Origin of the sequence: Catenulispora sp. MAP12-49 (genome assembly GCF_041262705.1) — a bacterium.
GTDB lineage: Bacteria > Actinomycetota > Actinomycetes > Streptomycetales > Catenulisporaceae > Catenulispora.
Genome location: NZ_JBGCCP010000011.1, coordinates 1 through 110,780, shown reverse-complemented (window position 1 = coordinate 110,780; position 110,780 = coordinate 1). Strand labels below are relative to the sequence as shown.

The window sequence follows — 110,780 nt, the reverse complement described above, 5'->3', positions numbered from 1 at the left end:
GCGGCTCCGCAGCCGCAGCCGCAGCCGCAGGATGCGATGCCGTGCGTCGAGGATGCTCCACGGCCGGTGGCGGCGGCGACGGCGGTCGAGCCGGTGGCGGCGATGGAGCCGGTGGTGCCGGTGCCGGTGCCGGTGCCGGTGGCGGTGGCGGGAGCGGGAGCGGGTCGGCCGCAGGCAGCTGGTCCGGCCGCTGATGTCCTTCCGGATTCCGTCAGGAAGTCCGTGAAGCTGATGTACGTGGCGATGGCCGCCTACATCCCGTCAGGACTCGTACTTTCCACCACCATCCACAACGGCGAGCAGTCGCCGAGTTCCCCGACCGGGATCGTCTTCTTCATGCTGGTGGTGCCGCTGCTGGTGTGGGCCGGCGTCGCGTACCGCTGCCTGCGCGGAGGAACCAAGGCGCGGAGTGCCGCCACGGTCTTGTTCGGCCTCGGCTGTCTGACCGTCCTGCTGACGGTGGGCCGGGTGCAGGGCGGCGGATCGCGCGTCCTGACCGCCGGGTTCCTCGCTCCCGCCCTGGCCTCGGTGATCCTGTTGTGGCGCAAAGGATCGCCCGCGTTCTTCGACGGCTTCGGGCCGGCGGGCGCGCCGCCGAGCCTGGGTCCTGATACGCAGAGCCTGGGCCCTGATACGCACCGGATCCCGTGGGACGCGATACCGGCGACAGTGCGCGCGGCCATCGCGCTGATGTGCGCGGGAGCGGCGATGTTCGTGGTCGAGGTGTACGTCGTGCTCTACCGCGTGTTCCACGAGGCGCAGAACGATCCCCAGTCGACACAGGTCATGGGAGTCCCCTTCATCGTGCTCCTGGCGGCCATCGTGCTGGGCGCATGGATCTGGACCATCCGCGAATGCCGATACGGTCGGCGGCGGCGCCCCCGAAGGCAGCGCGGCAGGGTGGTGGCGACCGTGTCGTTCGGCCTGGCCGCCATGGCTGTCGCGGCGTCGCTGGGCTCCGGTGGCTCCGGCGCGTTCTGGCGTGTCCTGTTCCTGCTCGACGGTCTCGCCGCGGTCGTCCTGCTGTGGCTGCCGCAATCGGCGTCGCAGTTCGTGCAGCCCTCGGCGCCGGATTAGGGCGCCGGACTAATGCGCCTCGCCGGACGCACCGGCCCGCACGGCGCCGTCGGGCCAGACGACCACGACCGGCACCCCGCGCCGACGCGCCTCGGCGACGGCTCCGCCGGTCCCGCCGCCGTCGGGCGCCGGCTTGCCGTCCCACACCGCGACGAGCTCGTCGACCATGTCGAGCATCTCGTGATTCGCCGCCTCGTAAGCCTGCGGCCCGGCGGTCTCGAACGGCAGGACCGTCACCGACTCCGCGGCCGCGACCGCCGCGTCGAACCGCCCGGCGTCCGCCGCCGAGACCTGCGTCCGACGGTAGTCCGCCGACGGGATCAGGACCCGGAGCCGGCCGCCCAGCTCGACCACCGCCTCGGCGAACAGCGTGTCCGCTCCCGGCGCGAGACAACTGACCCCGACCAGCGCGGCCGGATCGACGCCGGCCAGGTGCGCACGTAACGCCGCGACCACGACCTCCGCCGTCTTCCCCGCGATATCCATGTGCCCGGTTATGCCTATCCGCATCGCTGCCCCCTCTGGCTACAACGGACCAGGTATCAGTATGCAGAGGGCCGACCTGGGTTTCTCAGGCCGGCCCTGCGCCACCCGATGAGGAGCACTATGACCGGGACAAGGAACAGCGGCGGCTCGGCATAGGCCGCGGTCACCAGAGCGCCGTAATCGTTGCGCAGCCGCAGGACCACGACCACCGCGAACAACGCCCCGGCCAGCATGTGCACGGGCAACGCGCGCCTGAGCGAGATGCGGTAGTACATCAGCAGGTCCCAAGCGGAGGTCCCGAGACCCAGGATGAAGGCCGGCAGCACCAGAATCCCGATCGCGTCGTTCCCGACACCCCACTGCGGACTGCTCAGCGTCGCGATCGGCGCGATGCCGGGGCTTCGCAGCCGTGCCATGTGGCGCCTCCCCGCGGCGAGCCTACTCAAGCCGCCGCGGCCGTTGCCGGGCGACTCAGCCCGTGATCCCCAGGATCCGCTCGGCGTTGCCGTACGCGATCTTCGCCCGGTCCTCGTCGCTGAGCGGGGTGTCGGCGAGCCCCGCGACGGCGTCGGCGGTGGTCTCGTAGGGGTAGTCGATGGAGAACATGACCGAGTCGGCGCCGATCTCCAGGACGGCGCCGGTCAGTGCGGCGGGGGAGAAGACGCCGCTGGTCGTGATGACGATGTTGGTGCCGATGTAGTGCGAGGGGCGGTGGCGCAGTGGGTTCTCCGGGGCGAAGGTGCCGTATCGGGAGTCCAGGCGGCTGCGCATGAAGGGCAGGAACTCGCCCATGTGGCCCAGGATGAGGGTCGCGGCGGGATGCCGGTCGAAGACGCCGCCGAACAGGACGCGCAGGGCGTGACCGCCGGTCTCCGCGGCCCAACTCCAGGCGGCGCCGTACATCTCGGGGTGCCCCTCCAGTACCTTCCAGCGGTCGGCGGGCGGGGCGCCGGGGTGCAGGTAGAGCGGGACCGACAGTTCCTCCAGCGCGGACCAGAACTCGTCGTAGCGGGGCTCGTCGAGGTAGTGGCCGCCGAGGTGGTCATTGATCAGCGCGCCGCGGAAGCCGAGCTCGCGGACGGCGCGGTCGAGCTCCTCGACGGCGGCCTTCGGGTCCTGCATGGGCAGCGCGGCGAATCCGCGGAAGCGGGTCGGGTGCTCGGCGACGACGCCGGCGAGGTAGTCGTTGGCGGCGCGGGCGTTGTCGCGGGCGGCCGGGGCCTCCTGGTCGAGCTGGATGCCGGGAACGGTGAGGGAGAGCACCTGGATGTCGATGCCGTGCTCGTCCATGTCGGGCAGGCGGTGTTCGGTGATGTCGCGGAGCTTGCGGGTCCAGGACTCGACCAGGTCCCGCTTGATCGGCAGGTTGTCCCAGTCCAGTTCCGCGTTCCACTGCGGGACCGAGAAGGCCTCTTCGAGCGCGATGTGTCGCATTACTGATTCGCCTTTCCACGGAGGGAGACCAGCGTCTGATCAAGTCTGTGCTTTGATCAAAGTCTGTGCCGGGTGCGCGCGCACCGTCCAAGACCCATCTGTCATTTCGATGCGTCCCAGGCATCGTTGCTGGTGGCGGCGGGCTAGACTCGCCCTGTGCCCGCCTCGTCGCCGCCCCCGACGGATCTCGATCTGCGCCTGGTCCGGTACTTCACCGTCGTCGCGGAGTTCGGACACTTCGGCCGGGCGGCCCAGGAGCTGCGCGTCGCGCAGCCCTCGCTGAGCCGCCAGATCCAACGCCTTGAACAGCAAGTCGGCGCGCGCCTGCTGGACCGCACCCCGCACGGAACCCGCCTGAGCGCCGCCGGCGAACAGTTCATCCCGCGTGCCAGAGCCCTGCTTCGCCTGGCCGCACAGGCCTCGGCCGCCGCTCGCGAGGCCGCCGAACCCCGGGGGATCAGCATCGGCCTGCTGCCGAACATCGACGTGGCGGCGGCCGTGCGCGAGTTCCGGTCGCGGCATCCCGAGGCCGCCGTGCGCATCGTGGACCTGGCGTGGAACGAGCCGCGCGAGGCGCTTCTCCAGCGCCGCGTGGACGTCGCGGTGACCAGGCTGCCGATCACCGCGCGCGGCCTGCGGGTCACCCCGCTGCACCGGGAGCCGCGAGCCCTGGTCGTCCCGCGGGGCCACCGGCTGGCCGGCCGGCAGGCGGTCACCCTCGACGCCTTCGCCGACGAGCCGCTGATCTCGCTGTCCGATCCCGCGTGGAACGCTTTCGCGCACGTCGATCCGCGCCCCGACGGAAGCCGCCCGCTGGACGGCCCGCGCGTCGAAGTGCTCGAAGACACCCTGGAGCTGATAGCCGCCGGGCAGGCTGTCGCCATCCTCCCGGCCGGCCTGGCCGCGGGCCGGCCCGACCTGGTCGCGGTCCCGGTGCTGGACGCCGAGCCGGTGCAGGTCGTCCTGGTCACCCGCGCGGGTGAGGACAACCGCCTGGTCGCGGACTTCCGGGAGCAGGCTGGGACTGTGGCGTCCGACACTATCGACACTGAGTCCAATAACTCCTAGGATCGCCGACGTGTCCCGACTGACCTCTTCGCACGCCGGGCTCGCCGGCCTCCTGGCCGCGGCGGCCGCCACCCACTTCCTGGCGCCGCGCCCCTACGACGACATGGTGCCCCGCTCGCTGCCCGGAAGCCCGCGCAGTTGGACCTACGCCAGCGGCGTGGCCGAGCTCGCCGTCGCCGCCGCCGTCGCGAACCCCGCCTCGCGCCGCAAGGGCGGTCTGGCAGCCGCCGCGCTGTTCGTCGCGGTGTTCCCCGCCAACGTCAAGATGGCGCGGGACTGGAGCGACCGGCCGGCTCCGTTCAAGGCGGCGGCGATCGGACGGCTTCCGCTCCAGGTGCCGCTGGTGTGGTGGGCGCTCAAGGTGGCCAGCAAGGCAGGCAAGACCAGCAAGGCCGCCAAGAAGTAGCGCCTCAGCCCGGCAGGGAGCAGCGCCTCAGTCCAGATCGAGCACCGTCATGTCCTGGCCGCCGAACACCTCGGCGGCGGCCTTGTGGGCATAGGGATTCGCACGGTACTGCTTCAACGTCGGTACCTGCTTCCACAGGATCCTGAGTTTCGCCGGCGCGGCCCGGTCGACCATGACCGGCAGATCCATGCCGTCCACGACCCACCGGCTCGCGGGCTCGCCCGTCCAGTGCGACACCGGCGTCGGGGGCAGTCCCGGGGCGATGACGACGCCCACGTACTTCACGCGCGAGCCCCGCCGGTCCTTGGCGGTGAGCCGGAGCGTGCCCACCACGGGGTCCCGGTACCTGCGCACGAACCGCCAGACGGTGAATCCGAGGTCGCCCATGCGCGACAGTATGGCCGCCTACTCGGCCATGGCGGAACCCTCCTCAACGGCGTGGCCGGAATGCGTCACTGGAGGCGGGCACGGACCATGGAACCGTGAAGCCTTCAGCGTTGGTGACAGGCGCCACCGGCTACATCGGCGGGCGCCTGGTTCCCGAACTGCTCACCGCCGGATTCGACGTGCGATGCCTGGCCCGCGACCCCGACCGCCTGCGCGATCACGCGTGGGTCGAAAGCGTGACGCGCGTGCGGGGCGACGTGCTGGTGGCCGAGACGCTGAAACCGGCGTTGGAAGGCATCGACGTCGCCTTCTACCTCATCCACTCCCTGACCACGGGCCTGGGCTTCGAACAGACCGAGGAGGCGGCGGCGCGCAACTTCGCTTCCGTCGCCAGGGACGCGGGTGTGTCCCGCATCGTCTACCTCGGCGGCATGGTGCCGGAGGGCACTCCTGTCGCGGAACTGTCGCCGCACCTGCGCTCCCGCCTTCGGGTCGGCCGAGCCCTTCGCGCGTCGGGGATCCCGACCGTCGAGCTGCGCGCCGCGGTCGTCATCGGGTCCGGATCGGCCTCCTTCGAGATGCTGCGCTACCTCACCGAGCGGCTGCCGGTCATGGTGACGCCGAAGTGGGTCGGCACCCGCATCCAGCCCATCGCGGTCCGCGACGTCCTGCGCTACCTCGTCGGCAGCGCCGCCGCGGCGGACGAGGCGGTGGGCGCCGGCGGCGTCTTCGACATCGGCGGTCCCGACGTCCTGACCTACCGCGAGATGATGCTGCGGTACGCGCGGGTCGCCGGCCTGCCGCGCCGCTGGATCCTGCCGGTCCCGGTGCTGACGCCGGGCCTGTCCAGCCACTGGGTGGGCGCGGTCACCCCGGTCCCGGCCTCGATCGCCCGACCCCTGGTGGAGTCGCTGCGCCACGAGGTGGTCTGCGCCGACCACCGCATCGCCGAGGTGGTGCCGGACCCGCCGCAGGGCTTGATCGGCTTCGACGATGCGGTCCGGCTGGCGCGCGCCCGCGTCCAGGAGGCCAATGTGGCGACCCGCTGGGCCTCGGCCTCAGTGCCCGGCGCGCCGAGCGATCCGCTGCCCACCGACCCGGATTGGGCCGGCGGCAGCCTGTACCGCGACGTGCGCGAGGCGGAGGTCGACATCGCACCGGAACAGGTGTGGCGCGCCGTGGAGTCGATCGGCGGGCAGACCGGCTGGTACTCCTTCCCGCTGGCCTGGGCGGTCCGCGGCTGGCTGGACCGCATGGTCGGCGGCATCGGCCTGCGGCGCGGCCGGCGCGACCCGCACACCCTGCGCCTGGGCGACACGCTGGACTTCTGGCGCGTCGAAGCACTCGAACGCGGACACCTGCTGCGCCTGCGCGCGGAGATGAAGCTGCCCGGCCTGGCCTGGCTGGAAATGCGCGTCGAGCCCACGGCTGAAGGGCGCACCCGCTACAGCCAGCGCGCCCTTTTCTTTCCCCACGGACTGTTCGGTCACCTTTATTGGTGGTCCGTGGCTCCGTTTCACGCGGTCGTCTTCGGCGGCATGGTCCGCAACTTGTTGAGGGCCGCGCGCGGGGACTGAGGGCCGGACTGAGGGTCCGAGCCGACCGCAGCGGTCGAACCCTGAGCGAGCGCCACCTGGGCGCCCTGCTGCTGTGCGAGCTCTGCGACGTCGGGATGCCGTGCCTGGTAGTACGGGTTGTCGTACGGCAGGTACAGGTTGACGCGTCCGTACATGCCGAACGTCATCATGATCAGCCCGACGACGAAGCTGAAGAACACGTTGGACAGGCCGAAGGCCAGGACGTTCGCCTTGGTGTCCATCACCGCCAGGCCCATCAGACCGGCGAGGATGAAGACGATGCCCATCACCATGTTCACCGTCGAGGCGAAGTTCCCGCCGATCCGGGCCGCCACCAGCAGCAGCACGGCGGTCACGATCGAGGCCACGGACAGCAGCCCATTGCTGGACATGCCCATCACGTGCTCCCCCTTCGTGCCGAAGAACGGGATGGAGTCGAGCAGGCCCATGATCCCGAACACCAGCAGCACCACGGCGGACAGGATCGAGCCCCAGCGGTAGACCTGGCCGAGGCGGTGGTCGGGGGGAAGGTGTTCTTGCAGCGCCACCATGGCAGAGCCCCTTTCGGGAACCGGACATTGCCGGTGTCCGTCGGCCGCCCGCGGTTTTGAGCGAGTGATTTAACCGACTGCTCAATCGTGGCACGCCAGGGCCCGGCGGGCAGTTCGGCGGCGCGCCCGAGGTCACCCGTTTGGCTCAATCGGGAGCCGGAGGAGTTGTCAGCCGGCGTCCGGGCTGCCCGGTTCGGCGCCCTCACCAGCGGATTTTCCGGCGGCGCGGCCTTTCCTGGCGGTCCGGCGCACCGCGCCCCGCAGTGCACGCTGCGTCACCGGGCTCATCCGGTCCAGCCGCTCGGCGAGCAGCCCGAGGTCGTCCAGCGCCGCGGCGGCCAGGTCGTCGCCGTCGGGATCGACCACCGCCATCAGCTCCATCCCGATGAAGGAGGCTGACAACGCGTGCGCCAGCCCCGGCACGTCCGCGATCTCGCCCAGCACCGAGCCGGCCAGCACCCGGTTCAGCACGTCCTCGATCTCGACGATCCACAGCCGCAGCGCGTCCCGCGTCGCCGCCGCGAACACCGCGTTGGTCTGCGCCCCGGCCAGCAGCTGGCCCAGGATCGCGACGTTGCCCGCCTCCCGCTCCCGCACGCGCACCTCGCGCCCGACGTGCTGCAGCTCCCGCAGCGAGCGCACCTTCGCGAACCGCTCCCGGTACAGCGCGACCTGCTCCTCGGTCGACCGCAGGGTCGCCGCCGCCAGCAGCTCGTCCACGCTGCCGAAGTGGTAGAAGATCAACGCCTGGTTCACCCCGGCCGCCGCGGCGATGGTGCGGGCGGACACGCCGGCGATGCCCTGCGTGCGCAGCGCCTCGATCGTGCCTTCCAGCAGGCGGTTGCGGGTGTCGGTGCTCATGGCCCCGACGGTAGTCGATCAGGGTGCGAAAACCCGGCGGCGGCCCGGGAATGAAGCCCGGGCGCCGGTATGTTGATTGGCCTTGATCGACTCACCTCGATCGACTCACCTGATCGACCCCGGCTGATCAACCGGCTTCCAGCCCGAGACGAAGGCAGGCCCATGACCTCCTCGCCGATCACGATGCGCGCCGTCCGGCTCTCCGGCCCCGGTCCCGTGGACAACCTGGAGCTGACCGCCATCCCGCTCCCGCCCGAGAAGGACGGCTGGGTGCGGATCCGCGTCGAGGCGTTCGGGCTCAACCGCTCGGAGCTGAAGCTGCGGCTCGGCGTGAGCGTGGGGGTCAGCTTCCCGCGGGTGCCGGGCATCGAGGCCGCCGGGACCGTCGACGCCGCCCCGGCCGGCAGCGGCCTGGTCCCCGGGCAGAAGGTCGTCGCGATGATGGGGGACATGGGCCGGACCTACGACGGCGGCTACGCCGAGTACACCTCGGTTCCGCTGGCGCAGGTCATCCCCGTCGACACCGACCTGCCGTGGGAGGTGCTCGGCGCGCTGCCGGAGATGGTGCAGACCGCCTACGGGTCGCTCACCGTCGGGCTGGACATCCAGCCCGGCCAGACCGTGCTGATCCGCGGCGGGACCTCGTCGGTCGGCCTGGCCGCCGCCGCGCTGGCCAAGTGGCGCGGCTGCACCGTGCTGTCCACCACCCGTCAGGCGGATCGCCTGGCTCTGCTGAAGGAGCGCGGGGTCGACCACCCGGTGCTCGACACCGGCGAGGTCGCACCCGCCGTGCGCGAGCTGTACCCGGACGGCGTCGACGCGGCCCTGGACCTGGTCGGCACCCCGACCCTGCCCGACACGCTGCGCACCGTCCGCGTCCACGGCACAGCCTGCTTCGGCGGCAGCCTGTCCAACCAGTACAGCGTGCGCGACTTCTCCCCGAACGAGTACCTGCCGCGCGGTGTGCGGCTCGCAGGCTACTTCGGCGACGCCAGCGACCTGCCTCGGGACGTGTTCCAGGAGATCCTCGACGCCGTCGCCGCCGGCCGGCTGGCCTTCCCGGTGGACCGCGTCTACGACGGTCTGGAGCAGGTGCGGCAGGCGCATGACGACATGGAGCAGAACCGCGCTACCGGCAAGCTGGTGGTGCGCGTCCGGCACTAGGGCGAGGGACTAGAGCAGAGCACGGACTACAGCTGAGCGCGGGACTACACCAGAGCACGCGGCTACAGCGGCCGCTTGGCCGCCTCTCGCATCGCGCGCCGCGATGTCGGGGGCGTTTGCAGCACGTCGGTGAACATGGCGAGCCAGAAGTGCACGAACTTCTGCAGCGGACGCAACGGGCCCCACTCGCGCTGAACGCCGGCGACCCGCTGGAAGAGGACCGACCGGGGGAACATCGCGGCGGTCAGCGTCTCGCCGTCGTGGCCGAAGCGGGCCGGCAGCACGTACGCGGTGAACTCGATGCCGGCGCGCTGGGCCAGGAGGACCGGCGCCAGGACGAACAGCGCGGTCGCGGCTGCGGAATCCTGGTGCGGGACGAGGGCGATCGCCGTGGCGAGCGAGGCGGCGGATGCGAGACGCAGGATCCACCGGAGGGCGCCGGATACCCGGCGGATGGAGGGCTGTTTTCCGGCCCCGTTGTCGACCATGGACAAGGTCACGCACTAAGAGTACGGATACTCGGGCGCCTGGGCTCCTGGGCTCCTGTCACCAACACCCGTCCGTGCCGCGCGATCCCGCTACCGCTACAGCCACCCCCGCCGTGCGGCCTTGATCCCGGCCTCGAACCGCGATCCGGCCTCCAGGCGCCGCATGAGGTCCGCCATGATGCGGCGCACCGTGCGCAGGGAGACGCCGAGCTTCTTGGCCGCGCTCTCGTCGGTGGCGCCGTCGGCGAGCATGGTCAGCAGGATGCGCTCGGTGTCGGACAGGCCGGTGGCCCCGTCGACCGGGTTGCCGACGTCGAGCGGGGCGGCGTTGCGCCACACCGATTCGAACAGCTCCAGCAGGGAGGCGACGACGCCGGGGGCCCGCACCAGCAGCACGCCGCTGCCCCGGGCCGCGCGGTCCACCGGGACGACGGCGACGCGGCGGTCGCTGATGAACAGCCGCTGCGGCAGGGTGGGGCTGGTGCGCACCTCCGCGCCGCCGGCCTGCATCTCGCGGGCGTAGGTCAGCAGCGGGGGGTCGTTGCGGACGGCTTCGAGGTAGAGGAAGCGCATGGCCACGCCGCGCTGGAGCAGGTCGGCGTCCAGGGGCCTGGCGTCGGCGAGCATTTGGGCGGGCAGGCCGGTCACCGGCATGAGCGAGTCGATGCTGGCCGTGGTGTGGTAGGCGAGCTGCTCGAAGCACTCGTGGATGGCGTCGGCGCCGATGATGTGCTCGACGCGTTCGTCGTCGGCGTCCCGCACGGAGGCCGCGACGGTCCTGGTGATCTGGTCCCGGTGCTCCTCGATCCGCCGCTGCTGCTCGGCCAGTTCCGCTTCCCGGTGGCGCAGCAGCTGGCGCATCGCGACCTCGGCACTGACCGGGATCATCAGATCAGGGTTCTGCTGGGAGACCCGGATCAGGGCGCGGTCGGCGAGGGCGTCAAGGCCCTCGCGCGTGGCCGTCTCGGGGATGCCCAGGGTGTCCGCCAGCTCCGCGACGCCGGCGCCGGGCGCGGCGGCCATCGCGATCCACAGCTGGGCCAGCCGCTCCTCCAGGCCGAGGCCGAGCAGCGTGGCCACGTCGAGATGGGCCGAGGCAGGCATGGCGTACCCCCAGGTGCGTCAGGCGTGAACTCGGCGCTGCGGTAAGCGTTCCCCCACCGAACGCAGCGCACGAATACAGATCGTCGCACGCCTGTTCGGTGGGTGCAAACAGCCTGGACCACCGGTTTTGCGGTATCACAGAACTCTGTGTCAGGTGATACCGAGGGTTCTTCATCTGCGGCGCGACTGGCACCAAGGTGCCAGGCCGCTTGGTGCCCGCGGTTTCTCCTTCCCGTGCAGGTCAGAGCTTGGCAGAGTTCTTCTTGCCGGCCCGTACGACACGACGGGGCCCGGCCCGGGGCGCGGATCGGCGCCTCGGAGAAGACCAGATGATCGCTAGAACGCACCGATGGGGATACCGCCATGCCGAAAACCGTTCGCCGCACCGCCGGCACGCTGCTGGCCGCCGCGCTGCTCGCCCTGGCCGGGCAGGCCGCGACCGTGGCCGCCACCGTGGCCAACACCCCGGCCGGCACCGCCGCCCACGGCGGTTGGCAGGCCGTGAGCCAGGGACAGATCCCGGCGACGCCGTGCGCTTCGTGCGGAGGCTGACATGGACCTGGTCCCCGTCCGCATGAGCGCGGGCACGGAAGCCCGCACCGTGAGCCTGCCGCCGGAGGTCCTGGCCGACGTGCTGTGGGCGGTCGCGCTGGCCGCCGACCGGCTGGAACACATCCGGGCCCGGCACGGTCCGTCGCCCAGAAGCGTCGACGTCGTCCTGTTCCTGCTGCCCGCCGAACCCGAATCCACCGCCGACGTCGCCCTGCGGCTGTGCCGCCGGGCCGTGGACACCGCCCCTTCCCTGATCGGTTGGACCGTCGAGATGCTCGGCTCCATCCAGACGCCATGAGCTGGGAGAACCTTGTGAACACCTTTTCCGTACGGCGAGTCGCCACCGCTGTCGCCGCCGCCGCTTTCGCCTCGAGTCTCGCCGTCGCGGCGACCGGATGCGCCGGCCACACGGCCGCCTCCGGTGCGCCCGCCTCATCCAACGCGGCGGTCGCCGGCGCGGCCACCTCCTCCTCTGTGGACGCCCCGCAAACGGCGGGTACGTCGGCTGCCGCATCACCGAGTTCGGCCCCCGGGGGCGCCGCGTCTTCGAACCCTGTGAAGCCCGATGCCGTCCAGAGGCCCCCAACGGCCTCCTCCGCCGCGCACCCCCCGCCGGCCGGGCCGACGCCGTCCGCATCTGGGCAGACGTCGACCGCCCCGAAGCCGTCCGTCCCCCAACCCCCGCCGCCGATTCCGCCCTCCTCGCTGCCCGACGCCGCGATCGCGGCCTGGCAGCCGATGGGCTCGCTGGTGGCGATGAACGTGCCGGCGCACCGCGGCATCGGGGTCGGCGAGTGCCTGATGGTCGATGGAGCGGCCGCATGGCACGAGCAGGGCTATATCAGTGCCCAGCAGACGCCCGCCCAGGAGGACATCTTCAGTTTCGCCGACGCGGCGACGGCGGCGAAGGCCTACCAGAGCATGGTCGGCGCCATGGGCGCCTGCCAGCAGCTGAGCCGCTCGCTGCAGTCGGCGGACCACCTGCCGGCCGACGCGGCCGTCACCCCCACCGGCCGGGGGACGCAGGCGCAGGCCTGGTCCCGGTCCTGGACCGGGGTGCCCGGGCAGTCCATGGCCGGGCCGCAGATCAACCACTACTACCTGGTCCAGCGCGGCGCCACCGTGATCGTCGCGGCGTTCACCGAGACCGGATCAGGGCTCGCACACCCCTACGACACGTCGGGCGATCCGGCTGTCCTGACGATGCTGACCGCCCATGCGGGCAGCTGACGACCACCCGTCCACCACCGACTCACAACTCTGACAAGGGGATCTGTCATGCGCATCCGGAACACCTTCCGCCGCGGTCTGGCCACCGCCGCCGTCCTGAGCACCGCCGTCGTGACGGTCGGGATCGCGAGCACCGCGGCCCACGCCACGAGCACCATCGGCGGTCCGATCACCGCCGCCGAGATGATGTCGCGAGCCCAGTTCTGGGTGGACAACCATGTCCCGTACACGGAGTCGGGGGCCACGGCGCCCGACCCGCAGGGGACCCAGTACCGCGAGGACTGCTCCGGCTTCGTCTCGATGGCCTGGCACCTGAACACCAGCCTGATCGTGACCGACCCGGCGCCCTATGACTTCACCAACGTCGACGGGACGCCGAACACGGCCTACGACACCGGCATCGGCGCCTTCACCAACCTTCAGCAGGGCGACGCCATGGCGTACCCGCACCAGCACATCTTCCTGTTCGACAACTGGACCGACAAGGACACCGGCGACTTCACCTACTACGCGGAGTCCAACCCCTCCGACCCGACTCACGGCCCGACCTCGGCGAACATCAACAGCACCTCGCTGGAGGGCTGGCCCACCTCCGGGTACGTCGGCCTGCGCTACAACAACCTGTCGGTGCCCACGCCCCCGCCGACCGTGCAGAGCAGCTCCGGCGGCCTGGCAGCCACCCCCGGCGGCGGCTTCAACATCGCCTGGCAGGGCCGGGACAGCAACAACAGCCTGTGGGTCGGCAGCGGCAGCGGCGTCGGCCTGAACCCGGCCGCCGATCCCTTCGCGCTCGGCGTCGCCCCCGGCACGACCCCGTCGATCACCACCCTGGCCGACGGCAGCTGGGTCGCGGCCTGGCACGGCCGGGACGCCAACAACACCCTGTGGCTCGCCACCGGCACCGGCAACTCGATCACCTGGAAGGGCAACCCGTACGCCTACGGCGTCGCGGACAACACCAGCCCGTCGATCGTCGCCCTGGCCGGCGGCGGGTACGAGGTGGCCTGGCAGGGCCGCGACAGCAACAACAGCCTGTGGGTGGCCAGCGGCAACGGCTCCAGCCTGAACCCGGCGGGCAACCCGTACGCCCTGGGCGTGGCGGCCGGCACCAGCCCGGCGCTGGCCGCGCTGTCGGGCTCGACCTTCGAGGTGGCGTGGCAGGGCCGGGACACCAACAACAGCCTGTGGGTGGCCAGCGGCAGCGGCAACACGATCAACCCCGCCGCCGACCCGTACGCCTACGGCGTGGCGGCCGGCACCAGCCCGGCGCTGGCCGCGCTGTCGGGCTCGACCTTCGAGGTGGCGTGGCAGGGCCGGGACAGCAACAACAGCCTCTGGGTGACCAGCGGCACCGGCAACACGATCAACCCGGCCAACGACCCCTGGGCCTACGGCGTCGCCGCGGGCACCAGCCCCTCGGTCGCCCCGCTGTCCGGCGGCAACTTCGAGGTGGCGTGGCAGGGCCGCGACGCCAACAACAGCCTGTGGGTCACCAGCGGCATCAACAACACGCTCAACCCCGCCAACGACCCGTACGCCTACGGCGTCGCCGCCGGGCACAGCCCGTCGGTCGTGACCTACCCGAACGGGACGTTCGAGGTCACGTGGAAGGGCCGCGACACCAACGGGAGCCTGTGGATCGCGACCGGGACCGGGAACACGCTGAAGCCGGCGGCCGACCCGTATGCGTACGGGGTGGCGTGACCGCTGAGTAGTGAATGAGGGTCCTGACGGGCTCCGGGGGTTCCCCCGGGGCCCGTCGGCGTTTTCGCCGGATAGTCGGCGCACTGACTTATGTGTGGGTCGGGGCGCACCCGCACCCGCACCCCGACCCACACATACATCAGGGGCGCCGAACAATCAGGGCCCCGGCTCCCGGCCCCCAGCTCCCACGGTGCTGCTCAGCCGACGATCGGCGAGGCGATGACCACCGTGACGTCAGCCGCCTGCGCGCCGGTGCGGTAGACGTGCGGGGCGTCGCCGGCGAAGGCGAAGAGGTCGCCGCGGCGCAGCTGGGTCGGGGCGTCGGCGGGGCCGGCGGTCAGCCGTCCGCCGGAGATCAGCAGGTGCTCGATGGTGCCGGTCGCGTGCGGGACGCCGTCCAGTTCGGTGTGCGGCGGGACGCGCAGCCGCCAGATCTCCAGGCTGTGTCCGCTGCTGATGCGCCGCAGCAGTTCCCGGCCGACCTCGCCCTCGGCCAGGTCTGTGCCGGGCACCAGGACGGGTCCGGGGTCGGTGTCGCGGGTCAGCAGGTCGGTCAGCGGGATGAGCAGGGCGACGGCCAAGGCGTCCAGGGTCTCGATGGTCGGGTTGCCCTTGCCCGTCTCGAGCTGCGACAGCGTCGCCTTGCTCAGTCCGGCCCGGCGTGCCAGTTCGGCGCTGCTCATGCCGCGCTGCTCGCGCCGCCGGCGGATCTGCGCGCCGATCGCGGCCGCGGTGCTGCTGGCCGGCCGTTCGCGCGAGGGGGATGGGGAGGGGGAGGGGACGGCCATCACCGCTCCCGGTGCGCGGCGTCGTAGGAGACCCGGATCCGGCTCTTCTTCACCTTGAGCGTCGGCACGGTGATCCCGGGCAGGTCGCCGAGGCTGTGCACGTGCGTACCGCCGCAGGGGGCCGCGTGCATGCCGTCCAGGTGCACGATGCGGCGGCCCGCGTCGTCGAGTTCCCACGTCACGGCCAGATCGCGCGCGACGGCGTCGGCCACGGTGGCGCGCACCGCCTCGGTGGCCTCCTCGCGCCCCTCAGGGCTCTGCAACCGCACGTCCGATTCCGGCGCCGTGAACTCGATCCGTGCCTGCCCCGGGAAGTGGTTGCTCCCGGCCAGGGCCCAGCCCTGAGCCCGGCAGGCAGCCTCGACCAGATGCCCGGCGGTGTGCAGCGCGGCGTGCCTCATCCGGGCCTCGAGGTCTATCCGGGCTTTGACTCGCTGTCCTTCCTCGAACGGAGGCAGCACCGGCGACGGTTCCTCGTCCGAGGCCTGTGCGGACACCGCCACGATCAGACCGCTGTCCCGATCCCGCACTGGAACGATCGCGTGGTCGTCCACCCAGCCACGGTCGGCGGGCTGGCCGCCGCCCTGCGGATGGAACAGGCAGTGCTCGATGGCCACCCACGGGACGCCGTCCAGCGCGCCGACCGCGACCACGCGCGTGGCCGCCTGCTCCTCGTAGGTGTCGTGGTAGTACGCGCTGATCTGGCTGCCGGTTCCCGACGTACCGTTATAGTGAACCATGCGTTCACTATAACGCACCGAATAGATTGTCCGGGTGACCTTCGAGGGCCGGCGGCCGCAGACAGAGCTGGCCGCACTCCGTTTCCTGTCCGAGGATCTGGGGCTGTCGCTCACCCCGCGAGTGATCACCGCCGATCTGTCCGCCGGGTTGCTCGTCCTGGAGGACCTCGCGCCTCGTGTCCCGCTCGACCAGCTCATCTGCCGCGACGGTGTCGAGGCGCATCGCGAGCGGCTGGCTGCCTTCGCGCGAGTGCTGGGGGAGTTGGGCGCGGCCACCGCCGGTCACGAGGCGAAATACCGCGAGCGCTATGGCCTGCTCGACGACTCCGACCGGTTCGCCGCCCTCTGGGCCCGTGCGCATCAGGACGCTGCCGCTGTCGGGGTGCCCATTGCCGGCCGAGCCGCTTCCGAACTGTCCGCCGCGCTCGACGAACTGCGAACCCCGGGCCTGTTTCTCACGCTGGGCAACGGTGACGCGGAATCCAACAACTGCCTGGTTCACGAATCAGGACCCGCCGATGCCCGCCTGATCGACTTCGAGGCCGCCGGCTACGGCCACGCGCTGCTCGACGCGGTCTGTCTGTACGTTCCCGGGCCGCGCTGGCTCTCGGTCGGCGATCCCGTGGCAGCCGGTCTGGCCGACGAGTACCGGCGGGCGCTGGCCGGCGGCGTGCCCGAGGCCCAGGACGACCGGCGCTACGGATTCGCTCTCGCCGCGGCCTGCGCTTCGTGGGCGTTGCTGCGTCTGCAGCGGTTCGGCCTCCTCGACGAGCGCGTGCCCGGCGATCACAGCCGACTCCAACTCGTGGAGACGGTGGAGTCGGCTGCCCGCACCGCCACGGCCCATGACGCCGTGCCCGCGCTGGCTGGCTGGCTGCGGCAGGTGGCGGACACGCTGCGGCGCCGGCGGCCCGATGCGGATGTGGATCTGTCCGATCGGGCCTACGCGCCGCGCCGCTGACCCGCCCTACCGGCCGCGCCGCTGACGCCGCCGGCGCGCGGTATCGCTCAGGCCAGCGGCTCGTGGTTCGCCCAGGCGACCTTGTACGGATGCCGCGCCTGCCAGTGGTGGATGACCTCCTCGATGCCCGGCGCCGCGAAGGACTTCGCCAGCGCGTCGCGGTCGGCGACGGTGATCTGCACGATCGCGGTCGCGATCAGCGCCGGGATCTGCTCCTCGCCGGGGACCGGGATGTGCCGGGCCGCCGCGAAGGACTGGACCGTGCCGCTGTCGTGCATTACTCGTTCGATGTCCGCGAGGTATTGATCCAACTCCGCGTCCGGCAGCGGGTCGGTGAAGGAGACAATCATCGTGTGCTTGATCATGCGTCGATTCTCGGCGGGCCGGGGTGCGGCTGTCCAAGACCTGTTCGGCCTCCGGCGATAACCTGGAGGCATGAGTGACCTGGAGACGCGCGAGCTGGAGTACTTCCTCGCGGTCGCGGACGAGCTGCATTTCGGGCGGGCCGCCGTCCGGCTCTCGATCGCGCAGCCGGCGCTGTCGAAGGCGATCCGGCGGATCGAGAACCGGCTCGGCGTCGTGCTGTTCGTGCGCTCCAGCCGGCACGTCGAGCTGACCGCGGCCGGGACGGCGTTGCAGGAGCACGGCCGGCATGCGCTGAACGCGGTCGGCGCCGCCGTCCGGCGTGCGCAAAGTGCCGGGGGTATGCAGAACCAGCTGCGGTTCGTGCTCAAGCCCGGCGGCGACGGCGGCCTGCTGTCCGGGATGCTGGCCGCGTACGCCGAGCAGCCCGATGCCCGGCACGTGGACATCCTGTTCAGCGGCCCCATGGACCGGGCCGATTTCCTGCTCGACGGCCGGGCCGACGTCGGACTGCTCTACGCGCCCTTCGACCCGCTGGACGGCCTGGCCCACGAGCGGCTCCTCACCGAGGACCGGGTCGCCGTCCTGGCGGCCGGGCACCGGTTGGCCGGGCGGGACTCGGTGCTCATGGCCGATCTGGAGGGCGAGCAGCGGCCGTTGTGGAAAGGCGTTGCCGGGAAAGGAGATGAGAGCACGCCCGGTGCGGTCACCGACGTTTTGCAGCTGCTGCACATGATCGCCGTGAGCCGCGTGGTCGAGGTGCTGCCGCGCTCGCTCGTCCCCCAGCTGCCCAGCGGCGTGGTGCTAGTCCCGGTCGCCGACGCGCCGCCGAGCCACCTGGTGCTGGCCTGGAACGAACACGACCGCAGGCCGCTGGTCGCCTCGTTCGTCCGGGCGGTGCTCGCCCGATATGCGGAATGAGCATGGCAGGCCTGCGAAATCTGCGCTTGTCGCAGGACAAGCGGGTACTGCACGCTCGGCATATGAACAAACCGCAGACGATCGCCGTCCTGGGCCTGGGACATCTGGGCTCCGCGATCGCGAAACGACTCGCCGGGCAGGGGCTGGACGTCGTCGGCTGGACGCGCTCGATCGAGGGCGACCCGAACGAGGCGGTGGCGAAGGCCGACGCCGTGCTGCTGTGCCTGTTCGACGGGGCCGCGTGCCGCGAGGTGCTCGATCGCGTTCAGGGCTCTGTGAAAGCCGGCGCGGTCGTGCTCAACACCAGCACCGTCGCACCGGCCGAGGCGGCCGAGCTCGCCCGGCGGTTCGGGCCGAACTATGTGCACGTACCGGTGCTGGGGTCGGTGCGTGCCATGGAGGCCGGCGCGGTGCACCTTCTCGCCGCGGGTGACGCAGAGCCCTTCGACACGGTGCGGCCGGTCCTGGACGCGCTCGGCACCGTGCGGCGGGTCGGGGACGCGGCCACCGCCGCGGCGTTGAAGCTGGTCGCGAACTCCAGCCTGGCCGGCGCGGTTCTCGCGCTGCGCGATGCGGTGCAGCAGGCCGAGGAGCTGGGGCTGGCGCGCGACGAGGCTTTGGACGTGCTCGAGATCGGCCAGCTCGGCGGCCTGGCAGCACGCAAGCGGAGCTTCCTCACGCAGCCTCCGACGGCTTCGGCGGCCGCCGACGCGGAGTTCACAGTCGGGGCGTTGGCCAAGGACATGGCGCTGCTGGCCGGCGCGTCGGCCAAGCCGGTGCCCAGCGCCGCCGAACTGGCCGACGCCGCCGGGGATCCCGGGGCCGACATCGCGGTCGCGATCACGACGCCGGCCGTGGACGAGGCCGTGCTCGAACCGCTGCGTGCCTACATACGCGGACACGCCACCGGGGACCCCGCGCACTTCCGCGAGGCGTTCCTCCCGACGGCGCACGTCGAGGGGATCCGGGACGGAGCCTTCGTTTCCTGGCCGCTGGACCAGTACTGCTCGCTGTTCTCCGGGCAGCCGGCCGTCGACGAGGCGACCCGGACGCGCCGGATCGACAGCGTCCGAGTCCACGGGACGGTCGCCTCGGCGAGCATGACGCTGCACCACGGGCCCGACACGTTCACGGATATCTTCCTGCTGGTACAGACCGAGGGCCGGTGGCGGATCGCGAACAAGGCGTACCACCGGCGACCGGCCGGCTGACAGCTCTTTCTCAGCGCCCGACCATGTCCTGCACGATCTCCCGGGCGAAACCGAACGCCGTCGTCATCCCGACCCCGGCGGTCACCGCCGCGACGCGCACGCCCTTGGCCGGCGTGGCGTCCAGGAACGGCTGCGGGGCCGAGGCGTAGACGCCGCGCCAGCGTTCGCGCACCGTCAGCCGTTCGACGCCGAGCAGCTTCGCCGTCTCGCGCAGGACGGCCGCGTCGAGCTCCTCGTCCTGGAACGGCGCCAGGGTGGTCGCGTAGCTGTGGGTGTCGCCTATGGTCAGCGTGCCGTCGGGGCGCTGCGTGAACATCAGGTTCAGGCCGATGCCGACCAGGTCGGGCGTCTCGGCGGTGAGGCGGTCGCGCAGCGCGGGCAGCGAGGGGCATTCGGCGAAACCGCCGTAGCGGAGCATCGAGTATCCGGTCTGCACAGCCGGTTCTATGGTGCGGCCGGAGGGGTTGTCGACGCGGAGCATGCGCAGGGCGCAGCGCTGGACCCCGTGCTCGGCGGCCAGGCCGGGGAAGTGGCGGTCCACGTCGTGGCCGGTCGCCAGGATGACGTGGTCGGCGTGGACGAGGCCGCGGCTGGTCGCGGCCTGTCCGGTCTCGACGGTGTGCGCGCTGGTGTTCCAGCGGAAGCGGACGCCGCGCGCTTCGAGGTGCGCGGCGATCTTCGCGGCGGCCTCGCGCGGGTCGACCCGCAGGTCCTGCGGCAGCCAGGCCCCGCCGATCACGCCGGGGCCGAAGGAAGCGTGTCCGGCGACCTCGGCGGCCGTCACCATCCGGGCCTCGTCGCCGCGCAGCCCGGCGAACTCCTCCAGGACGGCGAGCTCGTCGGCGCTGCGCGCGACCATCAGCGTCCCGGTGCGCCGGGCCCAGAACCCGGCCGCCTCGGACAGCCGGAGCCAGGTCTCGCGGGCGACGCGGCCGTAGTCCAGCGCCTTGCCGGACTGCGCGGTCGCGCAGGCGTGGCCGAAGTTGCGCACCGAGGCGCCGACGGCCCGCTCGTCGCGCTCCACGACCAGGACCGACAGCCCACGCTCCACCGCCTCGTGGGCGCAGGCCAGGCCGACGATGCCGGCTCCGATGACGAGTACGTCCGCTGATTCCGTGTCCGGATTCGCCATGTGGTCCCGTCCCTTGCCGCGTCGCCGATCGTCTTGATCGGCAAGCTAGGACGCCCGGCGCCGACACGCTGGAACACGGTCCGAACGGTGCGTTAACGGCACCTGTCCAAACGGGGCGGCGAGGTACGGCGAGGCGATCGCCCCGCCGCCCGAGCCCGGCTCGGTCCGTCAGTCCGCGAGGTGCGCCGGGAACCCGCCGGTGGCGACCGGACCCCACCGGCGCGGCGTCACCCGGATCAGGGACTTGCCCTGCTTCACCATCGCCTCCCGGTACTCGTCCCAGTCCGGGTGCTCGCCGGAGATGTTGCGGAAGTACTCGACCAGCGGCTCGACCGAGTCCGGGACGTCCAGCACCTCGGCGTCGCCGTCGATCTGGACCCACGGGCCGTTCCACTCGTCCGACAGGATCACGACGCTGACCGCGGCGTCCCGCCGCGCGTTGGCGGTCTTGGCCCGCTCCGGGTAGGTGGACATGACCAGGCGGCCGGAGTCGTCGACGCCGCAGGTCAGGGGAGAGGCCTGCGGGCCGCCGTCGGCGCGGCGGGTGATCAGCAGGGCGCGGTGCCGGGGCCGGACGAAGTCCAGCAGCGCGGCGAGGTCGACAGAGGTGTTCGTGGCGATGGTTCGGGGCATGTCGTCGACTTTACCCACGCCGGTCAGTGGAAACGGCAACCCGGATTCGGCGCGTCTTCCGCGAGCGGACTGTTGGCGGGGTCCACGTAGAGCACGTCCAACACCAGCGGCGTCGTGCCCAGGTTCCGGTCGATCTGGACGTTGTCCGCCCCGCTCGGCTCCAGGAACGAGGAGTTGCTGCTGTAGACCTCGGTCGACAGGCAGTCCGACTCGTTGTGCGTCAGCGTGCCCTGTTCGACGTACACGGACAGCGTCCCGTCGTGCCACTGCCACCCCGTGCTACCGCCGGGCTGGATGGTGATCCGGCGCAGGACGTGCTCCTCGCCCCCGAGTGTGGTCCGGCCGCTCTCGGTGGCCGACACCCCCGACGCGGCGGTGGCGCCCGCGACCCCCGGCGTGAGCGCGGCGGCGACGGTGACAGCGAGGGCGACCGCGCCGGCGAGGGCGAGACGATGACGGACCGGCGGCATGGACGGCTCCCTGGACGAGTTCTGATATGACACGGTTCGCCCCACGTTACCCAGGACGGCGACGCGGGCGTGTGACCCTGGAAGTCCGACACGGCGGCAGCGGCAGCGCTCCGAGATTCAGGACCTTGACCTGCCCTCTCACGCATCGCTCCGGTAGCGACTACCCTTAAGGGCAGGCACAGCGGGGTTCAGATTTCAGATCAAGTACAGACTTCACATCAGGTACAGATTTCAGATCAGGTACAGATTTCAGATCAGGTACAGATCAGCACTGGGAGCACGGATGAGCTCGGTACCGGCTGAGCGCTCGGCCGATCCGCTGGTGGGATCCGAGGACAGCGGCCCCACTGTCCTGCGCATGCTGCTGGGATCGCAGCTGCGCAAGCTGCGCGTCGCCGCCGGTGTCACGCGCGGTGCCGCCGGCTATGAGATCCGTTGTTCGCACACCAAGATCAGCCGCATGGAGCTGGGACAGGTCAGCTTCAAGCGGCGGGACGTGGCCGACCTGCTGACCCTGTACGGGATCACCGACGAGACCGAGCGCGAGGCCATCCTCACCCTGGCCGGCCAGGCCAACGCGCGGGGCTGGTGGCACGGTTTCGCCGATCTGATGCCGGGCTGGTTCGAGGTCTACGTCGGCCTGGAGGAGGCCGCCTCGGTCATCCGTGTCTACGAGGCGCAGTTCCTGCCCGGGCTGCTGCAGAGCGAGGACTACGCGCGCGCCGTCATCCGCGACGGGTATCCGCTGGCCTCCGCCGACGAGATCGAGCGCCGGGTGCGGCTGCGGATGAACCGGGCCCGGCTGGTGCACAGCGCCGAGCCGCCGCGGATCTGGTCGATCGTCGACGAGGCCGCGGTGCGGCGCCAGCCCGGCGGCGCGGCCGTCATGCGAGCCCAGCTGGAGCACCTGGTGGAGCTGTGCAAGCTGCCGCACGTCACGGTGCAGGTCGCGCCGTTCGCGCGCGGCGGACCGGCGGCGGCCGGGCCGTTCACCATCCTGCGCTTCGCCGAGCCGGCGCTGCCCGACATCGTCTACCTGGAGCAGCTCACCGGGGCGGCGTACCTGGACAAGCGCGAGGACCTGGACGCGTACACGACGGTGGCCGACCAGTTGGCCGTGCAGGCGCTCTCGCCCTCCGAGACCGTCGCCTTCCTGACCCGGATGATCGAAGGCTACTGAGGCGGTACCGGGGCCGGCCTGGTTCGAAAAACCTGGCAGGGCTCTTATTCCGTTGGGGTCGGTCTCAGGGAAAGATGGGGCCCCATGACCAACGAAGCGCAGGACCGGCCCGCGGCGCAGATCGACAGCGGCGTTCCGCACTCGGCCCGGATCTTCAACTACTGGCTGGGCGGCAAGGACAACTACCCCGCCGACCGTGTGGCGGGCGACCATTTCCGCGAGGTCTTCCCCGAGATCGTCGACCTGGCGCGCAGCGGCCGGCAGTTCCTCGTCCGGACCGTGCGCCACCTCGTGGTCGAGACCGGCGTGCGCCAGTTCCTGGACGTCGGCACCGGCCTGCCCACGGCCAACAACACCCACGAGATCGCGCAGGGCATCGCGCCGGAGTCGCGCATCGTCTACGTGGACAACGATCCGCTGGTCCTTGCGCACGCGCAGGCGCTACTGGTCGGAACGCCCGAAGGCGCGACCGACTACATCGAGGCCGACCTCGCCGACCCCGAGACGATCCTGACCCAGGCCGCCAAGACCCTGGATCTGAACGAACCGGTCGCGATCGTGCTGATGGGCATCCTGGCGCACATCAAGGAGTACGACCGCGCGCTGGCGATCGTGCGCCGGCTGATGGACGCCGTCCCCTCCGGCAGCTACCTGGTGGTCCGTGACGGCACCGACACCGACGCGGCCTACAAGGAGGCCATCAGCCGCTACAACCAGAGCGGCGCGGTCCCCTACAACCTGCGCAGCCCCGAGCAGATCGCCGGCTACCTCGAAGGACTCGACCTGGTCGAGCCCGGTCTGGTGCCCTGCCCGCTGTGGCGGCCGGACCCCACGGACATCGGGACGCCGGTGGAGCTGGCCGTGCTCGGGGCCATCGGCCGCAAGCCCTGATCCTGATGCCCGCTGCTGTGCTGCCTTTTTCTGTGCTGCCTGCTTCTGTGCTGCCTACTTCTGTGCTGCCTGTGCTGCCTACTTCTCACTTCGCCTTCGCGTAGTCGGCGAACCCCTGCCAGTCGAGCATGACGCAGGGCTCCGCGCCGACCACCCAGGCGTCGTGCCCCGGGGGGATCTCCAGGAACTCGCCGGGGCCGATGTCGGCCTTCTCGCCGTCGTCCATCACCACGTGCATGTGCCCGGAGATGCAGTAGCCCAGGTGCGCGGCCTGGCAGCTCTCGGTGTGGGCGATGGGCTTGATGTGCTTGGACCACTGCCATCCCGGTTCGAAGACGGCGCGGCCGAAACCGCCCTCGTCCATGGCGACCAGGTCCAGGTGGCCCATGCCCTGCTCGAAGGGGCGGGTCTCCTGGGGCTTGTCGAGCGATTGGTGTAAGAGACCTGTCATGGTTGCTCCCAGGTTCGGGCCCGGCTCCGCGGACCGGGGCCGGGCGGGTCGGTGTGTGTGCGGGTGTGCGGGGTGCGGTTAGTGGCTGACCGGTACCTTCTCCTCGACGAGGAAGGTTTTGAGCTGCTCGCGGAACTCCGGCGTGTCGGTCTCGCCGTGCACCGCGACCGCGTGCATCGCCGCGGCGTCCAGGACTTCCTTCTCCTCGCCGGCGATCGTCAGCGTGCAGTTGATCTCGCTGGGGAACTGCCGGCAGTCGGCGACTTTGCGGGTCATCGGATTGCCCCCTTTCCAGGAGCCGTCACCGCCCCGGCGGCGCGCCGAGGCGGCCTTCCCCTCATTCAATCCGCCTCGGCGTCGCGCGGCGATCGTGCTACTGCATTTAGGTGACCCTCGGGCCGGTTGCCCGGAGGCGAGACGCGCGGCCGTCCGGCATCGCGGTTACCCTGCGCGTTCGGATCCGGATCCGGGTCGACGGCGGCTCGGGGATCTACAGTGATCCCATGACCGATCCCGGCGGCACCCCGCGCGATCTCGTCCCCGTCTTCGAGGGTTTCCGCGCGATCGACGCCGTCCAGACGTCGCCGCTGTACGACCACCTCAACACCGCGTTCATCGCAGAGCCCGAACTCGCCGCGCCTTTGCTGGCGGCGCCGCCGGCCGAACGCCTGCCGCTGCTGATGTTCCAAGCCCGCGAGGCGCACCTGGACCTGCGGCGCGGGGACCTGTTCGACCTGCTGCCCGCCGCCGTCGCCGAGGCGCCGCACGACGCGGTCGTGGTCGTCCTGTCCTCCCACGTCATGCCCTACTTGGCGCGGGAAGACCGGCAGGCCTTCGCCGAGCGCGTCATCGAGCTTTCGCGAACGCGTGCCCTGATGCTCGTCCTCAACGAGGACCACCGCCTCGGCCGGGCCTTCGGGATCGAGGCACCCGGCGAGCGCGGCTACGTCGCGGCGTCCTTCGTGGACTTCACCGGCGCCCAGGGGCCGACCGCCGCCGCGTTCGCGAAGGTCGACCCCCATGGGAGCTGGCTGGAGTGGATCCCGGCGCGGGATCCGGCCACGACGACGACTGCGACTACGGCGCCAGCGTGAGCTTGTCCTTGGCGGCCGCCAGGACCGCGGGCCTGGAGTACGGCCACGGCAGCGTCTGGAAGGTGCGCCACAGCGGCAGCTGGTCCAGGTAGTGCGGATCGTCGACGTGGCCGGAGGCGCCGGTGAGGTTCACCCAGGTCGAGGCGTCCAGATTCGACAGGTCCACGACCATCCGCATCGAGGGCAGCTCGTCGACCGAGAAGTCCTTGGCGATGTCGAAGCCGGTCGCGTCCACGACCGACGAGCCGCCGGACACCGGCACCGGGTCGCCGTTCACCAGCCACTTGACGAACCACGGCCCGCCGGTGCCCAGCGTCTGGTTGGTCGGGGTCAGCTTGTGCAGCGCGCCCCACTGCCAGCCCTTCACATCAGAACCCTGTTGCGAGGTCAGCTCGGCCGAGGCCTGATCCATCGCCTTGGCCAGCAACGCGTCGCGGTTCCCGTTCCACCAGAAGCTGGACGCTTCCGGCAGCAGGTCGGTGGCCACCGCGAACCAGCGGTCGCCGCCGTCCACGTCCACCGAGGAGGACAGCTTGGCCTCGAAGGCGTCCTTGCAGACGAACTTCCAGACCTCGTAGAAGTACGCCGCGGCGGCCGACGTGTCAGGAGTCGTATAGTCCCAGCCGTTGAACAGCGCGACCGCTGCCTGGGTCTGCTTCTTCGACGAGGCCGGAAGCTTCTGCAGGTACGGCACCAGCACGGACGCGAACTCGTTGCGGGTGTCGGACTGGATGGCGCGCATCCCGGCGGCGTCGATCTTCTTGCCGTCGGCGGTGGCGGCCTGCAGGCGCTTGGTGATCTCGTTCGCGCGGTACCCGTAGTCGAAGTCCTCCGAGAGCAGATACGGATACTCCGGCCCGATGATCGGGTTGTTGGCGGTGGCCACGAAGCCGTCGGCCGGGTTCAGCTCGTGCGGCAGCTGGTCGAAGGGGATGTAGCCGGTCCACTCGTACTGGTCGGTCCAGCCGGGCACCGGCCAGCGGCCGTCGCCGTTCTTCCGGATCGGGATCCGGCCCGGGGTCTGGTAGCCGATGTTGCCGGAGGTGTCGGCGTAGATCATGTTCTGCGACGGCACGGCGAAGTCCGCTGCCGCGGCCCGGAACGAGGCCCAGTCGGTCGCGCGGTCCAGGGCGAACAGCGCGTCGGCGGTGTGCCCGGGGGTCAGCGCCGTCCAGCGCAGCGCCACGGCGTATCCGTTGCCGGCGCTGGCGATGTCCTTGTCGGCGTCGGAGACCAGCGGGCCCTGGTTCGTGGTGCGGACGGTGATCGGGACGGACTTGCCGCCGGCGACCTTGATGGTCTCCTGCTCGACCGTCAGCGGGACCTGGTGGCCGTCGTACTCGTAGGTGCTGCCGCTGACCTTCTCCAGGACCAGGTCGCTGACGTCCTCGGTGCCGTTGGTGAAGCCCCAGGCCACGGTCGGGGTGTGGCCGATCACCACGCCGGGGGTGCCGGGCATGGTGAACCCGGTGACGTCGTAGGGGCAGGCCGCGTCCACGGTCGTGCAGTGCAGACCCATCTGGTACCAGATCGAGGGCAGCTGCGGGGCCAGGTGCGGGTCGTTGGCCAGCAGCGGTTTGCCGGTGGTGGTCAGATCGCCGGAGACCACCCAGGAGTTGGAACCGACGCCCTCGACGGTCGGCTGTAGATAGGCCGGGAGGGCGGAGACGGTGTGCGAGAGGTTCGCCAGCGCACTGGCCGCCGATGCCGGGAGCGCCGCCCCGGACAGCGGGGCGTCGGAGGTGGGCGAGGCGTTCTGGTCGAAGGCGCCGTTCACGACAGCACCCTGATGCACGATCACCGGATGCGAGGCCGGATAGGGCGGGAACAGCTGGTCCACCTGGTTCTTGGCCGCGGTTTGCGAGGACAGGGCCCGGTCGATCTCGGACTGCATGTTGTCGCGCAGGTCCCAGGCCAGGGCCTTGAGCCAGGACAGCGAGTCCACCGGCGTCCAGGTGTAGGGGGTGTAGTCGGTTTGCAGGCCGAGGACCGCGTACTCCACCGACGCTTGGGAACCCTTGTGATCCTTCAAATACGCGTTCACGCCATCGCAGTAGGCGTTCAGGTACGCCTTCGTCTGCGCGCTCAGGCCGTCGTACTCCTGCTGGGCGACGTCGCGCCAGCCCATCGTGCGGATGAACTTGTCGGTGTCGACCTGGCCGGAGCCGAACATCTCGGACAGGCGGCCGGCGGTGACGTGGCGGTAGACGTCCATCTGCCAGAAGCGGTCCTGGGCCTGGACGTAGCCCTGGGCGAAGAACAGGTCGTGCGTGGTCGAGGCGTAGAGCTGCGGGACGCCTTGGGCGTCGCGGTCCACTTCGACGCTCGCCGACAGGCCGGCGACGTGCAGGGTGCCCTTGGTCTGCGGATAGGAGGCGTGCAGCGAGGTGTTCACCCACCAGGTGCCGGCGCCGACCAGGACCACGAGCAGACCGGCGAGGACCGCGGAGGTGATCTTGAGCTTTCTGAAGCGGCTTCGCGGGCGCGGGGCCGGAGTGGGCGTCGGGGCCGGGGTCGGGGGCGCCTCGGGCTCCGCCTCTGCCTCGGCTTCGAGCTCTGGTTCAAGCTCGGCCTCGGCCTCGGGGCCGGTCGGTTCCTGGGGATCGTCGTCGGTCCGCATCGCGGCAGATTACGTGGCCCCGTCGGGGGTTGGGAATAGCCTGGTGGCATGCTGAAGTGGGCTTGGTTGTTCATTGACCGTCCGGAGCACGCGTTCGAGGACAGCGCGCGGTTCTGGACCACGGTCACGGGCAGCACGCTGTCCGCCTCCGCGTCACCGACTGGCACGGGGCGCGGCGCGCGGCGGATCCGTTCGTGTCCGGCGCGGGCCGGCGCAGTCGTCTGGACCAGGTGTGCGTCGACATCGCGCCGTCCGCGCACGACACCGAGGTCGCGTTCTGGAGCGGCCTGAGCGGACTGCCGGTCGTGCCGAGCAGCCGGTTCGCGGAGTACAGCTGGCTGGAGCGGCCGGCCGGGTTCCCGCTGGACGTGCTGTTCCAGCGGGTCGGCGAGGAGCGGCCGACGTCGGCGCACCTGGACGTGAGCAGCTCCGACGCCGACGCCGAGCGGGAATGGCACGAGTCGCTCGGCGCGGAGTTCGTCCGCGAGGGTCCGAACTGGCTCGTGATGCGGGATCCCGGGGGCGGGATCTACTGCCTGATCCGGCGCGAGCCGGAGGCGGCCTGACTCAGGGCACGTCCTCCCGCCGCCGCTTCGGCGCCACCCGCACCCGGTCCCGGCCGGACTCCTTGGCCGCGTACAGCGCCATGTCGGCGGCGACGACGAGGTCGTCCAGCGCCTCGGCGGAGTCCGGCACGGTGGCCACGCCCACGCTGACGGTCACCGGATGCGTCCAGCCGCGCGAGGCGGCCCAGACCTCGGCGCGCAGGGCGTCGGCGCGCGCCCTGGCCTGCGGCGCTGTGCAGTCAGGGAGCAGCACGCCGAACTCCTCGCCGCCGACCCGGCTGACGGTGTCGCTGGCCCGCACCAGGCGCGGGAGCAGGTCGCCGAGCGCGGCCAGGGTGTCGTCGCCGGCGGCGTGCCCCCAGGTGTCGTTGATCTTCTTGAAGTGGTCGACGTCCACTGCCAGCAGCGACAACGGCGCGCGCGTCCGCCGCTGCCGCGCGACCTCGCGCTCCAACGCCGCGTCGAACGCCCGCCGGTTGCTCAGCCCGGTCAGCGGATCGGTGCTGGCCTGCTCGGCCAGCGCCGCCTTGAGCCGGTCGGCCTGCCCCCGCACCCGCAGGATCACCACCAGCGTGAGCGCCAGCGAGGTGGCGGTCTCCACCCAGGCCTCGAACCGTCCCGGCCCGGACCCCTCGGCCAGGATGACCGTGAGGCACCCGACGACGATGGCCAGCGTCCAGTAAGCGGTCCGCCGCGGCAGCAGATACGCGGCGAACAACAACGGCCACACGAGCAGCAGCATGCCGTCGGCGGCGTTGCTGTGGTTCGACGCGAGCGTGACCGTGATCAGCAGCGCCGCCGCCGCGGGTGTCGCCCGCAACACCGGATCCGGCGCCGGTATCGGCAGCAGCACGAACACCAGCCCCCACACGGCCGCGATGGCGCACGCGCCGAGGAACACGAACCACCCGGCGGAGAAGATGCCGCCCTGCACCCCGAGCACGAGCGTCAGGAACGCACCGAGCCCGGCACCGATGAGCAGCAGCTGCCCGGCGAAGCGAGTGGCGAAGCGCCGGTGCTCCACCTCGCTGTGCTCCCAGACGGAGGTCACGGACAGGTGCCGCGGGTGCGGACGCCGTAAGCGGCGATGGCGGATCGCGGGGGAGGAGGGGTCCTTGGGGAAGCGGTTCGATGCGGCCAGCTGCGGCGGCTGCGCGGGGGCTATGAGGCGCGGTGCGGATGGGTACTTCGGCGAGTCGGGCGAGACGTGCGAGTCTTCAGACTGCTGCTCGGCCGCGCGCCCGGGGGCTCGGGACCGCGAACCCACGCCGTCCCCGGCCCCGTCCTCGGGCTTCCTCGGCCCCGCGCCGCTCACCAGCCCACCCCGTTCCGGTCCTCGGACTCGGACTCGGACTCGCCCTCGTCGGCCCCGTCGGCCCCGTCACCCGCGTCGTCGAACTCGTCCTCGTCCGCCTCCTCGCCTTCCTCGCGCGGCAGCTTCACGCGTCCGGCGCGCATCAGCTCCGTGGCCTGGCGGACCCGCATCGGCCGCGCGTACAGGTACCCCTGTCCCAGGTCGGCGCCCATGCGGGCCAGGGCCCGGCGTTGCTGCGCCGTCTCCACGCCCTCGGCGACCACCATCAGCGCCAGCGACTTGGCGATGCCGATGATGCCCTTCACCAGGGCGGTCTGCCGCGGCTCGTCGGGGACGCCGTCGACGAAGGCCTTGTCGATCTTCAGGGCGCTGACCGGCAGGTCCCGCAGGTAGGACAGCGAGGAGTAGCCGGTGCCGAAGTCGTCCAGGGAGACGCCCACGCCGCGCCGGGTCAGGGTCCTGAGGTTGGCCAGGGCGGTGCCGGCGCGGTCGATCAGCGAGCTCTCCGTGGCCTCCACCATCAGGAACGCCGGGTCCAGGCCGGCGTCGGTGAGGGCCTTGCCGACCTCGTCGGGGAAGCCCGGGTCGCGCAGCTGGTGCGCCGAGACGTTCACCGAGATCTTCACCGGGGCCACGCCCTGGGCCAGGCGGGTGATGTTCCAGCGCGCCGCCTGCTCGGTGGCGGTGCGCAGGATCCAGCGGCCCAGCGGCAGGATCTGGCCGGTGGCCTCGGCCAGCGGGATGAACTCGTCCGGCGGGATGATCGTGCCGTCCGGCTGCGGCCAGCGGACCAGGGCCTCGAAGCCGCCGATGTCGCCGTCGTCGAGCCAGACGATCGGCTGGTAGTAGAGCTCGAAGGAGCCCTCGGCCAGGGCCCGGTCCAGTCCCGAGCGGCGGGCCGCGCTGCGCGCCAGGTCGGCCCGCAGCCGCGGGTCGTACTCGCGCCAGGTGTTGGGCCCGGCGCCGCGCGCGGCGTGCAGGGTCATCTCGGCGTCGGCCAGCAGCGAGGCGCCGCTGGCCCCGGCCGTGCAGGAGGCCAGGGCGCCGGAGGTGGTGACGGCGATCGGCCCGACGTAGAAGGGCTTGTCCTCGCCGGGCATCCCGACCGGCAGCATCGGGGCCTCGTCGGCGCGCCGGACGGCCAGCACCGCGAACTCGTCGCCGCCGGTGCGCGCCAGCACGTCGCCGGGCCCGAGCCGGGACTTGATCCGCTCGGCGGTGTCCCGCAGCACCTCGTCCCCGGCCTCGCGGCCGTGGAAGTCGTTGATCTCCCGGAACCGGTCCAGGTCCATCAGCATCACGCTCACCGTCACCGCCGGCGAGGCCAGCTCCACCGCGTCCTCCAGCCCGCGCAGGAACGCCAGCCGGTTCGGCAGGTCGGTGAGCGGGTCGCGGTAGGCGTGCCGCTGCAGCGTGCGCGCCAGCCCGCGCGCGGTGGTCACGTCGTGCAGCGACAGCACGAAGCCGCCGACCGTCGGCTCGGCGCGCAGGTCGGCGATGGTCGCCTCGACCTCGTGCGGGTCCCCGCCGGGGATCGCGATCTCCCAGTCCCGGCTCACCGGCGGCTGCGGCGTCGGATCCCCGACCCGCACCGCGACCTCGGCGGCGTAGACCTTGCCGACCACGTCGCCCAGCGGCCGGTCGCGCAGCGGCAGGTCGCCGAACAGCCGGGTCGAGGACGGCGAGGCGTAGCGGACCACCAGCCCGGTGTCGACGATCAGGATCGCGTCCGAGGTGTTCTGCACCAGCGCCCTGAAGTACGCCTCGCTGTCCCGGCGGGTGATCTCCTGGCTCAGCCCGATCCGCTCCAGCGCCGCGGACGCCTGCCGGGTCAGGATCTCCAGCGCCCCGCCGAGCACCGCCAGGTCCTCCTCGGCCGCCGCGACGACCAGCACGCCGGCCGTGCCGTCCAGCGGCACCACGCTGGTGTGCACCTGCGGTCCCAGCCGCTTGGCCATCGGCGGCGGCAGGTCGGCGGTGTGCATGACGTTTGCCGGGTGGAAGTGCTCGCGCCGCTTCAGCCCGCCGGAGGTCACGGCGCTGTACGGCTCGTCCTCGGCCGCCGCGAGGACGGCGGCGGCCGAGCAGAGCGTGCTCAGCATCGTGCGCCACTGCGCGGAATCGGGATCCGGCAGCGCGGCCGGAGGGTGGGTCCGCCCGAACCCGGAGCCGCCGTTCACGCCGCCGGTGACGGCCACCCGCACCCCCTCGGTGCCGTCCACGGCCACCAGCACCTTGTGCTCCGCCTTGCGCCCGGCGAACAGCCCGGCCGCGCCCTCGGCCAGCGCCCCGGCCACCTGCCCGCGCCCGGAGGCCACGCCCAGTCCCTCGCTGGCCGTCAGCAGGATCGACTCCCGCGCCAGCGCCTGCCGGTGCGAGCGCACCATCACCGCGACCCGCGCCAGGATCATCAGGTACACCCCGAGCCCGATCACCGGCCCGGCCCAGCCGGTCGGCAGGTCGCCCTCGGCCAGTTCCACGGCGTTGATGGTCGGCGTCACCAGCGCGGCCAGCACCAGCGGGGCGATCCGGGGCGGCCGGGACCAGGCGGTCGGCAGCGCGTCGCGGGCCGTCTCCCGCACCGGTCTGGTCAGGTCGTGCGCCGAGGGCACGATCGCCGCGGCCACCCACAGCGCCGCGAACATCAGCCAGGAGAGCTCCAGCACCACATTGCCGGCGTGGGAGTTGAACCAGTTGGCGGAGTTCAGGCGCAGCGAGGACTCCACGAGGTCGGCCCCGGTCTGGAACAGGGCGCCGACACTGAGCAGCCACAGCGCCGCGCTGCGCGGCCCGGAGGAGATGAGCAGCCGCAGCAGCATGCCCAGCAGCAGCAGGTCGCCGAGCGGGTCCAGGATGGCGATCAGCCGGTAGTCCCAGGGCTCTCCGTTGTCCTGGTAGTACGGCACGATCAGGTAGACCCACGCCGCGTAGGCCGCGGCGAACACCACGATCAGCGCGTCCAGGGTCCCGGCCGAGTCCCGGCCGACCAGCCGGTGCTTCATCACCAGCCGCAGGCCGATCAGCGCCAGCGGGTAGCCGAGCAGCCCGAGCCAGTCCGCGAAGTTCGGCAGGGTGTGGCGCGCGTAGGCGAAGTCCGTGTGGTTGGAGGCCGTCAGCAGCCCGGCGGCCAGGGCCAGTAGGTACCAGGCGTGCGCGTAGGGCGGCCGGTTGGCCCGGATCCCGACCGCCATCGCCGCGGTGGTCCATCCGGCGATGGCGAACCACGCCACATCGCGCAGGGTGCTGTGGGAGGGGAAGAACACAGCCAGGATCACCACGAGCGCGGCGGCCAGGATGCCGAGCAGGCGCCGTTCGCGCCCTGGCCAGCCCGACAGCAGCGACGGTGATCGCATTCCTCAAAGCTGTCACAGGCGCCGTCGCGGCGCCTGTTGAGGGCGTGGCTCGGGTGTCAGATGAGCGTCAAGGGATGGTCACCGGCCGTATACATCCCAGGTCTGCTGTTCGTCAGCCGCGCGGCTGGTAGACGACCCCGATCGGCTTGGGCCGCGGGTTCGGGCCGAAGTGCACGACGTACCACTGCCCGCGCCAGGAGATCAGCGAGAACAGCCCGAAGGACTTGGTCTTGCCGCCCTCGGTGTAGGTCAGCCGCGATCCGTAGACGCGGTAGTACGACAGTTTGTTCTGCTCCTGGCCCGGCAGGATCCACTCCGCGGCCCGGGCCGGAACGCTCACCCCGACCAGCTTCGCGTCCTTGGCGTCGGAGCCGAGCAGCCGGTGCGCGGCGTGGATGTCGAGCTTGTAGAACCCGATGAGCCGGTTCTCATAGTCCGCCCCGGGGTTGGACAGGGCCTTCACCTGGAGGTAGGCGCTCTTCGGGAAGAAGAACGGCATGGCCTCCTGCGGGTTGTCGTCCACGATGCCCTGCCACAGGGCGTTGACGCCGGCGGTGAACTGCGGGTCGGTGTCCGTGGGCATGGTCTTGGTCTGCGGCAGCGTCCCCGGATCGACGCTGGGGGTGCTGGAGGCCGGAGGCGGTGTCGACTGCTGTGAGGGCGTCGACGCGGCCGATGCGGGAGCGGACGGCGCTCCGGGCACGCCGCCTGTATCAGCGCCGGACGTCGCCGCCGCCGGCGCCGCGCTCGGCCCCGACGAACCGCCGCAGCCGGCCACGGCGAGCAGCAGCACAGCCGAGGCTGCCGCGGCGCACAGCGCTGTACGCGTTCTCATAAGGTTCAACCGTTCTCGTCCTCAATCCATCGCACATCATGATCCGCCCCGGGTACCAGGAATTCCAGCAACCTGGCTCCCTCGGATTCCAGATCAGTGCGCTGAGCTTTGGTGACCGCCACCAGAGGGGTGAGGTTCATCGTCCCCGTAGTGCGCTTCCTGTCCGTCTCCACCTTCCACACGCCGCGGATCCATCCGTCGACGGTGAACGTGGAGATCGGCGTGTTGCCCGCGAAGACCTTCTCCTTGGGTACCCGCGGGTCGTTGATGCGGCCGCGTTCCTTGTGCCCGATGAAGACGTTGTCGTAGTCAGGGAGGAACCGCGCCGGGGCCGGCACGTCTTCTCCGGGGCGTGGCGCGTCCGGAAGGTCGAACAGTTCGGTGCCGGATTCGCTCTGGAAGACCACGAGGTCCGCCCGGAGCTTCTCGAACACTTCGCGCAGACCGGTGAGCCCGCTCCAGCTCTGGGCGTCCATGACCGAGGCCGGTCCGAACGCTGTGAGATAGCGCAGGACCAACTCCTCGGCTTGCATAGCGGGAACCGCCTTAGCGTTTCCCAACCAGTGCTCCGCAGTAGTGTGCTTCGCCTGTCCGCCCTGCTGCCACAACCCGCGCGGCGTCACCTGGACCAGCGCGAGGTTGTTGCGCGCCGCCGCGGCGAGCGCCTGGACGTCGTGCCCGGGATAGGACTCGGCCAGGAGTTTGCCGAGGTCGTTGAGCGTGTACGGCTCCTGCTCGGCGGACTCTCGTGCGCACTGTGCGAGCTCTGCCAGGTCGATGCCCTGCAGACGCTTACCGAACGCGCCCTTGAGGCTGCGCTCCTGGACCGGCTGGAGCAGCCCGCGCAAGGGCAGACAGTCCCGCGCGGTCACGGTGTGGATCGTCGAGCGCTGGAGGCTGATGCGGACGAACTCGCGGTCCTGGAAACGCTGGGAGAACCCCTGCGGGTCGAAGTCCGTCAACCGCGACCACAGCGCCACATAGTGGTTCGGCGGGATCTGCGTCTGGAGGCCGACCAGGTGCTCCACGGCCTGTGCCGCGTCCATCTCCGAGCGCCGCAACAGCAGCTGCCGGTCGAGCGTGGCGCGGTTGAGTTCGCGCTCGCTCAGGGTGCGGACGCTCATCCGGCGGCCGTGGTCTTCTTCACCGGCTCCAGCGCGAAGATGTTGATGTGGCGGCCGGAGCGCTCGGCGTAGTTCTCATAGCCCGGCCAGGTCTTCGTCAGGATCGTGTTCCAGACCAGTTCGCGCTCCTCGCCCTCCAGGACGCGCGCGTGGACCGGACCGGACGCCCCGCGGACCGCGACCGTCGCCTCCGGGCTCGCCAGCAGGTTCAGCGCCCACGCCGGGTTCTGCTCCTGGCCCCAGTTGGAGCCGACCACCAGCAGCGCGCCCTGGTAGCGCGAGTACAGCAGCGGCACGGTGCGCTGCTGGCCGGACTTGCGGCCGGTGGTGGTCAGCAGCAGCGTCGGCAGTCCGGTACCGGTGAGCATGAACACCCGGCCGCCGGTGACCCGGCCCAGGAAGCGGTCCACGTGCGGGGCCACTCCCTTGAAGGTGGTCGCGAACCACTTCTGACGGCCGAGGCGCGTGACGAGGGCGTTCCACGGGTTGGTCATGGGCTCATCATGGCATCCGAGGTGCCCGGCCGGGGCCCGCGTGTCGGACCCGGTGCGGCGGGCCGGTGCACGCAAAGATATTGCTATGACGGACAGCCTGCAGATCACGCGCGCGTCCCTCGCCGACTGGCCCCTCATCCAGGGCTGGTGCGCCGACGAGGGATGGAACCCCGGAGACCACGACGGCCCCTGCTTCCTGGCGCAGGACCCCGAGGGCTTCTTCGTCGGGCGGATCGGCGGCGAGCCGGTCTCGGCGGTGTCCGTGGTGAACTACGGCGAGGACTTCTCCTTCCTCGGGCTGCACCTGGTCAAGCCGGAGTTCCGCGGCCGCGGCCACGGCCTGGCCACGTGGAAGGCGGCGCTGCCGCGGGCCGGCGCGCGCACCGTCGGCCTCGACGGGGTCCTGGCGCAGCAGGACAAATACCGGAAGTCGGGTTTCACGGACGCGCACCGCACCGTGCGCTTCGTCGGCGACCTGACCTCCGACGGCTCGGGTTCGGCGGCCGCGGTGCCGCTGGCCCAGGCCGGCTTCGGCGAGGTCGCCGACTACGACGCGCTGTGCTTCCCGGCGCCGCGCCCGGTGTTCCTGCGCGAGTGGTTCGCCGCCCCCGGGCACGTCGGCAGGGCCCTGATCGTCGACGGCCGGCTCGTCGGCTACGGCGTGCTGCGCACGGCCCACGACGGCCACCGCGTCGGCCCGCTGTTCGCCGACTCCCGCGTCTACGCCGAGGTGATCCTGGACGCGCTGGTCGCCGGGGCCGCCGGCGACCCGGGGTTCACCGGGCGCGGCGGGACGGGCCGCACCGGCGCGGCGCGCATCGTGATCGACGTGCCGGATACCAACCGCGAGGCGCTGGCGATGGTCGGCGCGCTGGGCCTGGAGCCCTCGTTCGAGGTGGCCCGGATGTACACCGGGCCGGTGCGCGAGGTCGATCACGGGAAGGCGTTCGGGATGACGTCGCTGGACCTCGGCTGAGCCGCTTGAGCGCTGAGGCCCGGTAAGGGTTTCTAGAGCTGGTCGTAGGTCCTGAAGGAGTAGAACGCGGTCGCGCTGAGCCGGTTCGAGCCGGACGGCGAAGGCAGGCCGAGGCGGCGGTTCAGCTCCCCGGCCGCCCGGCCGCAGCCGCTCACCTCCGGCGCGGAGAAGGTCTGGTCCAGCACCTGGAAGGTGATGATCGGCGGGTCCTGCGACAGCCAGTTCGTGCTGCCCGGGACCCGCGCGGCCGCGACCTGGACCGGCGCCGCGTCGGTGCCGATCGAGCAGCCCCGGCCCAGGCGCGGGCCGGTGAGCTGGAAGGTGAGGCTCATCGCGCCGGTCTGGCTGTAGAAGTCCGGGGCGGCGGTCAGGTGCGGCTGGATCCACAGCTTCGGGCCGTGGCCGTCGCCGGACTGGCCTCCCGGGACCGGCAGGCGCGCGGCCCGGAAGCCGCCGAAGACCTGGCCGGGGGTGCCGTCGGGCATCGGGCCCTCGGCGTGGGTGACGGCGGTGAAGTCGAACGGGAGCACGGCGCCGCCGATGGTGGCCGTGCCCTCGGCGACCAGGACTTCGCAGCGCCACTCGGCGGGGTCGACGCCGGCGGGCAGCTGCGGGCAGTCGCGGTAGTCGAAGGCCGGGACGGCGGCCGACGCGGCGGGGACGGCCGCGGCGGGTTCAGGGGTCGCGGCGTTCGCGGCGACCGGCATGGCGGCGGTGGCGGCGACGATGCCCGCGGCCGCGAGGAGTGCTGACGTCTTTCGCATGGCTCCACGATGGCCGAGCCAGGGGCCCGCAGGTCAGAGAGCTGCCACCCGAGTCGGGGTAGGGCTGGCCCCCCAATTCTGCGCGACCGCCGGTGATCTTCCCTGTTACCTTCGACGGTATGACAGACGCGCTGCGGCAGGTGCCGCTCACCGACGGGCCGGCCGAGATCCGCGGGGCCCTGGAGGTCGTCCCGACGGAGGTCGGCGTCCTGCCCCGGCGGCTGCCGGAGTGGACCGTCGCGCAGTCGGACGCGTCGATGGAGCGCCAGGCCACGGCCGGATCCGGGGTGCGGCTGGCATTCCGGAGCGCGGCCACGGTGATCGAGCTGGACGTGCTGACCACGGTCCCGATGATGGCGGAGAACGAGCCCCGGCCGGACGACGCGGGGACCTTCGAGATCACGTGCGACGGCGTCGCGGTCGGCGAGCCGGTGCCCGCCCCGGTGGGCAACGTGCAGTTGATGGACCTGACGATGACGCAGGTCGGCTTCGTGGCCGGCCGGCCCGCGACGGTGCGCTTCCCGGCGCTGCCGGCCGGGCCGAAGGAGATCGAGATCTGGCTGCCGCACTGGGCGAGGACCGAACTGGTTGCCCTGCGCGCGGACGCCGACGTCGAGCCGCCGACCCCGACCGGGAACCGGAAGTGGCTGCACCACGGGAGCTCGATCAGCGCGTGCAACGAGGCCGAGTCGCCGCTGGGTGTCTGGCCGGTGATCGCGGCCCGCGCCGCCGGCGTCGACCCGGTGAACCTCGGCTTGTCAGGGAACTGTTTCCTGGACCCCTTCGTCGCGCGCTCCATCCGCGACGCCGAGGCCGACCTGATCAGCCTGAAGCTGGGCATCAACTTCACCGCCAGGGCCGCCTACCGGCTGCGCACCCTCGGCCCGACCGTGCACGGCTTCCTGGACACCGTCCGCGAGGGGCACCCGGACACGCCGCTGCTGGTCGTCGCGCCGATCGCCTGCCCGGCCCTGGAGCGGACGCCGGGCCCGACGGTCTGGCGCGAGGACGTCTTCCACGCGACCGGCGACCCGGCGACCGTGGCCGCCGGGGCGCTGACACTGGAGGTGGTGCGGCGGGAGCTGCGGCGGATCGTGGCGGAGCGGGCGAAGCAGGACCCGAACATCTTCTATCTGGACGGATTGCGGCTGCTGGCCCTGGACGAGGCCGACGAACTCCTCGGCGAGGGGCTGCACCCGACGGCGGCCGGGTACCGGGTGATCGGGGAGCGGTTCGCGGAGATGGTGTTCGGGGCTGGCGGGGTGTTCGCCGGGTAGGCGTTCGCGGGACTGCGGGGCGTGGCCGCCCGGTTCGCGCCGGCCCCGGGTCGTGCGTACCGCCACAGCGGAGTAGATCAGCCGGCCGCGTAAGGCTGGTGCGGCACACTCGCGGCGTTGCCGCCGAGCGAGCCCCGGCCGGGACGCCCGAGGCGGGCCACCCGCCGCCGGTGCTGCTCGGCCTCCGGATAGCGTCCGGTCTTCTCGTGCCAGTTCAAGATCGCGGCCATCCAGTCGCGCAGTTCCTGAACGTGAAGCTCCAAAGCCGTGCGGGTCGCGGACGACAGGCGCATCGTGTCGGCCAGGGCCGGGATCTCGACGTCGGCGGCGTGCTGGAAGGTGTCGAGCCGGGCCGTCATCAGGGCACTGAGGATCTGCACGGCCCGGTCGCGGTCGCAGTCGAAGAAGTCCTGTACGACCAGGACGCCGTTGTGGACGTCGCCCTCGAATTGGATCTCCTTCTGGTAGGAGTACAGGTCGTTCAGCAGGCAGCTCCAGTCGGCGGCGGCGTGCTCCAGCGCCGTCACCGGACGGCTGCGCAGCACCTCGGGCGGGACCGGTCCGTGGCCGAGCCGGGACAGCGCCATCGTCAGGTCGGAGCCGAAGGTGTCGCGGCGCATCTCGACGTAGTCGATCGGGTCCGGGATCCGGCGCACCGCGTTGTTGTCCAGCTCCCACAGCCAGCTGTCGATCATCGCCTGAGCACCACGGCGCAACGCCTCGCGGGCCGCCGGCGAGGCACCGGTGGTCGAGCGGCGCCACAGGTCGGCGAGGCCGCGTTCGAGAGCTGACGCCGGCGTGGGAGGCGTGTCGGACATCAGGGTGCTCAGACGCTCGTTGCAGAGTCGGGCGCCGGCCCGATCGCCGGTCGCCCCGAAGGCCGCCGGGTAGTAGTCGTCGGCGTACGTCCCCCACACCAGCCAGGCGGTCGCGAGGTCGAGCTCCTCCAGCGGGGCGTCGGGATGGATGCCCGCGGCGCACAGGGCGAAGTCGGCGCCGACGAGGTGCTTCTCGTCCCAGATGTCGTCGAAGTAGCCGATCTGGCGCGACCAGTCCACCGCGTGGCGGCGGGCGACCGCCAGGTGTGGGCTCAGGCGCAGCTCGGCCTGGGCGTCGAAGGCGGGGATCGGGGTCGGGCCGACCTGCTCGTAGGCGGGGTGGCTCAGGCGCTTCAGGCGGGCCGGCATGGTCTTCGCGACGGAGGCCAGGATGCGCGCGGCGGAGGTGCCCAGGCCCAGGGGGCCGGGCAGCGCGGCCGGTGCGGCACCGCCGTCGGCGGCGTCGTTCATGTAGCGCGACGAGCGCAGGTGCCACTCATGCCCGCCGGCCTGCCAGTCCTGCAGGCCCTTGATATACAGCCCGACCTGGAGCGCCTCCACCGGCCCGACGCCGTGCTCGGCGAACAGCGGAGCGAGCTCGGTCAGCGCGGTCTGCTCGAACTGGTGCAGGCGGCTGGTGAGCAGCTGGTTGGTGTGGTCCGCGGCGGTCTGCGGGTCGCAGCCCAGGAAGTGCTCCAGGACCAGGACGCAGTTGGAGTTCTCGCCCTCCACCTCGACCTCCCGCTGGTAGGAGAACAGGTCGTTGCGCAGGTGGACGGCGTCGGCGAAGGTGTCCCTGAGCACCCGCAGCGGCCGGCTGGCGGCGACCCGGTCGGGCACCTCGATCCCGTTGGCGTGCTCCACGAGGTGCGCCGACCACGGCGCCCCGCCGACCTTGCGCCGCATCTCGATGTAGTCGACCGGATCGGACACCCGGTCCTCGGTGATGTTCGCCAGCTCCCACAACGACTCCTCGAGCAGATGCCGGTTGCTCTCGGCGAACCGCCGCCGCCAGGCCTCGGTCTTGGCCGGCACCGTCCGCAGCCACAGATCGGCCAGCCCCGCCTCCACCGCATTGGTCGGCTCCGGCGCCGCCGCCAGGTCGCCGACCGGCATGAACGCGGGTAGCCGATCCAGATAGGCCCGGGCCCCGACCATGTCGCGCGGCTTCTTGTAGACCTCCAGAAAGTGGTCGTCGAAGAAGAAGACCCACACATACCAGTCGGTGACCAGCGCCAACTCCTCGGCGTCACAGTCAGGGTGCGTATACGCGCACAGCAGCGCGTAGTCATGCCGGTCGAAGTCGTCCTCGTCCCACACCCCCGATCCCTCGATCATGCTCAACCCACGCGCCCACGCCTTGGAATGGACGCGCGCGTACTCCAGATGCGGGTTCAGGCGGGCTGGGTACGGCATGTAGAAATCGGGCAGCTGGAACGGCTTCGGCATACGTTCGAAGCTAGGCGGGGCACGATCGGCCGAAAAGGGGTGGCGCAATCAAACCAGGGGATCGGGTGAAATCTGAGTGCTGATGTTCCAGGCGGACGGCAGCTCGGCGTCGCAGAAGACGCAGAAGCCCTCGCCATCGCGGACCAGGTTCACCTCACCGCAGCCGACACAGCGACGGAACAGGACCTCGCTCGTGAACGCGGCGGGGCGGCCCACGCCGAGCCGGTCCAAGGCACCGGCGACCGCCGACCAGCACGCCACGTCAGGGCGGTAGCCGGTCGACTGGTTGCTGACCGACGCGACGCACCACCGCCCGGCGCGCCGTTCGAAGGCGATCTCGCCGGCGGCCAGCACCGCCGCTCCGGCCGCGCAGGCCACATGCTCGCTGCGCCGAGGAGCAACGCGCAGGACCCCGTCGGGGATGACGACATAGGTGAACGGCTCGGCGCGCTCATCGGGCGGCCGGGCGGCGAGCCACCCTGCCAGCGCTTCGAGATCGGTGAGCGCGGTTCCGGCCGGAGCGTCGGCGACCCCGGCCTTGATGTCGGCTGGCCCGACGCGGCGCTCCCCCGAATCCGCGGCCAGGCTCGCCCAGGACGCCGACCGTCGCGACGTCAGCTGGCGAGCATGGCGCAACCCGGCCCTTCCCGCCGAGGCCCTGGTCTCACTCCTTCTCCTGGAGTGCGGCTGCTCGTTGGGCACCTGCATCGCCCAGAACACCGCCATGAATCCCGGGATCCCGCCGGAAATCATGCGCCGCATGCTTGAGCGGGCGGCCGAGGTTGTGTCAACGGGGCAAAGCCCTCAGTAAGGCCACACCCACCCCGAAATCGCCGGATCATCCTCCCCGAACTCCCGCGTGTACTGCCGCGCCTTCAACCGCGCGTCCAGCAGTTGCTGGCGCACGTGCCCGGCGCGCTCGGCCAGGCCCGGGACGCGGTCGATCGCGTCGATCGCCAGGTGGTAGCGGTCGATGTCGTTCAGCATCGCCATGTCGAACGGCGTCGTCGTGGTGCCCTCCTCCTTGTAGCCGCGGACGTGGAAGTTCACGTGGTTGGTGCGGCGGTATGTCAGCCTGTGGATCAGCCACGGGTAGCCGTGGTAGGTGAACACCACCGGCTTCGCGGTGGTGAACAGGGCGTCGAACTCTTTGTCGTCCAGGCCGTGCGGGTGCTCGTTGCTGCCTTGCAGGCGCATCAGGTCCACGACGTTCACCACCCGGATCTTCAGGTCCGGGAAGTGCTGGCGCAGGATGTCCACCGCCGCCAGGGTCTCCATCGTGGGGACGTCGCCGGCGCAGCCCATCACCAGGTCCGGTTCGCCGTCGCCGTCGGTGGAGGCCCACCCCCAGATGCCGATGCCGCGGGTGCAGTGCACGATCGCCTCGTCCATCGACAGGTACTGCAACTGCGGCTGTTTGCCGGCGACGATGACGTTCACGTAGTCCCGCGAGCGCAGGCAGTGGTCCGCCACCGACAGCAGGGTGTTCGCGTCCGGTGGCAGGTAGACGCGGATCACGTCGGCCTTCTTGTTCACCACGTGGTCGATGAAGCCGGGGTCCTGGTGCGAGAAGCCGTTGTGGTCCTGGCGCCACACGTGCGAGGTCAGCAGGTAGTTCAGGGAGGCGATCGGGGCGCGCCAGGGGATGTGGCGGGTCGTCTTCAGCCACTTCGCGTGCTGGTTGAACATCGAGTCGACGATGTGGATGAACGCCTCGTAGCACGAGAAGAACCCGTGCCGCCCGGTCAGCAGGTAGCCCTCCAGCCAGCCCTGGCACATGTGCTCGCTCAGCGGCTCCAGGACCCGGCCGTCCACCGACAGGTGCTCGTCGTCCCACGGCACCGTCTCGGCGTTCCACATCCGCCCGGTCGCCTCGAACAGCGCCTGCAGCCGGTTGGAGGCCGTCTCGTCGGGCCCGAAGACCCGGAAGTTGTCGGCCCCCGAGCTGTCGGTCATGATGTCGCGCAGGAACGTGCCCAGGATCTTGGTGGACTCCGCGTGCTCGATGCCGTGGCCGATCGGGTCGACCGCGTAGTCGCGGAAGTCGGGCATCTTCAGGTCCCGCAGCAGGACGCCGCCGTTGGCGTGCGGGTTGGCGCCCATGCGCCGGCTGCCGGCCGGGGCCAGCGCGGCCAGCTCCGGCATCAGCGTGCCGGCCGGGTCGAACAGCTCCTCGGGACGGTAGGAGCGCATCCACTCCTCCAGCACCTTCAGATGCGCCGGATTGGTGTGCACGTCGGACATCGGGACCTGGTGCGAGCGCCAGGAGTCCTCCGTGCGCTTGCCGTCCACCGTCTTCGGGCCGGTCCAGCCCTTCGGCGTGCGCAGGATCAGCATCGGCCAGGCCGGCCGCGCGCCGCCGTCCTTGCCGTTGGCCGCCCGCGTCCGGATGTCCGCGATGCGGTCGAGCATCGCGTCCAGCGTCGCGGCCATCGCCTGATGCGCCTCCAGCGGGTCCGCGCCCTCCTCGCTGACGACGGTGAACGGCTCGTAGCCGTAACCCCGCATCAGCTGTTCCAGCTCAACCTGCGGGATCCGGGACAGCACGGTCGGGTTGGCGATCTTGTAGCCGTTCAGGTGCAGGATCGGCAGCACCGTGCCGTCGCGCACCGGGTTCACGAACTTGTTCGAGTGCCAGGATCCGGCCAGCGGCCCGGTCTCCGCCTCGCCGTCGCCGACCACCGCGCAGACCAGCAGGTCCGGGTTGTCGAACGCGGCGCCGTAGGCGTGCACCAGCGAGTAGCCCAGCTCGCCGCCCTCGTGGATCGAGCCCGGGGTCTCCGGCGCGACGTGCGAGGGCACGCCGCCGGGGAAGGAGAACTGGCGGAACAGCTTGCGCATCCCCTCCTCGTCCTGGCCGATCCCCGGGTAGACCTCGCTGTAGGTCCCTTCCAGATAGACGTTCGCCAGCACGCCGGGACCGCCGTGCCCGGGGCCGGCGACATAGATGGCGTCCAGGTCCCGCGCCTTGATGACCCGGTTCATGTGCGCGTAGATGAAGTTCAGCCCCGGCGTGGTGCCCCAGTGGCCCAGCAGCCGCGGCTTGACGTCGTCCAGGCTCAGCGGCCGGCGCATCAGCGGATTGTCCAGCAGATAGATCTGGCCCACCGACAGATAGTTGGCGGCGCGCCAGTAGGCGTTGACGGCGTCGAGGTCCTTGGCGGACAGCGGGCCCTTGCGCTGCGAGCTTCGAGAAAGGCGTGTCACCCGACCAGCCTCCGTCGGCTGTCGCAGGCCGCGCCCCTTGTGCTGCGCCGGACGGGTCACCCTGGCATGATCGCGGATGTGGACGGAGTGGATCGGGAGGCGACCGCGGCGCAGGGCCTGTACATCACCGCGACCGACGCCGCCAGCGGGAAGACGGTCGTCGCCCTCGGAGTGGCCGAGGCCATGTCGCGGCGGGTGCGGCGGCTCGGGGTGTTCCGTCCGGTGGTGCCCGGCGGCGGGGCGGTCGACGCGGTCGTGGACCTGATCCGCACCCGCTACCGCGTCGACGAACCCTATGAGGACTGCGTCGGCACCACCTACGACGCGGTGCACCTGGACCCGGCGCGCGCGGTCGAGACGATCGTCGACCGCTACCGGGCCTTGGCAGCACGCTGCGAAGCCGTGGTCGTGGTCGGCTCGGACTTCACCGACGCCGCGAACACCACCGAGTTCGGCTTCAACGCCAACGTCGCGGCCAACCTCGGACTGCCGGTGCTGCTGGTGGTCGGCGGCATGGAGCGCACGCCGCAGGACGTGGCCGCGGTGGTCCGGGTCTCCCGCCAGGAGCTGACCCGGCTGCACGCCACCGAACTGGCCGTGGTCGTCAACCGCGTGCGGGCCGGCGCCGAGCAGGAGGTGCGGCGGGAGATCGCCGCGGTGCTGGGGCCGGAGGGGGACGCCGCCGCGCCGCTGGTCTACACCATCCCCGAGGTCCCCGGCCTGACCGCGCCGACCATCCGCGACCTGGTCGACGCCGCCGACGGCCGGCTGATCAGCGGTGACGAGGCCCTGCTGGACCGCGAGGCGGCCTCCCTGGTCGTGGCGGCGATGTCGCTGCCGAACGTGCTGGACCGGCTCACCGAGGGCGTCGCGATCATCGCGCCCGGGGACCGCACGGCGGGTCTGGTGCCCGGCCTGCTGGCCGCGCACGAGGCCGCGAACTTCCCCGCTTTGTCAGGGGTCTTCCTCACCGGCGGGTTCACCCTCCCGGCCAGCGTCTCGCGGCTCTTGGAAGGCGTGTCCTCGCCGCTGCCGATCATCGCCAGCCCCGAGGACACGCTGCCGACCGCGCTGCACCTGGCGGCGGTGCGCGGCGAGATCACCGTGGCGCACCCGGGCAAGGCCGAGACCGCGCTCGGCGCCTTCGCGCGCGGCGTCGACACCTCGGTGCTGCTGAACCGGCTCAACGTGACGCGCTCGGTCGCCGTGACGCCGCTGATGTTCCAGGCGCAGCTGCTGGAGCGGGCCCGGTCGCAGCGCCGGCGCATCGTGCTGCCCGAAGGCGGCGACGACCGGATCCTGCGCGCCGCCGACATCGTGGCCCGGCGCGGCGCCGCCGACCTGCTCGTCCTGGGGGAGGAGGAGAAGGTGCGGGCGCGGGCCAACGCCCTGGGCCTGGACCTGGCCGGGGTGCGGATCGTCAGCCCGGCCGACCCGGTCCTGGTCGAGGAGTTCGCACGCGTTTACACCCGGCTGCGCGAGCACAAGGGCATGACCCTGGACAAGGCCCGCGACATCGTCCAGGACGTCTCCTACTTCGGCACGATGATGGTCCACACCGGCCGCGCCGACGGCATGGTGTCCGGGGCCGTGCACACCACCGCGCACACCATCCGGCCGGCCTTCGAGATCATCCGCACCGAGCCCGGCGTCTCGGTGGTCTCCAGCGTCTTCTTCATGCTGCTCGCCGACCGGGTCCTGGTGTACGGCGACTGCGCGGTCATCCCCGACCCGGACGCCGAACAGCTCGCCGACATCGCGGTCTCCTCGGCCCGCACCGCCGCGGCCTTCGGCGTGCCGCCGCGGGTCGCGATGCTGTCGTACTCCAGCGGCGAATCAGGGTCCGGACAGGACGTCGAGAAGGTCCGCGCGGCCGCTAAGCTGGCCCACGAACGCGACCCGGACCTGCCGCTGGACGGCCCGATCCAATACGACGCCGCCGCCGATCCGGAGGTCGCGGCGCTCAAACTGCCCGGCAGCGCGGTGGCCGGGCGTGCGACGGTGTTCATCGTCCCGGACCTGAACACCGGCAACAACCTCTACAAGGCGGTGCAGCGCAGTGCCGGGGCGGTCGCGGTCGGGCCGGTGCTGCAGGGACTGCGCAGGCCGGTCAACGACCTGTCGCGCGGGGCGCTGGTGCAGGACATCGTGAACACGATCGTGATCACGGCCGTGCAGGCTCAGGGCGAGGAGAACGTGAACGAGGTGAGCGGACGGTGAAGCAGGTCCTCGTCCTGAACTCCGGCTCGTCGTCGATCAAGTACCAGCTGCTCGACATGGACGACCGCAAGCGGCTGGCGGTCGGCATCGTCGAGCGCATCGGCGAGTCCGCCGGCAGCGTCGCCGACCACGCGGCCGGCATGCGGGTGGTGCTGGACGAGCTCCAGGAGGCCCTGGACCGCTCGAACCTGGCCGCGGTCGGGCACCGGGTGGTGCACGGCGGCGACCGGTTCCGCGGCCCGACGCTGATCGACGACGAGGTCTGCGACACCATCAGGGACCTGATTCCACTGGCGCCGCTGCACAACCCGACGAACCTGACCCTGATCGAGGCGGCGCGCTCGGCGTTCCCGGACACGCCGCAGGTGGCGGTGTTCGACACGGCGTTCCACCAGACGCTTCCGGCGCCGGCCTACACCTACGCGGTCCCGAAGGAGTGGCGCGAGGACCTCGGGGTCCGGCGTTACGGCTTCCACGGCACGTCGCACCAGTACGTCTCCCGGCGCGCGGCGGAGCTGCTGGGACGGCGCCCGGAGGAGGTGAACATGATCGTGCTGCACCTGGGCAACGGCGCCAGCGTCTGCGCGGTGCGCGAGGGTAAGAGTGTTGACACCTCGATGGGCCTGACCCCGCTCGAAGGCCTGATCATGGGCACCCGCTCCGGCGACCTGGACCCGGCGGTCCCGGCGTACATCGCGCGGCAGACCGGCCGCGGCGCCGAGGAGATCGACGCGACGCTGAACAAGGAGAGCGGCCTGCTGGCCCTGGCCGGCAGCAACGACCTGCGCGACATCGACGCCGCTGCGACGAAGGGCGACGAGGCCGCGCGGCTGGCGCTGGACGCGTACTGCTACCGCATCCGCAAGTACATCGGCGCCTACCTGGCCGCGCTGGGGCGCGTCGACGCCGTGGTGTTCACCGCCGGGGTCGGCGAGAACTCGGCGACCGTGCGGGCCGGGGCGGTCGCCGGGCTGGAGAAGCTGGGGATCGCGGTGAGCCCGAAGCGCAACGGGCAGGAGTCGAAGGAAGCGCGGTACATCTCGCCGTACTGGGCCGAGACGGCGGTGCTGGTGGTGCCGACCGACGAGGAGATCGAGATCGCCGACCAGGCGCTGGAGGTGCTCGGCCGGGCCGGCTGACCGGTCGGCTGCCCTTGTCGGCTCACCGGACGGCCGACTGTTCGGATCGCTGTTCGGATGGCCGGCCGGGTGACATCAGGCAACGACTTCCGGCTACGTGTCCCGGGCACCCGCGTGCGGCATCATGGTCATGCCACACAAGCGCGCAGGCGGGAGGCAAGGCGGGGGCCATGAGCATCGCGGCCGAGGGCGGCGCCACACCGCCGGCGGTTCCGGACGCGGCCGCGCGGGTTCTGCTGTTCACGCAGGTCGCGCGGGCCGAGGATCTGCCGCTGGTTCTCAATGCCCTGAGCCCCGTCGAACTCAACGCCGGGATCGCGCGCCTCGGACCGGCTCTGCCGCCGGCGGTGATCGACCACGTCATCACCCACGGACCGCCCGCCGCCCGGACCACCCTGGCCTGGCAGCTGCGGCTGCCGTGGCGGCCGCGCACTCCCGGGCAGGCAACGCGCGACCACGACGCCGTGCACGGCCTGGATGCCGCACGTCGCAGACTCCTGAGCCGCGCCGAACCCGCCATCGACCGCGCGCTGTTCGGGCGGCTGGAACAGAGCGGAATCGCCTGGGTGCGACTGGCGATCCTGCGCGACCGCGTCGGGGTCGACGGTCGGCCGATCGTGCCGCCGGATCTGCGCGCGAAACTCGCCGGCTTCCTCGGCACGGCGGTCCTGCCGCTCTCACCGGAGCACTTGGCCGACACCGACACCGGCGACGCGGAGTTCGAACTGCTGCGCGTGCTGGCCGGGGCCGCCGACCTGAGTCTGGCTCTGCCGGCCGCGCGCGTGCTCGGGCTGCCCGGCCCGATCCCCGCGGCCCAGCCCGGCTGGCGCGACCAGAGCTGGGTGCAGCGCTGGGACCGGCCCGGCGCCGGATCGCGCTCCTGGCAGCTGGACTGGGACGAGGTGTTGGCGCTGGCGGACGGCCACGAGAGCGTCGCCGGTGATCGCGGGCGGTTCCTCGCGCAGGTCGCAGGGCTCGATGAAGCCGCGGCGCGCGAAGACCTCCCCAAGGAGGTGCGGCGCCGGCTGCTCGCCGACTATCCGCCGGGGGCCTGGCACGTCGGCGCGCCCGACGTCGCGGCCCTACGCCGGATCGCTGCGGCGGTGACCGCGCTGCGGCCGCGATGGGGGAGTTTCGAGGAGGAGCCGGAGTTCGTCGAGGCCGTCAGAGCTCTGATCATCAGAGGTCTGACCCTCGGCACCCTGAGCGCCGCGGAGGTCATCGAGCACGCCGTCCCGGCCAGCGTGGTCCTGGACCTGGCCTGGCGCAGCGGCGAGGAGATCCTGCCGGCCGCCCGCGGCCGCGCCGATCTGGCCGAGGAGCTGCGCGGCCTGCTCTACAAGCGGATCGGCGACGACATCCCGCTGTGGACCGTCCTGTTGATCCGCTCGCTCGTGTGGACCGGGACCGTCGCAGAGCTCGTCGATTCCACCGCCGTCCTGGGCCCCAGGCAGGCGCTGCCGGACGAGGACGACATCGACGACGTGATCGACGACGTCCCCAGCGCGAACGTGCTGCTGTGTTTCGCGCGGCCGCACGTGGGCCTGGAGGTCCTGTCCGAGGAGCCCGGAGTGCTCAACCCCTTCGAGATGGCCTTGCTCGAAGGGCGGCCGCTGCCTCCGGGGCTGGTCGAGCGGGTGCTCGCGGCGGATGTCGGGCACGACGCCCGCCGTGCCCTGGCGTCCAACCGGGCGGCCCCCGCCGCGGCCCTGCGGCGGCTGCTGCACGACCCCGCGGACCCGCCGAACACCCGGCTGGCGATGCTCCACGACGTCGCCGATCCGGCCCTGCGCTCCGACGTGCTCTTCGTCCTGGAACACATGGGGATCCCCTGGACCGTGATCACGGACGTCGTCAAACTGCTCGGCCACGCCCGGATCTACCAGCTCGTCGCCGCCGCCGAGGACGTCGAGCGCCTGCACTTCCTGCTCAAGAAATTCGGCGGGTATCTGAGCCCTGACGCCTCGGCGCTGCTCCACGGACGCCTGGCCGAGGCCGCCGGGCCCGAACCGGTCTGGGACGTGGCGACGCTCGCGGCCGGGAACGTCGACGCCGTGCTGCCCTCCGTGCGGGCCTCGATGGCCGGCGGCGACGCCGAACCGCTGCTGAAGGCCGCCGAGGCCGCGGCACGCCGGGAGATCCCGGGGGTGACCGTCCCGGATCCGGACGACCAGTGGACCCCGCACCCCGACGACCCGGCGGCCTGGCCGCTGGAAAACGCGGTTCGGCAGCATCTTGACAACAGCCCGCACCGGTGGCGGATCATGGTGCGCCGGCTGATGGAAGCCGGCCCCCTGGAATACGCGCAGCTCGTCGATCTGGTCGGGGCGGTCGGCGGCGGTGCCGGGGAGGCCGCGAAGGGATCGCCGTGAACCGTGTCGAAGACCGGGGACGCACCCCGGGATCCCAACTGCCCCCGCCGCTTCCCGTGCCCCCGGTGCCCTCGCACCCCACGATCGACGACTACGAACGGGCCGTGGCCGCCTTCCGGCTGCGGCCCAACCCCGCGGCCGAGTTCGGCTACCTGCGGGAAGTGGCCCTGATCGGCGCGCGGCTGGGCACGATCCGGCCGGCGGAGATCGTGCGGCACGTGCGGCCGGCCGCGGTGGCGGTGACGCTGGTGATGGAGCCGGAGATCGTGACCGTCGGCGACGCCGTCACCCGGGCCATCCTGCGCGGGGACAGCGCCGGCCCGCAGTACTGGGCCCGGATGGTGCGCGAGGTGGACGCCGCGCGCTGCACCTTGGCGGCCCTGGTGAAGGCCAGGCCTGATTCGGGGCGCGGGGTCATCGCGCGCGGGATGCGGCGCACGCCGCAGGAGCAGGCTGCCGGCGTGGACCTGTCCGGGCAGCGCTGGCGGGCGGCGAACGTCGTGCTCGCACTGGCACCGCCGCTGGCCGCGCGCGCGTTCCTGGCCTCCGGCGCGACGATCCACCAGCAGCCCTCGGCCGCGGAGCTGAGCGCGTTGCGGGAGCAGGCCTCGCTGATCCTGGACATGGCCTCGCAGGCGCCGCTGTGCCGCGAGCTGGTGGGGCACGCCTTCGGGTCGCTGGGGGACACCGCGCTGCGGATGCGCCTGGCCGAGAACCCGTTCACGCCCGACAGCGTGCTGGCCCGCCTGGCACGGGAGCACGACACGGAGCCCGAGGTCACCCGCGCGGTGCAGATCCATGAGTTCGCCGGCGGGACCGCGCGGCGGCTGGCGTTCCAGGCGGTGCGCGACGAGCCGGAGGAGGTGCTCCGCGGACTGCAGGCCCTGCTGCGCTCGCACGGGGAGGAGCCGTTCCTGGAGATGGTGCACGCGGCGCCGGTTGAAGAGGCCGCGTGGGTGCGGTCGATGGTCGGGGTGGCCAATCCGCACTTGACGCCGGAGATGCGGCTGCGGGCCTATGTGCGGCTGGCCGAGGTCTCCGCGCCGGAGGTGGTGTGGGCCGTCGAGCTGACGCGGGCCGGGGCGCTGGAGCGGATGATGCCGGAGGTGCGGGCGTCGATGGCCGAGGGAACGGCCCAGCCCATGATCGCGGCGATGCGGGACGAGAAGGCGGACGCGGTCGCGGCCGCGCGGCGGGGCGCGGCACGGCTGTCGGGGCGCGGCGGCGTGGTCCGGCCAACCCATAGCGGACATGTCGACCCCGAACACGCCGAGGAATGGAACCGGCAGACGAGCGCGCGGGCCCGGGCCGAGCGGCATCGGGCCGCCGCCGCGGAGATGAAGCGGTGGCGCAGCGAGGCGGCGTTGGACGATCCGGTGCCTTTGGTGTGAGGCTGTGGGGAACCGCCAACCAAGGGGCTGAAATGCGCTCGTTCTACGATGAGCTGGCCGACGACTACCACCTGATGTTCCGGGACTGGGACGTCAGCATGGACTACCAGGCCTCGGTGCTCTCGGCGGTGATCGAGGCCGGCACCAAGCGCTCGGCCGGACGCGTGCTGGACTGCTCCTGCGGCATCGGGACCCAGGCCATCGGTCTGGCCCGGCTGGGCGGCGCGAGCATGATCGGCACCGACCTCAGCCCGCGCGCCGCGGCCCGGGCCGCGCGGGAGGCGGCGGCGCGCGGCGTGAGCCTGCCCACCGCCGCGGCCGACATGGGCGCGCTGCCCTTCGCCGACGGCGTCTTCGACGCGGTCCTGAGCGCCGACAACTCGGTGCCGCACCTGCTGACCCCGGACGCCCTGACCGCCGGCCTGGCCGAGATGCGGCGCGTCCTGCGGCCCGGCGGACTGCTGGTGCTGACCGTGCGCGACTACGACGAACTGCGCGCCAAGCGCCCCACGACGACCTCGCCGCAGGTGTCGGACCACGAGGCCGGGCGAGCGATCGCCTTCCAGCTGTGGCACTGGCACCCCGACGGCGAACGGTACGACCTGGAGCACTTCCAACTGGCGCCGACCGGCCCCGACAAGTGGGACATCCGCGTCCGCCGCGCGACGTACTGGGCCCTGGGTCGCGCGGAACTCGCGGAGTTCGCGACGGCGGTCGGGTTCCGGGACGTGCAGTGGATCGAGCCGCTGGACTCCGGGTACTACCAGCCGATTCTGACGGCGCATCGGTGATCGGCGCATCGGTTGCGGTGAGGGGCGGGGCATGGCCGAGGTGAGGTTCGTCGGCGTCTCGACCGGCGCTTCGTTGATTCATCAGGCTTTTCCGCGATGGGCCCGGGTGCTGGGGATCGAGGCCGAGGTATCAGGGGTCGATGTCCCGGTGGGCGCGTCGGCGGAGGTCTACCGCGCGGTTCTGGAAGGGTTGCGCGAGCCCTCGGTGCTTGGCGCGGTGGTCACGTCGCACAAGGTGGGGCTGTTCGCCGCCGCGGCGGACGCCTTCGAGGAGCTGGATCCCCTCGCGCGGCAGTGCCGGGAGATCAATTCGATCCGGAACGACGGCGGGCGGCTCCGCGGGTATGCGCGCGATCCGATCTCGGTGGGCCGGGTCGTCGAGGAGATCTGGCCGGATCGCGGTGGTGAGTTGCTGTGTCTGGGCAGCGGTGGGACGGCGATCGCGCTCGGGGAGCACCTGCTCAGGCGCGGGCACACCGGTCGGCTGCGGTTCGTCGATCGGGAGCCGGCGGCTGTGGCCGGGTTGCGCGCGGTCCTCGATGGCCCGCAGATCAGCGCCGAGGCGGCGGACGGGCCGTTCGACGCCGAGATCGCGGCTCTGGCGCCGGGGGCGTTGATCGTCAACGCGACCGGGTCGGGCAAGGACCGGCCCGGTTCGCCGGTGACCGATGCGGTCTCGTTCCCGGTGGGCGGTGTCGTGTGGGAGCTGAACTATCGCGGCGATCTGCACATGCTGCGGGTCGCGCGATCGCAGGCTTCTGCCAGAGGGCTGCGGGTCCACGACGGACCGTCGCTGTTCTGCCACGGCTGGGCTGCGGCCTTGACCACCGCACTCGATCTCCCGGAGGATCCCGGCCTCGCGCAGAAGTTCATGGACGCGCTCGAGCTGTGAGGTGCGGGTGACGGGTGACGGGCGCGCCTTCAGCCCGCCCAGAAAGCCTTCCGCACCCGCACCAACCAGTCCTCAGCCGCCGCGCTCGCCGGCTCCCGCGGCAGCACCGAGCGGGCCGTCGCGAAGCGCTCCTCGGCGTCGGCCATGAAGGGGCGCGCGGCGTCCGGGTCGGCGGCGACGCTCTCGCCGAAGGCGTGGTAGCGCTCGGGGTCGGGCAGGCGGATGGTGAGGTGGCCGGTGGTGTAGAGCTCGTGGCCCTGGTTCACCAGGCGCATGAGGTGGCGGGCGTGCTTGGCGATCTTGTGGTGGGTCCAGGTGGGGTCGCGGGACAGGAGTTTGCGGAACTGCTGGGTGGCGTAGCCGAGGTAGGCGTCGTGGACGCGCGGCGCGGACAGGAACGCCGTGCGCAGGCCGATCGCCTCGTCGCCCAGGGGCGTGCGGCGCTCGTACAGGTCGTCGGGGAGCCACAGCAGTTCCGAGGCCGTCGGGTTGCCGCCCAGGACCAGGCGGGCGAGCTTGGCGGCCTCGTGGAAGGTCACGTCCGGGTGCGTGGTGACGTGGCTGTCGCGCGGGGTGTGCAGCCCCAGCAGGCTCAGTGTGGGAGCCGCGAACATGCCGAGGCGGTCCACATCCGAGTCCGGGCCGGACAGGCCGTAGGCGGTGGAGCCCACGATGCCGGACAGCAGCACGGTGCCGGGTTCGAAGGCGTCGAAGTCCGGCCGGACATCGTCGGCGACCGTGTCTTCAGCGTGTGTCATGGCATCCCCCGGGAGCAGAAAAATCAGCTCACGGTAACAGGCAGATGTTGGTACCCGCGAAGGATAAAACGCTCGTTCCGGGTCGGCTCGCCGGCCGGGGCCAGCGCCGGGAAGCGCTCCAGCAGCCGCGGGAATCCGATCGCCGCCTCGGTCCGGGCCAGCACCGAACCCACGCAGAAGTGCGGTCCGGCCCCGAAGCTCAGCGGGCCGATCTCGGTGCGGGTGGGGTCGAAGCGCTCGGGGTCCTCGTAGCGCCGGGCGTCGCGGTTCGCCGCGCCGATCATCAGCGCGACCTCCGCGCCCGCCGCGACCGGGACGTCGCCGACCGTCAGGCCGTCGGTCAGCGCGATGCGCGTCGTCATCTGCACCGGCGAGTCGTAGCGCAGCACCTCCTCGGCGAAGCGGGTGTAGCGCAGGTTCCCGCGCCGCAGACCCGCGCCGACCCCGGGGTGCTCGAACAGCAGCCGCACGCCGTTGCCGAACAGGTTCGCCGTGGTCTCGAAGCCGGCGATGAGCAGCAGCGTCAGATTGCACAACAGCTCGGCGCCGGAGAGCCGGGAGCCGCCGGCGTCGCAGACCGCTATCAGGGCGCTGACGAGATCGTCCTGCGGGCGCGCGCGGCGCTCGGCGAGCAGCCCGCCGAAGTACAGCTCCAGCTCCATCCAGGCCGCGTCGGCCCCGTCCAGCCGGCTCAGGTCCTCGACCAGGTCCAGGACCGCGGCCAGTTCGGTGGCCAGCTCCCGGAACGTCTCGCGGTCGGTCGCCGGGATGCCGAGCAGGTCGCAGATCACTGATACGGGGAGCTGATAGGCGAAGTTGTCCATGAGGTCCACGGCGGTGCCGTCCGCCCCGGCCTCGGCCAGCCGGTCCAGCAGCGCCTCGACGGCCTGCTCGATCGCCGGTTCCAGCGCCGCGACCCGGCGCGGGGTGAACACCGAGGAGATCAGGGAACGCATACGGCCGTGGTCGGGGGCGTTGGAGTAGATGACGGAGCGCTCCATGCTGCGCAGCGAGGGCCGGCGCTGCTGCTCGTCGTCCCAGACCCGGCCGCGCCACTCGACGTCCCAGACCCCGAACGAGGCGTCGCGCAGGACCTGGTCGCACTGGTCGTAGGCCGGCACCATCACGAAGCCGTCCGCCGCGTCGATGACCGAGCCGAGCCGGTGTGCTTGGTCGTAGAGCGGATAGGGGTTGTCACGGCCTTCGGCGGTGAGCAGCGCCCCCATGATTTCCAACGGCTCCATGTCCGGCAGAACGGCGGCGCGGCCCGGGAATGTTCCCGGGCCGCGCCCTTTTTGAATAAGTGGTCTTATTCGCGAGCCAGAGGCCTTACTTGGTCGTCAGCGTGACCGTCAGGATACTGCGGTAGCTGGCCAGGTCGTTGGCACCGACGGTGTACAGCGCGCTCGGGTTCGTGCCCAGCGCCGTGCCGGGCTTGGGCAGCGGCTTGGGGGTGCGGTAGCCGGCGAAGACCATGGTCGCGGTCTTGCCGTCGTGGCCCAGGACGACCTGCGGGCCGTAGATGCGGCCGCTGTAGTACAGCGCGGGCGTCGTCTGCGGGAAGGTGGTGTCCACCGCCAGCAGCGGGTTGGTGAAGCCGTCGACGATCGTCCAGTTCACGCCGTCCTTGCTGGTGGCGTAGCCGATGTAGTGGAAGCCGTCGCTGTCGCCGTCGTAGCAGTTGCCGGCGGCGTAGAACAGGCCCAGGGTGCCGTCGGGGTTCTTCACCACGGTGCCCGAGGGGCTGACGAACCGGGTCGCGGTCGCGCTGGTGCTCTCGTTGTCACCGAGGCCGTTGACCGGGCCGTGGTCGACGAAGTGGATGCCGTCGGTCGTGGTGGCGCTGCGGACCGTGGAGCGGTCCTCGTTGTTGCCGTAGTACGGCGCCTTGTTCTTGCCCTCGCCGATCTGGTTCAGCGTGGCGAACGGCACGGCGCAGGCGTTGGCCTGGTCGGCGGTCTGGAAGTAGCTCAGCTGCTTCTCGACGTAGAGCACCGTCACGGCGTCCTTGCCGCCGACTCCCTTGCTGGGCAGCACGCCCAGGATGCCGTCGGGGGACACCAGGCCGGTGGTCGCCTGGGCGCCGGCCGGCACCACCGGGTAGGTGATAACAGCCGCGCCGCTCGCCGCCGAACCCGTGCCGCCGGTGCAGCCGGTGAACGAGGTCGCGGTGGAGTCGGTGCAGCGGACGTCCTGCAGGCCGGCCGAGGTCTGGACGCGGACGGTGCCCGGGATCTCGAACGCCGAGGTCGCGGCGGCCGGGATGGTGGCGGCCGGCAGGGTCACGGCGGCGGTCAGCGTGGTCGCGGCGCCGGTGCCGACGGCCTGCGCCGCGGGCAGCTTGGCCAGCGGGTTCTTCGCGTCGGAGTCGATGCGGTGCACCAGCAGCTGCGAGCCGGGGGTGTCGGCCGTCGGGCGGGTCAGCGTGTACAGGAAGTCCTTGCCGCCCACGTGCAGCACGGTCGGGTGGCCCTGGCCGTCGTCGTTCAGGTCCGGCGAGGGGCACTGGCCCTTCTGCGACTCCAGCGCCTGGCCCTGGTAGGTCCAGGTCTTGCCGCCGTCGTCGGACTTGGCCGCCAGGACCGCCTCGTCGGTGTCCTTGGGCCGGTAGTCGAAGAAGCCGGTCAGGTGCTGGCCGCTGCCGGTGACGTTCGGGAAGTAGGCCGGCTGGAACAGCTCGGTGCCCGGGTTGCGGGTGACGTTCCCGGAGGCGTCGCAGTATCCGGCGGTCGGCGAGCCGTACGTGGCCGGGGTCTGGCCCAGCGTCCACGGTCCGCCCTTGAGCGAGGCCGGAGCGACCTGCCCGGACAGCGTCCAGGTGGTCGGCTGGCCGCCGTGGTGCCGTCCGGCGGCCATGGCGGTGGCCGGGACCAGGACGGCCGAGCCGACGGCCAGCGCGACCGCCGAGACCGCGAGGCGTCGCTTGGACGCGAGGTAGATTCTCATGGAGCGGAGTTGTACAGCCCTTCGCGGAGGGCTCGGTGAACAGCGGTCACATCTGATGCGCATTCACGTGAACTCTTTGCTAGGAAGGGATCATGCGGATTCGAGTAGGCGGCCGGGACGACGTCCCGGCCCTCCTGGCCTTCGGCGACGAGGCCGTGGAGTGGATGAACGCCCGGGGCAACACCCAGCAGTGGGGCACCGAGCCCTGGACCGGCAAGGACAAGCGGCGGGAGGCCTTCCTGCAACGAGCCGACACCGGCGGGATGCGCGTCCTGGAGGACGAGGACGGCACACCGCTGGGCATCATGGTGATCACCGAACAGTGCCAGCCCTACGTGCCGGAGGCCGAGGAACGCGAGCTCTACGTCAACTTCCTGATCTCCTCGCGCAAGCACGCCGGCCACGGCGTCGGCCGAGCCCTGATCGAGCGCGCCAAGCAGGAAGCGGCCGAGCGCGGCATCGACCTGCTGCGCGTGGACTGCTGGGCCGGCGAGGACGGGAACCTGGTGCGGGTGTACGAGGGGTACGGGTTCAAGCGGGTGCTGGAGTTCCGGGCCGGGGAGACGGGGGAGTGGCCGGGGATGCTGCTGGCTATGCGGTTGTCGGAGTTGGAGCCGTAATCCGAGTCCGAGTCCGAGTCCGAGTCCGAGTCCGAGTCGTGGTCCGAGCTGGGGGAGGGCTGAGCTGCTGGGCGGCCGGGCCGAGTGGTCCTTCAGCCCGCCGCTTGTCCGTGTCGCCCCGCCCCGTCGGCGAACCGCTGCGCACCGGAAACCGACTCGGCCAGCGAGACCTGCCCGTGCCGCAGCTCGTTGCGCAGCGCAGCCTCCTCCTCCAGCCCCTCCTGCTCCAGGACTGACATCCGGTCCTCGCGCAGACACAGCTGCGGCAGCGCGGCGATCTCGGCGGCCAGCGCCTCGGCGGCGTCCCGGACCGTCCCGTCAGGCACCACCCGGTTGGCCAGCCCCCAGGCCAGGGCCTCCTCGGCAGCCACCGCACGCCCGGTGAGGATCATGTCCATAGCCCGGCTGTGGCCGATCAGCCGCGGCAGCCGCACCGTCCCGCCGTCCACCAGCGGCACACCCCACCGCCGACAGAAGACCCCGAAGACCGCACTCTCCTCCACGACCCGCAGATCACACCACAGCGCCAGCTCCAACCCCCCGGCCACCGCATGCCCGGCGACCGCCGCGATCACCGGCTTGGACAACCGCAACCGCGAAGGCCCCATCGGCCCGTCACCATAAGCGAGCATCCCGGCCGGCACCGCCCCAGCGGTCAGAGCCTTGAGATCGAACCCGGCACAGAACGTCCCCCCGTCGCCATAGAACACCGCGACATGCGCCTCGGGATCCTTGTCGAAATCCTGAAAAGCAGCCAGCAACGCCACAGCCGTCGCCGGATCCACGGCGTTGCGCACCGCAGGCCGGTGCAGGATGACCGTGGTGACGGGACCGTTCTTCTCGACGCGGACGGCGGGGGGCTCGGTGCTCATGGGGGCAGTCTGGCCTGGCTGGCGTGGGTTGGCCACCCATGGGTGGGCGCGGCTACTCGTAACCGGGGATCCGTCTGATCTCGTTGACCGAGACCCAGGTCTCCACGCCGCCGTCCGGAGGTCGCAGCGCCACTTTGCCCACGCCGACATACGCCATGAGCTTGTAAGTTTTCCCGGCGTACTCGACCAGCGACCCCGGTCTCGGATTGGTCGGGCACGAGGACGTCATTTGAGGCTCGTCTTCCACGAAGTCAGTGTCCTGGGCGAGCCCGGCGTCGCCGCGCCGTCCCAAAGGCGTCAAACCGGTGTCATTCCGGTGGTCGGGGCCCTAGCCTTGGTGCATGACGAACGACACGCTGAAGACCGCTCGGCTCAGCCTGCGTCTGAGTCAAGAGGAGTTCGCCCGCCGCATCCGAGAAGCCGGAAAAGCAGTCGGTGAACCCAACGACGCCAGCAAGCGCCTCGTTCAGCGCTGGGAGTCCGGCGTCACGGCACAGCCCCGGCCGGTCTACGCACGCGCTCTGGAGGCCGTCCTCGGAGTGCCGATCGAAGCCATGGGTTTTCCCGCGAGGGTCAGCCCGGACCGAGAAGGAGGTCATGACATGTCCGCTGCGGAAGCCTCCGCTCCGGGCGTCGCCAATCCCGAGACCACTGCCGTCGCTCAGGCAGAACAGTCCAACTTCTCGGGCATCTGGCTGTCGCGCTACGAGTTCTACTCCTCCAGCCGAGAGCAGACCTTCACCGGCGCCCACCACGTCCTTCTGCTCCAGACCGGAGATCGGATCACCGGCCGTTCCATCTCCCCGAACTCCCTTGACCCGCAATCCTCGATGAGCGTTGATCTGACCGTCGACCGGAACATCATCACCGGGACGTGGCGCGAGCGAACCGGGGAAGAAGGCTTCTACCGTGGCGCCACCTACTACGGTGCGCTCCAGATGCTGGCCGAGCCGACCGGGCGCAGGATCGTCGGGAAGTGGGTCGGCTTCGGTAAGGACTTCGACGTGAACACCGGTCCGTGGGAACTGGTGTTTCTGGACGCCAGCACGGCTCCGGGCACCATCGAGCGTTACTCGTCCGCTCCGCAGGCGTGAGAAAGGGCCACCTCGAAAGGTGGCCCTGCCCTGCTGCAGCGTCGCGTCAGATGTGCCGCCGCGACTGCACCACCCGGAACCGGCTCGCCACGTACGCCAGGTCCGACAGCGCCGCGTTCGCCGCCGGGTTCGCGCCGGTGGCGTGGAAGTCGGAGAAGGCTGCGCTCTGGTTCACGTAGACGGCGCCGGTGAGGTTCACCGACAGGTTCACGCCGGCGTCCAGGGCTGCGTTCTCGGTCTTGGCGATGACGTCGTCGTCGGTGGAGTAGACCGCGGCGGTGATGGCGCCGTGGTCGCGGACGGTGGTGCGGAAGGTCTCGACGGCCTGGTCGGTGGTGTCGGCGGCGATCAGGAAGCTGATCGGGCCGAACCATTCGGCGGTGTAGACCTCGGTGTCGGCGACGTCGATCGCGGCGATCAGGGGGGTGCGGACCTCGGCGGCGGGGTACTCGGTGTTGGCCACCGGGCGGGAGGCCAGGACGGTCTTGCCGACTGATTCGGCCTTCTTCAGGCGGTCCGCGACGCCGGGGTTGCAGACCGCGCCGAGCAGGGCGTTGGCGCGGGCGTCGTCGCCGAGGAGCTTGTCCACCGCGCCGGCCAGGTCGGCGGCGAAGTCGTCGAAGGACTTGTGCTCGCCGGCGACGGTGATGCCTTCGCGGGGGACGAAGATGTTCTGCGGGGTGGTGCACATCTGGCCGCTGTACAGGGAGAAGGAGAAGGCCAGGTTGCCCAGCATGCCCTTGTAGTCGTCCACCGAGTCCACGATCACCGTGTTGATGCCGGCCTTCTCGGTGTAGACCACGGCCTGGGGTGCGTTGCGCTCCAGCCAGACGCCGAACTCGGTGGAGCCGGTGTAGTCGATGATGCGGATCTCCGGCCGCAGGGCCAGGGTCTTGGCCAGGCCCTCGCCCGGCTTCTCGACCGCCAGGGCCACCAGGTCCGGGTCGAAGCCGGCCTCGGCCAGGGTGTCGCGCAGGATCGCGACCGAGATGGCCAGCGGCAGGATCGCGTTCGGGTGCGGCTTGACGACCACCGCGTTGCCGGTGGCCAGCGAGGCGAACAGGCCCGGGTAGCTGTTCCAGGTCGGGAAGGTGTTGCAGCCGATGACCAGGCCGATGCCGCGCGGGACGGCGGTGAACTTCTTGGCCATGTGCAGCGCCGGCTTGGGCCCCTGCGGCTTCTCCCACTCGGCCGCGGCGACCTGCGCGGTCTGCGCGGCGTAGGCGTAGGCCACCGCCTCCAGTCCGCGGTCCTGCGCGTGCGGGCCGCCGGCCTGGAACGCCATGCCGAAGGCCTGGCCGGAGGTGTGGTGCACGGCGTGTGCGATCTCGTGGGTGCGGGCGTTGAGCCGGGCCAGCGCCTCGATCAGCACCGCGGCCCGGGCCTCGGGGCCGGCGTCGCGCCACGCGGGCATCGCGGCCTGCATCGCCGGCAGCAGGATGTCCAGGTCCGGGTGCGGGTAGGTGACGCCCAGGGCCACCCCGTACGGCGACTTCTCCGCGCCGGCCAGCTCGTCGGTCCCGGGCTGGGCCAGCGGGAACGGCCGGTCCAGGTAGCCCTCGTAGGCCAGCTTGCCTGCGGTGGCGGCCTCCTCGCCGTAGGCCTTGGGGATCTCCGGGTAGGGCGTCCAGAACGCCCGTTCGCGGATCGCCTCCACCGCCCGATCGAGGGTTTCGCGGTGGCGGACGGAGAACTGCTCGGCCGTGGCGGTCATCGTTGACTCCCGGAATGCTGGTGTGGCGGCCCTGACGGGTTCTAGAGTAAACCGAACGGTCGGTCGGTTCCAGGGTGGGACACCCCCTGACGGCCACCGCCTGGGAAGGAGCGATGAGCCAATGGTGGGGAGCGACGCCAACGCATCACTCGTCGGAGTGATCGGCGCCGGCACGATGGGTGCCGGAATCGCCCAGTTGGCCGTGCAGGCCGGGCATCCGGTCGCGGTCTACGACGCGGTCGAGGGGGCGGCCGAGCGCGCCGTCGCGGGCATCGGAAAGCGCCTGGACTCGCTCGCGGCGAAGGGCAGAATCCCTGCTGAGGAAGCTCAAGCGAGCAAGGACCGGCTCTCCGCGATCGCGGAGCTGGACGCCCTGCAGGACGCCGCCCTCGTGGTCGAGGCGGTGATCGAGGACCTGGGCGTCAAGCAGAAGCTGTTCGCCGGCCTGGAGGACATCGTCGGCCCCGACTGCCTGCTGGCCACCAACACCTCCTCGCTGTCCATCAGCGCCATCGCCGGCGGCCTGCGCGAGCCCGAGCGCCTGGTCGGCATGCACTTCTTCAACCCGGCGCCGCTGATGCCGCTGGTGGAGATCATCGATGGTCTGGCCACCGACCCCGAGGTGGGCGCGGCCGTCGCGGACCTGGCCGAGTCCTGGGGCAAGACCACGGTGCGCTGCCGCTCCACCCCAGGCTTCATCGTCAACCGCGTCGCGCGCCCCTTCTACGCCGAGGCCCTGCGCGCCTACGAGGAGCAGGCGGCGGACTTCGCGACCATCGACGCGGTCCTGCGCGAGAGCGGCGGCTTCAAGATGGGGCCGTTCGAGCTGATGGACATGATCGGGCTCGACGTGAACCTGGCCGTGTCCACCTCGGTGTGGGAGGCGACCGGCTACGACCCGCGCTACACCCCGGCGTGGACGCAGAAGGAGCACGTCGCGGCGAAGCGCCTGGGCCGTAAGAGCGGCCGCGGCTTCTACGAGTACGGCGAGGACGTGGAGAAGCCCGCGCCGGGCTACGCGGAGGCGCACGAACTGGTGATGACCCGCATGCCTTTGCTCCACCGCAGCCACGGCAAGACCGCGACCTCCTACGGCGACGGCCGGATCCTGGTGGACCTCGCCCTGGACCCGGACGGCATGCCGACGGTCGCCCTCGCCCCGGCAGCCGACACCCCGAACGTGGCGCTGACCTCGGTGATCGCGGCCTTCCAGAGCCAGGGCAAGAACGTCGTGGTGCTGGAGGACGTCCCCGGCATGGTGGTGACCCGGACCGTCGCGCGCCTGGTCAACGAGGCCGTGGACGCGCTGTACCGGGGCGACGCGGAAGAAGACGACATCGACACCGCGATGAAGCTCGGGGTCAACTACCCCAAGGGTCCGCTGGAGTGGGGCGAGGATCTAGGCTTCGGCTACCTCTGCGAAGTCCTCGACAACCTTGAGGACGTCTACCGCGACGGCCGCTACCGCGCCTCGCCGCTGCTGCGCCAGCTCGCCCACGCCGACCGGCTCATGGACCGGCCGCTCGAGAGCCGCCTGACCGAATACCGCGGGCAGGCTGTGCTCGACGCGCTTCGAAAGGCGGCAGCGCAGCACGCCGCTCGGCATCCCGACCAAGCACCCATCGCACCCTCCGCACCGGACAAGGACCCCGCATGACCGACGCCTACCTCGTCACCGGCACCCGTACCCCCTTCGGCCGCTACGGCGGGGCGCTGGCGTCCGTCCGCCCCGACGACCTGGCCGCGCACGCCGTCCGCGAACTGCTCGCCGGTGTTCCGCAGATCCCCGGCGCGGCCGTCGACGAGGTCTTCCTGGGCGATGCCAACCAGGCCGGCGAGGACAACCGCGACGTGGCGCGCATGGCGCTGCTGCTGGCCGGGCTGCCCGTGACGGTCCCGGGCGCCACCGTGAACCGGCTGTGCGGTTCGGGGCTGGAGGCGCTGGTGCAGGCCGCGCGGCAGATCCGGCTCGGCGAGGCGGACGTCGTGGTGGCCGGCGGGGTGGAGTCCATGTCGCGGGCGCCGTTCGTGATGGGCAAGGCCGACACCGCCTTCGCTCGCAGCGCCGACGTCTTCGACACCACCATAGGCTGGCGCTTCGTCAATCCCCTGATGAAGAAGCAGTACGGCATCGACTCCATGCCCGAGACCGCCGAGAACGTCGCCGCGGACTTCCACGTCGGCCGCGAGGACCAGGACGCCTTCGCGCTCCGCTCCCAGGAGCGCGCGCTGCGGGCGCAGGCCAACGGCCGGCTGGCCAAGGAGATCAGCCCCATCAGCATCCCGCGCCGCAAAGCCGACCCGGTCGTCGTGGACAAGGACGAGCACCCGCGCAGCACCTCCCTGGAGGCGCTGGCCAAGCTCGGCACGCCGTTCCGCGAGGGCGGCACCGTCACCGCCGGCAACGCCTCCGGCGTCAACGACGGCGCCGTGGCGCTGCTGGTCGCCTCCGGCGAGGCCGTCGACCGGTACGGCCTCACGCCGCTTGCCAAGGTCGTCACCTCCCACACCGCCGGCGTCGAGCCGCGCATCATGGGCATCGGCCCGGTCCCGGCGACCCGCGGCCTGCTGGAGCGCGCGAAGCTGGGGATCGGCGACATCGACGTCGTCGAACTCAACGAGGCCTTCGCCGCGCAGTCGCTGGCGTGTCTGCGGGAACTGGGACTCCCCGACGACGCCGACCACGTCAACCCCAACGGCGGCGCCATCGCCCTGGGCCACCCGCTCGGCGCCTCCGGCGCGCGCCTGGCCCTCACCGCCGCGCTGGAGCTGAACGAGCGCCAGGCCCGGTACGCGGTGGCCACGATGTGCATCGGCGTCGGACAGGGCATCGCGGTGCTGCTGGAGCGTGCGGCATGAGCCCGCTGCCAGAGATCTCGCCGCGGGAGCTCGATGACGCCGAGCGCTTGTCCGTCGAGGAACTCAGGGCTCTGCAAACTGAGCGGATGGCGTGGACGCTGAACCACGCCTACACCAACGTTCCGCACTACACGGCGGCGTTCGACGCGGCCGGTGTGCATCCGCGGGACTTCAAAGAACTGGCCGACCTGAAGCACTTCCCGTTCACGGCCAAGAAGGACCTGCGCGACAACTACCCCTTCGGCATGTTCGCCGTGCCGCGGGACCAGGTCGCGCGGATCCACGCCTCCTCCGGCACCACCGGTAAAGCCACCGTCGTCGGCTATACCAAATCAGACCTCGACAACTGGGCCGCCGTCGGTGCGCGCTCGCTGCGCGCCGCGGGCGTGCGGCCCAGCGACCGGGTCCACGTGGCCTACGGCTACGGCCTGTTCACCGGCGGCCTCGGCGTGCACTACGGCGCCGAGGCGCTGGGCTGCACCGTCATCCCGATCTCCGGCGGCCAGACCGCGCGCCAGGTGCAGCTGATCCAGGACTTCGAGCCCGAGGTCATCTGCGTGACGCCGTCCTACCTGCTGGCGATCGTCGACGAGATGGAGCGGCAGGGCATCGACCCGGCTTCGACCTCGCTGCGCGTCGCGGTGCTCGGCGCCGAGCCGTGGACCGACGCGATGCGCGCGGAGATCGAGGAGCGGCTCGGGGCGCACGCCGTCGACATCTACGGGCTCTCCGAGGTGATGGGGCCCGGCGTCGGCAACGAGGACGTCGCCGAGAAGGACGGCACGTACCTGTGGGAGGACCACTTCTATCCCGAGGTCGTCGATCCGGCCACCGGCGAGGTGCTGCCCGACGGCGCGAAGGGCGAGCTGGTCTTCACCTCGCTGACCAAGCAGGCGATGCCGGTGGTCCGCTACCGCACGCGCGACCTGACCCGGCTGCTGCCGGGGCTGAGCCGGCCGATGCGGCGGATGGAGCGCATCACCGGGCGCAGCGACGACATGATGATCGTGCGCGGCGTCAACCTCTTCCCCAGCCAGATCGAGGAGGAGTTGCTGACCGTGGCCGGCCTGGCTCCGCACTTCGTCTGCGTCCTGACCCGGCCGGGCCGGCTCGACGAGCTGTGCGTGCGGGTCGAGGCCCGGGACGCCCAGACCGACCGGGCCGGGGCGGCCGGGCGGCTGGCGTCCGGGGTGAAGGAGAGGTTCGGCGTCACCATTACCGTTGACGTGCTGGAGCCCGGCGGCCTGGAGCGCTCGCAGGGCAAGGCACAACGCATCCTCGACATGCGGGGCGACCACACATGAGCGTCTCTTCCCGGCGCACCACGTACACCCCCGACTCCCTGCTGGAAGTCGCCGTCACCGTGTTCAACGAGCGCGGATACGACGGCACCAGCATGGAGGACCTGGCGCGGGCGGCGGGGATCACGAAGTCCTCGATCTACCACCACGTCAAGGGCAAGGAGGAGCTGCTGACCCGCGGCGTCAACCGGGCCCTGGACGCGCTGAACGCCTCGCTGGACGCCCTGGAGGCCTTGCCGGAAGCCGACGCCGGGGAGCTGGACCGGGTGGAGCAGGCGGTGTTCCGCGCGGTGCAGATCCTGGTCGAGGAGCTGCCCTACGTGACGCTGCTGCTGCGCGTGCGCGGCAACACCGAGACCGAGCGGGCCGCGCAGGCCCGGCGCCGCGAGATCGACCAGCGGCTGGCGGGCTTCGTGGAGCGCGCGGCGGCGGCCGGGGCGCTGCGCACGGACCTGGATCCGCGGCTGGCCTCGCGGCTGGTGTTCGGGATGGTGAACTCGGTCGTGGAGTGGTACCGGCCCGGGCCCGGGCGGTGGTCCGCGGACGACGTCGCGTCGGCCGTGACGCACCTGGTGTTCGACGGGCTGCGGCGGCGTTGATCGAGCGCTGATCCGGCGCTGATCAGAGGGCTTGTCAGCACTCTGGCCAGCACCCTGTTCGGCGCCGCTACGGCTCGAGGTCGTCCAGGCCCGACGGCCTCATGTTGGCCAGCTCGAACTTGATCGACAGCTCGTCCACGACCTCTTCCAGGGTCCGGCCGGTCGCCGCGGCGTTGTCCTGCGCGAGGGCCGCGAGCAGTTGGACGGCCGACAGAAGCGTTTCCCGGACGTCCGATCCGGGCCCGTCCTGGTGCACGTTGAGGCCCAGAGCGTTGTTCCTCATGGCCATCACGACGGGTCCCTCGTGGACCAGGGTTCGCAGGAGCGTGAGGACCAGTCGCGGGTGATCAAGACCGAAATAGCGTCGTTCTCTCGTCACGCCCCCAGTGTCGCACAGACGTTCGAACGATGCGGGCCGTCCCTACAAGTAGGGCCGCGTGATCAGCTCGATCCCGTGGCCGGCCGGGTCCAGGAAGTAGACGCCGCGTCCGCCGTGCTCGTGGTTGATCTCGCCGGGCTTGGTCATCTGCGGGTCGGCCCAGTGGGTGACGCCGTCGTCGCCCAGACGCCGGAGGGCGCGGTCGAAGTGGTCGTCGTCGAGCAGGAAGGCGTAGTGCTGCATCTGGATCTGGACCGGCGGCTCGGCGAACTGCAGCAGGACGCCGTCGGCGAGCTGGATGTTGGTGAACGGGCCCCAGGACGGTGCTTCGGCGGCTTCGAGCAGCTCGCGGAGGAAGCGCGCCGATTCCCGGCGGTCCTTGGCGGCGATGATGGTGTGGTTGAACGTGGCGGGCATGCGTGTGGTGACCTCTCCGATGATTCGGGTTCAGCAGGACTCGTGGTTGATGCGTGTTGATGCGTGCACGAGTTGCCGGGAGGTCCGCGTGCCGGGCGCGGGGAATGCCCCGGGTGCCCGGGGCGCGCCCGAGGGGCGATCAGCCTGCCACCGGGTCGCCGATCCGTGTGTGGCGCGCGGCCGGTCCGGTGTTCACGGTCTCGACGCTATCGGATTCCTCGCCGGGATTTCACCCCGCCCGGGTTGTGGCCGCCGCGCAGATTCGGGAAGATCTGCGGTAGACGCGGCGACTGAAGGAACTTGGCGACATGATCGATGGCCACGCGCCGGTCGGTACGATCGGTGACCTCTTCGACCCGGAGCCGGCGACGTGGGGTCTGCGCGGGGACCCGTACGTGTGGCGCTCCTTGCGCACGATGCTGGCCAAACGGGTGCTGCCGACCGCCGAGCGCGACCTGGTCGAGATCCTGCGTTCCTCGTTCCGGTGGCTGACCGGCAGCGACATGCAGGACAAGACCACCGACCGGATCTACCGCGAGGAACTGGCGCGCGGCGGGATGACCAGCGGGCAGGTCGACCTGGAGGTCTGGCGGAACGTGCTGGTGCCGTTGCTGGTCGAGCGGTGGCGGATCGCGAGTCAGGGTCCTGCGTCGGTTTCCGCGTCGGCTCCGGCGGCTCCGGCGGCTCCGGCGGCGACTCCCGCAGCAACCCCCACAGCGTCTTCCGCAGCGGCTCAGGGGCCGACTTCCCACAGCAGCCGGTAGTACTCGGTGCGCGCGGGGTCGGGGTCGATCCCGTACGCGTCGAGCAGCGGCGGCTCCCAGCCCGGGCCGTAGTTCCAGGTGGTGGACCAGGTGGCGATCGCCAGATCCGACCAGCGGTCCGCGACGCCGAGCGCGCCGAGGTCCACATGCCCGGCGAAGCGGCCGTCGGCGGACAGCAGGGTGTTCGGCGCGCAGGTGTCGCCGTGGCAGACCACGAGCAGGTCCACCGCCGGGATGTCGGTCACGCGCTTGAGCGCGTCGGCCCGGGTGAGGCCGGCGAAGTCGGGGTGCAGCGTCCGGTGCGCACGCTGCTCGGCACCGTGCTCCGCCTCGGCGACCCGCTCCTCGGCGGAGGCGCTGAACGGGCACTCGGCGACCGGCAGCGCGTCGTGGAAGGCCCGCAGGCTCTCGCCGATGACCCGCACGGCGGTCGCCGGATCCTGCTTCCAGCGCTCGGTCACGGCCATGTCCCCGTCGAGCGCGGCGGTGACCAGCCAGGTGCCCTCGGCGTCCGAGCCCTGCTCCAGCACGTGCGGCACGGTCACGAAGGCCCCGGCCCACAGCATGCGCGCCGCCTCACCGGCGAGGTCCACGGAGCTGCCGGCCGGGGCCCACTTCGCGAAGCGGGACCCGGGGCCCTCGCCCAGGCGGAAGGTGGTGGCGCCCTCGTTGTGCCAGACCGGGACGATCGGGCGGTCGGCGGCGGCGTGGCGGATCTGGTCGGGGACCGGGTGGTCGGGGGCGGGGATGGAGGTGAAGCTGAGCGAGGTCACTCAGGCAGCATGCCAGGGGAAGGTCATTCGGACCTGGGATTATTCGGGCCCGCCGCTCGCCGCTCGCCGCCGCCGGTCCACCACCGCCCCCGCCGCCCTCAGCTCGGATCCACCGCCAGCCGGTATCCCCGCTTCGTCACCGTCGCCACCACGTCCGCGTGCTCCCCGAGCGAGGTCCGCAGCCGCGCGACCGTGGCCTCGACCGCGTGCTCGTCGCGCCGCATGCCGGTCCAGACCCGGCGCAGCAGCTCGGCGCGGCTCAGCACGCGTCCCGGCTGGCGGGCCAGCTCGCGCAGGACGCCGGCCGGCAGCGGGGACAGCGGGACCGCGCGGCCGTCGATCAGGACCGCGTTGCCCTGGACCACGATGTCGCGGCCGGGGGTGTTCAGGCGGCGGCGGACCCGGGGCGGCAGTTCCTGCGTTATCACGCGGGCCAGGGAGCCGAGGCGGCCGCGGTCCGGCCACACCGCGGTGATGCCGTGCGGCTCCAGGGGCGCCGCGCAGACCGGTCCGATGCAGGCCGCCAGGACGTCGGCCTGCATCGCGTCCACGACCCGGGTCAGGCTGCCGTCGTTCTCGGCCGCGGCCAGGAACGCCGCCGCGCCGGGCGCCGAGGTGAACGCCACCGCGTGCACCTGCCGGCGGACCACCGCCTCGACCAGGCGGCCGACGGCGGTCTGGTCCTGCGGCGCGCCCCACTGGTACACCGGGACCGGGACCACGTCGGCGCCGGCGCCGCGCAGCGCGTCCAGGAACGCCGTGTCGGCGCTGCCGTGCAGCTGCACCGCGATGCGGGTGCCGGCCAGGTCCCGGGCCAGGAGCCAGGCCAGCAGCTCGGTCGAGGACTCCGACGGCGGCGAATAGGTTTCGCGCATCCCACACTGCCGGATCGCTCCGGTCGCCTTCGGGCCCCGGGCGGCCAGCGCCGCCGAGCCCAGCACCGCCGCCAGCGGATCGGCCAGGCCCCAGCCCTCGGCCGTCGAGATCCACGCGCGCCACCCGATCCCGGTCGTGGCTACCGCGTAGTCCAGAGGCTCGCGCAGGCACTCCTCGGTCGCGGCCCGCAGCATCCGGTCGTCGGAAAGGGGGATGATGCGCATGGTCGGGGCCATCATGACCTCGGCGCCGCGCCGCCGCAGCATCGCCCCGAGCTCCTCCCGCCGTCTGTCGGAGGTGATCGCCACGACGCAGCCGACCAGGGGTTCGGGGAGCCGTCCGGCCTCGGGGAGAGTCGGTGAACCCTGTGTGTCGGATTCGGTTGTCGTGGTGTCCATGAGCCGCACTATCTCCGGGCCCGATTACGGTGGTGTTGCCGACCGGATACGGGGCGGTAAGACGGTCCGCGCCCCAGTTCGAGTCCCACGGGCAACCCTTCATGTCGCGGAGTTGACGATGTGAGACCTCCGTCGCGCGGGGGTAACGGCGCCGCGCCCCGCCGGAAACGCGCGCTGGCGACGCTGGGTCCATGGACTCGCCCTCCTTGCTCAGCCGTACGCACTGCCCGTACTGCGCGTTGCAGTGCGGGATGGAGTTGCACGCCGGCGACGGCGGGGACGCGGTACCGCGCGCCGCCGGATGGGAGGCGTTCCAGGTCAACAAGGGCGCGCTGTGTCAGAAGGGCGCGACCTCCACGGAACTGCTGAACCCGGCGGTCCGGCTGACCTCGCCCCTGCTGCGCCGCACCCGCGACGCCGAACTGGAACCGGTGAGCTGGGACGAAGCGCTCGATGCCGTGGCCGGCCGGCTGGCCTCGATCGCCGCGGACGGGGCCCGGCGGCCGTCGGCGGGCCCGAACGGGTCGAGGCGGTGTGCGGGGTCCCGGTGGGGGACCTGAGGGAGGCGGCGCGCATGTTCGCCGGCGGCGGTTCCGGCGGCGGTTCCAGCACCCGCTCCAGTACCGGTCGCAGCACCGGCATGGTGCTCACCGCGCGCGGCACCGAACAGCAGGCCGACGGCGCCGACGCCGTGAACGCCTGGATCAACCTCGCGCTCGCCGCAGGCAAAGCAGGCCGTCCCTACTGCGGCTACGGCGCCATCACCGGCCAGGGCAACGGCCAGCGCGGACGCGAACACGGACAGAAGGCCGACCAGCTCCCCGGCTACCGGAAGATCACCGACCCGGCGGCGCGCGAACACGTCGCCGCGGTGTGGGGGATCAGTCCCGATGCCCTGCCGGGCCCGGGCCGGCCGGCGGTGGAGCTGTTGGCGTCGTGTGGCACTGATATACGAGCTCTGCTGGTCGCCCTGGTCATCCTCGCCTGCGGCGTGCGGCCCCGCGTCGGGCTGGCCCGCTCCGCCGGGCTGCCGGTCGATCGCGGAATTCTGGTCGACACATCCGGCCGCTCCCTCGGCGACGAGCGGATCTTCGCCATCGGCGACTGCGCGGAAGCGGTTGACCGGCCGGCCGGCGCCCTCGCAGCCCTCGATGACGCCCGCCGCGCCGCCGCCTCGATCCTCGGCTCGTCCCCGCTCCCGGCAGCCGCGGCACCTCTGCGCCTGCGCACCTATGGCGTCCCCGGCGCCGACGTCGCCGTCCTGGGCCGGCCGCGCGCCGAGGCCGCCATCCAGTTCATCCAGTTCACCGACCAGCGCCGCCGCACGCGCAAGGTCCTGGCCCTGGACGGGGACGTGCCGGTCGCGGCCGCACTGGTCGGCGATGTCGGCGCCGCGGCCGCGCTCGCGCAGGCCATAGCCCGGCCGAGCGCTCCCGCGCCGCGGGTGCCGGCCGCGCTTCTCACATCGGGGGCCGGGCGCGGTGCGGGCGGTTTCGGCAGCGCGTAACACGGCCGAAGCGGATGGGAAACGGCGCGGGGCGAATCTTGAGGACATGAGCCCCTCGCAGCGCACCGTTCTCGTCGTCGGTCACGGCATGGTCGCCCACCGCTTCGTCTCCAGCCTGCTGGAGCACGGGTACCCGGCGCCGGGCGTCACCGTCATCGGGGCCGAGGACCGGCCCGCCTACGACCGCGTCCGCCTCTCCTCGTGGTTCGACGACCGCGACCAGAGGTCCCTGCACCTGGACCCGTATCCGGACGGCTCCGTCGAGGTCCTCGACGGGGTCGCCGTGGTCGGCGTCGACCGGGAGGCGCGGACCGTCACCACCGCGGACGGCGCCGTGCGCGGCTACGACACCCTGGTCCTGGCCACCGGCTCGCGGCCGTTCGTGCCGCCGGTCGAGAACCACCAGGCGCCCGGCTGCTTCGTCTACCGCACCCTGGACGACGTCGAGGCCATCGCCGCCTACGCCGCCGAGAACGGCCGCACCTCCGGCGTGGTGGTCGGCGGCGGCCTGCTCGGGCTTGAGGCCGCCAAGGCGCTGACCAGCCTCGGGCTGAAGACCACGGTCGTGGAGTTCGCGCCGCGCCTGATGCCGCTGCAGGTGGACGACGGCGGCGCGGCGGCGTTGCAGGGCCGTATCGCAGAGCTCGGAGTCACGCTGCACACCGGAACCCGCCTGGACAAGGTCGTGGTCGGCGCCGACGGCGTGACCGCCGCGGTCCAGGCGATCCGCGGCGAGGACACCGAGACGATCGAGGCCGACCTGGTCGTCTTCGCCGCCGGCGTGCGGCCCGAGGACAGCCTGGCGCGCGCGGCCGGCCTGGACGTCGGCGAGCGCGGCGGCATCGCCGTCGACGAGCTCTGCCGCACCTCCGACCCGCGCGTCTACGCCATCGGCGAGTGCGCCCTGGCCGCCGACGGCCGGGTCTACGGCTTGGTCGCGCCGGGATATCAGATGGCTGAGGCGGCCGCCGCGCATATCGCCAAGGAAACCGAGGACCGCGCGTTCACCGGCGCCGACACCTCCACCAAGCTCAAGCTGCTCGGCGTGGAGGTGGCCAGCTTCGGCGACGCCTTCGGCACCGCGGACGGCGCCATGTCCGCTACCTACAGCGACTCCCGCCGTCAGGTCTACCGCAAGCTCACCATCGCCCAGGACGGCCGGCTGCTCGGCGGCATCCTGGTCGGCGACGCCGGGGACTACGGCACGCTGCGCGCGCTGGTCGGCGAGCAGCCCCCGGCCGCGCCGGAGGCCCTGCTGCTCCCGGCCGGGACCGCCGGCTCGGCCGCGATCGGGCCGTCCGCGCTGCCGGATGCCGCCGTGCTGTGCTCGTGCCACAACGTCACCAAGGGCGCGATCTGCGCGGCGATCCACGACCTGGCCGGCAAGGGCGACGGCGTGGTGACGCCGAAGGAGATCGGCCTGTGCACCAAGGCCGGGACCGGATGCGGGTCCTGCGTCACCTCCGTCACGGCCCTGATCAAGGACTCCGGCGCCGGGGGCAGCTCGGTCCTGTGCGAGCACTTCTCGCAGACCCGCTCCGAGCTCTACACCATCGTCCGGCGGGACCACATCACCACCTACGCCGAACTCCTGGCCAAGCACGGCACCGCCGCGACCGCCGCCAACCCCGTCACCGACGGCTGCGACGTCTGCAAGCCGGCCGTCGGCTCCATCCTGGCCTCCCTGGGCGGCCTGCTCGCCGAGAAGGACAGCAAGCCGCACGTCCTGGACGGCGGCCAGGCCGCCCTGCAGGACACCAACGACCACGTGCTGGCCAACCTGCAGCGCAACGGCTCCTACTCGGTAGTGCCGCGCATCCCGGGCGGCGAGATCACCCCCGAGAAGCTCATCGTCATCGGCGAGGTGGCGCGCGACTTCGGCCTCTACACGAAGATCACCGGCGGCCAGCGCATCGACCTGTTCGGGGCGACGATGGCCGACCTGCCGAAGATCTGGCAGCGCCTGGTCGACGCCGGCTTCGAATCAGGGCACGCCTACGGCAAGGCGCTGCGGACCGTGAAGTCGTGCGTCGGCTCCACCTGGTGCCGCTACGGCGTCCAGGACTCGGTGAAGACGGCCATCGACCTGGAGCTGCGCTACCGGGGCCTGCGCGCGCCGCACAAGATCAAGATGGCGGTGTCCGGCTGCGCCCGGGAGTGCGCCGAGGCGCAGTCCAAGGACGTCGGCGTCATCGCCACCGAGCGGGGCTGGAACCTCTACGTCGGCGGGAACGGCGGGGCCCGGCCCCGGCACGCCGACCTGCTGGCCACCGACCTCGACGACCAGACGCTGGTCCGCACCATCGACCGCTTCCTGGCCCTGTACATCGCCGAGGCCGACCGGCTGGAGCGCACCGCGACGTGGGTCGAGCGCTACGAGGGCGGCCTGGACCGGCTTCGCAGCGTCCTGATCGACGACGTCGAGGAGCGCGGCGTGGAGCTGGAGGCGCTGATCGCCGCGCACGTCGAGGCCTACACCGACGAATGGCGCGCAGTGCTGGACGACCCGGTGAAGCTGGCCCGCTTCGCGACGTTCGTCAACGCGCCGGAAGCACCCGACCCGACCGTCGCGTTCGTTCCGGAACGCGGCCAGATCAAGCCGTTGCTCACCCTTGGGAGGCGCTGATGTCTGTGGAACTCGCCGGCGAGAAGGTGCAGGCCGATGCCTGGACCGCGGTGTGCAAGTACACGGAGTTGGAGCCGGGCCGCGGTGTGGCCGCGCTGATCGGCCAGGAGGCGGTGGCCGTGTTCCGGCTCGGTGACGGATCGCTCTACGCGGTCGGCAACACCGATCCCTTCTGCGGCGCCTCGGTCATCTCCCGCGGCATCACCGGCATGCGCGGCGACGGCACCGCGACGGTCGCCTCGCCGATGTACAAGGACGTCTTCGACCTGGCGACCGGCGTCGCCCTGGACGCCCCCGACGTGCGGCTGCCGGTGTTCGCCGTGCGCCGGCACCGGGGTGTGGTGTGGGTCGCGCCGGATGTCACATCGGCCGCGTCGGCGGATGCGGAACTCCTCACGGAGCCGACTCTGGCGGCTTGAACAGGCGAAACAGGGCATTCGTAGGTTGCGGGTATGTCAGCAATCACTGCCGAACCGGTCCGCCTGTCGGACAAGGCCCTGCTGGACGCCTGGAACCCCGAGGACGTGGAGCTGTGGGCGACCGGCGCCCGCCGGATCGCCCGCCGCAACCTCGCCCTGTCGATCCTGTCCGAGCACATCGGCTTCTCGGTGTGGTCGCTGTGGTCGGTGCTGGTGCTGTTCCTCGGCCCGGCCTACCACGTCGACGCCGCCGGGAAGTTCCTGCTCACGTCCCTGCCCACGCTGGTGGGCTCGCTGCTGCGGCTGCCGTACAGCTTCGCCGTCACCCGCTTCGGGGGCCGGAACTGGACGGTCTTCAGCGCCCTGGTCCTGCTCGTGCCGTGCGGTCTGGCCGCCTTCCTGATCAAGCCCGGGGTGTCGTACTCGACACTGCTGGTGCTGGCGGCGGTCACCGGCGTCGGCGGCGGGAACTTCGCCTCCTCGATGACGAACATCAACGACTTCTACCCCGACCGCCTCAAGGGCTGGGCCCTGGGCCTGAACGCCGGCGGCGGGAACATCGGCGTCGCGGCCGTGCAGCTGGTCGGGCTGGCGGTCCTGGCCTGGAGCGGCAAGGGGCACCCGGGCCTGGTCGCCGGGATCTACCTGCCGCTGATCGTGGTGGCCGCCGTCGGCTCCGCGCTGTACATGGACAACCTGCCGAACCGGCGCGCGGAGAAGGGCGCGATCCGCCAGGTGGCCAAGCGGGGCCACACCTGGGTCGTGTCAGTGCTCTACATCGGCACCTTCGGGTCGTTCATCGGCTTCGGCTTCGCCTTCGGCCAGGTGCTGCAGGTGCAGTTCAAGAGCCAGTTCGCCACTCCGGTGGACGCGGCCTACCTGACCTTCCTGGGGCCGCTGCTGGGCTCGCTCTCGCGGCCGATCGGCGGCCGGCTGGCCGACCGGCTCGGCGGCGCCAAGGTCACGCTGGCCACCTTCGCCCTGATGGCCGGCGGCGCGGGCCTCGTCCTGGCCGCCTCGCACGCGGGCTCGCTGCCGGTGTTCGTGACCGGGTTCGTGCTGCTGTTCGTGTTCAGCGGGCTCGGCAACGGCTCGGTCTACAAGATGATCCCGGCGCTGTTCGCCGGGGAGGCCGAGGCTGATGCCCGGCGGCTGAGCGGGGCGCTGATCGGCCTGGCCGGGGCGATCGGGGCATTCGGGGGAGTGCTGGTGAACCTGGCGTTCCGGCAGTCGTTCCTCAGCACGAAGAACGGGAACGCGGCGTACTGGACCTTCCTGGCGTTCTACGCGCTGTGTGCGGCGCTGACCTGGGCCGTGTTCCTGCGGCGGCGGAGCGCCTGAACCCGCGTCACTGTTCGGCGTCATCCCGCACGAGCTCCGGATCACCTGGCAGCGCCGGCAGGTGGTCCGTCTCGTCGAAGACCAGCAAGGTGCGGGTCGAGCGCACCCCTGGCATGTTCTGGATGTGAGCGAAGACCAGGTCCCGCAGCGTCTTGTTGGAGGCGCTGCGGACCAGCAGCAGGACGTCGAAGTCGCCGCTGACCAGCGCGACGTGCTCGACCCAGGGCAGGGCGGCCAGGCTGTCGCGGATCTGCCGCCAGCTGTTCTGCTCGACCTTCATGGTCAGGTAGGCCGAGGTGCTGAAGCCCACGCGCTCGGGGTCCACCTGGATCGTGAAGCGGCGGATCACACCCTCGTCGAGCAGGCGTTTGACCCGGGTGTAGACGTGCGCGCGGGAGACGTGGACGGCGGCGGCCAGGTCGCGCATGGACATCCGGCCGTCCTGCTGGAGCAGATGGACGATTCGTCGGTCGGTGTCGTCCAGCGTGGACGGTTGGCCCGGGTTAGCGCTACTCATGCTTCCGATTGTCTCCGATCTTGCGAGTGTACTGGTCAGGCGGTGTCAGCCGAACAAAGAATCGGCACTACACAGCCAAAGCCACCGACACGTGTCAATGGAGACGACGTGACCGTTCTAGCCACGCCCGACAAGACCGGGTCGGGCTTTCCCCTGGGGTTCGACGCGATACTGGACCCCTCGCCCCTGCAGTACCTCGACGAGCACGGCGCGCTGTCCGGCGCCCTGCGCGACGACGCCCCCGAGCTGGACCCCAAGGAGCTGCTGGCCACCTGGCGCGCCATGGTGATCGGCCGGCGGTTCGACGTCCAGGCCACCACGATGGTCCGGCAGGGCCGGCTCGCGGTCTACCCCTCCTCGTACGGCCAGGAGGCGTGTGAGATCGGCGCGATCCTGGCGCTGCGCCCCACCGACTGGTTCTTCCCGACCTACCGCGACTGCGTCTCCATGGTGACCCGCGGCATCGACCCGGTGGAGACCCTGACGCTGCTGCGCGGCGACTGGCACTGCGGCTACGACCCGCAGCACTGGCGCACCGCCCCGCAGACCACGCCGCTGGCCACCCAGGCCCCGCACGCCACCGGCGTCGGCCTGGCCGCCAAGCTGGCCGGCGATGACACCGTCGCGCTGGCGTTCTGCGGCGACGGCGGCACCTCCGAGGGCGACTTCCACGAGGCGCTGAACTTCGCCGCGGTCTACCAGGCCCCGGCCATCTTCTTCGTGCAGAACAACCAGTACGCCATCTCGGTGCCGCTGGCCAAGCAGACCCACGCCGCGGCGCTGGCGCACAAGGCCGTCGGGTACGGCATGGCCGGCGTGCGGGTCGACGGCAACGACGTGATCGCCGTGCGCCGTGTGGTCGCCGAGGCCGCCGAGCGCGCCCGGGCCGGCCAGGGCCCGACGCTGATCGAGGCCGTCACCTACCGGATGCAGGCGCACACCAACGCCGACGACGCCACCCGGTACCGCGACGAGTCAGAGGTCGAGTACTGGAAGGCGCGCGACCCGCTGGCGCGGCTGGAGACCTACCTGAAGGCCGCCGGGCTGCTGACCGAGGAGGTCGTGGCCGAGGCCAACCAGGCCGCCGAGGAGCTGGCGAACGACATGCGGACCCGGCTGGGCGAGGAGCCGGAGGTGGACCACCGCGACATGTTCGCGCACGTCTACGCCGAGCCCACGCCGCAGCTGCTGGAGCAGGCCGCAGCCCTTCAGGCCGAAATCGACGCCGAGAGCGAGGCCGGACGATGACCGCGACTCTGGACGGCGCCACCGCCGCCGGCACCGAGGTCAAGGAGATCTCCTTGGCCCAGGCCGTGAACCGGGCGCTGCGCGACGCGATGACGGCCGACGAGAAGGTCGTCGTCTTCGGCGAGGACGTCGGCGTGCTCGGCGGCGTCTTCCGCGTCACCGACGGCCTGACCCGCGACTTCGGCGAGGACCGCTGCTTCGACACGCCGCTGGCCGAGGCCGGCATCATGGGCACCGCGATCGGCATGGCCATGTACGGCTTCCGGCCGGTGGTGGAGATGCAGTTCGACGCGTTCTCCTACCCGGCCTTCGAGCAGATCGCCTCGCACCTGGCCAAGATGCGCAACCGGACCCGCGGCAAACTGCCGCTGCCGGTGGTCGTGCGCGTGCCCTACGGCGGCGGCATCGGCGGGGTGGAGCACCACTCGGACTCCTCCGAGGGGTACTTCGTCTCCACGCCCGGCCTGCACGTGGTGACGCCGGCGACGGTGTCGGACGCGTACACGCTGCTGCGCGCGGCCATCGAGTCCGACGATCCGGTGATCTTCATGGAGCCCAAGCGGCTGTACTGGTCCAAGGATCAGCTGTCGACGACGGGTCCCGGTGTGCGTCAGTCGGCACAGATCGGCAAGGCGGCGGTGCGGCGTCAGGGTACTGACGCGACGCTGATCGCCTACGGCCCGACGGTGCAGACCGCCCTGGAGGCCGCCGAGGCCGGCGCCGCCGAGGGCTTCGACCTGGAGGTCGTGGACCTGCGCTCGCTCGTCCCGTTCGACGACGAGACGGTGACCGCCTCGGTCCGCAAGACCGGCCGCGCCGTGGTGATCCACGAGGCCGCCGGATTCGGCGGCACCGGCGCGGAGATCGCGGCCCGGATCTCGGAGCGCTGCTTCCACTGGCTGGAGGCCCCGGTGCGCCGCGTGACCGGCTTCGACATCCCCTACCCGCCGCCGAAGCTCGAGCGGCACCACCTGCCCTCGGTGGACCGGATCCTGGACGCGGTGGCGTCGCTGCAGTGGGAGGACAGGTGAGGGCCCGCGAGTTCCTGTTGCCGGACCTCGGCGAGGGCCTGACCGAAGCCGAGATCATCAGCTGGCACGTCGCGGTCGGCGAGCACGTCGCCGTGGACCAGGTCGTGTGCGAGGTCGAGACGGCGAAGGCCTCGGTGGAGGTGCCGTGCCCGTACGAGGGCGAGGTCGTCGAGCTGCACGGCGCGGTCGGCGACGTGGTCGACGTCGGGAAGCCGCTGATCAGCATCGCCGCGGCGGTCGGTGCGGCGGTTGACGCGGCGCCCGCGCCCGAGGAGCCGGCCGATCGCGCCCGGCTCGACGCGGAGGCCAAGAACGGCAAGGCCAAGCAGAGCTCTGGCAACGTGCTGGTCGGATACGGGACCGCCGAGACCGGCGGGGTCCGGCGGCGGCGCGTGGTCAGCGGGTTCGGCGGGCACGGTGCGGCGCCGCCGCGGGTGCATGTCGCGCCGGTGGCGGCTCCCACAAACAATGCCCCGGCCCCGGCTGCTGCTGTTGCTCCCGAGCTGAAGAGCGGCGTGCGCATCGCTGTCGTCTCGCCACTGGTGCGCCGGCTCGCGAAGGAGGGCGGGCTGGACCTGGCCTCCGTGCGCGGGAGCGGGCCCGAGGGCCTGATCATGCGGCGCGACGTCGAGGCGGCGCTGGCTGCTCCGGCTGCTGCTCCCGCACCGTCGAGCTCTGGCATCGCCGAAAGCGAGCGCGTCCCCTTGCGCGGCCTGCGCAAGACCGTCGCGGACAAGCTGTCCCGTTCCCGTCGCGAGATCCCCGACGCGACGACGTGGGTCGACGTGGACGCGACCGGTCTGATGGAGTTGCGCGCGGCGCTGAACAAGGACGCGTCCGCGCGGAAGATCAGCCTGCTGGCCGTCCTGGCGCGCATCTGCGTCGCGGGTCTGGCCCGCTACCCGGAGCTGAACGCGACGGTGGACGTCGAGCGCCAGGAGATCGTCCGGTACTCCGACGTGAACCTCGGCTTCGCCGCGCAGACGGACCGCGGCCTGGTCGTCCCGGTCGTGCACGGCGCGCACCGGATGTCGACCGAGGAACTGGCGGCCGAGTTCGAGCGCCTGACCGCCGCGGCCCGCGCCGGCTCGCTGCCGGTGTCCGACCTGACCGGCTCGACCTTCACGCTGAACAACTACGGCGTCTACGGCGTCGACGGCTCCACCCCGATCCTGAACCACCCCGAGGCGGCGATGCTCGGCGTGGGACGGATCGTGAAGAAGCCCTGGGTGGTCGACGACCAGCTGGCCGTCCGCCACGTGACGCAGCTGTCGTTCACCTTCGACCACCGCGTGTGCGACGGCGGCGTGGCTGGCGGGTTCCTGCGGTACGTCGCGGACCTGGTCGAGGAGCCCGCGCGGCTGCTGCGGGGGCTGTAAGGCCGAAGGATTGTGGGCCCGACGGAGATCTCCGTCGGGCCCACAGCTTTTCGCTACAAGCCGAAAGCCGCCCCCGCCAAGCGGTTCGCGTTCTCCAGCCCCGCCTCGGCGCCCAGGTCGGTGACGCCGGTGGAGACGATGCCGACGTGGGTCAGGTCGCGGGTGGCGAACATGGCGGTGAAGTAGCCCATGTCCTCGCCGGTCTTGCCCCACAGGACGGTGCCGTCGGGCAGGGTGTCGCTGTTGATGCCGAGGCCGAAGCAGGCCTTGCCCTTCTGCGGGCCGGTCTGGCAGTTCCCTGAGTCGCCCGTGTAGGGCAGCAGGTCGCCGTTAGCGTCGTGGGGGAGCGCGAACATCTGCGCCAGTTGGGCGCGGGGGAGCAGGCGGCCCTGGAACAGCGCGGTGATGAAGCGGTTGAGGTCGCGCGTCGTGGAGATCATGCTCGACGGGTCGCCGCCGGCCTCGCTCACGTCCGCGACAGTGCCCTGACTGCTGGTCAGATAGCCGTGCATGTAAGGGCTCGGCATCTGCGGGGCGCCTTGCGGGACGGAGGTTCCGGTCAGGTGCAGCGGGCGCACGATGCGCGCGTTCACCTCGTTGCTGAAGGAGTGCCCGGTGACGTGCTCGATCAGCAGGCCGATGATGCGGAAGTTCAGCGAGTTGTAGGACTGCGCGGTGCCGGGGGCGAAGACCGGGCCGGGTGCGGGGCGGCCTTCGGGGCGCAGCGTGGAGTCGATGATCTGCCGGAAGCTCTGGTACTCGAAGCGTCCGGAGATCAGCTGGTCCGGGGTCAGGTTCGGGCCGCCGGCGCCGATGTCCGGCAGGCCGCTGGTCATGTTCAGCAGTTGGCGCAGTGTGATCGGCTGGAACGTGTCCGGCAGCAGGCCGGGCAGGTAGTGCTGCACGCTCTGGTCCAGGTCGACGCGGTGTTCCCCGGCCAGTTGCAGCAGGACCACGGCCGAGAACGTCTTGCTGATGCTGCCGATGCGGAAGTGCGCGTCGTCGGACACCGGCACGCCGGTTTGCGTGTCGCCGGACGAGCCCTGCCAGGTCTGCCCGTCGCCGCGTACCAACGCGACCGCTCCGGCCGCCGCCTCTCCCGGCCGGATGGCGATCGCCTGCTGGAGCGCGGCGGTGTCGAGCGTCGGGGCGGTGGTGTTGGCCGCGGCAGTGGAGGCGGCCCTCGCCGCGGCCGTGGCAGGCGGCGTGGCCGCGGAAGCCTCGGTCGCGAGGGCGACCCCCGCCAGGGCCGTGGCGAAAGCGGTGAAAGCGGCGGCCGCAGCCCTGCGCTTGGTGGTGGTTGCCATGCGCAGCACGGTAGATGATTGCAGAGGCTCTTTGCAAATACTTCTGCAAAGAGCCTCTGTAGACAGGCGGCGGGGTCTAGTCGGCCGTCGCCCGCGCGTTCCGCAGCGTCACCACCATCGTCAGCACGCCGAGCGCGGCGACGACGAGCAGCAGCGTGCTCGGCGCGGCGACGTTCTTCAGCGCGGACAGCAGGTACGGAGCCGCGAAACCGAGGTAGGTGAAGGCCTGGAACACCGCCGTCATGCCCGCCAGGTCCTCCGGCGGGGCCAGCCGCTGCACCTCGGCCAGGCCGAACACGAGCAGCACGCCGTACCCGAAGCCCATGACGACCGCCGCGACCAGCGTCAGCACCGCCTGCCACGCGCCGAGGCCGCTCAGCGCGGCGACCCCGGCGTCGGCCAGAGTCCCGACCGTCACCAGCGCCACGCCGAGGGTCAGCAGCCGGGGCCGGGCCCGGTCCTGGCCGGCGGGGGAGGCGGCGACCCGGCGGGCGAACGGCTGGATCAGCACCCCGGACATCGCGGTCACCATCGCCGCCGCGCCGGCGTAGAACAGCGAGATGCCCTTCACGTGGCTCGCGGTGAGGCCCGGGAGGTAGACCATGGCGATGGTCGCCGCGCCGAACACCCACGGCGCCATCGGCAGCACCACGCCGACGAAGCGCCGGTCGGAGAAGCCGCGCAGGCGGAGCAGGCCGCCGCTCAGGACCCCGGACCGGCCTTCGAAAGAGTGTCGGCGCTGCACGGTTTCCGGCGTGCGGGACAGCATGGCCAGTGCCGCCGCGGCGAGTATCAGCTGCGGAATATAAGGGGTCTCGTACGCGGTCGGCCCCCACTGCACCAGCACCCCGGCGACCAGCGGGCCGATGCCGAAGCCGGCGGTCATCGCGATCGAGGCGCGCCGCGCCCCGGCGCCTGCTGCCGCATTCGTGGCCGACAGCTCCTTCACCCACGCGCTGCCCGCGCTGAACGCCGCGCCACTGGCCACCCCCATCAGCACGCGGCCGGTGGACAGCCATGCCAGGCCGTGCGAACCGAGCATGAGCACCACGCCGGAGAGCATCGACAGCAGCACCGCGAAGGCCACGACCGGCCGGCGGCCCACGCGGTCCGACAGCGGGCCGGCGACCAGCAGACCCGGGACCAGGCCGGCCGCGTACAGGCCGAAGATGGCTTCGGCGGCGGACGCCGAGACGCCCATCCGCTCCCGGTACAGCAGGACCATCGGCGCGAACTGGTTGGCGCCCCAGCCGACGGCGGTCAGGGCGAGCGCGGCGCGCGCCCAGGCCTCCTTGGTCGCCTTGGTCGCCTTGGTGTCCTTGCGCTGCTTGCTCTCCTTGTGCGTCCGCGACGGGCTCTGGACCGTGGTCTTCTCCACGTCTGTAAGGCTCACGTGTCCGATGATCTCTTGCCTTCGAGGCGTTGCCCAGTGGCAGGAATGACACTTAGCGCTAATATATTGCCATGGGAAAGAGCGCCGGTCGGAACACGGGCAAGCCGGGCAAGCACGTCGTCGCGGTGGCGGTCACCGAGGGCGCGCCGATCTTCGAGATCTCGATCCCGGTCGAGGTCTTCGGCCGGGTCCGGCCGGGCATGCCGGAACTCGGCTACGACGTCCGCGTCTGCAACCCCGAATCAGGGCCCGTTGATTCCGGCGGCGGGTTCACCGCGCTCGCCGGCGACACCTACGCCACGCTGGCCACCGCGGACACCGTCATCGTGCCGGCGGTCCAGGACGTCGCGGCCGAACCGCCTGCCGATCTCGTGGCGGCCGTCCGGGAGGCGCACGCGAACGGGGCCCGGGTGGCGTCCCTGTGCTCCGGCGCCTTCGTGCTGGCGGCCGCCGGGCTGCTCGACGGCCGCCGCGCCACCACGCACTGGCTGTACGCCGAGGAGTTCCGGACCCGCTTCCCGGCCGTGGACCTCGATCCGGCAGTCCTCTACATCGACCACGGCGACGTGCTCACCAGCGCGGGCACCACCGCCGGGATCGACCTGTGCCTGGCCATGGTCGCCGCCGACCACGGCGCGGAGCTGGCCAACACGCTGGCCCGGCGGCTGGTGGCGCCCACCCACCGCAGCGGCGGGCAGGCGCAGTACGTCGAGACGCCCGCGCCGCCGCCGGACCGGCAGGACAGCCTGGGCCCGCTGCTGGACTGGATGCGGACCCACCTGGCCGAGCCGCTGTCCGTCGCCGATCTGGCCCGGCAGGCGAACGTCGCCGAACGGACCCTGATCCGCCGCTTCCACACCGCCGTGGGCACCACGCCGGGCAAATGGCTGACGGAGCAACGGGTTCTGCACGCGCGCCGCCTGCTGGAGACCACCGACCTGCCGGTGGAGCGCGTGGCCTCGGCGGCCGGGCTTGGCGGGGCGGCCAATCTGCGGCACCATTTCACCGAGGCGGTCGGGGTCGCGCCGAGCGACTACCGGCGGACGTTCCGCAGGGCCTGATTCAGTAGCACAGGGCCTGATTCGGGGTGTCTGATAAAGCAGTGAGCACCAACGAGGGGTTCCTCTGCGGCCCGGACTGGGAGTGGGAGGACGACTCGGAGTCCGACCGCTTCGGCCGCTTCGACGGGCCCTGCCTGGTCCTGCCGGCGATCCAGGAGCCCCCGCCGCCGCCGGCGTTCGGTCCCCGGCCGACGATGGACCACTATCAGCGGGCTCTGCGACACTTCGACGATCACCCCGATCGGGCCGGCGCCCTCACGCATCTTCGAGAGTTGACGATCCAGGGATTGCGCGCGGGCACGCTGCTGGAGAGCGGCCAGCAACAGTTCCTGGACCTGCTGGACGCCGCGCCCGACGACGCGGTCTGGATGCACGGCCTGATCCGGCTCGCGGGGGACGGATTGCAGCCCCAGACGCGCCGCGCGGCCTATGGGCGGCTGGCGGACGTGTCAGAGCCCGAAGTCGTGTGGAGCCTGGCGTTGGCATACGCCGGTTCGATCGAGGCGCTGCCGCCGGAGATCCGGGCGTCGATGGCCGAGGGATCGGCGGAGCCGTTGGCCGAGAGGCTGCGCGTGTGGCCGTTCCGGGACGTGAACGCGGGGGTCAACGCGGCGGCCGTCGAGATGCGGCGTGAGGAAGTGCTGGACCGGCCGCTGCCCTGGCTGCACTGAACTCTGGCCGCACAAATCTCTGTCCGCACAAATCTCTGGCTGCACTGACCACGGCGTTCACCGGCGCCGGGTGGCTAGGATCGGGCCAGGCAACACGGGAGGCTTGATGCTGGAGCTGGAAGGGCTGCGCAAACGCTACGGCGACCGCGTCGCGTTGGACGGTGTGACGTTCTCGGTGCGTCCGGGGGAGCTGTACGGCTTCGTCGGCACCAACGGCGCGGGCAAGACCACCACGATGCGGATCACGCTGGGCGTGCTGGAGCCGGACGCCGGCACGGTGCGCTTCCGGGGCAAGCCGGTGGACACCGCCACCCGCCGCACGTTCGGCTACATGCCCGAGGAACGCGGCCTGTACCCGAAGATGCGCGTCGGCGACCAGCTCCGCTACCTCGCCGAGCTGCACGGCCTGAGCCGCCGCGACGCCGAGAAGGCCACGAAGTACTGGATGGAGCGCCTGTCGGTCGCCGAGCGCGCCGAGGACCGCGTCGAGGCACTTTCGCTGGGCAACCAACAGCGCGTCCAGCTGGCCGCCGCGCTGGTGCACCACCCGGCGGTCCTGGTCCTGGACGAACCCTTCTCCGGCCTGGACCCGGTCGGCGTCGACAGCCTGGCCGAGGTGCTGCGCGAGCGCGCGGCCGAGGGCGTCCCGGTCGTCTTCTCCAGCCACCAGCTGGAACTGGTCGAGCGCCTGTGCGACTCCATCGGCATCATCTACCGCGGCCGCATGGTCGCCACCGGCACGGTCGACGAGCTGCGGGCCTCCCGGGCCGAGCGCGCGCTGCGAATCGGCACGGACGCCGCCGCCGGATGGGCCGACGGCCTGGCGGGCGTGGAGTCCGCCGAGTACGGCGCGACGACGACACTGATCCTCGCCGCGCAGGCCGACGACCAGGCGATCCTGGACGCCGCGCGGGCCCTGGGGCCGGTGCGGGAGTTCACGCCGCTGCGGCCGAGCTTGGCGGATCTGTTCCGGGAGGCCGTGGCCGATCACGGTGGTGCCGAAGGCGAGGTCGCGGCGCAATCCGGCAGCGGTGATGGAGTCGACGACAGGAGCCGTCCCGAGCCCGAAGGAGCCCCCGCGTGAACCGCAGCGCCGTCCGCCTCGTCATGCGCCGCGAGTTCCGCGAGCGGGGACGGGATCGCGGGTTCGCGATCTCGGTGGCCATCTCGCTGCTGATCGTGGTGGTCGCGGTGGTGATCTCGTCGTTGGTCTCCGGGCGGGACAAGACGCCGTCCTTCACCGTCGGGTTCGCCGGGCCCCGGGCCGTCGCCGAGCAGCAGATCGCCGAGCGGCAGGCGCCGGCTTACAAGATCAAGCTGACCTCGAGTGTGGTCACCGACTCCGTGGGGGCGCAGGCGCTGGTCAAGAGCGGCAAGATGGACGCGCTCGTGGACGGCGGCCAGATCTTCGTGCAGGACTCCGTCGATCCGAAGTTGGCGCCGGTGCTCGCCGGGGCGAATCTGGCCTCGCAGGTTCCGGATCTGGACCAGGTGCAGGGGCAGACCACGGTCAAGCTGGCGCCCAAGGATCCTGACGCCGGGCAGCGCAAGACCGTCGCGCTGATCGCCGAGATCATGTTGTTCAGCCAGATGATCGCGTACTGCATGTGGGTCGCGACCGGGGTGGTCGAGGAGAAGGCCAGCCGGGTCATCGAGGTGCTGCTGTCCAGTACGTCGGCGCGGGTGTTGCTGACCGGCAAGATCATCGGGATCGGGGCGCTGGGGCTGTTGCAGTTGGCCGCCACGGCCGCCGTGGGGATCGGGGCCGGGTCGGCGACCGGGGCGCTGCATATGAGCGGGCAGATCTGGCAGACCGTCGGCATCGTCGCGGTGTGGTTCGTGCTCGGCTACGTCTTCTACGCCTCGGCCTACGCCGCGGTGGCCGCCCGGGTGTCGCGGCAGGAGGAGATGCAGACCGCGGTGCAGCCGCTGAACCTGCTGCTGATGGTGCCGTACTTCGCCGCCTTCGCGGCGCTGAGCAATCCCGACGCGGTCTGGGTGCGGGTGCTCTCGCTGGTGCCGCCGTTCTCGGTGCTGATCCAGCCGGTGCGCATCGCCGGCGGGGACGCCTCGTGGTGGGAGCCGGTGGTGGCGATCGGGTTGATGGCCGTTCTGACGGTGGGGATCGTCGGGGCCGGCGCCCGGGTGTATGAGAACTCTGTGTTGCGGTTCGGGTCCAAGGTCCCGATGCGGGTCGCCTGGACCGCGGGGAGGAGGGCGTAGCCGTGCCGAAAATCCGGGTGCTGTCGTTCAACACGCTGTACAAGGACGAGCCCAGGGTGCGCCTGCGCGCGTTGGCGCAGGTGCTGGCGGACTCCGACTACGACGTGGTCTGTCTGCAGGAGTTGTGGATCCCGCAGAACTTCGCCCTCATCCGCAAACTCACCAGGACCTCCTTCCCCTACGCCGCCTCCGGTCTCCGGCTGCCGCGCGTCGCCGGAGGGCTGCTGACGCTGTCCCGCATCCCGCTGGTCGGCCACCGCTACGAGGTCCTGGCAGCGCCCGCGAAGTGGCGGCAGGACCTGCTGATGCGCCGCGGCGTGCTGATGACGCGCTTCGCCGCCGAGGGGGAGTTCTTCACCGTCGCCAACACGCACCTGAGCCCGAACCACCAGTCGGACTGGTCGAAGGCGGCCCCGTTCACCCGTGTCCAGCAGGGCGAGCTGGCCCGGCTGGCCAAGACGGTCCGCCGCATCGACTCCGGCGAGCCGGTGATCGCGGTCGGGGACTTCAACGTCCCGCGCGACTCCTGGCTGCTGGAGGGCTTCGAAGCCGCCTCCGGTCTGCGCGACGCCTTCGACGGCGACGCGGCCACCACCTTCCGCCCCGTGCCCGGCTGGGACGGCGCCGCGCTGGACCAGGTGCTGGTGACGCCGGGGCTGATGGCCAAGGCCGAGGTGGTGCTGCAGGACAAGGTGCGGATGGCGGACGGACGCGAGCGGTTCCTGTCGGACCACTACGGGGTGGCGGCCACGATCGGGTGAGGGCGGCCCTACCGCCGGCTCCGCTCCGCGCTCTTCGGCAGGTACTGCCGCAGACACTCGTAGGTGATGATGTGGTCCACCGTCAGCTCCGGCGTTCCGGCGGACTTCACCATCAGCACGTCCTCGTCCGGCGTCGGCGGCTCCAGCGCGGCGAGCTGGCTGCCCAGCATGTCGGCGTGGAACATGTGCCCGCGCCGGTCGGTCAGCCGCCGGTGCAGCGTCTTGAGGTCGACGACCAGGTAGACCATGCGGACCTGCGGCCGGCCCTTGCGCAGCCGGTCGCGGTAGGAGCGCTTCAGCGCCGAGCACGCGATCACCGCCGGCCGGTCGGCGGTGGCCGCCTTGTCGATCCAGCGGCCGATCTCGTCGAGCCAGGGGATCCGGTCCTCGTCGGTGAGCGGCTCGTGCGCGGCCATCTTGGCGATGTTGCTGCCCGGGTGGAAGGCGTCGCCGTCGGCCCAGTCCCAGCCCAGGCGGCCGGCCAGGGCGGCGCCGACCGTCGACTTGCCGCTGCCGGAGACCCCGGTGACGACGATCACCGGCGGCGGGGTCGTCGGGGAGGCGGCCGGCGGGGGAGTGGTCGGGTGCGCCATGCCCCCCAGACTGACATTGCCAAGGTCAGGGTGCTCGCCGGTGAGTCCGGACGGGTCATTCGGGGGAGGTCGGTGACCAGGCGGGAATAAAACCCCTTCGACCGGTGGCTGGGCGCCGTTATGAGCAACGAAGAACGCCAATCCTGGAACCAGCAGATCATCGAGGAGTTCCGGGCCAACGCCGGCAGCGTCGAGCAGTTCGGCGGAAAGGGCCTGCTGCTGCTGCACCACACCGGAGCGAAGTCCGGCACCCCCTACGTCTCCCCACTGGCGTGGATCTCCGCGCCGGAGGGCGGCTGGGTGATCGTGGCCTCCAACGCCGGCCGGGACAACCACCCGGCCTGGTTCCACAACCTCCAGGCGAACCCCGAGACCGTCATCGAGACGCCCGGGGACGACGAGGTCCAAACGGTGAAGGTGAGGGCGCGGGTCGCCGGCGACGCCGAGCGCGACGCGCTGTACGCCGAGGTGGTCGCCAAGGCGCCGCAGTTCGGCGAGTACCAGAAGGGCACGTCCCGGCGGATCCCGATCGTGGTCCTGGAGCCGGCCGCCTAGCGGTACTAGCGGTACAGCCGCTGCGCGATGTGCGGCGGCAGGTCGTAGGGCCGCTCCTTCGGCAGGTGCTCGGCGGCGCGGTCCCTACGGCCCTCTTTGATCAGCTCGGCCATCTTGCGGACCGTCGGCGTGATGTCGCGGATCTCCGTGGTCCAGCTGTCGACGTAGTCCCCGATGACGTGGCGGCTCAGGCCGACCTGGATCGCGCGGGCGTCGAGCACCCCGCCGGACAGCGTCCGCTCCGGGTCCCACTGCACGTTGACCCGCGCGTGCTTGATCTGCCGCTCCCAGTCCTCGCGGTCGGTGTACACGCCGCGCTCGAAGCTGGTCAGCACCGCCTGCGACAGCGCGCTCTCCCAGCCCTCGCGCGTGATCCGGACCGCCAGGACGCGCTCCTGCCCGGGCTTGCGGGCCCAGCCGCAGCGGCCCATCATCCACAGGAACGACGGCTTGATCCAGGTCATCCGGTTCAGCGAGAAGGGCTCGACGAAGCGCTGGGCGCGCACCGCCGGCTCGGCGATCTCGGCCCGGTAGGCCTGGTAGACGACGATCGTGGTCCGGTCGTAGTCCGCGCGCACCTGGTGCAGCGGAAGGTTTTTCGTGTTGGCCATGAAGGTTCCCCGTTCTGGTTCTGCTCAGGGGAGTCTCGCGCATAGGCCCGTTCGGCGCTCACGAATATCAGCGCTCAGCGCTGGTGCCGGTTCTCCCACCACCAGATCGCCGGGTTCACGCCGTCGCCGCCCGCGCCGCTGCGGTGCACCACGATCTTGCTGAACGCGGACTTGCCGGTGATGCGGATCAGCGGCCCCTCCTCGGCGCCGGCCGGCGCGTTGCCGGTGACCACGCGTTTGCCGAACAGCACGCCGCCCTCGTCGACCACCCGGGCGTTCTCCGGGACGGTGATGATCGCCTTGCTGCAGAAGGCGTTGATGTCCAACGTGATCTCCCGTCCCGGCAGGACCGCGTCGGCCAGGTTCACGATCAGCGCCCCGAAGCGGGCCGTGGCCTCGGTGTGCCGGCCGGCCACCCAGCGGCCGGAGCGGATCACCTTGCTGAACGTCGCGTTCAGCTGCTGGCGCTCCACCGCGGCGATCGGGCCCGAGGGATTCTTGCGCAGGTCGGCCGGCAGGTCGGCGGTGAGCGGGACCAGCTCGGCGCGGGTCTTGGCGGCGTAGGCCGTGTCGATGCGCTCGGCCAGCTCGGCACTGGTCAGCCGGCCCTGGGCCAGGGCCTCGGAGAGGATCGCCGCCACCTCGTCGCGCTCGGCGTCGGAGGCGCGCACGTCCGGGGACGCCGGACCCGCGGCGGGGACGACGACCGGGACGAATGGGTTCTCTTCGGGCGCGGAGGTCATGCGGGCAGTGTAGCCGGAAACGACGCCGAACGCGATATGTCGCGTTGGATGGCCGCCGGAGCGGATCAGGCCAACTGTGGACCAACGACGAATGAAAGCCTTCGCTATCAGCGGGTTCTGTGCCTCGGCAAGTCTTGTCCGGACCCTTATTCGCCTAGACAATACCGTCGCCACTTTCGCGCCGTTCCCCACATCCCCCAATCAGGGAGCATCAATGATCAGACGGAAACGTTGGATCGCCGGCGCCGCGTTCCTCGCCCTCATAGTGGGCGGGATAACCGGAGCCGCACAGGGTCTGGAGAGCAAGAGGCCGACATCCGGCCCCGGCTCCTGCACCCTCATCGGGTGGAACCCGAGCACCGACCCGACCAACGCCAAGAACCTGCCGGTAGGCCAGCGCCCGCAGACCTACAAGCCGGACAACTTCGACTGTTCCAGCGCCAAGTTCGCGGCGCTGGGCGCGGAGTACAAGCAGTTCCCGCAGCCGCACGACTTCGCGGTGAACAACCGGATCACCTACGAGCCCGCCGCGAACGGCAAGGCGGCCACGGCGATCCAGCAGCCGGTGGCGGCGGTGAACCCGCTGGCTCCCTACTTCCCGCCGTTCCAGCACTTCGTCATCGTCTACCGCGAGAACCACACGTTCGACGACTACCTGGGCGACTGCGCCACCACCATCCAGGCCGGCTGCAACGGCCAGGTGGAGAGCACCAACCACATCAGCTCGGTGCCGGACCTGCACAGCCTGGCCAAGACCTACGCGCTGTCGGACTCCTACAGCACCGGCACGCAGCCGCCGTCGGGCCCCAACCACTGGTGGCTGTTCTCGGCCCAGTCGCAGTCCAGCTCCCAGCAGCAGTCGTACCCGTCCAACGGGACGCAGTTCGACCGCTTCCTGAGCAACACCAACGGTCCCACGGACGAGGGCACCAACGCCTGCACGGCGCCGACCGGCACCGGCAGCGGCAGCAGCCCGTACACGTTCGTCATGAACGGTGACTTCTACTGGATGCTCAGCAGTGGCTCGGGCTACTGGAAGAACCCGGCCGACGGCAAACTCGAGGTCCTGCCGCCGAACCGTCCGGGCACCAGCATCCCGGAGGAGCTGCACTACAACGAGTACACCTGCTCCAACCAGAGCATCCCCGACAGCACCGTGGCGAACGACTACATCAACTTCGTCAACACCAACGGCCTGCCGGCCTACAGCTACGTCGAGCTGTTCAACGACCACCCGGGCACGTACCAGGACATCCCCGGCAACGACACCGCGACCAACAACGTGGTGAACGCGATCGAGAACAACGCGACGTACAAGAACAACACCCTGATCATCGTCACCGAGGACGACACCCAGAACGGCAACAACGGCACGGACCACGTCAGCAACACCTACCGGGTGCCGCTGGTCGTCATCGGCCCGTCGCAGTACGTCAAGCAGGGGTACGTCAGCCACGTCGCCTACACGACCAACAACGTGATCGCGGCGATGGAACGGACGATGCAGAACGTCAAGGCCGGCATCATCGACCCGAACGACAACATCGGCCTGAACACCTTCCCGATGACCACCAACGACCAGGCCGCCCTCGGCGACCCGCTGGAGGACTTCTGGGTGCAGGGCTCGACCCCGCTGTCGGCCTCGGCCACGGCGTCCCCCACCACGGGCAACGCACCGCTGGCGGTGAACTTCACCGGCTCGGCCACCGGCGGCACGGCGCCGTACACCTACAGCTGGAACTTCGGCGACGGCTCGTCGAGCACCTCGCAGAGCCCCAGCCACACCTACAGCTCCTCGGGGTCCTACACCGCGACGCTGACGGTGACCGACAGCTCCTCGCCGGCGAAGACGGCGACCTCGCAGGTCGCGGTGAACGTGAGCGCGGTCGGCAACCCGCTGGCGGCCTCGGCGTCGGGCCTGCCGACCTCGGGACAGATCCCGCTGGCGGTGAACTTCACCGGGACCGCGACCGGCGGCACCCCGGCCTACCACTACAGCTGGAACTTCGGTGACGGTTCGGCGGTCAGCACGGCGCAGAACCCGAGCCACACGTACTCCACGGTCGGGACGTACACAGCGACCTTGACGGTGACGGACAGCGCGTCCCCGGCGAACTCGGCCACCTCGACGGTCGCGGTCACCGCCGATCCGGTCGGCAGCGTGACGCCCAGCGCGCCGCAGAACCTGACGGCCACGCCCGGCACCAACCAGGTGACGCTGAACTGGCAGGCGCCGTCCAGCACCGGCGGCGAGACCCTCACCAAGTACAGCGTCTACCGCGGCACCTCCAGCGGCACGGAGTCGCTGGTGACCTCGGGCGGTTGCAGCGGCCTGAGCGGCACCACTTTGACGTGCACGGATACTGGGCTGACCAGTGGGACTACCTACTACTACCGCGTGACCGCGTCGAACCCCGTCGGCGAGGGCGGGCAGAGCAACGAGGTCAGCGCGACACCGACCGGCAGCACCGGCTGCACGGCCGGCCAGCTGCTGGGCAACCCGGGCTTCGAGAACGGGAAGACCAACCCGGCGCCCTGGGCGGTGACCTCGACGCACACCCCGCTCTCGGTGATCAACAGCAGCACCTCCGAGCCGCCGCACGCCGGGACCTACGACGCGTGGCTCGACGGCTGGGGCAAGTCCACCACGGACACGCTGTCGCAGACGGTGACGCTGCCGGCGGGGTGCACGACGTACAAGTTCAACTTCTACATGCACATCGACACCGCGGAGACCACGACCAGCACCAAGTACGACACGTTGCAGTTGCAGCTGCTGAGCAGCTCGGGCTCGGTGTTGAAGAACATGTACACCTACTCGAACCTCAACGCCAACAGCGGGTACTCGCTGCACTCGTTCGACCTGTCGGCCTACGCCGGACAGACGGTGACGCTCAAGTTCACCGGGATCGAGGACTCCGAGTACCAGACGTCGTTCGTCATCGACGACACGTCGGTCAACGTGAGCTGATGCTCTAGCGAAAGAAGAACCGGCCGGGTGCGCGAGCACCCGGCCGGTTCTTCTTTCCTCGGTGCTCAGTGCGCGGCAAGCAGATCGACGTTGCCGTCGAACTGCCACAGCGGGTTGGAGACCGTGGTGCCGTTGGCGACGATCAGGAAGTAGCCGTTGACCTCCTGCGGGCCGTCGCCGTCGGCGACGTAGCGGCCGTTCGCGGTGACGTCGAGCTGGTAGATCGCCTGCGCGGTGATGTTGTCGCCCGGGACGTTCCAGGAGACCGTGCAGCGCCAGTCGTTGCCCGAGCCCTCCTGCGTGCCGATGCCCTCGCTCTTCAGGCACGACGCGGAGCTGTGCAACTGCGGTTCGCTGAGCGGCGGCCGGTGCATCTCCGACTCCTGCAGCACATAGAGGTGCGCGAAGGCGGTGGCCACCGACTTCTGGACCTTGTCCTGGTTGATCCCCGAGCCGCCGGCACCGGTCGCGACGGCGACGACGCCCATGGTCGCGGCCAGGACGCCGGCAAGCGGCAGAACGCCCAGGGTCAGGACCCTGCGTCCGGCGCCGTCGTTGGTGAGGTTGGTGAAGTCGCGGCGCAGGAACAGCAGGTAGGCCAGGACGGTGGCGACGACGGCCCAGACCAGGCTGACGGCGATGCCGATCAGCAGGGGCTGGAGTTGCTGGGGGTCGGTGAACAGGCCGTTCCAGGAGATGAAGGCGTAGCCGGGCAGGGCCAGGCGGACGGCCACCGGCAGCGGCAGCATCTGCGCGGTCTGCATGCCCAGCGCGACGATCATCGGCAGCAGCAGGCCCATCGGCGAGCGCCCCAGGGCGATCGAGCCGAGCAGCCCGATCGCGGCCAGCGCCAGCGTCGGCGCCAGCACGCTGACCCAGGCCAGCAGGACCTTGCCGCCGGCGTCCCCGCCCGCCAGGCTGTGGCCGTCCAGGCCGACCAGCGGGTTGTTGCCCTCGGCGAGCAGGCCGCCCAGGATGCTGGAGAACGCCAGGCCCGCGACCAGAAGCAGGATCACGGTGAGGCTGGCGACAGCCTTGGCCGCGAAGATCCGGCGGTGCGAGCGGATGGCGATGAGCAGGTGCCGCCAGGTGCCCAGCCGATCCTCGGAGGCGAAGACGTCACCGGCCACCACGGAGGTGATCAGCGGCAGGCCCCACGTCCCGCAGAAGCCCAGCGCCACCAGCGATCCGGCCCACCCGGTGGCGTGCATCCAGCGGCCGAACAGCGTGTCGGAGGGCAAGGTGCTCTGCTGGTCGATCGCGAAGACCAGAAGGCCCGGCCCCAGCCAGCACAGCAGAATCAGCAGCCGAACACGCCAGGCGGAGAACTGCTTGGTCAGCTCGAAGCGCAGGACACGGGAGACCGGGACCGGACGAGCGACCGGAATCTCGGCCTCGGGGGCGGGCGCGGGGTTGTCGGTGACGGTGGCGGTCATCGGCCGGCCTCCTGCTGGCTGGTCGCGGGGGCGGACTTCTCTGCCGCCTTTTCTTCTGCCTTCTCGGCGGGCTGCTCTGTGTGCCTCTCCCCAGGCTTCTCCGCGGTCTGCTCGGTCAGCGCGAGGAAGGCTGCTTCCAACGGCGAGACAACCGGCGCCAGCTCGCGCAGCGCTATGTCCGCGCGCACGATGCGGGCCACGAGCTCATCCATCGCCGCGACCTGTCCCCGGACGACGATGACCTCGGTGTCGCCGCGTGCGACGGTGTCGGAGCCTTCGACGATGCCGACCCCAGGCGTCCCGGCCGCGACCGTCCGCGCGTCGGCGGTGTTGGAGACACGCAGCCGGTAGTCCAGCTCCCGGTTCTCGTCGGAGAGCTTGTTCAGGGGCCCGGAGAACACCACGCGTCCGGTCGACAGGATGGTGACCTCGGAGCACAGCGCTTCCAGATCATCCATACGGTGGCTGGACAGAATGACCGTGGCACCGTCTGCCGCCAACCGGTTGAGCACCCCGTGCACGTGCTTCTTGCCCGCCGGGTCCAGACCGTTGGCCGGCTCGTCCAGCACCAGCAGCCGCGGCTTGGTCAGCAACGCAGCGGCCAAACCCAACCGCTGCCGCATCCCCAACGAGAACCCGCGCACCTTGTCATCGGCCACCGCGGTCAACCCGACCTGCTCCAGCGCCTCGTCGACCCCGGTGCTCGGCGCATCCCGGTGCCGCAGCGCGACGAGCGCGGCGAGGTTCTGCTTGGCGGTGAGCGTCGGATACAGACCGGGCCCGTCCACGAACCCTGAGACCCCATCCGGCGCGGCCAACGCCCGCCCCACCGGCGCCCCGAAGATCTCCAGCGTCCCCTGATCGGCGACGGCCAACCCCAACAACAGCCCCAGAAGCGTGGTCTTGCCGGCACCGTTCGGGCCGACCAAGCCGTGGATCTGGCCTTTCGCCATGCTCACATCGACATGATCGAGCGCGACGACATCACCGAAAACCTTGGTGATACCGCGTCCCCTCACCGCGACGGTGGTATCCATCCGCTCCTCCCTCTGCCGGACCGGCACCTGATTCCGGAGGAACCTACCCCCGCCACTTGGCGCTCACCCGCGAAACGGCTGAATGTTCAAGGAACGCGAGGGGGCAGCGGAACGTCGAGGACCGGGGGCTCGAGGGCTCAGAGCTGTCAGCCCAGTGGATCACAGGAGACTGACAAGAGGTGATTCATGCGGGTGTCGACCACGGTGTGACAGGTGGATCCCGCATCCCACAGAGGGCTCCTTGCCCAAACGCGGCAGACACCCGCCAGCAATGACGCGTGCGCAGTGACTCGGCCCTGTGCGCGCCCTTGCTCAGCGCCAACCCCCGGCCGCCAACGCGAAACGAGGGGCACAACCAAACCGCGCCTACTCCCCACCCCCCGCCGGCACGATCGCATCGATCTCCGCCAGCTCCTCGCGGCTCGGCACCCAGTCCCCGGCAGCGGCGTTGGCCTGGACCTGTTCCGGCGACATGGCTCCGGAGATCACCGATGCGCAGCCCGGCTGCGCTGCCAGGCCCGCGATCCCGACCTCCAGGATGCTGCGGCCGTGCTTCTGGGCCCAGGCGATCAGGGCCTCGACCTTGTCCAGGCGGTCCTCGGTGACCCAGCTCGGCCGGCCGGCCAGGCGGGCGTCGGCGGGGATGCCGGTCTCGCGGCGGACCTTGCCGGTGAGCAGGCCGTTGGCCAGGGGGAAGTAGGGCAGGACGCCCAGGCCGAAGCGCTCGGCGGCCGGGACGACTTCGGTCTCGGCGTCGCGGACCAGGAGCGACCAGTGGTTCTGGGCCGAGATGAAGGGGGTGGCGTTCAGCTGCTCGGCGACGTAGTGCGCCTCGGCGATCTGCCAGCCGGCGAAGTTGGAGTTGCCCAGGTACCGGACCTTGCCCTCGCGGACCAGGTCGTCCAGGGCCGAGATGGTCTCGGCGATCGGGGTGGCCGGGTCCGGGGTGTGGAGCTGGTACAGGTCGATGTAGTCCGTGCGCAGGCGCTTGAGCGAGGCCTCGACGGCGCGCCGGATGTAGGCCCGGCCGCCCTTCGCGCCGGCCGCCGGGGGGTAGCCCATGTCATAGCCCTGATGTCCGAACTTGGTGGCCAGGACCACCTGGTCCCGGCGGCCCTCCAGGACCTCGCCGAGGAAGGATTCGGACTTGCTCTGCCCGTACATGTCCGCGGTGTCCAGCAGGGTGATGCCGGCCTCGATGGCGGCGTCCACGACGCGGCGGGTGCCGGCCACGTCCAGGCGGCCGCCGAAGTTGTTGCAGCCCAGGCCGACGACGGACACGAGCAGGCCGGAATTGCCGAGGTGACGATAGCGCATGATCCGATCCTAGTCCGGCCGCCTCAGCCGCTCAGGAGCCCGCCGCCCTCAGCCGCTCAGGAGCCCGTGGCCCTCAACCGCTCAGGACCCCGCCCCCCTCACCCGTTCAAAAACTCCACCGGCACCATCACCAGCCGCGACCGCACGAACTCCCCGAGCCCCTTGGCCTGCGGATCGGCCCGCGTCGAGGAGGCCACACCCTCCCCGAGCATGCCGTACACGACGAAGTTCACCGCGCGCAGGTTCGGCAGCTCGAAGCGCTCCACCCGCAGGTCGCAGGACTCCGGCACCAGCTTCTGGAACGTCTCGGCGTCCAGCGTCTCGCGCAGCCAGGCGAAGGCCCGGTCGGTGCGGGTCCACAGCCCGACGTTGGCGTTGCCGCCCTTGTCGCCCGAACGCGCGCCGCAGACCAGCCCGAGCGGGGCCAGCCGCTTCATCCCGTCGGAGAAGAACGGCTCGATCGGCCGCGCGGCGTCCAGGTGCAGCGCGGTTCCCATCGGCCGGCGGCACGGCTGGATCTCCACGCGCTCGCCGTCGGGCATCACCGCGATGTGGTCCACGTGGCGGTCCTGGATCAGGGTCGGCCAGTAGACGCCGTACTCGACCTCGCGGGTGGGCGGCGTGGTGGGGTGGAACCCGGAATAGCCGGCCAATGCCAGGCTGGTCACCGCGCCGGTGAAGGCCTGCCCGACCTTGTCCGGGTCCGGGTCCTTGACCGTGATGTGCAGGTAGGCGGTGGCCTCCTCGTCGGTGCGGGCCTGCTCGGCCGGCTTGTCGCTGCGCTGCAGCCGCACGTCCACCGAGGCGAAGCGGCCGCGTCCGCCGAGGGTGTCGAAGATCTGCGCCTCGGCCAGGCCCGCCTTGGCCTCTATGTCCAGGCCGGTGACGCCCAGCGTGACGGAGTTGCGGAAGCCGCCGCGGTAGTTGAACGCCACCTTCAGCTTGTGCGGGCCGGTCATGCCCTTGGCGCCGCGCATCTCGACCCGGTCCGGGGCCTGCTGGGTCAGGCGCAGGGTGTCGAAGTGCGCGGTGACGTCAGGGTTCGTATAGGCCGGGCCCTCGATCTCGTAGAGCAGCTGCGCCGTGACGGTGCCGACCGAGACCACGCCGCCGGTGCCCGGGTGCTTGGTGATCACCGCGGAGCCGTCGTGGGCCACCTCGGCGATCGGGAAGCCGGGGACGCGGGTGTCGGGCAGTTCGTCCAGGAAGGAGTAGTTGCCGCCGGTGCACTGCGGGCCGCACTCGATGACGTGCCCGGCGGCGACCGCGCCGGCCAGGGCGTCCCAGTCGTCGCCGTCCCAGCCGTGCCACCAAGCGGCCGGGCCCACGACGAGCGAGGCGTCGGTGACCCGGCCGCAGACGACGATGTCCGCGCCGCCGGCTAACGCCGCGGCGATGCCCCAGGCGCCCAGGTAGGCGTTGGCAGAGACCGGAACGTCCGCGTCGCGGAAGGGCTCGCCGGTGTCCAGATTCTCGAAGGGCACGTTCTTGGCGCGCAGCTCGGCCAGCTGCGGAAGCAGGTCGTCACCTTCGATGTGGGCGACCTTCAGCCGCAGGCCCAGATGCGCGATCAGGGCCCGGAGGTCCTCGGCCAGCCGCGCCGGGTCCAGGCCGCCGGCGTTGGTGACGACCTTGATCCCCTTCTCCTGGCAGGAGGCGAGCACCTGGTTCATCTGCGCCAGGAACGAGCGCGCGTAGCCGGGGCCGCCGCGCTCGCGGGCCTTGTGCAGCAACAGGGGAGTGAGCTCGGCCAGATAGTCGCCGGTGAGGACGTCGATCGGACCGCCGTCCACCATCTCCCTGGCCGCGGACAGACGATCGCCGTAGAACCCCGATGAATTCGCGATGCGCAATGGGCGGCGGGGCGGGATCTGGGTGTTCACTACACGACTCCTCGCAGTGTGAACTGAGCTCTCCCCGTGACTTTACCTGCGGGGTGCCCCCTGGCGGGCCAGTAGCGCGCAGGATTTCCTATAACGAGGTCGAGCGAATTCCGGTCCTGATCACCGTCGGAGGGCCCTGATGAGCCCTTAAGCCCCTGAGTCCGATCCGCCTCGATGAGGAGACCGTCATCCTCTGGTATGTCACTCGCCAGGCTGATTCCCCCGAAGCGTCCGCGATATATCGTCATGCCATGACTGTCGACGAGCTGACCCCGCAGGAGATCGCGGCGGCTTTGGCGGCCCGCAAGGAGTTGGGGCCGGACTACGAGCACGAGATCGCGGCCTCGCTGGCGGACCGGATGCAGCGCCGGATCGACTCCGAGGTGCTGGCCCGCACCGGCGGCGCGGGCGCGGCGGAGTCGGGCTCCCGGCGCCGCGACGAGGGCGAGATCGCCGACGCGGTGACCGCGCGCTGGACCGCGCTGGGCTCGCTGGCCGCCGGCACCGCCGTCACCATGGCCTGCAGCGGACCGAACTCGACGCCCGCGGTGGTGCCGGTGGCCTGGGCCGGGATCATGGTGATCAACGTGGCGGTGAACGTCGGGCGGCGCCGGCGGCGCAAGCGGTCCTGACGCGCCGCGGCGGTGGGCCAGTGAGCCGGTGGGCAGCCAGTGAGCCGGCGGCCCGTGAGCCGATGCGCCGGTGAGCCAGTGCTGCGGTGACCCAGTCACCCGGTGAGCCGTTCCACCGCTTGTGGGTGAGCCGCTGGCAGGATGGCGCCATGGAAAGAGTGCTCGGGATCGGTGGATACTTCCTGCGCAGCGCCGATCCGGCGGCCCAGACCGCCTGGTACCGCGACTGCCTGGGCCTGGACCTCGACGAGAACGGCCTGTGGCAGCCGCAGGCCGGGCCGACGGTGTTCGCGGCCTTCGAGGCCGAGACCGACTACTTCGGGTCGCGGACGCAGCAGGTGATGCTCAACTTCCGCGTCCGCGATGTCGCGGCGATGCTTCAGCAACTGCGGGACAAGGGCGCCGACGTCGCCGACGAGGTCCAGGAGATGGAAGGCGTCGGGCGGTTCGGCTGGGTCACCGATCCGGAGGGGAACCGGATCGAGCTGTGGGAGCCGGCGGACTGAAGACGGCCTGAAGACGGCCCGAAGACGGCCCGAAGACGGCCCGAAGACGCGATCAGGGTCCGGATTCCCTGAGGGATTCCGAACCCTGGCTGTCATGCCGTCACGCCGTCACGCCGTCATAAACCGCCGACCCTCCGGCGGATCGTCAGTCCTCCGGCAGCGGCTGCGGCGCCGGCACGCCGGCGTAGTGGGCCGCGGGCCGGATGATCTTCGAGTCCTGGGCCTGCTCCAGGATGTTCGCGCACCAGCCGATCACCCGGGAGGTGGCGAACGTCGGGGTGAACATGTCGCGCGGGACACCGGACAGCTCCATGACCACGCCGGCGTAGAACTCGACGTTCGTGTAGAGCTGGCGGCCGGGCTTCAGCTCGGCGAGGGCCTTGAGCACGTGCTCCTCGACCGCCACCGCGAAGTCCACCAGGTCCCCGTCCAGGCGCTGGGCGACGCCGCGCAGCATGATCGAGCGCGGGTCGTCCGTGCGGTAGACCGGATGGCCGAATCCCATGATCCGCGACCCGGCTTCCACCTGCGCGCGGACCCAGTCCTCGGCCTTGTCGGGGGTGCCGATCTCGTCCAGGGTGTCCAGGGCCCGGGACGGCGCGCCGCCGTGCAGCGGGCCGGACAGCGAGCCCAGCGCGCCGGTCACGGCCGCGGCCAGGTCGGCGCCGGTCGAGGCGATGACGCGGGCGGTGAAGGTGGAGTTGTTGAAGCCGTGGTCCACGGTCGAGATCAGGTACTGCTCGATCGCGCGGGCCTGCTCGGGCGTGGGCTCGGAGCCGTTGAGCATGTAGAGGTAGTTCGCCGCGTACGACAGGTCGTCGCGGGGCTCCACCATCTCCAGGCCCTTGCCGAGCCGGTGTATCGCGGTCAGCACCGTGGGGGCCAGGGCGCTGATGAACAACGCGTCCGCCCGGCGGGTCTGCTCGTCGATGTCGTAGATCGGCCGCATGCCGCGCTGCCCGGCCAACAGCGGCAGCGCCGCGCGCAGGCCGCTCATCGGCTCGCCGTGCACCGCCTCGGCGATGGCCGGCAGCAGCGCCTTCACCTTGTCCGGGATGTGCCGCAGCGGCACCGTCTCGGCGATGAAGCGCTCGCGCTCGGCGGCGTCGGGCAGGTGGCCGTCGATCATCAGGACCCAGACGTCCTCCAGGGTCCGCTTCTCGGCCAGTTCCACCGCGTTGTACTCGCGGTAGTGGTAGAAGCCTTCCTCGCCGCGCACGTCGCCGACTTTCGTGTCGGTGACGATGACACCGGCCAGACCGCGCGGAACTTCCACGGTGGTGACGCTCCGCGTGGGGCGAGGCTGCTCGGATTCGAGCATCGTCGTGCCTCCTTGTGTGATTGTGTCGTCACCTCGATCTTGGAGTTCTCCGGCGGTGTGCGTCAATCGGCGCGCTCGGTGATATGTGATGATCATGGGGTGTACGCTGGGGTAGTGACGGATGTGATCTCCCTCACCGGCGTGGTGAAGACGTTCGGGCGCGGGCCGGCTGCCGCGCGGGCTCTGGACGGCCTGGACCTGGCGGTGGCCCCGGGCGAGGTCCACGCCCTGCTCGGCCCCAACGGCGCCGGCAAGTCCACCACCCTCAGGATCCTGCTGAGCCTGCTGCGCCCGGACTCCGGCCAGGTGCGCCTGTTCGGCCGCGACGCCTGGCGCGACGCCGTGGACCTGCACCGCCGGCTGGCCTATGTCCCGGGCGATGTCGCCCTGTGGCCGGACCTGTCCGGCGGCCAGGTGCTGGCGATGCTCGCCAAGCTGCGCGGCCGCAAGGCCGACGCCGGGCGCCTGGCCGAGCTCCTGGAGCGCTTCGACCTGGACCCGGGCAAGAAGGGCCGCGCCTACAGCAAGGGCAACCGCCAGAAGGTGATGCTGGTCGCGGCCTTCGCCTCCGAGACCGACCTGCTGGTCCTGGACGAGCCGACCAGCGGCCTGGACCCGCTGATGGAGGCCGAGTTCCGGGCCTGCCTGGCCCAGGAGAAGGCGCGCGGGCGCACCGTGCTGCTGTCCAGCCACATCCTGTCCGAGGTCGAGGAGGTCTGCGACCGGGTCAGCATCGTGCGCCGCGGCCGGGTCGCCGAGTCCGGGACGCTGGCCGAGCTGCGGCACCTGACGCGCACCCTGGTCGACGCCGAGCTGCCGCGGCTGCCGGGCGGCCTGGACGCTCTGGCCGGGCTGCACGAGGTACGGGTCACCGAGCTGGGGCCGAGCCATGGCGGGGGAGTGCGGCTGGAGTGCGCGGTCGACACCGAGCACCTGTCGGCGCTGATGGTGCTGCTCGGGAGTGCGGGAGTGCGGTCGATGACCAGCCGGCCGCCGACGCTGGAGGAGTTGTTCCTGCGGCATTACGCCGACCCGGATCGCGGTGGCGCGGCGGGGGCAGGGGCCGGGGTAGAGAAGGACAGCGAGCCCAGCGTGGCGTGAAGCCAAGCTCATGGCAGGTTGGCGGGCGTGCGCCGACGGCGAACCCAGCGCGGCGTGAGGCCAAGCCCATGGCGGGTTGGCGGGGCGTGCGCCCACGGCGAACCTAGCGCGGCGTGAGCCCCAGCTCGCCGAGGAAGCCCCGCACCTCGGCCAGGAACCGGTCGGGCGCGTCGCGGTGCGGCGTGTGCCCCGCACCCTCCAGCGTCACCAGCCTGGCGCCCGGGATCAGCGCGGCCGCCTCGGCCAGCAGGTCCTGCGGGACATGGCTCGTGGCTCCCCCGGCGACGACCAGCGTCGGAGCCGTGATCCGGGCCAGGTCCGGCCACCACGCCGGGTCGGGCGAGCGGATCGCGTCGAAGACCGCGGGCAGGACGTCCCAGTCGTAGGGCGGCTCCTCCTCCATGCGCTTCGGGGCCGGGAGGTCCATGCCCTCCTTCGGCGGGACCGTGTCCTCCAGGATCAGGGCTTTGAGTCGCTCGGGATGCCGGGAGGCCGCGAGCGCGCACACCGTGCCGCCCATGCTGTGGCCGAGCAGGACGAACTCGTCCACTCCCAGCGCGTCGGCGAACCCGAATACGTCGTCACGCCAAAGAGCGAACCCGTATTCACCCGGACGGCTGCTGGAGCCGTATCCGCGCAGAGTCGGGGCGAAAACGTGGCAGCCGTCCAGGGCGGTCGCGGTCTCGTCCCAGACATGCGCCGTACTCGGATGCCCATGCACCGCGATCAGCGGTGTTCCGTCCGCCGGGCCGGTTTCTCGATAATGCAGATTCAGGCCATTGACATGCGCGGTGCGGTCGACGGTCATGGTGCCGACTCTAGCCATGTGCTGTCACCGGCCCTGTGCCGTCTCTGGTTCTCGGGCTGCTGCTCCGGCAGCACGAGCTCGAAGACCGTCCGCCCCGGCTGGGACCGCACCCCGACCCGTCCGCCGTGCGCCTCGGCGACCGCGCGCGTGATGGCCAGTCCCAGGCCGGTGCTCCCGGAGCTCCGGGCCCGCGCCGGGTCGCCGCGGGTGAAGCGGTCGAAGACCCGGTCCGCGAGGTCCGGCGGCAGTCCCGGCCCGGTGTCCTCGATCGCGAGGCGGACCCGGCCGGCGTGCACGGTGATACCGACCGTGACGAGCGTCCCGGGCGGGGTGTGCACGCGGGCGTTGGTCACGAAGTTCGCCACCGCCTGGGCCAGCCGGTGCGGGTCGCCGAGGACGGTCACCGGGTCGGTCGGCAGGTCCAGGCGCCATTCGTGGCGGGTGCGGGCTCGGCCGTCGTTGCTGGCCGTCGCCGCGTCGCTGCCCTTGTTGCCGTCCGCGTCTGTGCCGGTGTCGGTATCGGCGGCCGTGTCGGCGGCGCGCGCGTCGTCCACCGCGTTCAGCACCAGCAGCGTCAGGTCGACTTCCTTGGACTCCAGCGGCCGGCCCGCGTCCAGACGCGCCAGCAGGAGGAGGTCGTCCACGATGGTGCCCATGCGCCGGGACTCGGCCTCGATCCGGGTCAGCGCGTGCCGGGCGTCGTCGGGCAGCTCGCCGCCGCGCCGCAGCACCAGCTCGGCGTGGCCGCGGACGGAGGCCAGCGGGGTGCGCAGCTCGTGGCCGGCGTCGGCGGCGAAGTCGCGCAGCCGGCGCTCGACCGACTGGCGCCGGGCCAGGGCGTCCTCGACGTGGCCCAGCATGCGGTTCAGGGAGGCGCCGACGCGCTTCACTTCCTCCTGCCCCCGGGCGGAGTCGCGGTCCGTGTCCGGGACCCGCACGTCCAGCGCCACCTCGCCGCTGGCCAGCGACAGGGTGCTGACCCGCTCGGCGGTGGTGACCACCCGGTCCAGCGGCCGCAGCGCCAGCCTGACCCACGCCGCGCCGCCGAGCGCGGCGGCCACCACGGCCCCGGCGAACAGTACGATCTCGGCCTCGGCGAGCTCCCGCACGGGCCCGGAGACCTGGGACAGCGGCAGGCCGGTGACCAGGACGTCGCCGTCGGCCCCGTTGACCGCGCGCATCCGGTAGTCCGTGAGCGCCGACAGCCGCACGGTGTGCGGTGAGCCGTCCAGCGGCAGCGCGAGCAGGGCCCGGGAATCGGCCGCGGACAGGCGGACCTGGCCGGTGTTGTCGCCGGTCGAGCTGGTCCCGTCGACCACGCCGACCTGGGTCACCACCCCGTCGTCGGCGCGGGCCCCGAAGGTGCCCTGCGCCTGCCCGCGGGTGTCGGCGGCGGCCAGTTCGTGCTCCAGGCTCTGCGCGTAGCGCGGCCCGGCCGCCGTCAGTTGCTGGTCCAGCCGCGTCACGAGGAAGCCGCGCAGCAGGGCCGTGGTGCCGAACCCGACGCCGGCGAAGATCGCCGCCAGCAGCACCACCAGCCCGAGCGTCAGCTGTCCTCGCAGCGTGCGCGGCCGGAGCCGCCTCATTGGTCGACGAGGGTCATGGAGCGGCGGCCTTGATGACGTACCCCGCGCCGCGCACCGTGTGGATCATCGCCGGGCGGCCGGCGTCGATCTTCTTGCGCAGGTAGCTGATGTAGAGCTCCACGACGTGCGCCTGCCCTCCGTAGTCGTACGACCACACCTCGGCCAGGATCTGCGACTTGCTCAGCACCTGGCGCGGGTGCCGCATGAGGAACCACAGCAGCGAGAACTCCTTCGGACTCAGCTCGATCGGCTCGCCGCCCCGGGTCACCTCCCGCGCGGCCTCGTCCAAGACTAGGTCTCCGACGACCAGGCAGTCCGGTCCGGCGGCCCGGCCGGTCCGGCCGCGGGCCGTGCGCCGCACCAGGCTGCGCAGCCGCACCACCACCTCGTCCAGGCTGAACGGCTTGGCCACGTAGTCGTCGCCGCCGGCCGCGATCCCGGCGATCCGGTCCTCCACGGCGTCGCGCGCTGTGAGGAACAACACGCGCACTTCGGGACGGGAGGTGTGAATGCGCCGCATGACCTCCATGCCGTCCATGTCCGGCAGCATCATGTCCAGCACCACGGCGTCCGGCTGGTAGGTCGCCGCCGCCGAGACCGCCTCCCGGCCGTCGTGCGCGCCCACGGCGTCCCAGCCCTCGTGCCGCAGCGCGCCGCAGACGACCTCCACCAGGTCCGGCTCGTCGTCGACGACCAGGAAACGCCAGGGTTCCGTCGGGTTCGCGATATTCGCAGGCATGGCGGCCATCGTCCACATCCAGCGTGAAGATTGGCTAAGGATTCCTCTCGAACGGACGCCGTTCTGAGGAAACTCAAAGCTAGGGCTGTTTACCTCGGTCGCATGAGCACGACCGCACTGTCCCGCGACACCGCGCCGACCGGCGCGAGAACCTCGCCCGAGACCGTCCCGCGGCTGGCCCTGGCGCTGATGGCGGCCGGCGCCGCCGCGGTGCTGGCCGCCTGGTGGCACGCCACCGCCAGCGTCGTGGGCGCGGCAGGCTGGCTGGACGGCGCGGGCCGGATCACCGGCCTGCTGGCCGGCTACCTGGCGCCGGTCCTGCTGCTGCTCATGGCCCGGATCCCGGTGCTGGAGCACCGGGTGGGCAGCGACCGGCTGGCGCGCTGGCACGCGCTGGCCGGGCGGTACATGGTCTTCCTGGTCAGTGCGCACGTCGTCACGATCATCTGGGGATACGCCCTCACGGATGGCAAGGGCGTGGTTTCCGAGGGTGTGGACATCATCTTTCATTACCCGGAGATGATCAAGGGGTCGCTGGGCACCCTGCTGCTGTTCGGCACCGGCGTCGTCTCGGCGCGGGTGGCCCGGCGCAAGCTCCGCTACGAGACCTGGTACTACCTGCACCTGGCCACCTATCTGGCGATCGCATTGGCGTTCAGCCACCAGATCGTCAACGGCGCCGACCTGTCGGTGCAGCCCGAGCAGACGCTGTGGAGCGCGTACTACGTGCTGGCGGCCCTGACGCTCGGCTGGTTCCGGCTGTGGATGCCCTACGTCCGCGACCGGCGGCACAAGCTGCGGGTGCACTCGGTGGTGGCCGAGGGGCCGGGCGTCTACTCGGTGATCCTGAAGGGCGAGCGGCTGGAGGATCTGAACGCCCGGCCCGGGCAGTTCTTCCGTCTCCAGTTCCAGACCCGGAACCTGCGATGGGTGGCCAACCCGTACTCGCTGTCCGCCGCGCCGCACCCGAGCTACCTGCGCTTCACGATCAAGAGCCTGGGCGACCACAGCTCGGCGGTGGCCCGGCTGCGGCCGGGCACGAAGGTGCGGGCCGAGGGGCCCTACGGCGCCTTCACCGAGGACAAGGCCCGCTCGCCGCAGGTGCTGCTGATCGCCGCGGGCGTCGGCATCACGCCGGTCCGGGCCCTGTTCGAGACCCTGCCCGGGCGGCTGACGCTGCTCTACCGGGCCGGGAGCGACCGGGAGATCCTCTTCCGGCGCGAGCTGGAGGACATCGCCCGCGACCGGGGCGCGCGGCTGGTGTACTTGGTCGGCAGCCGACGGCGGCACGGCAAGACGCTCACCCCGCGCGGGCTGATGAATCTGGTGCCGGACCTGAAGGCGCACGACGTCTATCTGTGCGGGCCCGAGCCGATGCAGCAGGCGGTCATCGCCGCGCTGCGGGAGGCGGGGGTGCCCGCCTCCCACATCCACCACGAGTCTTTCGAGTTCTAGAGAGGGGCGTTCCATGCGACGCGCGATCGTCACCGGCACCGCGACCGTTTCGGGGGTCGTCCTGCTGCTCGGTCTGAAGCCGCACAGCGACACGCCGCTTGCGAGCAAGGGGACCGCCAACAACTTCACGATCAACCAGTCGGATGCGGCGGGGAACCAGCCGAGTGCGCCGAGTTCCTCGGGGGCCTCTGGTTCTTCCGGGTCTTCGCCCCAGTCCGGATCGGCGCCTTCGACGTCTTCGCCGCCGTCATCGGCTCCGTCATCGGCTAAGTCATCGGCGCCGAGCTCGGCCCCGGCGGCGCCCAAGTCCTCGGCCCCCGCCCCGGCCGCCACGACCAAGACCGTCACCGGCGACGCCGCGGACACCCGCTACGGACCGGTGCAGCTCGCGGTCACCTTCAACGGCAAGAAGATCACCCAGATCCAGGTGCTGGAGTACCCCACCGAGACCGGCCGCGACCAGGAGATCAACAGCTACGCCATCCCGCAGCTGAACCAGCAGGCGATGAGCGCGCAGAGCGCGAACATCGACGGCGTCTCGGGCGCGACGTACACCAGCCAGGGCTACCAGCAGTCGCTGCAGAGCGCGATAGACAAGGCGGGTGCATGACGGTCCGCCACGTCGAGCAGGTGATGGGCACGGTGTTCTCGATCGTCGCCGACGACGGCGCGGGCCTGCCGGCGGCCGTGTCCCGCCTGCACGAGATCGACGCGAAGTTCTCGACCTACCGCGCCGACAGCCCGGTCAGCCGCATGGCCCGCGGCGAGGCGGTGGACCGCGACCCGGAGATCGCCGAGGTCCTGCGCCGCTGCGCCGAGGTCGAGGCCGACACCGACGGCGCCTTCAGCGCCTACCCGGCCGGCCGCCTGGACCCCAGCGGCTGGGTGAAGGGCTGGGCGATCGAGGAGGTGGACCGCCTCCTGACCGCCGCCGGCTCCCGCAACCACCTGATCGTCGGCGGCGGCGACGTCCAGGCCCGCGGCGAGGCCGAACTGGGCCGCCCCTGGACCGTGGGCATCACCGACCCCCTGCACTCGGACCGCTACGCGGTCCTGGTCAACGGCCGCGACTTCGCCATCGCCACCTCCGGCACCGCGGAGCGCGGCGCGCACATCATCGACCCGGCCACCGCCGAACCGGCGACCGGCTTCGCCTCGGTGACCCTGATCGGCACCCGGATCGCGCACACGGACGCGTACGCCACGGCCGTGTTCGCGATGGGCCCGGAGCGCGGGCTGGAGTGGGTCGAGGAGCGCCCGGGGTTCGAGGCGTACGCGGTCCTGCCGGACGGCGGGACTGTGGAGACGGCGGGGTTCGCGCGGTTTCTGGCGGGGTGAGGGTCAGGCCTCGGAGGCCTCGGAAGTTACGGAAGCCACGGGGGTGACGGAAGCCACGGAGGCGCGCAGATCGTCGGCCGTGAGCAGAGACAGCAACCGGATCCCTTGCGCCGCCAGAGCTTCCGCACCCCCTTGCCCGCGGTCGATGACGCACAGAGCCTCGCGCACATCGGCGCCGAGGGTGCGCAATTCCTCGGTGGACAAAAGGATCTGACCGCCGCTGGTGACCACGTCTTCGACGATCAGGATCCGGCGACCGCCGATCTCCGCACCCTCGGCGAGCCGGCGGGTGCCGTAGGCCTTGGCGGTCTTGCGGACGAAGGCACAGGGCAGGCCGGTGTGCCGACCCAGAGCGGTGACCACGGGGATGCCGCCCATCTCCAGCCCGGCCAGGACCTCGGTGCCGGCCGGTACGAGCGGGGCCATGCGCTCGGCTACGGCGTCGAGCAGGACGGGATCGGCCTCGAAGCGGTACTTGTCGAAGTACTCGGTCGCGGTGCGGCCGGAGCGGAGGACGAAGTCGCCGGTCAGGTGGGCGGCGGCGTGGATGCGGGCTGCGAGGTCGGAGTGGGTCACAGGCAGCCAGTATCGCAGGGGGCGCTCTGGCGTTGTGTCGAGTGTTGTATCGAGTGTTGTATCGAGTGCTGTGTCGAGTGTTGTGCCGAGCAGAATCAGCCGGTCCCGGTCAGCGCCTCCCCGAACCACCCCGCGACCTCGTCGGCGATCGCGAACGCGTCGCGCGAGCCGTCCACTCCGATCACCCGGATCCCATGCGCCACCGCCTGCCGGACGGCGTCCTCGGCGATCAGGCGGTCGCGTGCGACGCGGTTGGTCTGGGCGCGCGCCGGGTCGCTGGTGTGGGTTCCCATCGCGGCGGCGCGCGGCAGGGTACTGAGTTGGTGGCGGCGGAAGTCCTCGGTCGGGACCAGGACCGCCATCCGGTTTGGGGTGTCCAGGAGGGGCGCGACCAGTTCCGGGCGCAGGCCCCAGCCCTCGGCGATGATCGGCCTCGGCGAGTAGAGGCTGCGCAGGTCGTCCAGGGCCCATGCGAAGCGCTCGGAGAATCCCGCGAGAGTCTGCGCGGCCATGGCCTCCGGCGTCGTCTGCACCCAGACGGTGTCAGGGGGCGGATTCTCCGGGCTCTGCCCGAGGGCCACGCGCCGCGCGATGCGGCGGTCCTGGTGGCCGCGGGCGTCGTGGTAGTCGTAGTGGTAGGCGGTCAGGCCGTGGCGGTGGGCGAGGATGCGGGCGACCGTCGACTTGCCGGCCCATTGTGCGCCGCCGATCCACAGGGTGCGGCGCAGTGTCTCGGAGGGATCCCAGGTCTGCTCGGACATTGCAGCGACTGTAGCCGAGGTCCGCTTGTCGCGGACCCCGGCTGCCAGCCTCGCGGTGTCAAGGTTTGATGTCAGGGCTCGGTGTCAGGGTTCGGTGTCAGGGTTCTTCAGGTCAGGCGTGCCTCGCCGGCCAGTGTCTCCAGCAGACGCGCCGGGTCGGCGAAGTGCTCGGGCAGGCCGTGGGCGGTGAACCACTTGGCGACGTTGTGCACGTCCCGGGACAGGTACTCCCGGCCCCTGGGGTTCACCACCACGTCCACCACCTGCGGCAGGTCGATCAGGACCAGCCGGCCGTGGTGCACCAGGATGTTGTACGGGGACAGGTCGCCGTGCGTCTGGCCGCGCTCGGCCAGCGCCAGCAGCGCCGAGACCAGCTGTTCCCACAAGTCCAGCAGTTCGTCGGGCTCCGGGCGCAGCTGCGCCAGCCGGGGCGCGGCCGTGCCGTCGGGGTCGCCGACGAACTCCATCAGCAGCTCGGAACCGTACAGCTGCACCGGATACGGGACCGGCACGCCGGCCTGCCACAGGTCGGACAGGGCGCCGAACTCCGCGATCGCCCACTGCTGGGCGATCAGGTTCATGCCGAAGGACGTGCGCCCCTCGATCGCGCGCATGTCGCGGGTACGGCGCAGCCGGCGGCCTTCGAGGTAGCCGGCGTCGCGCTGGAAGTTGCGGTGTTCGTTCGAGCGGTAGCGCTTGGCGGCCATCGTGACCTCGGCGCCGGTGTCGGGGACGACGCGGCGCAGCAGGAAGACGTCCGCTTCCTTGCCGGTCTTGAGCACACCGAGTTCGTGGTCGCAGGCGCCCTGCTCGGTGATCACCCACTCCGGACGCGGCTCGGGGCCGTGGCCGGCGTCGGGCCAGTTGGACCAGCGGTCGCCCTCGGGCGGGGCCATGTCCGCGTTCTCGCGCTCGATGGCGAGACGGCCCTTTTCCTCAAGGGTGAGGCGGCCCTTGCGGTTCGGGTTGGCGAGGGATTCGTCGACACGCCGACGCATACGCTCGGGGCGCGCGGAGGTGTCCTCGAAGTCTTCGGAATCGTCGTTCAGGTACTGCGAGTGCTTAGGCACTGGGGTGTTCTCCAAAAGGAAAGGAGGTAAAAGGCTCGGGATTCCGCGCGCGCGGCAATGACGGCAAACGTCACTGTCCCCACCCCCTTCCAGGAGAACTCGATCGGCGACCGACGCGGTCGGCGATGCGCACGACCTTGGCACGCTGCTCGACAGTGCGCAAGCGGTTATTCGCGCCGCCGGTACGATCAAGCCCGTGAGCGCAGACGCGGACCCGCCTACTGCCGTCCGCTGGGTCCGCGCCGCTCAAGGCGGCGACGCGTTGGCGATGACCCGCCTCCTGGACGAGCTGACGCCCTACGTCGGCCGCCTGTGCGCACCGATCGCGCTCGCCGACGCACCGGACGCCGCGCAGGAGGCGCTGATCGCGGTGTTCCAGAACCTGCGGAACCTCCGCGAGCCGGCGGCACTGTACGGCTGGGTCCGGCGCATCGCGGTGCGGGAGGCGATCCGCGTCGCGCAGCGCGGCGCGCGCCAGCAGCCGGCGGAGCTAGCCGAGCTTCCGGCGCCGGGCAGCCCGGAGCTGGCGGTCGATGTCCGCGACGTGCTGGACCGGCTGTCGCCGGAACACCGTGCGATCCTGATGCTGCGCGAGGTGGAGGGTTTGGACGAGCGGGCTGCGGCGGAGGTGCTCGAGGTGTCGGCGGGGACGGCGAAGTCGCGGCTGAGTCGGGCCAAGGCGGCGTTCCGGAAGCAGTGGACGGCATGAGTGGGATGAGTGGCACGAGCGGGATGAGTGGCGCCGGCAGCCCGGGGGGTCCCGGCAGCCCGGGCGGCGCCGGCAATCAGAGCGGCGCCGGCAATCAGGGTGGCGCCGGCAGCCCGAGCGGCTGGCCCGTAGTGGACCTCGACCCCGTCCGCCGCATGCGCGTCCTGGCCTCGGCCCTCCCGTCCGGCGCCTACGGCGAGCTCCGCATCGGCGCACCGCTCGACCACGTCTGGCAGTACCTCGCGGACCTGGACCGCAGCATCCCCGACCTGATCGGCTTCATCCGCCGCTTCGAGCTCGCCGCCGACGGCTCGGCGGTCGCCACCGGCCTGCTCGGCAACCGCGGCCGCTTCGCCGTGGACCTGCGCGAGGGCTGGTGCGTCATGCAGGACCGGTTCGTGGTCGGCGGGTTCGCGGCGGTCGCGGACGGCGACGCCACCGTGCTCGCGGGCTGCGGCGCCGTCCGCACCGCCGGGATCCGCAGGGCCGTGCCGCTCCTGCTCGGCGAGCGCGCCGTGCTGCGCACCCTGGGCAGGGTGCGCAGGCGCGTGGAGGGCTAGTGCAGCGCCGCATTGATCCTTCGGGGGTCATGCGGCTTTGAGTGGGCTGCCGTCGTAGGTCCAGCGGTAGGGCTTGGCGTCGTGTTCGTCG

General features: G+C 71.4%; 107 protein-coding genes (1 of these 107 running past the window's edge). 54 read left to right on the top strand and 53 right to left on the bottom strand.

What is annotated here, in order from left to right:
- Positions 1–1,077: the end of a hypothetical protein gene (locus ABIA35_RS21415; protein ID WP_370359039.1), read on the top strand. 1,326 nt of this gene lie to the left of the window's left edge; the window shows 1,077 of its 2,403 coding nt (coding positions 1,327–2,403); its start codon lies beyond the left edge, outside the window; it ends in the stop codon at positions 1,075–1,077.
- A 9-nt stretch (positions 1,078–1,086) separates the two neighbouring features.
- On the opposite strand, the gene ABIA35_RS21410 is transcribed toward ABIA35_RS21415, so the two are convergent.
- The 3 genes from ABIA35_RS21410 to ABIA35_RS21400 are packed head-to-tail and all read right to left on the bottom strand — an operon-like array spanning position 1,087 to position 2,997.
- Positions 1,087–1,563, bottom strand: a complete 477-nt coding sequence (locus ABIA35_RS21410; RefSeq protein WP_370359038.1) for a hypothetical protein — start codon at positions 1,561–1,563, stop codon at positions 1,087–1,089.
- Positions 1,564–1,619: 56 nt separating this feature from the next.
- Positions 1,620–1,979, bottom strand: coding sequence for a hypothetical protein (locus ABIA35_RS21405; protein ID WP_370359037.1), 360 nt, complete (start codon positions 1,977–1,979; stop codon positions 1,620–1,622).
- 55 nt (positions 1,980–2,034) lie between these two features.
- Positions 2,035–2,997 carry an amidohydrolase family protein gene (locus ABIA35_RS21400; protein WP_370341529.1) on the bottom strand — a complete coding sequence of 321 codons (963 nt, stop codon included), beginning with the start codon at positions 2,995–2,997 and terminating at the stop codon, positions 2,035–2,037.
- 156 nt (positions 2,998–3,153) lie between these two features.
- On the opposite strand from ABIA35_RS21400, the gene ABIA35_RS21395 reads away from it, so the two are divergent.
- Both ABIA35_RS21395 and ABIA35_RS21390 read left to right on the top strand, forming a co-directional pair.
- Complete coding sequence (locus ABIA35_RS21395) at positions 3,154–4,065, top strand: LysR family transcriptional regulator (protein ID WP_370359036.1); 912 nt, start codon at positions 3,154–3,156, stop codon at positions 4,063–4,065.
- A 10-nt stretch (positions 4,066–4,075) separates the two neighbouring features.
- Complete coding sequence (locus ABIA35_RS21390; RefSeq protein ID WP_370359035.1) at positions 4,076–4,471, top strand: hypothetical protein; 396 nt, start codon at positions 4,076–4,078, stop codon at positions 4,469–4,471.
- A 27-nt stretch (positions 4,472–4,498) separates the two neighbouring features.
- On the opposite strand, the gene ABIA35_RS21385 is transcribed toward ABIA35_RS21390, so the two are convergent.
- On the bottom strand, positions 4,499–4,858 hold the full coding sequence (locus ABIA35_RS21385) for a hypothetical protein (RefSeq protein ID WP_370359034.1): 360 nt from the start codon (positions 4,856–4,858) through the stop codon (positions 4,499–4,501).
- Between the two features lie 95 nt (positions 4,859–4,953).
- On the opposite strand from ABIA35_RS21385, the gene ABIA35_RS21380 reads away from it, so the two are divergent.
- The gene (locus ABIA35_RS21380) at positions 4,954–6,435 is read left to right on the top strand and encodes an SDR family oxidoreductase (RefSeq protein WP_370359033.1); all 1,482 of its coding nucleotides are present in this window, start codon (positions 4,954–4,956) and stop codon (positions 6,433–6,435) included.
- Here the strand turns inward: ABIA35_RS21380 and ABIA35_RS21375 are convergent.
- Both ABIA35_RS21375 and ABIA35_RS21370 read right to left on the bottom strand, forming a co-directional pair.
- Entirely contained in the window at positions 6,375–6,986 is a 612-nt protein-coding gene (locus ABIA35_RS21375) for a DUF4383 domain-containing protein (RefSeq protein WP_370359032.1), read from the bottom strand. The genes ABIA35_RS21380 and ABIA35_RS21375 overlap by 61 nt on opposite strands.
- Positions 6,987–7,154: 168 nt before the next feature.
- Positions 7,155–7,847, bottom strand: a complete 693-nt coding sequence (locus tag ABIA35_RS21370; RefSeq protein WP_370341521.1) for a TetR/AcrR family transcriptional regulator — start codon at positions 7,845–7,847, stop codon at positions 7,155–7,157.
- A 162-nt stretch (positions 7,848–8,009) separates the two neighbouring features.
- On the opposite strand from ABIA35_RS21370, the gene ABIA35_RS21365 reads away from it, so the two are divergent.
- Complete coding sequence (locus ABIA35_RS21365; protein WP_370359031.1) at positions 8,010–9,011, top strand: zinc-binding dehydrogenase; 1,002 nt, start codon at positions 8,010–8,012, stop codon at positions 9,009–9,011.
- 62 nt (positions 9,012–9,073) lie between these two features.
- Here the strand turns inward: ABIA35_RS21365 and ABIA35_RS21360 are convergent, their stop codons facing one another.
- Both ABIA35_RS21360 and ABIA35_RS21355 read right to left on the bottom strand, forming a co-directional pair.
- The gene (locus ABIA35_RS21360) at positions 9,074–9,511 is read right to left on the bottom strand and encodes a hypothetical protein (RefSeq protein WP_370359030.1); all 438 of its coding nucleotides are present in this window, start codon (positions 9,509–9,511) and stop codon (positions 9,074–9,076) included.
- An 84-nt stretch (positions 9,512–9,595) separates the two neighbouring features.
- Positions 9,596–10,603, bottom strand: coding sequence for a LuxR C-terminal-related transcriptional regulator (locus tag ABIA35_RS21355; RefSeq protein ID WP_370341516.1), 1,008 nt, complete (start codon positions 10,601–10,603; stop codon positions 9,596–9,598).
- A 363-nt stretch (positions 10,604–10,966) separates the two neighbouring features.
- Between ABIA35_RS21355 and ABIA35_RS21350 the strand changes: the two genes are divergently transcribed.
- From ABIA35_RS21350 to ABIA35_RS21335, 4 genes are read left to right on the top strand one after another with little or no spacing between them, the layout of a single operon-like run.
- Positions 10,967–11,155 (top strand): hypothetical protein, encoded by a 189-nt coding sequence (locus tag ABIA35_RS21350; RefSeq protein WP_370341514.1) that lies wholly within the window; start codon positions 10,967–10,969, stop codon positions 11,153–11,155.
- A 1-nt stretch (position 11,156) separates the two neighbouring features.
- Entirely contained in the window at positions 11,157–11,453 is a 297-nt protein-coding gene (locus ABIA35_RS21345) for a hypothetical protein (RefSeq protein WP_370341513.1), read from the top strand.
- Between the two features lie 14 nt (positions 11,454–11,467).
- Positions 11,468–12,385: a hypothetical protein gene (locus tag ABIA35_RS21340; RefSeq protein ID WP_370359029.1), complete on the top strand. Its 918-nt coding sequence runs from the start codon at positions 11,468–11,470 to the stop codon at positions 12,383–12,385.
- A gap of 48 nt (positions 12,386–12,433) precedes the next feature.
- Positions 12,434–14,089 (top strand): hypothetical protein, encoded by a 1,656-nt coding sequence (locus tag ABIA35_RS21335; RefSeq protein WP_370359027.1) that lies wholly within the window; start codon positions 12,434–12,436, stop codon positions 14,087–14,089.
- 197 nt (positions 14,090–14,286) lie between these two features.
- On the opposite strand, the gene ABIA35_RS21330 is transcribed toward ABIA35_RS21335, so the two are convergent.
- Both ABIA35_RS21330 and ABIA35_RS21325 read right to left on the bottom strand, forming a co-directional pair.
- Positions 14,287–14,877, bottom strand: a complete 591-nt coding sequence (locus ABIA35_RS21330) for a helix-turn-helix domain-containing protein (protein ID WP_370359026.1) — start codon at positions 14,875–14,877, stop codon at positions 14,287–14,289.
- Positions 14,877–15,617, bottom strand: coding sequence for a metal-dependent hydrolase (locus tag ABIA35_RS21325; protein WP_370359025.1), 741 nt, complete (start codon positions 15,615–15,617; stop codon positions 14,877–14,879). The genes ABIA35_RS21330 and ABIA35_RS21325 overlap by 1 nt, the downstream gene beginning before the upstream one ends.
- 34 nt (positions 15,618–15,651) lie before the next feature.
- Here ABIA35_RS21325 and ABIA35_RS21320 point away from each other — a divergent pair, with 34 nt between their 5' ends.
- A complete protein-coding gene (locus ABIA35_RS21320; RefSeq protein WP_370359024.1) occupies positions 15,652–16,578 on the top strand; it encodes a hypothetical protein in 927 nt (308 codons plus the stop codon).
- 47 nt (positions 16,579–16,625) lie between these two features.
- Here ABIA35_RS21320 and ABIA35_RS21315 read toward each other — a convergent pair whose 3' ends face one another.
- Entirely contained in the window at positions 16,626–16,943 is a 318-nt protein-coding gene (locus ABIA35_RS21315; RefSeq protein WP_370341505.1) for a hypothetical protein, read from the bottom strand.
- A gap of 70 nt (positions 16,944–17,013) precedes the next feature.
- Here ABIA35_RS21315 and ABIA35_RS21310 point away from each other — a divergent pair, with 70 nt between their 5' ends.
- Positions 17,014–17,862 (top strand): LysR family transcriptional regulator, encoded by an 849-nt coding sequence (locus ABIA35_RS21310; protein ID WP_370341504.1) that lies wholly within the window; start codon positions 17,014–17,016, stop codon positions 17,860–17,862.
- A gap of 62 nt (positions 17,863–17,924) precedes the next feature.
- The gene (locus ABIA35_RS21305; RefSeq protein ID WP_370359023.1) at positions 17,925–19,073 is read left to right on the top strand and encodes a nuclear transport factor 2 family protein; all 1,149 of its coding nucleotides are present in this window, start codon (positions 17,925–17,927) and stop codon (positions 19,071–19,073) included.
- A gap of 10 nt (positions 19,074–19,083) precedes the next feature.
- On the opposite strand, the gene ABIA35_RS21300 is transcribed toward ABIA35_RS21305, so the two are convergent.
- From ABIA35_RS21300 to ABIA35_RS21290, 3 genes are all read right to left on the bottom strand, one after another.
- On the bottom strand, positions 19,084–20,205 hold the full coding sequence (locus ABIA35_RS21300) for a TIGR03364 family FAD-dependent oxidoreductase (protein WP_370359022.1): 1,122 nt from the start codon (positions 20,203–20,205) through the stop codon (positions 19,084–19,086).
- A 168-nt stretch (positions 20,206–20,373) separates the two neighbouring features.
- Positions 20,374–20,838: a PPOX class F420-dependent oxidoreductase gene (locus ABIA35_RS21295; protein WP_370341500.1), complete on the bottom strand. Its 465-nt coding sequence runs from the start codon at positions 20,836–20,838 to the stop codon at positions 20,374–20,376.
- Positions 20,839–20,861: 23 nt separating this feature from the next.
- Positions 20,862–21,308 (bottom strand): cupin, encoded by a 447-nt coding sequence (locus tag ABIA35_RS21290; protein WP_370341498.1) that lies wholly within the window; start codon positions 21,306–21,308, stop codon positions 20,862–20,864.
- 283 nt (positions 21,309–21,591) lie between these two features.
- Here ABIA35_RS21290 and ABIA35_RS21285 point away from each other — a divergent pair, with 283 nt between their 5' ends.
- Together ABIA35_RS21285 and ABIA35_RS21280 are read left to right on the top strand one after the other, a co-directional pair.
- On the top strand, positions 21,592–22,488 hold the full coding sequence (locus tag ABIA35_RS21285) for a helix-turn-helix domain-containing protein (protein WP_370341496.1): 897 nt from the start codon (positions 21,592–21,594) through the stop codon (positions 22,486–22,488).
- An 84-nt stretch (positions 22,489–22,572) separates the two neighbouring features.
- Positions 22,573–23,379 (top strand): SAM-dependent methyltransferase, encoded by an 807-nt coding sequence (locus ABIA35_RS21280; RefSeq protein WP_370341495.1) that lies wholly within the window; start codon positions 22,573–22,575, stop codon positions 23,377–23,379.
- Positions 23,380–23,464: 85 nt separating this feature from the next.
- Here the strand turns inward: ABIA35_RS21280 and ABIA35_RS21275 are convergent, their stop codons facing one another.
- Both ABIA35_RS21275 and ABIA35_RS21270 read right to left on the bottom strand, forming a co-directional pair.
- A complete protein-coding gene (locus tag ABIA35_RS21275; protein WP_370341493.1) occupies positions 23,465–23,830 on the bottom strand; it encodes a cupin domain-containing protein in 366 nt (121 codons plus the stop codon).
- A 78-nt stretch (positions 23,831–23,908) separates the two neighbouring features.
- Positions 23,909–24,106, bottom strand: coding sequence for a DUF1059 domain-containing protein (locus tag ABIA35_RS21270; RefSeq protein WP_370341491.1), 198 nt, complete (start codon positions 24,104–24,106; stop codon positions 23,909–23,911).
- 227 nt (positions 24,107–24,333) lie between these two features.
- Here ABIA35_RS21270 and ABIA35_RS21265 point away from each other — a divergent pair, with 227 nt between their 5' ends.
- Positions 24,334–24,924, top strand: coding sequence for a DUF2332 family protein (locus tag ABIA35_RS21265; RefSeq protein WP_370359021.1), 591 nt, complete (start codon positions 24,334–24,336; stop codon positions 24,922–24,924).
- Here the strand turns inward: ABIA35_RS21265 and ABIA35_RS21260 are convergent.
- A complete protein-coding gene (locus ABIA35_RS21260; protein WP_370359020.1) occupies positions 24,908–27,544 on the bottom strand; it encodes a penicillin acylase family protein in 2,637 nt (878 codons plus the stop codon). The two genes, ABIA35_RS21265 and ABIA35_RS21260, sit on opposite strands and share 17 nt — an antisense overlap.
- 194 nt (positions 27,545–27,738) lie before the next feature.
- Here ABIA35_RS21260 and ABIA35_RS21255 point away from each other — a divergent pair, with 194 nt between their 5' ends.
- Positions 27,739–28,110 (top strand): VOC family protein, encoded by a 372-nt coding sequence (locus tag ABIA35_RS21255; protein WP_370359019.1) that lies wholly within the window; start codon positions 27,739–27,741, stop codon positions 28,108–28,110.
- A 1-nt stretch (position 28,111) separates the two neighbouring features.
- On the opposite strand, the gene ABIA35_RS21250 is transcribed toward ABIA35_RS21255, so the two are convergent.
- From ABIA35_RS21250 to ABIA35_RS21230, 5 genes are all read right to left on the bottom strand, one after another.
- Positions 28,112–29,425 (bottom strand): GGDEF domain-containing protein, encoded by a 1,314-nt coding sequence (locus ABIA35_RS21250; protein WP_370359018.1) that lies wholly within the window; start codon positions 29,423–29,425, stop codon positions 28,112–28,114.
- Positions 29,422–32,778: a putative bifunctional diguanylate cyclase/phosphodiesterase gene (locus tag ABIA35_RS21245; RefSeq protein ID WP_370359017.1), complete on the bottom strand. Its 3,357-nt coding sequence runs from the start codon at positions 32,776–32,778 to the stop codon at positions 29,422–29,424. The genes ABIA35_RS21250 and ABIA35_RS21245 overlap by 4 nt, the downstream gene beginning before the upstream one ends.
- Before the next feature lie 112 nt (positions 32,779–32,890).
- On the bottom strand, positions 32,891–33,613 hold the full coding sequence (locus tag ABIA35_RS21240; protein ID WP_370359016.1) for a hypothetical protein: 723 nt from the start codon (positions 33,611–33,613) through the stop codon (positions 32,891–32,893).
- 5 nt (positions 33,614–33,618) lie between these two features.
- Positions 33,619–34,737, bottom strand: a complete 1,119-nt coding sequence (locus ABIA35_RS21235) for a winged helix DNA-binding domain-containing protein (RefSeq protein ID WP_370359015.1) — start codon at positions 34,735–34,737, stop codon at positions 33,619–33,621.
- Positions 34,734–35,231, bottom strand: a complete 498-nt coding sequence (locus tag ABIA35_RS21230; RefSeq protein ID WP_370341480.1) for a nitroreductase/quinone reductase family protein — start codon at positions 35,229–35,231, stop codon at positions 34,734–34,736. Before ABIA35_RS21230 ends, ABIA35_RS21235 begins: the two co-directional genes overlap by 4 nt.
- Positions 35,232–35,316: 85 nt before the next feature.
- On the opposite strand from ABIA35_RS21230, the gene ABIA35_RS21225 reads away from it, so the two are divergent.
- Positions 35,317–36,207: a GNAT family N-acetyltransferase gene (locus tag ABIA35_RS21225; RefSeq protein WP_370341479.1), complete on the top strand. Its 891-nt coding sequence runs from the start codon at positions 35,317–35,319 to the stop codon at positions 36,205–36,207.
- Positions 36,208–36,239: 32 nt separating this feature from the next.
- On the opposite strand, the gene ABIA35_RS21220 is transcribed toward ABIA35_RS21225, so the two are convergent.
- Positions 36,240–36,971: a hypothetical protein gene (locus ABIA35_RS21220; RefSeq protein ID WP_370359014.1), complete on the bottom strand. Its 732-nt coding sequence runs from the start codon at positions 36,969–36,971 to the stop codon at positions 36,240–36,242.
- 119 nt (positions 36,972–37,090) lie between these two features.
- Here ABIA35_RS21220 and ABIA35_RS21215 point away from each other — a divergent pair, with 119 nt between their 5' ends.
- Positions 37,091–38,248 (top strand): GDSL-type esterase/lipase family protein, encoded by a 1,158-nt coding sequence (locus ABIA35_RS21215; protein WP_370359013.1) that lies wholly within the window; start codon positions 37,091–37,093, stop codon positions 38,246–38,248.
- Between the two features lie 77 nt (positions 38,249–38,325).
- Here ABIA35_RS21215 and ABIA35_RS21210 read toward each other — a convergent pair whose 3' ends face one another.
- From ABIA35_RS21210 to ABIA35_RS21200, 3 genes are read right to left on the bottom strand one after another with little or no spacing between them, the layout of a single operon-like run.
- Positions 38,326–40,515, bottom strand: coding sequence for a germacradienol/geosmin synthase (locus ABIA35_RS21210; RefSeq protein ID WP_370359011.1), 2,190 nt, complete (start codon positions 40,513–40,515; stop codon positions 38,326–38,328).
- A 48-nt stretch (positions 40,516–40,563) separates the two neighbouring features.
- The gene (locus tag ABIA35_RS21205; RefSeq protein ID WP_370359010.1) at positions 40,564–41,268 is read right to left on the bottom strand and encodes a hypothetical protein; all 705 of its coding nucleotides are present in this window, start codon (positions 41,266–41,268) and stop codon (positions 40,564–40,566) included.
- Between the two features lie 51 nt (positions 41,269–41,319).
- Entirely contained in the window at positions 41,320–43,722 is a 2,403-nt protein-coding gene (locus tag ABIA35_RS21200) for a phosphoketolase (RefSeq protein WP_370359009.1), read from the bottom strand.
- An 87-nt stretch (positions 43,723–43,809) separates the two neighbouring features.
- Between ABIA35_RS21200 and pta the strand changes: the two genes are divergently transcribed.
- The 6 genes from pta to ABIA35_RS21170 all read left to right on the top strand — a co-directional run bounded on the left by pta (position 43,810) and on the right by ABIA35_RS21170 (position 52,527).
- Positions 43,810–45,942 carry a phosphate acetyltransferase gene (gene pta / locus ABIA35_RS21195; protein ID WP_370359147.1) on the top strand — a complete coding sequence of 711 codons (2,133 nt, stop codon included), beginning with the start codon at positions 43,810–43,812 and terminating at the stop codon, positions 45,940–45,942.
- Positions 45,939–47,081, top strand: a complete 1,143-nt coding sequence (locus ABIA35_RS21190; RefSeq protein WP_370359008.1) for an acetate/propionate family kinase — start codon at positions 45,939–45,941, stop codon at positions 47,079–47,081. Before pta ends, ABIA35_RS21190 begins: the two co-directional genes overlap by 4 nt.
- Positions 47,082–47,251: 170 nt before the next feature.
- Positions 47,252–49,453: a hypothetical protein gene (locus tag ABIA35_RS21185; protein WP_370359007.1), complete on the top strand. Its 2,202-nt coding sequence runs from the start codon at positions 47,252–47,254 to the stop codon at positions 49,451–49,453.
- On the top strand, positions 49,450–50,844 hold the full coding sequence (locus ABIA35_RS21180; protein WP_370341466.1) for a hypothetical protein: 1,395 nt from the start codon (positions 49,450–49,452) through the stop codon (positions 50,842–50,844). The genes ABIA35_RS21185 and ABIA35_RS21180 overlap by 4 nt, the downstream gene beginning before the upstream one ends.
- Positions 50,845–50,876: 32 nt before the next feature.
- Positions 50,877–51,635 carry a methyltransferase domain-containing protein gene (locus ABIA35_RS21175; RefSeq protein WP_370341465.1) on the top strand — a complete coding sequence of 253 codons (759 nt, stop codon included), beginning with the start codon at positions 50,877–50,879 and terminating at the stop codon, positions 51,633–51,635.
- A gap of 148 nt (positions 51,636–51,783) precedes the next feature.
- Positions 51,784–52,527, top strand: a complete 744-nt coding sequence (locus tag ABIA35_RS21170; RefSeq protein ID WP_370359005.1) for a shikimate dehydrogenase — start codon at positions 51,784–51,786, stop codon at positions 52,525–52,527.
- Positions 52,528–52,556: 29 nt separating this feature from the next.
- Here the strand turns inward: ABIA35_RS21170 and ABIA35_RS21165 are convergent, their stop codons facing one another.
- From ABIA35_RS21165 to ABIA35_RS21155, 3 genes are all read right to left on the bottom strand, one after another.
- Entirely contained in the window at positions 52,557–53,285 is a 729-nt protein-coding gene (locus ABIA35_RS21165) for a DNA polymerase beta superfamily protein (RefSeq protein WP_370359004.1), read from the bottom strand.
- A 23-nt stretch (positions 53,286–53,308) separates the two neighbouring features.
- Positions 53,309–54,529 carry a cytochrome P450 gene (locus ABIA35_RS21160; RefSeq protein ID WP_370359003.1) on the bottom strand — a complete coding sequence of 407 codons (1,221 nt, stop codon included), beginning with the start codon at positions 54,527–54,529 and terminating at the stop codon, positions 53,309–53,311.
- A gap of 85 nt (positions 54,530–54,614) precedes the next feature.
- Positions 54,615–56,231 carry a hypothetical protein gene (locus ABIA35_RS21155; protein ID WP_370359002.1) on the bottom strand — a complete coding sequence of 539 codons (1,617 nt, stop codon included), beginning with the start codon at positions 56,229–56,231 and terminating at the stop codon, positions 54,615–54,617.
- 92 nt (positions 56,232–56,323) lie between these two features.
- Between ABIA35_RS21155 and ABIA35_RS21150 the strand changes: the two genes are divergently transcribed.
- Positions 56,324–56,851 carry an N-acetyltransferase family protein gene (locus ABIA35_RS21150; protein WP_370359001.1) on the top strand — a complete coding sequence of 176 codons (528 nt, stop codon included), beginning with the start codon at positions 56,324–56,326 and terminating at the stop codon, positions 56,849–56,851.
- Positions 56,852–56,943: 92 nt separating this feature from the next.
- Here ABIA35_RS21150 and ABIA35_RS21145 read toward each other — a convergent pair whose 3' ends face one another.
- Positions 56,944–57,723 (bottom strand): crotonase/enoyl-CoA hydratase family protein, encoded by a 780-nt coding sequence (locus ABIA35_RS21145; RefSeq protein WP_370359000.1) that lies wholly within the window; start codon positions 57,721–57,723, stop codon positions 56,944–56,946.
- A 52-nt stretch (positions 57,724–57,775) separates the two neighbouring features.
- Complete coding sequence (locus ABIA35_RS21140; RefSeq protein WP_370341455.1) at positions 57,776–57,970, bottom strand: hypothetical protein; 195 nt, start codon at positions 57,968–57,970, stop codon at positions 57,776–57,778.
- Between the two features lie 94 nt (positions 57,971–58,064).
- On the opposite strand from ABIA35_RS21140, the gene ABIA35_RS21135 reads away from it, so the two are divergent.
- Positions 58,065–58,817: a multiprotein-bridging factor 1 family protein gene (locus ABIA35_RS21135; protein ID WP_370358999.1), complete on the top strand. Its 753-nt coding sequence runs from the start codon at positions 58,065–58,067 to the stop codon at positions 58,815–58,817.
- Positions 58,818–58,863: 46 nt separating this feature from the next.
- Here the strand turns inward: ABIA35_RS21135 and paaN are convergent, their stop codons facing one another.
- Positions 58,864–60,531, bottom strand: a complete 1,668-nt coding sequence (gene paaN, locus ABIA35_RS21130; RefSeq protein WP_370341453.1) for a phenylacetic acid degradation protein PaaN — start codon at positions 60,529–60,531, stop codon at positions 58,864–58,866.
- A gap of 121 nt (positions 60,532–60,652) precedes the next feature.
- Here paaN and ABIA35_RS21125 point away from each other — a divergent pair, with 121 nt between their 5' ends.
- From ABIA35_RS21125 to ABIA35_RS21110, 4 genes are read left to right on the top strand one after another with little or no spacing between them, the layout of a single operon-like run.
- Complete coding sequence (locus ABIA35_RS21125; RefSeq protein ID WP_370358998.1) at positions 60,653–62,188, top strand: 3-hydroxyacyl-CoA dehydrogenase NAD-binding domain-containing protein; 1,536 nt, start codon at positions 60,653–60,655, stop codon at positions 62,186–62,188.
- Positions 62,185–63,390, top strand: coding sequence for a 3-oxoadipyl-CoA thiolase (gene pcaF, locus ABIA35_RS21120; RefSeq protein WP_370358997.1), 1,206 nt, complete (start codon positions 62,185–62,187; stop codon positions 63,388–63,390). Before ABIA35_RS21125 ends, pcaF begins: the two co-directional genes overlap by 4 nt.
- Positions 63,387–64,694 carry a phenylacetate--CoA ligase PaaK gene (gene paaK, locus ABIA35_RS21115; RefSeq protein WP_370358996.1) on the top strand — a complete coding sequence of 436 codons (1,308 nt, stop codon included), beginning with the start codon at positions 63,387–63,389 and terminating at the stop codon, positions 64,692–64,694. Before pcaF ends, paaK begins: the two co-directional genes overlap by 4 nt.
- The gene (locus ABIA35_RS21110; RefSeq protein WP_370341448.1) at positions 64,691–65,290 is read left to right on the top strand and encodes a TetR/AcrR family transcriptional regulator; all 600 of its coding nucleotides are present in this window, start codon (positions 64,691–64,693) and stop codon (positions 65,288–65,290) included. The genes paaK and ABIA35_RS21110 overlap by 4 nt, the downstream gene beginning before the upstream one ends.
- Positions 65,291–65,357: 67 nt before the next feature.
- Here the strand turns inward: ABIA35_RS21110 and ABIA35_RS21105 are convergent, their stop codons facing one another.
- Positions 65,358–65,669 carry a hypothetical protein gene (locus ABIA35_RS21105; RefSeq protein ID WP_370341447.1) on the bottom strand — a complete coding sequence of 104 codons (312 nt, stop codon included), beginning with the start codon at positions 65,667–65,669 and terminating at the stop codon, positions 65,358–65,360.
- Between the two features lie 42 nt (positions 65,670–65,711).
- Positions 65,712–66,086, bottom strand: a complete 375-nt coding sequence (locus ABIA35_RS21100; RefSeq protein WP_370358995.1) for a VOC family protein — start codon at positions 66,084–66,086, stop codon at positions 65,712–65,714.
- 308 nt (positions 66,087–66,394) lie between these two features.
- On the opposite strand from ABIA35_RS21100, the gene ABIA35_RS21095 reads away from it, so the two are divergent.
- Entirely contained in the window at positions 66,395–66,850 is a 456-nt protein-coding gene (locus ABIA35_RS21095) for a hypothetical protein (RefSeq protein ID WP_370358994.1), read from the top strand.
- Here the strand turns inward: ABIA35_RS21095 and ABIA35_RS21090 are convergent.
- Positions 66,820–67,623, bottom strand: coding sequence for an aminoglycoside 3'-phosphotransferase (locus ABIA35_RS21090; RefSeq protein ID WP_370358993.1), 804 nt, complete (start codon positions 67,621–67,623; stop codon positions 66,820–66,822). The genes ABIA35_RS21095 and ABIA35_RS21090 overlap by 31 nt on opposite strands.
- A gap of 98 nt (positions 67,624–67,721) precedes the next feature.
- Entirely contained in the window at positions 67,722–68,897 is a 1,176-nt protein-coding gene (locus tag ABIA35_RS21085) for a uroporphyrinogen-III synthase (protein ID WP_370341443.1), read from the bottom strand.
- 191 nt (positions 68,898–69,088) lie between these two features.
- On the opposite strand from ABIA35_RS21085, the gene ABIA35_RS21080 reads away from it, so the two are divergent.
- Genes ABIA35_RS21080 through ABIA35_RS21060 form a run of 5 tightly spaced genes read left to right on the top strand, consistent with a single transcriptional unit; the run spans position 69,089 to position 74,790 of the window.
- Positions 69,089–69,457, top strand: coding sequence for a molybdopterin-dependent oxidoreductase (locus ABIA35_RS21080; RefSeq protein ID WP_370358992.1), 369 nt, complete (start codon positions 69,089–69,091; stop codon positions 69,455–69,457).
- Complete coding sequence (locus ABIA35_RS21075; RefSeq protein ID WP_370358991.1) at positions 69,445–70,404, top strand: FAD-dependent oxidoreductase; 960 nt, start codon at positions 69,445–69,447, stop codon at positions 70,402–70,404. The genes ABIA35_RS21080 and ABIA35_RS21075 overlap by 13 nt, the downstream gene beginning before the upstream one ends.
- 46 nt (positions 70,405–70,450) lie before the next feature.
- Positions 70,451–73,030, top strand: coding sequence for a nitrite reductase large subunit NirB (gene nirB, locus ABIA35_RS21070; RefSeq protein ID WP_370358990.1), 2,580 nt, complete (start codon positions 70,451–70,453; stop codon positions 73,028–73,030).
- Positions 73,030–73,449 (top strand): nitrite reductase small subunit NirD, encoded by a 420-nt coding sequence (gene nirD, locus ABIA35_RS21065; protein ID WP_370341440.1) that lies wholly within the window; start codon positions 73,030–73,032, stop codon positions 73,447–73,449. The genes nirB and nirD overlap by 1 nt, the downstream gene beginning before the upstream one ends.
- 33 nt (positions 73,450–73,482) lie before the next feature.
- Entirely contained in the window at positions 73,483–74,790 is a 1,308-nt protein-coding gene (locus ABIA35_RS21060; RefSeq protein WP_370358989.1) for a nitrate/nitrite transporter, read from the top strand.
- A 7-nt stretch (positions 74,791–74,797) separates the two neighbouring features.
- Here the strand turns inward: ABIA35_RS21060 and ABIA35_RS21055 are convergent, their stop codons facing one another.
- The gene (locus ABIA35_RS21055) at positions 74,798–75,307 is read right to left on the bottom strand and encodes an Lrp/AsnC family transcriptional regulator (protein ID WP_370341437.1); all 510 of its coding nucleotides are present in this window, start codon (positions 75,305–75,307) and stop codon (positions 74,798–74,800) included.
- A 108-nt stretch (positions 75,308–75,415) separates the two neighbouring features.
- Here ABIA35_RS21055 and pdhA point away from each other — a divergent pair, with 108 nt between their 5' ends.
- From pdhA to ABIA35_RS21040, 3 genes are read left to right on the top strand one after another with little or no spacing between them, the layout of a single operon-like run.
- On the top strand, positions 75,416–76,555 hold the full coding sequence (gene pdhA / locus ABIA35_RS21050) for a pyruvate dehydrogenase (acetyl-transferring) E1 component subunit alpha (protein ID WP_370358988.1): 1,140 nt from the start codon (positions 75,416–75,418) through the stop codon (positions 76,553–76,555).
- Complete coding sequence (locus ABIA35_RS21045; RefSeq protein WP_370341434.1) at positions 76,552–77,586, top strand: alpha-ketoacid dehydrogenase subunit beta; 1,035 nt, start codon at positions 76,552–76,554, stop codon at positions 77,584–77,586. Before pdhA ends, ABIA35_RS21045 begins: the two co-directional genes overlap by 4 nt.
- On the top strand, positions 77,583–78,965 hold the full coding sequence (locus ABIA35_RS21040) for a dihydrolipoamide acetyltransferase family protein (RefSeq protein ID WP_370358987.1): 1,383 nt from the start codon (positions 77,583–77,585) through the stop codon (positions 78,963–78,965). Before ABIA35_RS21045 ends, ABIA35_RS21040 begins: the two co-directional genes overlap by 4 nt.
- A 53-nt stretch (positions 78,966–79,018) precedes the next feature.
- On the opposite strand, the gene ABIA35_RS21035 is transcribed toward ABIA35_RS21040, so the two are convergent.
- Together ABIA35_RS21035 and ABIA35_RS21030 are read right to left on the bottom strand one after the other, a co-directional pair.
- Positions 79,019–80,272 carry a serine hydrolase domain-containing protein gene (locus tag ABIA35_RS21035; RefSeq protein WP_370358986.1) on the bottom strand — a complete coding sequence of 418 codons (1,254 nt, stop codon included), beginning with the start codon at positions 80,270–80,272 and terminating at the stop codon, positions 79,019–79,021.
- Between the two features lie 76 nt (positions 80,273–80,348).
- The gene (locus ABIA35_RS21030) at positions 80,349–81,665 is read right to left on the bottom strand and encodes an MFS transporter (protein ID WP_370358985.1); all 1,317 of its coding nucleotides are present in this window, start codon (positions 81,663–81,665) and stop codon (positions 80,349–80,351) included.
- A gap of 71 nt (positions 81,666–81,736) precedes the next feature.
- Between ABIA35_RS21030 and ABIA35_RS21025 the strand changes: the two genes are divergently transcribed.
- The 5 genes from ABIA35_RS21025 to ABIA35_RS21005 all read left to right on the top strand — a co-directional run bounded on the left by ABIA35_RS21025 (position 81,737) and on the right by ABIA35_RS21005 (position 86,381).
- On the top strand, positions 81,737–82,726 hold the full coding sequence (locus ABIA35_RS21025; RefSeq protein WP_370358984.1) for a GlxA family transcriptional regulator: 990 nt from the start codon (positions 81,737–81,739) through the stop codon (positions 82,724–82,726).
- Between the two features lie 41 nt (positions 82,727–82,767).
- Positions 82,768–83,397 carry a hypothetical protein gene (locus ABIA35_RS21020; protein ID WP_370358983.1) on the top strand — a complete coding sequence of 210 codons (630 nt, stop codon included), beginning with the start codon at positions 82,768–82,770 and terminating at the stop codon, positions 83,395–83,397.
- A 106-nt stretch (positions 83,398–83,503) separates the two neighbouring features.
- Positions 83,504–84,481: an ABC transporter ATP-binding protein gene (locus ABIA35_RS21015; RefSeq protein ID WP_370358982.1), complete on the top strand. Its 978-nt coding sequence runs from the start codon at positions 83,504–83,506 to the stop codon at positions 84,479–84,481.
- Positions 84,478–85,620 carry an ABC transporter permease gene (locus ABIA35_RS21010; RefSeq protein WP_370341424.1) on the top strand — a complete coding sequence of 381 codons (1,143 nt, stop codon included), beginning with the start codon at positions 84,478–84,480 and terminating at the stop codon, positions 85,618–85,620. Before ABIA35_RS21015 ends, ABIA35_RS21010 begins: the two co-directional genes overlap by 4 nt.
- 2 nt (positions 85,621–85,622) lie before the next feature.
- A complete protein-coding gene (locus tag ABIA35_RS21005) occupies positions 85,623–86,381 on the top strand; it encodes an endonuclease/exonuclease/phosphatase family protein (protein WP_370341422.1) in 759 nt (252 codons plus the stop codon).
- Positions 86,382–86,389: 8 nt separating this feature from the next.
- On the opposite strand, the gene ABIA35_RS21000 is transcribed toward ABIA35_RS21005, so the two are convergent.
- Positions 86,390–86,974, bottom strand: coding sequence for a gluconokinase (locus ABIA35_RS21000; protein WP_370358981.1), 585 nt, complete (start codon positions 86,972–86,974; stop codon positions 86,390–86,392).
- Between the two features lie 120 nt (positions 86,975–87,094).
- On the opposite strand from ABIA35_RS21000, the gene ABIA35_RS20995 reads away from it, so the two are divergent.
- The gene (locus tag ABIA35_RS20995; RefSeq protein WP_370358980.1) at positions 87,095–87,529 is read left to right on the top strand and encodes a nitroreductase family deazaflavin-dependent oxidoreductase; all 435 of its coding nucleotides are present in this window, start codon (positions 87,095–87,097) and stop codon (positions 87,527–87,529) included.
- A 5-nt stretch (positions 87,530–87,534) separates the two neighbouring features.
- Here ABIA35_RS20995 and ABIA35_RS20990 read toward each other — a convergent pair whose 3' ends face one another.
- Entirely contained in the window at positions 87,535–88,140 is a 606-nt protein-coding gene (locus ABIA35_RS20990) for a DUF4291 domain-containing protein (protein WP_370358979.1), read from the bottom strand.
- A 74-nt stretch (positions 88,141–88,214) separates the two neighbouring features.
- The gene (locus ABIA35_RS20985) at positions 88,215–88,883 is read right to left on the bottom strand and encodes a DUF1707 domain-containing protein (protein WP_370341417.1); all 669 of its coding nucleotides are present in this window, start codon (positions 88,881–88,883) and stop codon (positions 88,215–88,217) included.
- 214 nt (positions 88,884–89,097) lie between these two features.
- On the opposite strand from ABIA35_RS20985, the gene ABIA35_RS20980 reads away from it, so the two are divergent.
- Positions 89,098–91,854, top strand: a complete 2,757-nt coding sequence (locus ABIA35_RS20980) for a PKD domain-containing protein (RefSeq protein ID WP_370341416.1) — start codon at positions 89,098–89,100, stop codon at positions 91,852–91,854.
- 65 nt (positions 91,855–91,919) lie between these two features.
- Here the strand turns inward: ABIA35_RS20980 and ABIA35_RS20975 are convergent, their stop codons facing one another.
- From ABIA35_RS20975 to ABIA35_RS20960, 4 genes are all read right to left on the bottom strand, one after another.
- A complete protein-coding gene (locus ABIA35_RS20975; RefSeq protein WP_370341415.1) occupies positions 91,920–93,290 on the bottom strand; it encodes an ABC transporter permease in 1,371 nt (456 codons plus the stop codon).
- Complete coding sequence (locus ABIA35_RS20970; protein WP_370358978.1) at positions 93,287–94,327, bottom strand: ABC transporter ATP-binding protein; 1,041 nt, start codon at positions 94,325–94,327, stop codon at positions 93,287–93,289. Before ABIA35_RS20970 ends, ABIA35_RS20975 begins: the two co-directional genes overlap by 4 nt.
- Before the next feature lie 366 nt (positions 94,328–94,693).
- Positions 94,694–95,644, bottom strand: a complete 951-nt coding sequence (locus ABIA35_RS20965; protein WP_370358977.1) for an aldo/keto reductase — start codon at positions 95,642–95,644, stop codon at positions 94,694–94,696.
- A gap of 98 nt (positions 95,645–95,742) precedes the next feature.
- Entirely contained in the window at positions 95,743–97,527 is a 1,785-nt protein-coding gene (locus ABIA35_RS20960) for an acyclic terpene utilization AtuA family protein (protein ID WP_370341412.1), read from the bottom strand.
- A gap of 251 nt (positions 97,528–97,778) precedes the next feature.
- On the opposite strand from ABIA35_RS20960, the gene ABIA35_RS20955 reads away from it, so the two are divergent.
- Both ABIA35_RS20955 and ABIA35_RS20950 read left to right on the top strand, forming a co-directional pair.
- Positions 97,779–98,159 (top strand): hypothetical protein, encoded by a 381-nt coding sequence (locus ABIA35_RS20955; RefSeq protein WP_370341411.1) that lies wholly within the window; start codon positions 97,779–97,781, stop codon positions 98,157–98,159.
- A 149-nt stretch (positions 98,160–98,308) separates the two neighbouring features.
- A complete protein-coding gene (locus ABIA35_RS20950) occupies positions 98,309–98,665 on the top strand; it encodes a VOC family protein (RefSeq protein ID WP_370358976.1) in 357 nt (118 codons plus the stop codon).
- A 145-nt stretch (positions 98,666–98,810) separates the two neighbouring features.
- On the opposite strand, the gene ABIA35_RS20945 is transcribed toward ABIA35_RS20950, so the two are convergent.
- Entirely contained in the window at positions 98,811–99,986 is a 1,176-nt protein-coding gene (locus ABIA35_RS20945; RefSeq protein ID WP_370358975.1) for a citrate synthase, read from the bottom strand.
- A gap of 114 nt (positions 99,987–100,100) precedes the next feature.
- Here ABIA35_RS20945 and ABIA35_RS20940 point away from each other — a divergent pair, with 114 nt between their 5' ends.
- Positions 100,101–101,087 carry an ATP-binding cassette domain-containing protein gene (locus ABIA35_RS20940; RefSeq protein WP_370358974.1) on the top strand — a complete coding sequence of 329 codons (987 nt, stop codon included), beginning with the start codon at positions 100,101–100,103 and terminating at the stop codon, positions 101,085–101,087.
- Between the two features lie 103 nt (positions 101,088–101,190).
- Here the strand turns inward: ABIA35_RS20940 and ABIA35_RS20935 are convergent, their stop codons facing one another.
- Genes ABIA35_RS20935 through ABIA35_RS20925 form a run of 3 tightly spaced genes read right to left on the bottom strand, consistent with a single transcriptional unit; the run spans position 101,191 to position 104,229 of the window.
- Positions 101,191–101,895, bottom strand: coding sequence for an alpha/beta fold hydrolase (locus ABIA35_RS20935; protein WP_370358973.1), 705 nt, complete (start codon positions 101,893–101,895; stop codon positions 101,191–101,193).
- Positions 101,892–103,481: a sensor histidine kinase gene (locus ABIA35_RS20930; RefSeq protein ID WP_370358972.1), complete on the bottom strand. Its 1,590-nt coding sequence runs from the start codon at positions 103,479–103,481 to the stop codon at positions 101,892–101,894. Before ABIA35_RS20930 ends, ABIA35_RS20935 begins: the two co-directional genes overlap by 4 nt.
- Before the next feature lie 13 nt (positions 103,482–103,494).
- On the bottom strand, positions 103,495–104,229 hold the full coding sequence (locus ABIA35_RS20925) for a response regulator transcription factor (RefSeq protein WP_370358971.1): 735 nt from the start codon (positions 104,227–104,229) through the stop codon (positions 103,495–103,497).
- A 93-nt stretch (positions 104,230–104,322) separates the two neighbouring features.
- Between ABIA35_RS20925 and ABIA35_RS20920 the strand changes: the two genes are divergently transcribed.
- The 3 genes from ABIA35_RS20920 to ABIA35_RS20910 are packed head-to-tail and all read left to right on the top strand — an operon-like array spanning position 104,323 to position 107,013.
- On the top strand, positions 104,323–105,675 hold the full coding sequence (locus ABIA35_RS20920; RefSeq protein WP_370358970.1) for a ferric reductase-like transmembrane domain-containing protein: 1,353 nt from the start codon (positions 104,323–104,325) through the stop codon (positions 105,673–105,675).
- A 13-nt stretch (positions 105,676–105,688) separates the two neighbouring features.
- Positions 105,689–106,285, top strand: a complete 597-nt coding sequence (locus ABIA35_RS20915; RefSeq protein ID WP_370358969.1) for an FMN-binding protein — start codon at positions 105,689–105,691, stop codon at positions 106,283–106,285.
- The gene (locus ABIA35_RS20910) at positions 106,282–107,013 is read left to right on the top strand and encodes an FAD:protein FMN transferase (protein ID WP_370341399.1); all 732 of its coding nucleotides are present in this window, start codon (positions 106,282–106,284) and stop codon (positions 107,011–107,013) included. The genes ABIA35_RS20915 and ABIA35_RS20910 overlap by 4 nt, the downstream gene beginning before the upstream one ends.
- 3 nt (positions 107,014–107,016) lie before the next feature.
- Here ABIA35_RS20910 and pyrE read toward each other — a convergent pair whose 3' ends face one another.
- From pyrE to ABIA35_RS20895, 3 genes are all read right to left on the bottom strand, one after another.
- On the bottom strand, positions 107,017–107,589 hold the full coding sequence (gene pyrE / locus ABIA35_RS20905; protein WP_370358968.1) for an orotate phosphoribosyltransferase: 573 nt from the start codon (positions 107,587–107,589) through the stop codon (positions 107,017–107,019).
- Positions 107,590–107,684: 95 nt separating this feature from the next.
- Positions 107,685–108,350 (bottom strand): hypothetical protein, encoded by a 666-nt coding sequence (locus ABIA35_RS20900; protein ID WP_370358967.1) that lies wholly within the window; start codon positions 108,348–108,350, stop codon positions 107,685–107,687.
- A gap of 107 nt (positions 108,351–108,457) precedes the next feature.
- On the bottom strand, positions 108,458–109,348 hold the full coding sequence (locus ABIA35_RS20895) for a serine protein kinase RIO (protein WP_370341556.1): 891 nt from the start codon (positions 109,346–109,348) through the stop codon (positions 108,458–108,460).
- A gap of 268 nt (positions 109,349–109,616) precedes the next feature.
- On the opposite strand from ABIA35_RS20895, the gene ABIA35_RS20890 reads away from it, so the two are divergent.
- Both ABIA35_RS20890 and ABIA35_RS20885 read left to right on the top strand, forming a co-directional pair.
- Complete coding sequence (locus ABIA35_RS20890) at positions 109,617–110,129, top strand: RNA polymerase sigma factor (RefSeq protein WP_370358966.1); 513 nt, start codon at positions 109,617–109,619, stop codon at positions 110,127–110,129.
- Positions 110,126–110,689: a hypothetical protein gene (locus ABIA35_RS20885; RefSeq protein WP_370358965.1), complete on the top strand. Its 564-nt coding sequence runs from the start codon at positions 110,126–110,128 to the stop codon at positions 110,687–110,689. Before ABIA35_RS20890 ends, ABIA35_RS20885 begins: the two co-directional genes overlap by 4 nt.
- The last annotated feature ends 91 nt before the right edge of the window (positions 110,690–110,780 follow it).

Excerpts from the sequence above, each read along its gene's own strand:
- ABIA35_RS21410 (WP_370359038.1), bottom strand. The coding sequence starts at position 1,563 with ATGGATATCGCGGGGAAGACGGCGGAGGTCGTGGTCGCGGCGTTACGT.
- ABIA35_RS21405 (WP_370359037.1), bottom strand. The coding sequence starts at position 1,979 with ATGGCACGGCTGCGAAGCCCCGGCATCGCGCCGATCGCGACGCTGAGC.
- ABIA35_RS21400 (WP_370341529.1), bottom strand. The coding sequence starts at position 2,997 with ATGCGACACATCGCGCTCGAAGAGGCCTTCTCGGTCCCGCAGTGGAAC.
- ABIA35_RS21385 (WP_370359034.1), bottom strand. The coding sequence starts at position 4,858 with ATGGGCGACCTCGGATTCACCGTCTGGCGGTTCGTGCGCAGGTACCGG.
- ABIA35_RS21375 (WP_370359032.1), bottom strand. The coding sequence starts at position 6,986 with ATGGTGGCGCTGCAAGAACACCTTCCCCCCGACCACCGCCTCGGCCAG.
- ABIA35_RS21370 (WP_370341521.1), bottom strand. The coding sequence starts at position 7,847 with ATGAGCACCGACACCCGCAACCGCCTGCTGGAAGGCACGATCGAGGCG.
- ABIA35_RS21365 (WP_370359031.1), top strand. The coding sequence starts at position 8,010 with ATGACCTCCTCGCCGATCACGATGCGCGCCGTCCGGCTCTCCGGCCCC.
- ABIA35_RS21355 (WP_370341516.1), bottom strand. The coding sequence starts at position 10,603 with ATGCCTGCCTCGGCCCATCTCGACGTGGCCACGCTGCTCGGCCTCGGC.
- ABIA35_RS21350 (WP_370341514.1), top strand. The coding sequence starts at position 10,967 with ATGCCGAAAACCGTTCGCCGCACCGCCGGCACGCTGCTGGCCGCCGCG.
- ABIA35_RS21345 (WP_370341513.1), top strand. The coding sequence starts at position 11,157 with ATGGACCTGGTCCCCGTCCGCATGAGCGCGGGCACGGAAGCCCGCACC.
- ABIA35_RS21335 (WP_370359027.1), top strand. The coding sequence starts at position 12,434 with ATGCGCATCCGGAACACCTTCCGCCGCGGTCTGGCCACCGCCGCCGTC.
- ABIA35_RS21330 (WP_370359026.1), bottom strand. The coding sequence starts at position 14,877 with ATGGCCGTCCCCTCCCCCTCCCCATCCCCCTCGCGCGAACGGCCGGCC.
- ABIA35_RS21325 (WP_370359025.1), bottom strand. The coding sequence starts at position 15,617 with ATGGTTCACTATAACGGTACGTCGGGAACCGGCAGCCAGATCAGCGCG.
- ABIA35_RS21315 (WP_370341505.1), bottom strand. The coding sequence starts at position 16,943 with ATGATCAAGCACACGATGATTGTCTCCTTCACCGACCCGCTGCCGGAC.
- ABIA35_RS21310 (WP_370341504.1), top strand. The coding sequence starts at position 17,014 with ATGAGTGACCTGGAGACGCGCGAGCTGGAGTACTTCCTCGCGGTCGCG.
- ABIA35_RS21305 (WP_370359023.1), top strand. The coding sequence starts at position 17,925 with ATGAACAAACCGCAGACGATCGCCGTCCTGGGCCTGGGACATCTGGGC.
- ABIA35_RS21300 (WP_370359022.1), bottom strand. The coding sequence starts at position 20,205 with ATGGCGAATCCGGACACGGAATCAGCGGACGTACTCGTCATCGGAGCC.
- ABIA35_RS21295 (WP_370341500.1), bottom strand. The coding sequence starts at position 20,838 with ATGCCCCGAACCATCGCCACGAACACCTCTGTCGACCTCGCCGCGCTG.
- ABIA35_RS21290 (WP_370341498.1), bottom strand. The coding sequence starts at position 21,308 with ATGCCGCCGGTCCGTCATCGTCTCGCCCTCGCCGGCGCGGTCGCCCTC.
- ABIA35_RS21285 (WP_370341496.1), top strand. The coding sequence starts at position 21,592 with ATGAGCTCGGTACCGGCTGAGCGCTCGGCCGATCCGCTGGTGGGATCC.
- ABIA35_RS21280 (WP_370341495.1), top strand. The coding sequence starts at position 22,573 with ATGACCAACGAAGCGCAGGACCGGCCCGCGGCGCAGATCGACAGCGGC.
- ABIA35_RS21275 (WP_370341493.1), bottom strand. The coding sequence starts at position 23,830 with ATGACAGGTCTCTTACACCAATCGCTCGACAAGCCCCAGGAGACCCGC.
- ABIA35_RS21270 (WP_370341491.1), bottom strand. The coding sequence starts at position 24,106 with ATGACCCGCAAAGTCGCCGACTGCCGGCAGTTCCCCAGCGAGATCAAC.
- ABIA35_RS21265 (WP_370359021.1), top strand. The coding sequence starts at position 24,334 with ATGACCGATCCCGGCGGCACCCCGCGCGATCTCGTCCCCGTCTTCGAG.
- ABIA35_RS21260 (WP_370359020.1), bottom strand. The coding sequence starts at position 27,544 with ATGCGGACCGACGACGATCCCCAGGAACCGACCGGCCCCGAGGCCGAG.
- ABIA35_RS21245 (WP_370359017.1), bottom strand. The coding sequence starts at position 32,778 with ATGCGATCACCGTCGCTGCTGTCGGGCTGGCCAGGGCGCGAACGGCGC.
- ABIA35_RS21240 (WP_370359016.1), bottom strand. The coding sequence starts at position 33,613 with ATGAGAACGCGTACAGCGCTGTGCGCCGCGGCAGCCTCGGCTGTGCTG.
- ABIA35_RS21235 (WP_370359015.1), bottom strand. The coding sequence starts at position 34,737 with ATGAGCGTCCGCACCCTGAGCGAGCGCGAACTCAACCGCGCCACGCTC.
- ABIA35_RS21230 (WP_370341480.1), bottom strand. The coding sequence starts at position 35,231 with ATGACCAACCCGTGGAACGCCCTCGTCACGCGCCTCGGCCGTCAGAAG.
- ABIA35_RS21225 (WP_370341479.1), top strand. The coding sequence starts at position 35,317 with ATGACGGACAGCCTGCAGATCACGCGCGCGTCCCTCGCCGACTGGCCC.
- ABIA35_RS21220 (WP_370359014.1), bottom strand. The coding sequence starts at position 36,971 with ATGCGAAAGACGTCAGCACTCCTCGCGGCCGCGGGCATCGTCGCCGCC.
- ABIA35_RS21215 (WP_370359013.1), top strand. The coding sequence starts at position 37,091 with ATGACAGACGCGCTGCGGCAGGTGCCGCTCACCGACGGGCCGGCCGAG.
- ABIA35_RS21210 (WP_370359011.1), bottom strand. The coding sequence starts at position 40,515 with ATGCCGAAGCCGTTCCAGCTGCCCGATTTCTACATGCCGTACCCAGCC.
- ABIA35_RS21205 (WP_370359010.1), bottom strand. The coding sequence starts at position 41,268 with ATGATTTCCGGCGGGATCCCGGGATTCATGGCGGTGTTCTGGGCGATG.
- ABIA35_RS21185 (WP_370359007.1), top strand. The coding sequence starts at position 47,252 with ATGAGCATCGCGGCCGAGGGCGGCGCCACACCGCCGGCGGTTCCGGAC.
- ABIA35_RS21175 (WP_370341465.1), top strand. The coding sequence starts at position 50,877 with ATGCGCTCGTTCTACGATGAGCTGGCCGACGACTACCACCTGATGTTC.
- ABIA35_RS21165 (WP_370359004.1), bottom strand. The coding sequence starts at position 53,285 with ATGACACACGCTGAAGACACGGTCGCCGACGATGTCCGGCCGGACTTC.
- ABIA35_RS21160 (WP_370359003.1), bottom strand. The coding sequence starts at position 54,529 with ATGGAGCCGTTGGAAATCATGGGGGCGCTGCTCACCGCCGAAGGCCGT.
- ABIA35_RS21155 (WP_370359002.1), bottom strand. The coding sequence starts at position 56,231 with ATGAGAATCTACCTCGCGTCCAAGCGACGCCTCGCGGTCTCGGCGGTC.
- ABIA35_RS21150 (WP_370359001.1), top strand. The coding sequence starts at position 56,324 with ATGCGGATTCGAGTAGGCGGCCGGGACGACGTCCCGGCCCTCCTGGCC.
- ABIA35_RS21145 (WP_370359000.1), bottom strand. The coding sequence starts at position 57,723 with ATGAGCACCGAGCCCCCCGCCGTCCGCGTCGAGAAGAACGGTCCCGTC.
- ABIA35_RS21135 (WP_370358999.1), top strand. The coding sequence starts at position 58,065 with ATGACGAACGACACGCTGAAGACCGCTCGGCTCAGCCTGCGTCTGAGT.
- paaN (WP_370341453.1), bottom strand. The coding sequence starts at position 60,531 with ATGACCGCCACGGCCGAGCAGTTCTCCGTCCGCCACCGCGAAACCCTC.
- ABIA35_RS21125 (WP_370358998.1), top strand. The coding sequence starts at position 60,653 with ATGGTGGGGAGCGACGCCAACGCATCACTCGTCGGAGTGATCGGCGCC.
- pcaF (WP_370358997.1), top strand. The coding sequence starts at position 62,185 with ATGACCGACGCCTACCTCGTCACCGGCACCCGTACCCCCTTCGGCCGC.
- paaK (WP_370358996.1), top strand. The coding sequence starts at position 63,387 with ATGAGCCCGCTGCCAGAGATCTCGCCGCGGGAGCTCGATGACGCCGAG.
- ABIA35_RS21110 (WP_370341448.1), top strand. The coding sequence starts at position 64,691 with ATGAGCGTCTCTTCCCGGCGCACCACGTACACCCCCGACTCCCTGCTG.
- ABIA35_RS21100 (WP_370358995.1), bottom strand. The coding sequence starts at position 66,086 with ATGCCCGCCACGTTCAACCACACCATCATCGCCGCCAAGGACCGCCGG.
- ABIA35_RS21095 (WP_370358994.1), top strand. The coding sequence starts at position 66,395 with ATGATCGATGGCCACGCGCCGGTCGGTACGATCGGTGACCTCTTCGAC.
- ABIA35_RS21085 (WP_370341443.1), bottom strand. The coding sequence starts at position 68,897 with ATGGACACCACGACAACCGAATCCGACACACAGGGTTCACCGACTCTC.
- ABIA35_RS21080 (WP_370358992.1), top strand. The coding sequence starts at position 69,089 with ATGGACTCGCCCTCCTTGCTCAGCCGTACGCACTGCCCGTACTGCGCG.
- nirB (WP_370358990.1), top strand. The coding sequence starts at position 70,451 with ATGAGCCCCTCGCAGCGCACCGTTCTCGTCGTCGGTCACGGCATGGTC.
- nirD (WP_370341440.1), top strand. The coding sequence starts at position 73,030 with ATGTCTGTGGAACTCGCCGGCGAGAAGGTGCAGGCCGATGCCTGGACC.
- ABIA35_RS21060 (WP_370358989.1), top strand. The coding sequence starts at position 73,483 with ATGTCAGCAATCACTGCCGAACCGGTCCGCCTGTCGGACAAGGCCCTG.
- ABIA35_RS21055 (WP_370341437.1), bottom strand. The coding sequence starts at position 75,307 with ATGAGTAGCGCTAACCCGGGCCAACCGTCCACGCTGGACGACACCGAC.
- ABIA35_RS21045 (WP_370341434.1), top strand. The coding sequence starts at position 76,552 with ATGACCGCGACTCTGGACGGCGCCACCGCCGCCGGCACCGAGGTCAAG.
- ABIA35_RS21035 (WP_370358986.1), bottom strand. The coding sequence starts at position 80,272 with ATGGCAACCACCACCAAGCGCAGGGCTGCGGCCGCCGCTTTCACCGCT.
- ABIA35_RS21025 (WP_370358984.1), top strand. The coding sequence starts at position 81,737 with ATGGGAAAGAGCGCCGGTCGGAACACGGGCAAGCCGGGCAAGCACGTC.
- ABIA35_RS21015 (WP_370358982.1), top strand. The coding sequence starts at position 83,504 with ATGCTGGAGCTGGAAGGGCTGCGCAAACGCTACGGCGACCGCGTCGCG.
- ABIA35_RS21000 (WP_370358981.1), bottom strand. The coding sequence starts at position 86,974 with ATGGCGCACCCGACCACTCCCCCGCCGGCCGCCTCCCCGACGACCCCG.
- ABIA35_RS20995 (WP_370358980.1), top strand. The coding sequence starts at position 87,095 with ATGAGCAACGAAGAACGCCAATCCTGGAACCAGCAGATCATCGAGGAG.
- ABIA35_RS20990 (WP_370358979.1), bottom strand. The coding sequence starts at position 88,140 with ATGGCCAACACGAAAAACCTTCCGCTGCACCAGGTGCGCGCGGACTAC.
- ABIA35_RS20985 (WP_370341417.1), bottom strand. The coding sequence starts at position 88,883 with ATGACCTCCGCGCCCGAAGAGAACCCATTCGTCCCGGTCGTCGTCCCC.
- ABIA35_RS20980 (WP_370341416.1), top strand. The coding sequence starts at position 89,098 with ATGATCAGACGGAAACGTTGGATCGCCGGCGCCGCGTTCCTCGCCCTC.
- ABIA35_RS20975 (WP_370341415.1), bottom strand. The coding sequence starts at position 93,290 with ATGACCGCCACCGTCACCGACAACCCCGCGCCCGCCCCCGAGGCCGAG.
- ABIA35_RS20970 (WP_370358978.1), bottom strand. The coding sequence starts at position 94,327 with ATGGATACCACCGTCGCGGTGAGGGGACGCGGTATCACCAAGGTTTTC.
- ABIA35_RS20965 (WP_370358977.1), bottom strand. The coding sequence starts at position 95,644 with ATGCGCTATCGTCACCTCGGCAATTCCGGCCTGCTCGTGTCCGTCGTC.
- ABIA35_RS20955 (WP_370341411.1), top strand. The coding sequence starts at position 97,779 with ATGACTGTCGACGAGCTGACCCCGCAGGAGATCGCGGCGGCTTTGGCG.
- ABIA35_RS20950 (WP_370358976.1), top strand. The coding sequence starts at position 98,309 with ATGGAAAGAGTGCTCGGGATCGGTGGATACTTCCTGCGCAGCGCCGAT.
- ABIA35_RS20945 (WP_370358975.1), bottom strand. The coding sequence starts at position 99,986 with ATGCTCGAATCCGAGCAGCCTCGCCCCACGCGGAGCGTCACCACCGTG.
- ABIA35_RS20935 (WP_370358973.1), bottom strand. The coding sequence starts at position 101,895 with ATGACCGTCGACCGCACCGCGCATGTCAATGGCCTGAATCTGCATTAT.
- ABIA35_RS20930 (WP_370358972.1), bottom strand. The coding sequence starts at position 103,481 with ATGAGGCGGCTCCGGCCGCGCACGCTGCGAGGACAGCTGACGCTCGGG.
- ABIA35_RS20925 (WP_370358971.1), bottom strand. The coding sequence starts at position 104,229 with ATGGCCGCCATGCCTGCGAATATCGCGAACCCGACGGAACCCTGGCGT.
- ABIA35_RS20920 (WP_370358970.1), top strand. The coding sequence starts at position 104,323 with ATGAGCACGACCGCACTGTCCCGCGACACCGCGCCGACCGGCGCGAGA.
- ABIA35_RS20915 (WP_370358969.1), top strand. The coding sequence starts at position 105,689 with ATGCGACGCGCGATCGTCACCGGCACCGCGACCGTTTCGGGGGTCGTC.
- ABIA35_RS20910 (WP_370341399.1), top strand. The coding sequence starts at position 106,282 with ATGACGGTCCGCCACGTCGAGCAGGTGATGGGCACGGTGTTCTCGATC.
- ABIA35_RS20900 (WP_370358967.1), bottom strand. The coding sequence starts at position 108,350 with ATGTCCGAGCAGACCTGGGATCCCTCCGAGACACTGCGCCGCACCCTG.
- ABIA35_RS20895 (WP_370341556.1), bottom strand. The coding sequence starts at position 109,348 with ATGCGTCGGCGTGTCGACGAATCCCTCGCCAACCCGAACCGCAAGGGC.
- ABIA35_RS20885 (WP_370358965.1), top strand. The coding sequence starts at position 110,126 with ATGAGTGGGATGAGTGGCACGAGCGGGATGAGTGGCGCCGGCAGCCCG.